General features: G+C 65.5%; 103 protein-coding genes (2 of these 103 only partly in view). 65 read left to right on the top strand and 38 right to left on the bottom strand.

From position 1 onward, the window contains the following. The 3 genes in view from BLU88_RS02190 to BLU88_RS02180 are tightly spaced (each overlapping or abutting the next) and all read left to right on the top strand, a layout consistent with a single transcriptional unit that may run on beyond the window. Positions 1–683, top strand: partial view of a class I adenylate-forming enzyme family protein gene (locus tag BLU88_RS02190; protein WP_092009623.1) — the end only. 928 nt of this gene lie to the left of the window's left edge; 683 of the gene's 1,611 nt are visible here — the last part of the coding sequence; its start codon lies off the left edge, out of view; its stop codon occupies positions 681–683. Continuing rightward, entirely contained in the window at positions 680–2,050 is a 1,371-nt protein-coding gene (locus BLU88_RS02185) for a beta-ketoacyl-[acyl-carrier-protein] synthase family protein (protein WP_092009621.1), read from the top strand. The genes BLU88_RS02190 and BLU88_RS02185 overlap by 4 nt, the downstream gene beginning before the upstream one ends. Further along, on the top strand, positions 2,050–3,255 hold the full coding sequence (locus BLU88_RS02180; RefSeq protein WP_092009619.1) for an acyl-CoA dehydrogenase family protein: 1,206 nt from the start codon (positions 2,050–2,052) through the stop codon (positions 3,253–3,255). Before BLU88_RS02185 ends, BLU88_RS02180 begins: the two co-directional genes overlap by 1 nt. Before the next feature lie 88 nt (positions 3,256–3,343). On the opposite strand, the gene BLU88_RS02175 is transcribed toward BLU88_RS02180, so the two are convergent. Both BLU88_RS02175 and BLU88_RS02170 read right to left on the bottom strand, forming a co-directional pair. Beyond that, positions 3,344–4,858, bottom strand: a complete 1,515-nt coding sequence (locus tag BLU88_RS02175) for a sodium:solute symporter family protein (RefSeq protein WP_092009617.1) — start codon at positions 4,856–4,858, stop codon at positions 3,344–3,346. Continuing rightward, positions 4,855–5,157, bottom strand: a complete 303-nt coding sequence (locus tag BLU88_RS02170; protein WP_092009615.1) for a DUF3311 domain-containing protein — start codon at positions 5,155–5,157, stop codon at positions 4,855–4,857. Before BLU88_RS02170 ends, BLU88_RS02175 begins: the two co-directional genes overlap by 4 nt. A gap of 304 nt (positions 5,158–5,461) precedes the next feature. On the opposite strand from BLU88_RS02170, the gene BLU88_RS02165 reads away from it, so the two are divergent. Further along, complete coding sequence (locus BLU88_RS02165; RefSeq protein ID WP_092009613.1) at positions 5,462–7,126, top strand: ABC-F family ATP-binding cassette domain-containing protein; 1,665 nt, start codon at positions 5,462–5,464, stop codon at positions 7,124–7,126. 111 nt (positions 7,127–7,237) lie between these two features. Here the strand turns inward: BLU88_RS02165 and BLU88_RS02160 are convergent, their stop codons facing one another. From BLU88_RS02160 to BLU88_RS02145, 4 genes are all read right to left on the bottom strand, one after another. Further along, a complete protein-coding gene (locus BLU88_RS02160) occupies positions 7,238–8,743 on the bottom strand; it encodes a dihydrolipoamide acetyltransferase family protein (protein ID WP_092009611.1) in 1,506 nt (501 codons plus the stop codon). Continuing rightward, on the bottom strand, positions 8,743–9,825 hold the full coding sequence (locus tag BLU88_RS02155) for an alpha-ketoacid dehydrogenase subunit beta (RefSeq protein WP_167356851.1): 1,083 nt from the start codon (positions 9,823–9,825) through the stop codon (positions 8,743–8,745). The genes BLU88_RS02160 and BLU88_RS02155 overlap by 1 nt, the downstream gene beginning before the upstream one ends. Then, a complete protein-coding gene (gene pdhA / locus BLU88_RS02150) occupies positions 9,822–10,928 on the bottom strand; it encodes a pyruvate dehydrogenase (acetyl-transferring) E1 component subunit alpha (RefSeq protein ID WP_092009609.1) in 1,107 nt (368 codons plus the stop codon). Before pdhA ends, BLU88_RS02155 begins: the two co-directional genes overlap by 4 nt. Before the next feature lie 164 nt (positions 10,929–11,092). Then, a complete protein-coding gene (locus BLU88_RS02145; RefSeq protein WP_092009606.1) occupies positions 11,093–11,608 on the bottom strand; it encodes a YqeB family protein in 516 nt (171 codons plus the stop codon). 124 nt (positions 11,609–11,732) lie between these two features. Between BLU88_RS02145 and BLU88_RS02140 the strand changes: the two genes are divergently transcribed. The 4 genes from BLU88_RS02140 to BLU88_RS02125 all read left to right on the top strand — a co-directional run bounded on the left by BLU88_RS02140 (position 11,733) and on the right by BLU88_RS02125 (position 17,664). Then, positions 11,733–12,335: a TetR/AcrR family transcriptional regulator gene (locus tag BLU88_RS02140; RefSeq protein WP_231939534.1), complete on the top strand. Its 603-nt coding sequence runs from the start codon at positions 11,733–11,735 to the stop codon at positions 12,333–12,335. A 165-nt stretch (positions 12,336–12,500) separates the two neighbouring features. Next, a complete protein-coding gene (locus tag BLU88_RS02135; RefSeq protein WP_092009604.1) occupies positions 12,501–14,444 on the top strand; it encodes a hypothetical protein in 1,944 nt (647 codons plus the stop codon). 222 nt (positions 14,445–14,666) lie between these two features. Continuing rightward, positions 14,667–16,559: a siderophore-interacting protein gene (locus BLU88_RS02130; RefSeq protein ID WP_092009602.1), complete on the top strand. Its 1,893-nt coding sequence runs from the start codon at positions 14,667–14,669 to the stop codon at positions 16,557–16,559. 91 nt (positions 16,560–16,650) lie between these two features. Beyond that, positions 16,651–17,664, top strand: coding sequence for an ABC transporter substrate-binding protein (locus tag BLU88_RS02125; protein ID WP_092009600.1), 1,014 nt, complete (start codon positions 16,651–16,653; stop codon positions 17,662–17,664). Positions 17,665–17,674: 10 nt separating this feature from the next. On the opposite strand, the gene BLU88_RS02120 is transcribed toward BLU88_RS02125, so the two are convergent. After that, entirely contained in the window at positions 17,675–18,130 is a 456-nt protein-coding gene (locus BLU88_RS02120; protein WP_082019056.1) for an Lrp/AsnC family transcriptional regulator, read from the bottom strand. A gap of 348 nt (positions 18,131–18,478) precedes the next feature. Here BLU88_RS02120 and BLU88_RS02115 point away from each other — a divergent pair, with 348 nt between their 5' ends. The 6 genes from BLU88_RS02115 (at position 18,479) to BLU88_RS02090 (ending at position 26,216) form a co-directional block, all read left to right on the top strand. Beyond that, the gene (locus tag BLU88_RS02115; RefSeq protein ID WP_092009598.1) at positions 18,479–19,255 is read left to right on the top strand and encodes an electron transfer flavoprotein subunit beta/FixA family protein; all 777 of its coding nucleotides are present in this window, start codon (positions 18,479–18,481) and stop codon (positions 19,253–19,255) included. A gap of 11 nt (positions 19,256–19,266) precedes the next feature. Further along, positions 19,267–20,244 (top strand): electron transfer flavoprotein subunit alpha/FixB family protein, encoded by a 978-nt coding sequence (locus BLU88_RS02110; protein WP_092009596.1) that lies wholly within the window; start codon positions 19,267–19,269, stop codon positions 20,242–20,244. A 1-nt stretch (position 20,245) separates the two neighbouring features. Further along, the gene (locus BLU88_RS02105; RefSeq protein WP_092009594.1) at positions 20,246–22,561 is read left to right on the top strand and encodes a cytochrome b/b6 domain-containing protein; all 2,316 of its coding nucleotides are present in this window, start codon (positions 20,246–20,248) and stop codon (positions 22,559–22,561) included. 254 nt (positions 22,562–22,815) lie between these two features. Further along, positions 22,816–24,165, top strand: coding sequence for an MFS transporter (locus tag BLU88_RS02100; RefSeq protein ID WP_197678177.1), 1,350 nt, complete (start codon positions 22,816–22,818; stop codon positions 24,163–24,165). Between the two features lie 70 nt (positions 24,166–24,235). Beyond that, positions 24,236–25,489: an aminopeptidase P family protein gene (locus tag BLU88_RS02095; protein ID WP_092009590.1), complete on the top strand. Its 1,254-nt coding sequence runs from the start codon at positions 24,236–24,238 to the stop codon at positions 25,487–25,489. A gap of 28 nt (positions 25,490–25,517) precedes the next feature. Next, positions 25,518–26,216: an IclR family transcriptional regulator gene (locus BLU88_RS02090; protein ID WP_092009589.1), complete on the top strand. Its 699-nt coding sequence runs from the start codon at positions 25,518–25,520 to the stop codon at positions 26,214–26,216. A gap of 18 nt (positions 26,217–26,234) precedes the next feature. On the opposite strand, the gene BLU88_RS02085 is transcribed toward BLU88_RS02090, so the two are convergent. After that, on the bottom strand, positions 26,235–27,356 hold the full coding sequence (locus tag BLU88_RS02085; RefSeq protein ID WP_092009587.1) for a YkvI family membrane protein: 1,122 nt from the start codon (positions 27,354–27,356) through the stop codon (positions 26,235–26,237). Positions 27,357–27,473: 117 nt separating this feature from the next. Then, positions 27,474–28,136, bottom strand: a complete 663-nt coding sequence (locus BLU88_RS02080) for a GntR family transcriptional regulator (RefSeq protein WP_092009585.1) — start codon at positions 28,134–28,136, stop codon at positions 27,474–27,476. Positions 28,137–28,308: 172 nt separating this feature from the next. Between BLU88_RS02080 and glyA the strand changes: the two genes are divergently transcribed. From glyA to BLU88_RS02040, 8 genes are all read left to right on the top strand, one after another. Further along, positions 28,309–29,664 (top strand): serine hydroxymethyltransferase, encoded by a 1,356-nt coding sequence (gene glyA / locus BLU88_RS02075; RefSeq protein WP_092017055.1) that lies wholly within the window; start codon positions 28,309–28,311, stop codon positions 29,662–29,664. After that, complete coding sequence (locus BLU88_RS02070) at positions 29,664–30,881, top strand: sarcosine oxidase subunit beta family protein (protein ID WP_092009583.1); 1,218 nt, start codon at positions 29,664–29,666, stop codon at positions 30,879–30,881. Before glyA ends, BLU88_RS02070 begins: the two co-directional genes overlap by 1 nt. A 22-nt stretch (positions 30,882–30,903) precedes the next feature. Continuing rightward, the gene (locus BLU88_RS02065; protein WP_092009581.1) at positions 30,904–31,194 is read left to right on the top strand and encodes a sarcosine oxidase subunit delta; all 291 of its coding nucleotides are present in this window, start codon (positions 30,904–30,906) and stop codon (positions 31,192–31,194) included. Then, positions 31,191–34,118 (top strand): 2Fe-2S iron-sulfur cluster-binding protein, encoded by a 2,928-nt coding sequence (locus BLU88_RS02060; RefSeq protein ID WP_092009579.1) that lies wholly within the window; start codon positions 31,191–31,193, stop codon positions 34,116–34,118. Before BLU88_RS02065 ends, BLU88_RS02060 begins: the two co-directional genes overlap by 4 nt. Beyond that, positions 34,111–34,833, top strand: coding sequence for a sarcosine oxidase subunit gamma (locus BLU88_RS02055; protein ID WP_092009577.1), 723 nt, complete (start codon positions 34,111–34,113; stop codon positions 34,831–34,833). Before BLU88_RS02060 ends, BLU88_RS02055 begins: the two co-directional genes overlap by 8 nt. Further along, on the top strand, positions 34,833–36,296 hold the full coding sequence (locus BLU88_RS02050) for an L-serine ammonia-lyase (RefSeq protein ID WP_092009575.1): 1,464 nt from the start codon (positions 34,833–34,835) through the stop codon (positions 36,294–36,296). Before BLU88_RS02055 ends, BLU88_RS02050 begins: the two co-directional genes overlap by 1 nt. Positions 36,297–36,353: 57 nt before the next feature. After that, positions 36,354–37,208 carry a formyltetrahydrofolate deformylase gene (gene purU / locus BLU88_RS02045; protein WP_092009573.1) on the top strand — a complete coding sequence of 285 codons (855 nt, stop codon included), beginning with the start codon at positions 36,354–36,356 and terminating at the stop codon, positions 37,206–37,208. Between the two features lie 75 nt (positions 37,209–37,283). After that, entirely contained in the window at positions 37,284–37,952 is a 669-nt protein-coding gene (locus BLU88_RS02040; RefSeq protein WP_167356850.1) for a GntR family transcriptional regulator, read from the top strand. Between the two features lie 615 nt (positions 37,953–38,567). On the opposite strand, the gene BLU88_RS02030 is transcribed toward BLU88_RS02040, so the two are convergent. Both BLU88_RS02030 and BLU88_RS02025 read right to left on the bottom strand, forming a co-directional pair. Next, positions 38,568–38,975, bottom strand: a complete 408-nt coding sequence (locus BLU88_RS02030) for a GyrI-like domain-containing protein (protein ID WP_092009571.1) — start codon at positions 38,973–38,975, stop codon at positions 38,568–38,570. Positions 38,976–39,345: 370 nt separating this feature from the next. Next, the gene (locus BLU88_RS02025) at positions 39,346–40,923 is read right to left on the bottom strand and encodes an aminotransferase class I/II-fold pyridoxal phosphate-dependent enzyme (protein WP_231939533.1); all 1,578 of its coding nucleotides are present in this window, start codon (positions 40,921–40,923) and stop codon (positions 39,346–39,348) included. 74 nt (positions 40,924–40,997) lie between these two features. Between BLU88_RS02025 and BLU88_RS02020 the strand changes: the two genes are divergently transcribed. Further along, complete coding sequence (locus tag BLU88_RS02020) at positions 40,998–41,915, top strand: LysR family transcriptional regulator (protein ID WP_092009570.1); 918 nt, start codon at positions 40,998–41,000, stop codon at positions 41,913–41,915. Positions 41,916–41,939: 24 nt separating this feature from the next. Here BLU88_RS02020 and BLU88_RS02015 read toward each other — a convergent pair whose 3' ends face one another. Continuing rightward, on the bottom strand, positions 41,940–42,863 hold the full coding sequence (locus tag BLU88_RS02015; protein ID WP_092009568.1) for an IclR family transcriptional regulator: 924 nt from the start codon (positions 42,861–42,863) through the stop codon (positions 41,940–41,942). A gap of 175 nt (positions 42,864–43,038) precedes the next feature. Here BLU88_RS02015 and BLU88_RS02010 point away from each other — a divergent pair, with 175 nt between their 5' ends. Together BLU88_RS02010 and BLU88_RS02005 are read left to right on the top strand one after the other, a co-directional pair. Continuing rightward, positions 43,039–43,854 (top strand): ABC transporter ATP-binding protein, encoded by an 816-nt coding sequence (locus BLU88_RS02010; protein ID WP_092009566.1) that lies wholly within the window; start codon positions 43,039–43,041, stop codon positions 43,852–43,854. 61 nt (positions 43,855–43,915) lie between these two features. Further along, complete coding sequence (locus BLU88_RS02005; protein WP_092009564.1) at positions 43,916–44,107, top strand: hypothetical protein; 192 nt, start codon at positions 43,916–43,918, stop codon at positions 44,105–44,107. A gap of 10 nt (positions 44,108–44,117) precedes the next feature. On the opposite strand, the gene BLU88_RS02000 is transcribed toward BLU88_RS02005, so the two are convergent. Together BLU88_RS02000 and BLU88_RS01995 are read right to left on the bottom strand one after the other, a co-directional pair. Then, complete coding sequence (locus BLU88_RS02000; RefSeq protein ID WP_092009562.1) at positions 44,118–45,047, bottom strand: serine/threonine dehydratase; 930 nt, start codon at positions 45,045–45,047, stop codon at positions 44,118–44,120. A gap of 145 nt (positions 45,048–45,192) precedes the next feature. After that, positions 45,193–46,557 carry an MFS transporter gene (locus tag BLU88_RS01995; RefSeq protein ID WP_092009560.1) on the bottom strand — a complete coding sequence of 455 codons (1,365 nt, stop codon included), beginning with the start codon at positions 46,555–46,557 and terminating at the stop codon, positions 45,193–45,195. 289 nt (positions 46,558–46,846) lie between these two features. Here BLU88_RS01995 and paaZ point away from each other — a divergent pair, with 289 nt between their 5' ends. Beyond that, entirely contained in the window at positions 46,847–48,883 is a 2,037-nt protein-coding gene (gene paaZ, locus BLU88_RS01990) for a phenylacetic acid degradation bifunctional protein PaaZ (RefSeq protein ID WP_092009558.1), read from the top strand. Between the two features lie 11 nt (positions 48,884–48,894). Here the strand turns inward: paaZ and BLU88_RS01985 are convergent, their stop codons facing one another. The 3 genes from BLU88_RS01985 to BLU88_RS01975 are packed head-to-tail and all read right to left on the bottom strand — an operon-like array spanning position 48,895 to position 53,074. Beyond that, positions 48,895–49,860, bottom strand: a complete 966-nt coding sequence (locus BLU88_RS01985) for a diacylglycerol/lipid kinase family protein (RefSeq protein ID WP_157688933.1) — start codon at positions 49,858–49,860, stop codon at positions 48,895–48,897. Next, complete coding sequence (locus BLU88_RS01980) at positions 49,857–51,509, bottom strand: FAD-binding oxidoreductase (protein ID WP_092009556.1); 1,653 nt, start codon at positions 51,507–51,509, stop codon at positions 49,857–49,859. Before BLU88_RS01980 ends, BLU88_RS01985 begins: the two co-directional genes overlap by 4 nt. Positions 51,510–51,514: 5 nt before the next feature. Continuing rightward, complete coding sequence (locus tag BLU88_RS01975; RefSeq protein WP_092009554.1) at positions 51,515–53,074, bottom strand: glycerol-3-phosphate dehydrogenase/oxidase; 1,560 nt, start codon at positions 53,072–53,074, stop codon at positions 51,515–51,517. 67 nt (positions 53,075–53,141) lie between these two features. Between BLU88_RS01975 and BLU88_RS01970 the strand changes: the two genes are divergently transcribed. Beyond that, positions 53,142–53,783: a TetR/AcrR family transcriptional regulator gene (locus BLU88_RS01970; RefSeq protein WP_157688931.1), complete on the top strand. Its 642-nt coding sequence runs from the start codon at positions 53,142–53,144 to the stop codon at positions 53,781–53,783. Positions 53,784–53,798: 15 nt separating this feature from the next. On the opposite strand, the gene BLU88_RS01965 is transcribed toward BLU88_RS01970, so the two are convergent. The 3 genes from BLU88_RS01965 to paaI all read right to left on the bottom strand — a co-directional run bounded on the left by BLU88_RS01965 (position 53,799) and on the right by paaI (position 56,458). Next, the gene (locus BLU88_RS01965) at positions 53,799–54,455 is read right to left on the bottom strand and encodes a TetR/AcrR family transcriptional regulator (RefSeq protein WP_092017045.1); all 657 of its coding nucleotides are present in this window, start codon (positions 54,453–54,455) and stop codon (positions 53,799–53,801) included. A 107-nt stretch (positions 54,456–54,562) separates the two neighbouring features. Beyond that, positions 54,563–55,858, bottom strand: coding sequence for an AMP-binding protein (locus BLU88_RS01960; protein ID WP_092017043.1), 1,296 nt, complete (start codon positions 55,856–55,858; stop codon positions 54,563–54,565). 126 nt (positions 55,859–55,984) lie between these two features. After that, positions 55,985–56,458: a hydroxyphenylacetyl-CoA thioesterase PaaI gene (paaI, locus tag BLU88_RS01955; RefSeq protein WP_092009552.1), complete on the bottom strand. Its 474-nt coding sequence runs from the start codon at positions 56,456–56,458 to the stop codon at positions 55,985–55,987. A 436-nt stretch (positions 56,459–56,894) separates the two neighbouring features. Here paaI and paaA point away from each other — a divergent pair, with 436 nt between their 5' ends. From paaA to BLU88_RS01910, 9 genes are read left to right on the top strand one after another with little or no spacing between them, the layout of a single operon-like run. Beyond that, the gene (paaA, locus tag BLU88_RS01950; RefSeq protein ID WP_092009550.1) at positions 56,895–57,929 is read left to right on the top strand and encodes a 1,2-phenylacetyl-CoA epoxidase subunit PaaA; all 1,035 of its coding nucleotides are present in this window, start codon (positions 56,895–56,897) and stop codon (positions 57,927–57,929) included. Beyond that, on the top strand, positions 57,926–58,267 hold the full coding sequence (paaB, locus tag BLU88_RS01945) for a 1,2-phenylacetyl-CoA epoxidase subunit PaaB (protein ID WP_092009548.1): 342 nt from the start codon (positions 57,926–57,928) through the stop codon (positions 58,265–58,267). The genes paaA and paaB overlap by 4 nt, the downstream gene beginning before the upstream one ends. 13 nt (positions 58,268–58,280) lie before the next feature. Further along, positions 58,281–59,261, top strand: coding sequence for a 1,2-phenylacetyl-CoA epoxidase subunit PaaC (gene paaC / locus BLU88_RS01940; protein ID WP_092009546.1), 981 nt, complete (start codon positions 58,281–58,283; stop codon positions 59,259–59,261). Between the two features lie 5 nt (positions 59,262–59,266). Then, positions 59,267–59,794, top strand: a complete 528-nt coding sequence (gene paaD, locus BLU88_RS01935) for a 1,2-phenylacetyl-CoA epoxidase subunit PaaD (protein ID WP_092017041.1) — start codon at positions 59,267–59,269, stop codon at positions 59,792–59,794. Next, a complete protein-coding gene (paaE, locus tag BLU88_RS01930) occupies positions 59,794–60,912 on the top strand; it encodes a 1,2-phenylacetyl-CoA epoxidase subunit PaaE (protein ID WP_092009544.1) in 1,119 nt (372 codons plus the stop codon). Before paaD ends, paaE begins: the two co-directional genes overlap by 1 nt. Before the next feature lie 27 nt (positions 60,913–60,939). Beyond that, entirely contained in the window at positions 60,940–62,103 is a 1,164-nt protein-coding gene (locus BLU88_RS01925) for a thiolase family protein (protein ID WP_092009542.1), read from the top strand. Continuing rightward, positions 62,100–62,987, top strand: a complete 888-nt coding sequence (locus BLU88_RS01920; RefSeq protein WP_407922841.1) for an enoyl-CoA hydratase/isomerase family protein — start codon at positions 62,100–62,102, stop codon at positions 62,985–62,987. The genes BLU88_RS01925 and BLU88_RS01920 overlap by 4 nt, the downstream gene beginning before the upstream one ends. Beyond that, a complete protein-coding gene (locus BLU88_RS01915) occupies positions 62,984–63,853 on the top strand; it encodes a 3-hydroxyacyl-CoA dehydrogenase family protein (RefSeq protein WP_092009540.1) in 870 nt (289 codons plus the stop codon). The genes BLU88_RS01920 and BLU88_RS01915 overlap by 4 nt, the downstream gene beginning before the upstream one ends. 34 nt (positions 63,854–63,887) lie before the next feature. After that, complete coding sequence (locus BLU88_RS01910; protein ID WP_092009538.1) at positions 63,888–64,664, top strand: enoyl-CoA hydratase/isomerase family protein; 777 nt, start codon at positions 63,888–63,890, stop codon at positions 64,662–64,664. A gap of 9 nt (positions 64,665–64,673) precedes the next feature. Here the strand turns inward: BLU88_RS01910 and BLU88_RS01905 are convergent, their stop codons facing one another. From BLU88_RS01905 to BLU88_RS01890, 5 genes are all read right to left on the bottom strand, one after another. Continuing rightward, positions 64,674–65,444 (bottom strand): TVP38/TMEM64 family protein, encoded by a 771-nt coding sequence (locus BLU88_RS01905; RefSeq protein WP_092009535.1) that lies wholly within the window; start codon positions 65,442–65,444, stop codon positions 64,674–64,676. Positions 65,445–65,489: 45 nt separating this feature from the next. Then, positions 65,490–66,833, bottom strand: coding sequence for a S1C family serine protease (locus tag BLU88_RS01900; protein WP_092009532.1), 1,344 nt, complete (start codon positions 66,831–66,833; stop codon positions 65,490–65,492). Positions 66,834–66,983: 150 nt separating this feature from the next. Continuing rightward, positions 66,984–67,154, bottom strand: coding sequence for a hypothetical protein (locus BLU88_RS18060; protein WP_157688930.1), 171 nt, complete (start codon positions 67,152–67,154; stop codon positions 66,984–66,986). A 15-nt stretch (positions 67,155–67,169) separates the two neighbouring features. Continuing rightward, positions 67,170–68,540, bottom strand: a complete 1,371-nt coding sequence (locus tag BLU88_RS01895; RefSeq protein ID WP_092009530.1) for an L-lactate MFS transporter — start codon at positions 68,538–68,540, stop codon at positions 67,170–67,172. Positions 68,541–68,744: 204 nt separating this feature from the next. Continuing rightward, a complete protein-coding gene (locus BLU88_RS01890; RefSeq protein WP_231939532.1) occupies positions 68,745–69,536 on the bottom strand; it encodes a SurA N-terminal domain-containing protein in 792 nt (263 codons plus the stop codon). Between the two features lie 242 nt (positions 69,537–69,778). Here BLU88_RS01890 and BLU88_RS01885 point away from each other — a divergent pair, with 242 nt between their 5' ends. Beyond that, positions 69,779–70,135 carry a VOC family protein gene (locus tag BLU88_RS01885; protein WP_092009528.1) on the top strand — a complete coding sequence of 119 codons (357 nt, stop codon included), beginning with the start codon at positions 69,779–69,781 and terminating at the stop codon, positions 70,133–70,135. On the opposite strand, the gene BLU88_RS18455 is transcribed toward BLU88_RS01885, so the two are convergent. The 3 genes from BLU88_RS18455 to BLU88_RS01875 form a co-directional block, all read right to left on the bottom strand. Then, the gene (locus tag BLU88_RS18455; protein ID WP_231939531.1) at positions 70,116–70,388 is read right to left on the bottom strand and encodes a hypothetical protein; all 273 of its coding nucleotides are present in this window, start codon (positions 70,386–70,388) and stop codon (positions 70,116–70,118) included. The genes BLU88_RS01885 and BLU88_RS18455 overlap by 20 nt on opposite strands. A gap of 108 nt (positions 70,389–70,496) precedes the next feature. Further along, positions 70,497–71,282 carry an epoxide hydrolase family protein gene (locus BLU88_RS01880; protein WP_231939530.1) on the bottom strand — a complete coding sequence of 262 codons (786 nt, stop codon included), beginning with the start codon at positions 71,280–71,282 and terminating at the stop codon, positions 70,497–70,499. Positions 71,283–71,339: 57 nt separating this feature from the next. Next, positions 71,340–72,122: an NAD(P)H-dependent oxidoreductase gene (locus BLU88_RS01875; RefSeq protein ID WP_092009525.1), complete on the bottom strand. Its 783-nt coding sequence runs from the start codon at positions 72,120–72,122 to the stop codon at positions 71,340–71,342. Between the two features lie 67 nt (positions 72,123–72,189). On the opposite strand from BLU88_RS01875, the gene BLU88_RS01870 reads away from it, so the two are divergent. Continuing rightward, the gene (locus tag BLU88_RS01870) at positions 72,190–72,525 is read left to right on the top strand and encodes a winged helix-turn-helix transcriptional regulator (protein WP_197678175.1); all 336 of its coding nucleotides are present in this window, start codon (positions 72,190–72,192) and stop codon (positions 72,523–72,525) included. Between the two features lie 55 nt (positions 72,526–72,580). Here BLU88_RS01870 and BLU88_RS01865 read toward each other — a convergent pair whose 3' ends face one another. After that, the gene (locus BLU88_RS01865; protein WP_092009521.1) at positions 72,581–73,138 is read right to left on the bottom strand and encodes a dihydrofolate reductase family protein; all 558 of its coding nucleotides are present in this window, start codon (positions 73,136–73,138) and stop codon (positions 72,581–72,583) included. Between the two features lie 36 nt (positions 73,139–73,174). After that, positions 73,175–74,590, bottom strand: a complete 1,416-nt coding sequence (locus BLU88_RS01860; RefSeq protein WP_269457684.1) for an MFS transporter — start codon at positions 74,588–74,590, stop codon at positions 73,175–73,177. A 178-nt stretch (positions 74,591–74,768) separates the two neighbouring features. Between BLU88_RS01860 and BLU88_RS01855 the strand changes: the two genes are divergently transcribed. Beyond that, the gene (locus BLU88_RS01855; protein WP_231939529.1) at positions 74,769–75,278 is read left to right on the top strand and encodes a MarR family winged helix-turn-helix transcriptional regulator; all 510 of its coding nucleotides are present in this window, start codon (positions 74,769–74,771) and stop codon (positions 75,276–75,278) included. Between the two features lie 48 nt (positions 75,279–75,326). Further along, a complete protein-coding gene (locus BLU88_RS01850) occupies positions 75,327–76,526 on the top strand; it encodes a M20 metallopeptidase family protein (RefSeq protein ID WP_092009517.1) in 1,200 nt (399 codons plus the stop codon). A gap of 126 nt (positions 76,527–76,652) precedes the next feature. On the opposite strand, the gene fdhA is transcribed toward BLU88_RS01850, so the two are convergent. Further along, on the bottom strand, positions 76,653–77,867 hold the full coding sequence (gene fdhA / locus BLU88_RS01845) for a formaldehyde dehydrogenase, glutathione-independent (RefSeq protein ID WP_092009515.1): 1,215 nt from the start codon (positions 77,865–77,867) through the stop codon (positions 76,653–76,655). Between the two features lie 221 nt (positions 77,868–78,088). Continuing rightward, positions 78,089–79,021, bottom strand: coding sequence for a LysR family transcriptional regulator (locus tag BLU88_RS01840; RefSeq protein WP_092009513.1), 933 nt, complete (start codon positions 79,019–79,021; stop codon positions 78,089–78,091). A gap of 255 nt (positions 79,022–79,276) precedes the next feature. Here BLU88_RS01840 and BLU88_RS01835 point away from each other — a divergent pair, with 255 nt between their 5' ends. From BLU88_RS01835 to BLU88_RS01790, 10 genes are all read left to right on the top strand, one after another. Continuing rightward, the gene (locus tag BLU88_RS01835; RefSeq protein ID WP_231939702.1) at positions 79,277–80,497 is read left to right on the top strand and encodes an aromatic ring-hydroxylating oxygenase subunit alpha; all 1,221 of its coding nucleotides are present in this window, start codon (positions 79,277–79,279) and stop codon (positions 80,495–80,497) included. Then, entirely contained in the window at positions 80,494–82,008 is a 1,515-nt protein-coding gene (locus BLU88_RS01830) for a flavin reductase family protein (protein WP_092009508.1), read from the top strand. Before BLU88_RS01835 ends, BLU88_RS01830 begins: the two co-directional genes overlap by 4 nt. Positions 82,009–82,086: 78 nt before the next feature. Continuing rightward, complete coding sequence (locus tag BLU88_RS01825) at positions 82,087–84,597, top strand: GcvT family protein (RefSeq protein WP_092009506.1); 2,511 nt, start codon at positions 82,087–82,089, stop codon at positions 84,595–84,597. 139 nt (positions 84,598–84,736) lie between these two features. Continuing rightward, positions 84,737–85,900, top strand: a complete 1,164-nt coding sequence (locus BLU88_RS01820; RefSeq protein ID WP_092009504.1) for a thiolase domain-containing protein — start codon at positions 84,737–84,739, stop codon at positions 85,898–85,900. Beyond that, a complete protein-coding gene (locus tag BLU88_RS01815) occupies positions 85,900–87,570 on the top strand; it encodes an AMP-binding protein (protein ID WP_092009502.1) in 1,671 nt (556 codons plus the stop codon). Before BLU88_RS01820 ends, BLU88_RS01815 begins: the two co-directional genes overlap by 1 nt. After that, positions 87,567–88,490: an SDR family NAD(P)-dependent oxidoreductase gene (locus BLU88_RS01810; protein WP_092009500.1), complete on the top strand. Its 924-nt coding sequence runs from the start codon at positions 87,567–87,569 to the stop codon at positions 88,488–88,490. The genes BLU88_RS01815 and BLU88_RS01810 overlap by 4 nt, the downstream gene beginning before the upstream one ends. 94 nt (positions 88,491–88,584) lie before the next feature. Further along, positions 88,585–89,625 carry a DctP family TRAP transporter solute-binding subunit gene (locus BLU88_RS01805; RefSeq protein ID WP_231939528.1) on the top strand — a complete coding sequence of 347 codons (1,041 nt, stop codon included), beginning with the start codon at positions 88,585–88,587 and terminating at the stop codon, positions 89,623–89,625. Position 89,626: 1 nt separating this feature from the next. Then, positions 89,627–90,181 (top strand): TRAP transporter small permease, encoded by a 555-nt coding sequence (locus BLU88_RS01800; RefSeq protein WP_092009496.1) that lies wholly within the window; start codon positions 89,627–89,629, stop codon positions 90,179–90,181. After that, a complete protein-coding gene (locus BLU88_RS01795) occupies positions 90,178–91,668 on the top strand; it encodes a TRAP transporter large permease (RefSeq protein WP_092009494.1) in 1,491 nt (496 codons plus the stop codon). Before BLU88_RS01800 ends, BLU88_RS01795 begins: the two co-directional genes overlap by 4 nt. Before the next feature lie 34 nt (positions 91,669–91,702). After that, positions 91,703–92,470 carry an SDR family NAD(P)-dependent oxidoreductase gene (locus BLU88_RS01790; RefSeq protein ID WP_092009491.1) on the top strand — a complete coding sequence of 256 codons (768 nt, stop codon included), beginning with the start codon at positions 91,703–91,705 and terminating at the stop codon, positions 92,468–92,470. Positions 92,471–92,574: 104 nt separating this feature from the next. Here BLU88_RS01790 and BLU88_RS01785 read toward each other — a convergent pair whose 3' ends face one another. Further along, on the bottom strand, positions 92,575–93,552 hold the full coding sequence (locus BLU88_RS01785) for a PCC domain-containing protein (protein WP_092009489.1): 978 nt from the start codon (positions 93,550–93,552) through the stop codon (positions 92,575–92,577). Positions 93,553–93,644: 92 nt separating this feature from the next. After that, a complete protein-coding gene (locus tag BLU88_RS01780; RefSeq protein WP_092009485.1) occupies positions 93,645–94,544 on the bottom strand; it encodes a LysR family transcriptional regulator in 900 nt (299 codons plus the stop codon). A gap of 138 nt (positions 94,545–94,682) precedes the next feature. Here BLU88_RS01780 and BLU88_RS01775 point away from each other — a divergent pair, with 138 nt between their 5' ends. Both BLU88_RS01775 and BLU88_RS01770 read left to right on the top strand, forming a co-directional pair. Then, complete coding sequence (locus BLU88_RS01775; RefSeq protein WP_092017032.1) at positions 94,683–96,146, top strand: M20/M25/M40 family metallo-hydrolase; 1,464 nt, start codon at positions 94,683–94,685, stop codon at positions 96,144–96,146. A gap of 79 nt (positions 96,147–96,225) precedes the next feature. Continuing rightward, positions 96,226–97,521: an MFS transporter gene (locus BLU88_RS01770; RefSeq protein ID WP_092009483.1), complete on the top strand. Its 1,296-nt coding sequence runs from the start codon at positions 96,226–96,228 to the stop codon at positions 97,519–97,521. Between the two features lie 80 nt (positions 97,522–97,601). Here BLU88_RS01770 and BLU88_RS01765 read toward each other — a convergent pair whose 3' ends face one another. Then, complete coding sequence (locus BLU88_RS01765; protein WP_231939527.1) at positions 97,602–98,312, bottom strand: YoaK family protein; 711 nt, start codon at positions 98,310–98,312, stop codon at positions 97,602–97,604. Positions 98,313–98,428: 116 nt separating this feature from the next. Here BLU88_RS01765 and BLU88_RS01760 point away from each other — a divergent pair, with 116 nt between their 5' ends. From BLU88_RS01760 to BLU88_RS01735, 6 genes are read left to right on the top strand one after another with little or no spacing between them, the layout of a single operon-like run. Continuing rightward, the gene (locus tag BLU88_RS01760; protein ID WP_092009481.1) at positions 98,429–100,030 is read left to right on the top strand and encodes an ABC transporter substrate-binding protein; all 1,602 of its coding nucleotides are present in this window, start codon (positions 98,429–98,431) and stop codon (positions 100,028–100,030) included. Then, on the top strand, positions 100,027–100,983 hold the full coding sequence (locus BLU88_RS01755) for an ABC transporter permease (protein ID WP_092009479.1): 957 nt from the start codon (positions 100,027–100,029) through the stop codon (positions 100,981–100,983). Before BLU88_RS01760 ends, BLU88_RS01755 begins: the two co-directional genes overlap by 4 nt. Continuing rightward, entirely contained in the window at positions 100,980–101,894 is a 915-nt protein-coding gene (locus tag BLU88_RS01750; RefSeq protein WP_092009477.1) for an ABC transporter permease, read from the top strand. Before BLU88_RS01755 ends, BLU88_RS01750 begins: the two co-directional genes overlap by 4 nt. A 1-nt stretch (position 101,895) precedes the next feature. After that, positions 101,896–103,701, top strand: a complete 1,806-nt coding sequence (locus BLU88_RS01745) for a gamma-glutamyltransferase family protein (protein WP_092009475.1) — start codon at positions 101,896–101,898, stop codon at positions 103,699–103,701. Positions 103,702–103,706: 5 nt separating this feature from the next. After that, the gene (locus BLU88_RS01740; RefSeq protein WP_092009473.1) at positions 103,707–105,329 is read left to right on the top strand and encodes a dipeptide ABC transporter ATP-binding protein; all 1,623 of its coding nucleotides are present in this window, start codon (positions 103,707–103,709) and stop codon (positions 105,327–105,329) included. Further along, the gene (locus BLU88_RS01735; protein WP_092009471.1) at positions 105,322–106,032 is read left to right on the top strand and encodes a GntR family transcriptional regulator; all 711 of its coding nucleotides are present in this window, start codon (positions 105,322–105,324) and stop codon (positions 106,030–106,032) included. Before BLU88_RS01740 ends, BLU88_RS01735 begins: the two co-directional genes overlap by 8 nt. Before the next feature lie 51 nt (positions 106,033–106,083). Here BLU88_RS01735 and BLU88_RS01730 read toward each other — a convergent pair whose 3' ends face one another. Then, positions 106,084–106,584 (bottom strand): SRPBCC family protein, encoded by a 501-nt coding sequence (locus tag BLU88_RS01730; protein ID WP_092009469.1) that lies wholly within the window; start codon positions 106,582–106,584, stop codon positions 106,084–106,086. Between the two features lies 1 nt (position 106,585). Then, positions 106,586–106,996, bottom strand: a complete 411-nt coding sequence (locus BLU88_RS01725) for an ArsR/SmtB family transcription factor (RefSeq protein ID WP_092009467.1) — start codon at positions 106,994–106,996, stop codon at positions 106,586–106,588. Between the two features lie 323 nt (positions 106,997–107,319). Between BLU88_RS01725 and BLU88_RS01720 the strand changes: the two genes are divergently transcribed. The 3 genes from BLU88_RS01720 (at position 107,320) to BLU88_RS01710 (ending at position 110,678) form a co-directional block, all read left to right on the top strand. Further along, positions 107,320–108,780: an APC family permease gene (locus tag BLU88_RS01720; RefSeq protein ID WP_092009465.1), complete on the top strand. Its 1,461-nt coding sequence runs from the start codon at positions 107,320–107,322 to the stop codon at positions 108,778–108,780. Continuing rightward, on the top strand, positions 108,777–109,694 hold the full coding sequence (locus tag BLU88_RS01715) for a universal stress protein (RefSeq protein ID WP_092009463.1): 918 nt from the start codon (positions 108,777–108,779) through the stop codon (positions 109,692–109,694). The genes BLU88_RS01720 and BLU88_RS01715 overlap by 4 nt, the downstream gene beginning before the upstream one ends. Before the next feature lie 132 nt (positions 109,695–109,826). Beyond that, positions 109,827–110,678, top strand: a complete 852-nt coding sequence (locus BLU88_RS01710) for a fumarylacetoacetate hydrolase family protein (RefSeq protein WP_092009461.1) — start codon at positions 109,827–109,829, stop codon at positions 110,676–110,678. A 91-nt stretch (positions 110,679–110,769) separates the two neighbouring features. Here BLU88_RS01710 and BLU88_RS01705 read toward each other — a convergent pair whose 3' ends face one another. After that, positions 110,770–111,204, bottom strand: a complete 435-nt coding sequence (locus BLU88_RS01705; protein ID WP_092009459.1) for a hypothetical protein — start codon at positions 111,202–111,204, stop codon at positions 110,770–110,772. Between the two features lie 393 nt (positions 111,205–111,597). On the opposite strand from BLU88_RS01705, the gene BLU88_RS01700 reads away from it, so the two are divergent. The 4 genes from BLU88_RS01700 to BLU88_RS01685 all read left to right on the top strand — a co-directional run. Beyond that, entirely contained in the window at positions 111,598–112,842 is a 1,245-nt protein-coding gene (locus tag BLU88_RS01700) for a CaiB/BaiF CoA transferase family protein (RefSeq protein ID WP_092009457.1), read from the top strand. 48 nt (positions 112,843–112,890) lie between these two features. Then, positions 112,891–113,451 carry a dihydrofolate reductase family protein gene (locus BLU88_RS01695; RefSeq protein ID WP_092009455.1) on the top strand — a complete coding sequence of 187 codons (561 nt, stop codon included), beginning with the start codon at positions 112,891–112,893 and terminating at the stop codon, positions 113,449–113,451. Between the two features lie 156 nt (positions 113,452–113,607). Beyond that, positions 113,608–114,555 (top strand): hydroxymethylglutaryl-CoA lyase, encoded by a 948-nt coding sequence (locus BLU88_RS01690; RefSeq protein ID WP_092009453.1) that lies wholly within the window; start codon positions 113,608–113,610, stop codon positions 114,553–114,555. A 1-nt stretch (position 114,556) separates the two neighbouring features. After that, a protein-coding gene (locus tag BLU88_RS01685; protein ID WP_092009451.1) for a CaiB/BaiF CoA transferase family protein crosses the window boundary here: on the top strand, positions 114,557–115,343 show its 5' portion. It continues 455 nt past the right edge of the window; 787 of the gene's 1,242 nt are visible here — the first part of the coding sequence; it begins with the start codon at positions 114,557–114,559; its stop codon lies off the right edge, out of view.

The raw sequence follows: 115,343 nt of genomic DNA, 5'->3' as shown, positions 1-115,343 counted from the left end.
TCCTCCCCGACACCCGTCTGATCAGCTACTACGGTGCAGCCGAGATCGGGTTCATCGGCGACAGCCGTGACGGCGACGGCACCTGGATCTCGATCTACGACACCATCGGCGTCGACATCCGCGACGAATCCGGTGCCCGCCTGCCCGACGGAGTCATCGGCACGGTCTGGATCAGGGCCGCCGCCTGCTCCGACGGCTATGTCACCGGCACCACCGATGCTCAGCTGCGGCGCCCCGACGGCTGGGCCACGGTCGGTGACCAGGGACGGATCGAGAACGGACTCCTCCAGCTCGCCGGACGGGCCGGCGACATCGCGATCACCGGAGGACACAAGGTGTCCCTGCCCGAGGTCGAGCGAGCCTTCGAAGAAATCGACCGCGGGGATCGGCGGTCGGGCCAGGGCCGCCTCGGCGAGGTCTGCGCGATCGCACTGCCCGACGACAGTCTCGGCAGCATCGTCGCCCTCGTCATCGAACCGGGTTCCGCTTCCGACGGCGGGCCCGGGAACTCGGGCATGTCCGATAAGGCCGCACTGCTCGACCGCGCCCGGGCGAAGCTGGCCCCGCAATTCGTGCCCCGACGGTTCTACTTACTCGACCAGCTGCCGCGGACCGTCGGCGGGAAGATTCGACGCCACGAAACCGTTGACCTGGTCATGAGCGGAAAGGCACAGCGACTGTGAACGCTTCCCAGGGCAACCAGCACAGCGGCCATCAGCACGGCGCGCGCGACGTCGTCATCACCGGACTCGGCGCCATCACCCCGGGCAGCCAGGATCCCGAAGCCCTCTGGCAGTCTGTGCGGGGCGGCATCAGCGCCATCGACGTCCTCGCGGGTGAGCAGTTCGATGACCTTGCAGTGCGGATCGGCGGGCAGATCACCGAATTCGACGCCGAGGCGATCCTGCCTCGGGCACTCGCTCGCAGGCTGAGCCCCGTCCAGCACTGGGCCATCGCCGCCGCCGACCAGGCGCTCAACCACGCGGGAATCCCCGCCCCGGCCGAGGAGCTGCCGTGGGACCGCGACCGCGTGGCCGTCATCGCCGCCACCGGTTCCGGGCCCGTCGACGCCATGCAGGAGGCCACCCGTGCCCTCGATGCGGGCGGCCCCAGGTCCGTGCCGCTGACCCTGTCCATCCACGGTGCACCGGATTCCGCGGCCGCGCTCATCAGCCAGCGCTTCGACCTGCGTGGGCCCGGGCAGGGGGTCTCAGCGACGTGTGCTTCAGGGGCGATCGGCCTCGGCGAGGCGATGCGCCGCATCCGCCACGGCTACGCCGACGCCGTACTCGTCGTCGGCATGGAAGACTGCCTCGGCCCGGTCAATCTCGCCTCGAACGCGAACATGCGCGCGCTCGCCGCCGGATTCGAAGGCGATCCGACCGCCGCCAGCCGACCCTTCGACCAGGCCCGCAACGGCTTCGTCATGAGCCAGGGCGCGGCCGCGATCCTCCTCGAATCCGCCGATTCGGCGGCCTCACGTGGGGCGAGGCCCCTGGCCGAGCTTGCCGGATTCGGCGCCGCCAGCGATGCCCACCACCCGACGAATCCGCATCCGCAGGGACGGGGAGCCGCCTCGGCGGTGGTCCAGGCCCTGAGCGACGCAGGGCTGGAGCCCGGCGATATCGACCACATCAACGCCCACGCCACGGGCACACCGGCCGGCGACCGCGCCGAACTCGCGGCCTTCGACGCCGCCCTGGGGGAGGTCGGACGAACGATCCCGATCTCGGCCACGAAATCGACGACAGGCCACCTCCTTGGAGCATCAGGGGTCGTCGAAGCGATCCTCGCGACCATGACGCTGCGCGATCAGACGCTGCCCCCGACGCTCAACCTCGATGACAACGAGTTCCCCGAATGGGATATCGTCGCAGGTCATGCCCGCGAGATAAGTGGTGGACCGGACCTCGCCGAGGCGGCCGTGGACACTGTGCTGTCGACGTCGTTCGGCTTCGGCGGGCACAACGGCGCGATCATCCTGCGCCGCACCGCGGAATCCGCCGCACCCTCAGCAGACGCGACCGAGGCCTCGACGAAGGAGAGATGATGACCGACCGTGAGACACGCGTGAGCGAACTCGCCGCGCGGTACCTGCCCGATGATGTGCTCGAACGATTCCGCGAACGAGCCGACGTCTATGACCGCGAGAACCGATTCTTCGACGAGGATCTCGCCGAACTCAAGGAGCTCGGCTATCTCACCCTCTTCGTGCCCGAATCCCACGGCGGACCCGGGCTGAGCCTGTTCGAGGTCACCCGACTGCAGCAGCGGTTGGCCTCGGCGGCGCCGGCAACGTCGCTCGCGATCAACATGCACCTCATGACCACCGGTGTGGTCAAGGCGATGGCCGACCGCGGTGACGACTCGCTAAACTGGGTGTTCGACGAGGTCATGGCCGGTGAGATCTTCGCTTTCGGCATCTCGGAGCCGTCGAACGACTGGGTTCTGCAGGGATCGAATACCGAGGCGGTGCCGACGGCCGACGGCGGATACGAACTGACCGGAGTGAAGATCTTCACCTCGCTCTCGCCCGTGTGGACCAGACTCATCGTCCACGGCGCCGTGACCTCCGACGACGGCGGGATCGCCGGCCCCGATGCGGGAGAGCCGGCCGAGGGCGAACTCGTCTACGGATTCATCGAACGCGATGCACCCGGGATCACGGTCTCCGACGACTGGGATGTGCTGGGAATGCGGGCCTCTCAGTCTCGGGCGACGATCCTCGACCACGTGCCGATGAAACCCGAACGGGTCTCACGCGTCATCCGCGCCGGCAAGCACCCTGACCTGATCACCTTCGCGATCACGAGCAACTTCCAGCTGCTCATCGCCGCCGTCTATGCCGGAGTCGCTGCCCGGGCACTCGAGTTGGGTGCCGCCGGACTGCACCGGAGGAAGTCCGCGAAGGCCGGAGTCAGCTTCGCCGAGGTGCCCGAGGCCAGGACTCGCCTGGCCGATGCGCACCTCGACCTCATGCCCGTGACAGCGATGATCGACGCCTACGCCCGGGACTTCGATGACCTCATCGACCATGGTTCCGGTTGGCCGCTGCGCCTGGTGGGGGCGAGGATCAAGTCCGCCGAGGCGGCCCGCCGCAATGCCGAGGCCGCGCTCATGTGCACGAGCGGCAGCGGGTTCGGCAACAAGCACGAACTCTCCCGCCTCTTCCGCGACGCCACGGCGGGACTCTTCCACCCGCCGAGCGCCGACGCCGCCCGCCCGATGTACGCGGCTGCACTGCTCGACGGGTGAGGTCGCCTTGCTCAGTCAATGCGAAACTCGGAAAAGACGTCACTGGCGACGACCTTTTTGAGTTTCGCGTTGATCGAGGAACTCGCACCTACAAAGCCGCCGCCTCGGTGCGTGTCTGCCGCTGAGCTGACGGCACCCACCGCGGGTCCGGTTTCACCAGCGTGACCGCCACGACCACGATGAGGTTCGCCGCGACTGCCCACAGGCCGCCGTTGATTCCGAGCAGCGGGTCGAGTCCCGTGTAGTGGAGGGCGACCATGACGACGGAGCCGACGACGAGCCCTGCAGCTGCTGCCTGCTTGCTCATGCGCGGCCAGTACAGGGATAGCAGCGCGGCCGGTACGACCTGGGCGAGTCCCTCATAGCTGAGCACGGATAGTTCGACGAGCGCATCCGGCATGAGCAGGCTCATGATCAGGGCGATGATGCCGACGGCCAGGCACACCCACTGGGACAAGGTCTTCTGCCGCAGGCCCCGTGCGTTCAGCTGCTCAGGCGTCATCGAAGCGGCGTTCTTCGGTCCAGCCAAGCCGCCGCCCAAAACAGTCCGTCCCCACATCGAGCCGATCGAGAGCATGTATACGCTCATCGGCACGATCGCCGAGAGCGCGCCTGCGACGCCGATGATCGCGACGATCGGCGCGGGCAGGGAATCGATGACCACGGAGAACAGGGCCAGGTCGGCGTCTTTGAGGGCAGGGACGACGAAGAGTGCAGCCACCCCAACCATCATCGGCACGAGGAGCAGCAGCTGATACCACGGCAGAATGATCGAGTTGCGTCGCAGAGCATTTGCCGAGGTGCCCGACAGATAGCCGGCGATCGAAGTGGGGAACACGGTGATCGTGATCCCGTTGAGGATGATTGTCGAGATGAACCATGCGCCTCCGTAGATGCCCTCACCGGCACCGGGGAACTTCAGCCACTGGGATTTCTCGGCCACGAGGCGATCGAGCAACGGCGCCAGTCCGTCGAAATAGTGCAGCGGTACGTAGATCGCGAGGAAGGCCACGGCGAGGATGACCAGTCCGTCCTTGAGTACGCTGACCCAGGCAGAACCGCGCAGACCGGAGAAGAGGATGAACGCTTCGGCGACGATGAAGGAGAGGATCGCGGCGACCTTGAGGTCGATCGCGCCGTAGCTCATCGCGTTGACGACCGCGCCCATGCCCTGGATCTGCAGCTGGATGTAGGGGACGATGAAGATCGTCGCGAGGACGGCCACGAGGATCGCCAACCCACGCGAGCGGAACCGGTGTTCGACGATGTCGGAGAGACTGACGAGCTTGTGCCGGGCGGCATAGGTCCAGAACAGTGGGCCGACAAGGTAGGCGACGACGAGACCGACGCTCAGGTACCCGATGAGGTAGAGGATCGGCACACCGTAGGAGTAGGACCAACCGGCCGTGCCGAGGAACGAAAAGCTCGTATACGTTTCGCCTGCCATGAGCAGCAGGATGAAGACGAAGCCGAGTCCGCGCCCGGACACCGACCATTCGTCGAGCGACTTCTCCCGGCCGCGGCCGGACCAGATGCCGATGCCGATGGTCGCGAGCATTGCGAGGCCGAAGATGATGCAGGCGATGATCGCGGAGGTGCTCATTTCCCGGCCTCCTCGATCTCGTGGTCCTCACCGAATGCGACATCGGAAGGGATGTGCTCGGGCAGATCGTGCCGGTAGTACCGGTCACCGCGAGCGGTCATCCACACGAAGGACCAGGTGAGGATCGTGACCGCGATCGTATAGGCGAGGACGAAGGGCAGGCCAGCGATGCGCGGCTCGACCGAATTCGCCACGATCGGGGTGAGGGAGTAGAGAACGACCGGGATAATGAGCAGGAAGAGCGAAAACCGCCGCCGAGGTGGCCGTGCGGGTGGGGCTGAACCGTCAGCTTGGGACATGTGCGACCTTCCTTCTCTCGATACGGGCAGCCGGTCGGCGGCCTCGGCAAGGTTAGTGTCGTGGGTCACTGATGTGAGAGCTGTCCGAAGTGTGGACCCGGATGGTCCTGCCGCCGGTCGCCGCCGCACTGCTCGACGGTGATTGATAGAATCGATGCCATGAATTTCGGTATGCCCTCCAGAAGGCTCCGCAGCCGCCGCTGACGGCGGCGGGACCCCTTCACATCGATCTCGTGCGCCGTCCTGGCCCTCGCCGGACGGTGGCTTCGTGCTGTCCGGCTCCACGACGAGCTGAAAGACCACGATGCCGAAATCAACATCTTCATCCCCCGAAACCGACCTGTCCGCAGGATCTGCCGCACACATCCGCGCCGACGACATTCACATCATGCGCGGCGACCGCGAGATCCTCACCGGCCTCGACCTGACGGTCTCCGCCGGTTCGCGACTGGCCGTCGTCGGTGAGAATGGCAGCGGCAAGACGACCCTGCTGCATGTCCTCGCCGGTACGCTTCCTCCTGACCGGGGAGTGCTGAGGCGGTCAGGTACCGTCACCCTGCTCGAACAGGCCCTCGGTGCCGATGGCAACCGCACAGTCGCCGACCTCATCAATGAATCCCTGCGCCAGGAGAACGCCGCACTGGCCGCTCTCGACGCCGCCGGGGAGGCCATGGCACGAGAAGAACCCGGAGCAGACGAGGCCTTCACTCACGCCCTCGAATGGGCGACCCGCCTCGACGCATGGGACGGTGAGCGTCGCATCGACACGGCACTGGCGGGACTCTCCGCGTGCTCGGACCGGACGCGGAGCCTCGCGAGCCTCTCGGTCGGCCAGCGGTATCGAGTGCGTCTGGCCGTCGTCCTCGGCTCGAGCACCGACATCCTGCTTCTCGACGAACCGACGAACCACCTCGACGCCCAGTCACTGGCGTTCCTCACCGAGCGAATGCGCACCCGACCCGGCGGATTCGCCCTGGTCAGCCACGACAGGGCGCTGCTGCACGATGTCGCCGACGAATTCCTCGATCTCGACCCGAGCCGCGACGGACGCCCCCGGAACTACTCCGGCGGCTACCGCGGATGGGTGGAGGGGAAACGTCGGGACCGTGAGAAGTGGGAGCAGGACTACCTCGCCGAGGCGGCCGAACACGCCCGACTGTCCGATGCTGCTGATGATGCCCGGTCCCGGTTGAGCACGGGATGGCGTCCACCGAAGGGAACCGGCAAGCACACTCGTGCGACGAGGACCGCTGGCGTCGTGCAGGCCTTCAATCGTCGCGTCGAAGACCTCGAACGGCACGCCGTGGAAGTGCCCGAACCACCCCTGCGTCTGCAGTGGCCGGACGTGTCGGATTCCGATGCCGAGCGGTGGGAAGCGGAGGGCGGCTCGCTGTTGACTGCGGAATCGGTCACCGTCGAAGGGCGAATGAGGCAGACGGTGTCTCTGAGCATCGCTCCTGGTGACCGGTTGCTCGTCACCGGGGCGAACGGCACCGGCAAGTCGACGCTTCTCGACGTGCTCACCGGCCGTCTCGATCCGAGTTCCGGAGAAGTGCGCAGACATCCGCAGGCACGGGTGGAGCTGCTCAGTCAGGAGGTCCCCGAATGGAACGCCGACGACACCGCCGCACGGGTGTTCGAGGACTATGCACTACGGTCGTCGCTGTCTGGTGACCTCGCTTCGCAGGATCTCACCCTGCAGGATCTCGGGCTGCTCTCGGCGGATGACTCGACGACACCGGTTCACCGGCTTTCGCAGGGTCAGCGGCGCAGACTCCAGCTGGCGATGTGCCTGGCGGCCGAACCCGACGTGCTCATCCTCGATGAGCCGACGAACCATCTGTCTGCTTCGCTGGTCGACGAACTCACGGAATCCTTCGGAACCGCCTCGGCGGCGCTCATCGTCGTCACCCACGACCGGCAGATGTTGGCGGATCTCGCGGACTGGCCGCGTGTCGACATCGGGTGAGGGACGGGGCCGCTCGGCATATGAGTCCACCTCCGCTCAGTCAACGCGAAACTCGAAAAAGTCGTCGCGAGTGACGATCTTTTCGAGTTTCGCGTTGATCGAGGGCGCTCGTCAGAGCTCAGGGAACAGCGAAATCGGGTTCTCGATGCAGTCGGCGACGAAAGTGAGGAACTCGCTCGGCTCCTGACCGTCGCACGCCCGGTGGTCGAAGACGAACGACAAGTACATCACCTTGCGCACAGTCAGCTCGCCGTGTGAGACCCACGGCCGGTCCTTGATTCGGCCGAGGCCGAGCATGGCCACCTCGGGGAGATTGATGATCGGGGCCGAACCGTCGACGCCGAACACCCCGTAGTTGTTCAAGGTGAACGTGCCGCCGGAGAGCTCGGACGGATCGAACCTCCCCGAGGCGGCCTTCCCGACGGTCTCGGACACGGAGTCGCGCAGCTGCCTCAGGCTCATCTCACCGGCCCCGTGGACGACGGGAACCATGAGTCCGCGCGGAGTCTGCGCAGCCAGTCCGAGGTTGATGTCACCGTGGGTGACGATCTCGCCGGCAGCAGTATCGATCGAAGAGTTGATGATCGGGTACTTCTTCAACCCGGCCACGACGAAGCGAGCGACGAGCGACAGCAGCGAATACTTCTCACCGGTGCGCGCCTCGAGCGCACGCTTCGTATTGAGCAGCTCGGTGGCGTCGACGTCGAGCCAGATAGTCGCTTCGGGGATCTCCTGCCGCGACTTCGTGAGGCGTTCGGACACGACCTTCCGCAGCCCCGTGATCGGGGTGCGGGTATCGCGGTCGGCCTGGGCGACGGAAGCGGGCACCTTCGCCGAGGCGGCTGTACCGGATACAGGCACGCTCGCCGAGGCGGCTGTGCCTTCCGTTCCCACGTGCGGTTGGGCGACCGGGGACGTCCCCGAGGGGACTCGTGTGGCGGCTGCGGCTGCCCCGGATTCGATGGCGGCAAGTACGTCGGACCTGGTCACGACACCGCCGGGGCCGGTGCCGGGCAGATGCTTGGCACTGATGCCGTGGTCCTTTGCAAGCTTGCGCACGAGGGGTGAGGACACGGGGGAGACGCGGTCGGTGGCAACGGTCGAAGAGTCGCCGGCAGGGGCTGGCGTTTCGGTCGGCGGCTGCGGAGGAGCAGCTGGGATGACGGTCGGAACCGCGGGAGCCGCAGTCGGTGCGGCGGTGGATGTCGCGTCCGGTGCGGCCGCGTGTTTGCCGCCGAACGAACGCTTCTTCGTCGACCGGGCCTTCGGCTCGGAGGTGCCGTAGCCGATGAGGTTCGCACCGCTCGACTCGCCGGAGCTGTCGTCTGCGGACTCGGCTTCCGCGCTCGCCTCAACCCCCGCCTTGGCGACCGAAAGCAGCGCCTGACCTGCGCTGACGGTGTCACCGGCGTTCGCATGGAGGCTGACGATGCGTCCGGCGTAAGGGCAGGGGAGTTCGACGACGGACTTCGCGGACTCGACCTCGACGACCATCTGATCGACGTGGACCTCATCGCCGATCTCGACCTTCCAGGAGATCAGCTCCGCCTCGGTGAGGCCTTCGCCGAGGTCGGGAAGGATGAATTCGCGCGTACCCGTATTCAGATCAGCACTCATCACAACTCCCAATCCCAGGACTCGAGCGCATCGAGCACACGTTCGACGGTGGGCAAGTAGAACTCCTCGAGCTTCGGCGACGGGTAGGGCACGTCGAACCCGGCGACCCGAAGGATCGGGGCTGACAGATAGGTGAAGCTGCGTTCGGTGAGGCGGGCTGCCACCTCGGCGCCGTATCCGCCGAACTGCGCGGCCTCGTGGATGATCGCCGCGCGCGAGGTCTTGCGCACCGAGGCGGACACCGTCTCATCGTCGAAGGGCGAGAGCGTGCGCAGGTCGATGACCTCGATGGACAGTCCGTGCTCGGCCCCGGCCTCAGCAGTTTCGAGCGCCGTCCGCACCGTCGGACCATAAGCGAGCAGGGTGACGTCGGTGCCCTCGCGGATGACCTGCGCCCGATTCATCGGCGCCGTCGTCACGGGCAGGGACAGCGTCTCCTTCATCCAGTACCGCGACTTCGGCTCCATGAACACGACCGGGTCGTCGGAGGCGATCGACTCGCGCAGCAGCGAATACGCATCGGCCGGGTTCGACGGTGTGACGACGGTCAGACCCGGTGTCGACGTCCAATAGGCCTCCGAGGAATCCGAGTGATGTTCGACCCCGCCGATATCGCCGGCATAGGGAATCCGGATCGTGATCGGCAGGCTGACCCGGCCTTTCGTCCGATTCCGCATCTTCGCCACATGGGACACGATCTGCTCGAACGCAGGGTAGGCGTAGGCGTCGAACTGCATCTCGACGACCGGGCGCATCCCGTTCATCGCCATGCCGATCGCGGTGCCGATGATGCCCGACTCCGCAAGCGGAGAATCCCAGACTCGGTTCGACCCGAACTCGGCCCGCAGTCCTTCGGTAACACGGAAGACCCCGCCGAGGCGGCCGACATCCTCACCGAAGACGAGCACAGTGTCGTCGTCGGCCAGGGAATCCCGCAGCGCCTGGTTGAGGGCCTTCGTCATCGTCACCGATGACGGGGCGGCCGTTGTCGCCGGTTCGGTGCTCGCCGAGGCGGCCGTGGCGGGTTCGTCGTTCACCGCGGTCGGGTCAGTCGTCGGGTCGGTTCCCGTCTCGACGCTCATGCGCGGCCTGCCGCGGCGAGTTCGGCCTCGAGGACCTGCTGCTGTTCGGCAAGAGCCGTGCGCGGAGTCGAATAGACGTGGGAGAAGAGCTCGCGTGGGTCGATCTCGGCCTCTTGATTCATCGCATCGCGGACGGACGCGGCCAGGGTCTCGGCCGCCTCGGCGACCTCTGCGACTGTTGAATCGTCGAGGGCACCGGTCGTTCGCAGATACTTCTCAAGACGATCGATGGGATCGAACTGCTTCCAGTGTTCGACTTCCTCGGTGTCACGGTACTTCGTCGGATCGTCGGAGTTCGTGTGTGACTCCATCCGGTAGGTGAGGCACTCGATGAGGGTCGGACCGTCCCCGTCCCGACCGCGTTCGAGCGCGGCGGCGACGGCAGCGAACACGGCAGCGACATCATTGCCGTCGACGCGCAGTCCCGGCATTCCGTAGCCGGCGGCCCGGTCGGCGAGCATCGTCGCGTTCGTCTGCTCCCGCAGGGGCGTGGAGATCGCGTACTGGTTGTTCTGCAGAACGAAGACCGTCGGGGTCTGCCACACGGAGGCGAAGTTGAATGCCTCGTGCGTATCGCCTTCGCTGCTGGCGCCGTCGCCGAGGAAGGTCAGGGTCGCTGTATCCTCGCCCTTGAGCTTCGCGGCCATCGCGAATCCGGTGGCGTGCAGAGTCTGCGTCGCCAGCGGTGTCGCCGCAGGTGAGGCGTGATACTCGTGCGGGTCGAAACCGCAGTGCCAGTCCCCGCGGAAGGCGGCGAGGATCTCGGCGACGGGCACTCCGCGGGTCAGCAGCGCTGCCGAGTCGCGGTAGGTGGGGAAGAGCCAATCGTTCGGGGCCAGCGCGGTGGTGGCCCCCACCTCGGCGGCTTCCTGACCTGCCGCGGAGGGATAGGTCGCGAGCCGACCCTGTCGGGTCAGGTGGGTGACCTGTGCTTCGAACCGGCGGACGAGGACCATCTGCCGGTAGAGACCGGTGAGGGTGGCATCGCTGGGGATCCGCAGCCCTTCGGTCGGAGTGTCGGTGAGCCGGCCATCTGCGCCGATGAAGCTGATCGGCTGCAGCTGGGGCAGTGAGCGGCCTGTGGTGGGAACGTCAATGGTCATGGCCCCATGGTGGCGTGAGCCGAGTCACGATTCCATGGCTTACGCGCAGGTGAGGACGAGCGGCCGAACGTGTCGCGAACTCGGGACGAAGGGGCCGGTACCGGGAGGTCGAGTGGACGTTTGGCTGGACGGTCAGGGTGGCGCAGACTTCGCTTTCGGACTGCTCAGATCTCTCCCCACCGGTAACCGCGGGAGGTGAAGGCCTCGGCGATTGCGGTCTTCTTGCCCTCGACATCGCCTTTGTACGCTTGGTGGCCGCCGGACGTGAGGATCGTCAGCTTGCCGCCGTCGAAATAGGCGGTCGAGAACGAGGCGCGCGAGATGCGCAGCGGGTGGTCGTCGTCTCGCCCGACGGTGATTCCGTGTTCATCGATGACCAGGGGAGTCGACGAGGCGACGATGAAGAATGCGGAGATGATCCCGAGCACCCCGCCGATGATCGGTCGGGCGATGACGACCCACGCCTGGTCGAAGCGGCTGAGCTTCTCGATGACGTCGCCGAAGGGGATGGGGAACGTCGCGGCAAACGACCCGAGTGCCGGAAGGAAGAATCCCAGTGCCACGCCGATGCCGATGCAGACGAGGCCGATGACGGCGACGTCGGTCCGACTGAGCGCGAACGTCGCAGCTGCGTGGGGCTGCCGGGCGGTGGAGTCGTTCTCCTGCTGGGGCTGATCCATCACTTGCTCGATCCTTGAATGCGTTGTCGGTACTCCATGATACCAAACTGGAACAGTGGTGTTCCATAAGTAGACTGCTCTGTATCGTTAACAGAGTCAGGGGGGTATTGTGCCGGTGCAGGGCATGCGTCGATTGGGCCGAGAGGCCCTGGTCAGCGAGGCGCTGACCCACCTTGCCGCGAACCCGCAGGCGTCGATGATCGAGCTCTCGCAGTCGATCGGCGTCGGCCGCACGACCCTCTATCGGCATTTCGGTGATCGGGAGGCGCTCGTCGGCGCGGCGGCCCGGCTCGGTGCCCGGCGATTCGGTGAGGCGGTCATGAAAGCCCGTCCTGGCGAAGGGGCCGGGCTGGCTGCGCTCGAACGAATCTGTGCAGAGCTGTTCACTCTGCCCGATGTGCTCACCTTGCTCTTCGCCGACAACCCGATCATCACCGATGAGACCTTCGCCGAGGCGGCCGCCGAGTCCCGGTCAGGTGCGGAGTCCCGTGCGGATGCTGAGGACGATCCGCTCGAAGCCGTCATCGCGAGGGGGCAGGCGGACGGTTCCATCGATGAGGGCGTGCCGATCGGATGGGCGGCGGCATTCGTCTACCTCACCATCGGCTCCGGACACCTCTACAGCGTGAGCGTCGGCGTCGACGATCCGACCGCGCGTGCCCAGTCCCTCGAGTTGACCATCAGGGCGGTGCGGAAGACCCTCGCCTCGTCAAGGGCTGAGCGCTGACCAGGGCTTGAGCACTGGCCGGCGCCGAAGCGATGGGTGCGGTCCCGCCGACTCCCGAAATGTGATCTTGGTGAAGCCGTGCGGCCATGCCGGGGCGGTTGTGCAGCGGACGCGGTCGGACTTGTTACCGTTATTGCTTCAGTTCATCCTCGGCAGGAGCAGTGCGTGTCTTCTTTCTTCGACAGTCCCGAATTCCACGGTATGGCAGCGGGCGGCAATATCAGCCACAGCCCCGGCATGGGCGATCGGATGATGCGGGAGCTGGCGCCGTTCCTCAAAGCTGAAGGCGTCGACATCGACGATCCGAAAGCGGACTTCACCGAAGCCGAATTCCACGCAGCCATGGAAAAGGCACAAGGAGAATACAACCGACGTCTCTTCAACCCGACCGGTGCTCACCGAGGACTGGCTCTGGGGAAGCTGCGGTCCTTCGCCCTGGCCTTCGCCGAAGGCGATATCAATCGCGCCGAGGCTGTGGTGGCCTCCCTGCCCTCGGATCCCGAGGACTTCAACCCGAGCGTGGCACAGGTGACCGGGTCGGCGATGGGTCTCGTCGACGAATGGTTCACCGACGACGCGCTCGGACCGAAGCTCGGCGGTGTGATGGCGCCGAAGTGGTCGGCGAAGAAGTCCCGTGCCGTGGCCCGCGATATCCTGGCCCTGGCCCACAAGGGACGCGTCGTCGACAGCCTCGACCGCCTCATCACCAGCAACAGCGGACTTCCCGTCCTCGAGGGGTCCATGCTCGCCGTGGCCGCTGCGGTCGTGCGTCTGACCAAGCGAGACAGAGTTTCGGCGCAGGACGTTGTCGACGAACTCATGCCGCTCGACGGCTATCCGGAACCGGTTGCTGGCACTTATCGCCCGGCCGACCGTGTGGTCCAGGACGTCCAGGAGGGTCAGGACGACCCCGCCGCAGAACAGGACCTGCCGGAGTGGCTCGGCGGATCGAACGCGACCGGTCATGCAGCAGGTGCCGCTGACCCGTCGGGCATCGATGAACGAATGGACGAGGTCGAGAAGACTGTCTACGAGATGCCGCTCTACCGGCGCTTCCGCGACTGGCTGGCCGAGACCTACGACGATGTCGATGAGGACTCAGAGGTCTTCGACATCGCCCACCTCCTGTTCTGCATCGCCGTGTCCTCCCGGGCAGATATCGACGAGCCCGAGGGAATCGACGACCTTCTCGATGTCCTCGAAAGCTTCGCAGCCGACGGCCAGGAGGAATCCGAGAAGGCCGATGGCGAATCTCCTTCGACGGTGATCTTCCTCGACAGCCTCGAAGCTCTCGACAACTATCTCCGCTTCCGCATGGACACCGACGAGACCCCCGAACGCTGGAGCGTCGCCCGGGGCCGCGCCGAGGCCGCGAGCATGCGCACCGACCCGCTGCCCTCGGCCTTGATGGCTGCAGTCGAGGCCAATGCCCTGAGCGAGGAGCAGCTCGCACAGCCCATGCCACAGAACCGCCTCGTCGAGGGCGTGGTCGGCATTCTCGACTGGATCGGCGACTCCCGCCCGCTGACCGGTACGGGGCGGGTGAAGCGAGCCGATATCGCCGAGGCGGCCGGAAAGTTCGGCATCAAAGCCGTCGGAGTCGCGTCGAACGCCCGTTACGAAGACGGCGTGAACTATGCGCGCAGCGCCGACGAGGTGCCCGTCCTCGAAGCGATGTGGGCCGTGATGCAGAGTGCTGAGATCACCGAGATCACTGGAACCAAGGTCCGCCCGGGAAGTGCCGCCGACGAGTGGAAGAAAGGCGAGGTGGGCGCGGATACCGCGTTGCCGGTCATCGGCGCCTTCATCTACGAGCGGCTGCTCGACGTGATCAACCTCGTTCCCGGAGAGGACTACGGCGCCCCGGCGATCACAATCGCTCAGCGCCTCATCGAGATCCTCACTCCTGACTCGGCACCCGAACGCCCAGAACTCGACCTCGGCGAGGTGCGCGCCGAGCGACTCTCGAAGCTGCTGGCAGACGAGCTGAAGGAGTTCACGGAGCTCGGGCTCCTCACAGCCGACGGAGACGCGCTGTCCGTCGAGCCGGTCTACAAACGCATCGTCGCCGGTGCCGCGCTCATGCTGCTGTCGGGACCGCGCGAATAAGACGAAGCGAGACCAGTGGCGTCGGAGCGAACTGAGGTGGCGGCCTCTGGTCGGTGTTGAAAATAAGTGGTTGCACCTCCGATGATCTCAGGTTAGGCTCACCTATGAGATATAGAGAACATAGGTCTTGCCTAAGGCAGTTGACACACCTGCTTGAAGTTGTGGGTCCGGCTTCTCTGTTTCTCGCTGTTTCATACGTCATGAACCCTCGGAGCTGAATACATGCCGCGTACTTCCAGGCCTCTGCAGGTGCTGCCGATCATCCTGCGAGAAGTGGAAGTCACCGGCATCGTCGACATCACCCCGAACATGCGACGCCTGACAGTGGCAGGCGATCAATTGGCGGCCGGTGGAGTCGGCGAGGCTGCGCGGCCTGCATTCCGCTCCGAGGGTTTCGACGATCACGTGAAACTCGTCATTCCCCCGCCCGACGGCTCATCCCTCGATATCGGCGAGCAGGAGGAGTTCCGCTTCAACTGGAATCGGGAAGCGCTCAACCGTGCCCGCGACTACACCGTTCGCAGCGTCGACCACGAGACGAACTCCTTCAGCATCGACATCGTGCGCCATGACTCCGGACTGGCCTCTGACTGGGCTTTCGGCGTCGCGGTCGGTGATCGGATCAGCTTCGCCGGACCGAAGACCTGCGCCGGCTTGGCCGACGACATCGACTTCCACCTCCTCGTCGCCGACGAGACGGCGCTGCCCGCCGTCGGACGCTGGCTCGAAGAGGCACCTGCGGGCACCCGCGGTCACATCATCGTCGAAGTGCCCACCTCCGACGACATCCAAGACATCACCACCGAAGCCGACGTCGAAATCGACTGGCTCATCCGCGGATCCACCGCACCGGGCGAATCGCGCCTGATGTTCGATGCCGTGAAGAACCTCGACCTGCCCGAAGGCCGCACTTTCGCCTGGTGCGCGGGGGAGACGCTGACCATCGCCCCCATCCGTCGCTACCTGCGCCGGGAGATCGGCCTTCCCAAAGAGGACGTCGAGGTCGTCGGCTACTGGCGGAAGATGCCGACTCGTCCCGCCGCGCCAAGTGCGGCAGTCGCCTCCATGCCCGAGGCCACGCTCGAGGGATCTGGGGCCGAGACCGGCCCGGCCGATGATTCGGCCCCTTCTGCAGCAGCCGGCGGCGAAAGCAGCGCCGAATCGGGCGGAACTCTCGAGGTCCTCCACCAGGTCCACGAAATGACCGAGCTGCTCCCCGCGATCATCACCCGGACAGCCGTCACCTTCGGCATCAACGACCTCATCGCCGGCGGAGTCGCCACCGCCGAGGCGATTGCCGCCGAACTCGGCCTCGACCCCGACCGCGTGCGGCCGGTGCTGACGGCCATGTGCTCCCTCGGACTCCTAACTCACGATGACGAAATCTACCGCAACACCCCGACCGGAGCGGTTCTCACCGGCGACGGTGCCTCCGACGGGCTCGACCTGAGCGATCCGGCGCTGCTCGACCTGTTCTCCCTCGTCGACCTCATCGATGTGCTCAGAGGCGGGTTCGCCTCCCGCACTTCGCGCGCCTCGACGATTCAGGCTCCCACCTGGCATGCCCAGCGCGACGCCGATTCCGAACTCGACTCCGCCCATCGGCGACGCAGCCTCGACCACCTGCAGTATGTCCTCGATCTCATCCTCGACCTCGAACCCGTGGCCTCGGCCGGGAACCTCGCGGTCGTCGGTGATGTCGACGCCGAGGCGGCCGCCGCCCTGACGAGGAGGGCCCCGCGTTCGGGGCGGACGATCCACACTCCCGGTGCGCAGGGTCTGTCCGGTCGACAACCCTGGCCCGACGTCGACTGCACCCTCGTGATCGCCGGATTGACGGGGCGATCTCGGACAGAGGTGACCTCGTTGTTGGACCGGATGCTCGCCGCGAGCCGGACCCTGGTGATCGTCGAACCCTTCACCGACGATGCCGAGACCGACGACCATCAAGCCGAAGAGCTCATCACGGTCCTGGCCACCACCGGGAATCCGTCGCTGACCAGCGACGATCTCGTCGCGGATCTGCACGCGCGCGGCGCCCCGCATGTGCAGGTGAGAGACATCGGATGGGGGTTCGGCCGCTTCCGATCGGCCGTGATCGCCACTCGCTCCTGAGCGGGTTTCGTCCGAACCCGTCACCGCCCGGCCACCCCGCTCGAGCGCTCATCCAGAACCGAATAGACCAGATGAGAATAAGGACAAACGTATGTCATTGACGCGCCTGACCGCTGCTGCCATCGCCGGAGCCACCGGCCTCGCTCTCTTTGCCGGATGCGCAGGCGGCAGTGAGGAAACGAGCCCGGGCACTGCCTCCGAGACGCGCACCGTCACTGACGCGACGGGCGCGGAGGTCGAAGTGCCCACGGCTCCGAAAGCCGTCGCGACACTGCACTATGCCGCTACCGAGACCCTCATGGATCTTGACGCGCCTCCCGTGGCGCAGGGTGAGTACCAGGATCCGGCCGTGCCCGAGGAGTGGCTCGACGAGCTCGAGAAGATCCCTGCCGTCAGTCAGCAGGAGCCGGACCTCGAGAAGCTCGCCGAGACCGAACCCGACCTCATCCTGTCCCCGAACATCTTCGAACCGGACATGATCGAGCAGCTCGAGGAGATCGCACCGGTCTATCAGTTCACCCTGCGCGGCGGCGACCGCGCGAATTGGCAGCAGCGGGTCGAAGAGGTCGCTGACGCCGTCAACAGGACCGATGACCTCGACGAGCTCGACAGCGAGTTCCAGGCTCGACAGAAGAAGCTCGGCGAGAAGTACTCCGAGGTCACCGAGGGTACGACGATCGGAGTCGTGTCCTCCTTCGAGGAGAACTCGGCCTACCTGTGGGGCAGCGAGAACATGCTCGGCACGATCCTGTCCCCGCTCGGCTTCGACTGGTCGGCCGACGAGGACGCGATGGTGAAGAAGTACGGCAAAGCCGAACAGGGAGGCAATAAGTCCGGAACTGTCGAGCCCGAGGCTCAGATCTCGCTTGAGGTCCTCGACCGGAGCCTGTCCGACGCTGACATCATCTTCGTCAACTCGGATCTGCGCGGCGACTACGACTCACTGACGAAGGCGCTCTTGGACTCCGCCGTATTCAAAGACCTCCCAGCCGTCAAGGCCGGACATGTCTATCCGATCGGCAAGGCCACGATCGCCGGCTATGCCGACGCGGACTACGGTCTCGACCTGGCCGAGAAGGCCATCACCGAATACCAGAAGGACTGAGCCTCACGACTCAGCCCGCTCCCGGCCTATGGCCCTCCGCCTCATCGAGGATGAGGAGGGAGCGGGAGGACACGACGCCCGGGACTTCGTGGATGCGGCGCAGGATCACCTGTGACAGGGCCGTATTGTCCGGGGCGTTCACGGTGACAAGGGCGTCGATGTCCCCACTGACGGCTTGAACCTTCTCGACGAACGGCAGGGCGGCCAGATCCTCGCGAACCTGCGGCCAGGGACGCTCGCCGATCTTGACGACGACGACCGCGGTCACGGTCATGCCCAGGGCCTCACGGTCCACCTCGGCGGTGAACTTCCGTATTGCACCGGACTCGATGAGGGTGGTGAAGCGCTTGTGCGCGGCCGAACGGGAGATGTGGACGCGTTCGGCCAGTTGGCGCACGCTCAGCCGTGAATCCTCGACGAGGGCAGCGATGATGCTGCGGTCGATGTCGTCGAGGTCGAAAGCCACGGGGCGCTCCTTCACCTTTGATGTCTGCGTCTTGTCTGTGACCTCCGGGTTCTACCTGCCCGGATGCGTCCGTGCAAAGGGGGCGGCGATGCACACCGGGAGGGTCGGTCGGTCTGCTCCCATTCTAGGGCCCCGCCTCGGCGAGGATCCCTCTTTTCGATACTGGACAAATTCTGTCGATCGTTCGTACAGTAACGGAGATAGCTGTGGTGCCTACCACGTACCATGGGTGAAGGACATGACCGGTTCCGACTGGACCCGGTCAACGGACGGAAATCAGTCACCTGTAGATTATGAGACGAAAGTCTCACGCAGTTGGAGCTGCTTCACGAACCTAAGGAGACATCCTTGAAGATCGCGGTGTTGGTCAAAGAGGTCCCGGATACGTACGGCGACCGCAAGTTGAACTTGGAAACCGGGCTCGCCGATCGCGGCGCCTCGGAAGCTGTTCTCGATGAGATCGGTGAGCGTGCCCTCGAGGTTGCACTGACCCAGAAGGACAGCGACGGCGACACCGAGGTGACCGTCATCTCGATGGCGCCCGATACCGCGACCGCCACGATCCGCAAGGGTCTGGCCATGGGCGCCGACAATGCCGTGCACGTGGCCGATGAGTCGCTGGCCGGCGCTGATCTCGGTCTGACCGCAGAGGTGCTCGCTGCTGCTCTGCGCCGCGGTGAATTCGACCTCGTCGTCACCGGCAACATCTCCACCGACGGCAACGGCGGCATGATGCCGGCGATGCTCGCTGAGCACCTCGACTACCCGCACGTGACCGGCCTGTCGACCGTCGAACTTGCCGACGGTAAGGTCTCGGGCACCCGCGGCGTCGAAGGCGGCAAGCAGCAGGTCTCGGCCGAACTGCCCGCCGTCATCTCTATCACCGAGGCGCTTCCCGAGGCCCGATTCCCGAACTTCAAGGGCATCATGGCAGCGAAGAAGAAGCCCTTCGAGGTCATCAGCCTGTCCGATCTCGACATCGACGCCGAGGACCAGTCCGTGGCCCGTTCGATCATGGTCACCGTCGCCGAGAAGCCGCCGCGCGAAGCCGGCGAGAAGGTCGTCGACGAAGGCAATGGCGGAGTCGAACTCGCCGAATACCTCACCAAGAACCGTCTGGCCTAAGGAGAATCGTCATGTCAGAATTCCCACAGGATTCCATTCTCGTCGTCCTCACCGCCGATGCCGAGGGCCAGTTGGAGAAGCCGGCCGCCGAACTGCTCGGCGGCGCCGCTGAGATCGGCTCGCCCGTCGCCCTCGTGCTCGCCGCCGGCAGCGCCGACGCTGCTGCCGAAAAGGCCGCCGAACTCGGCGCCGTGGCGACCCTGACCGCCGCAGCCGCCGAGGGCAACCTCGGCACCGCGGCCGTCGACGCCGTGGCCGCAGCCGCGGAGCTCACCGCTCCCGACGCCGTGCTCGTGCCCAACACCCTCGACGGTCGCGACATCGCCGGTCGCTACGCAGTGCGCAGCGGATCGGCCGTGTCCGTCGACGCGACCGGACTCGAACGCGACTCCGAGGGCATCGTGGCGAGCCACTCCGTCTACGGCGGCGGCTACACCGCTTCCTCCGCTCCCACATTCGGCGCCCCCATCGTCACCGTGCGCCTGGGCTCGATCGAAGCCCGCGCCGAAGCACAGTCCGCGAACACGCAGGCCCTCGAGGTCGCCGATTCCGGTAAGCGCTCGGCCGCGATCGACTCGTTCGAAGCCGTCGTCGAAACCTCGTCGCGTCCCGAGCTGCGCGGTGCGCAGAAGGTCGTCTCCGGTGGTCGCGGCGTCGGTTCGGAAGAGTCCTTCGAGCTCGTCGGCGAATTCGCCGACGCCCTCGGCGCTGCCGTCGGTGCCTCCCGCGCTGCCGTCGACGCCGGCTACATCGCCCAATCGCACCAGGTCGGCCAGACCGGTGTGTCGGTGTCCCCGCAGCTCTACGTGGCGCTCGGCATCTCCGGTGCTATCCAGCACAAGGCCGGTATGCAGACCTCGAAGACCATCGTCGCGGTCAACAAGGACGCCGAAGCCCCGATCTTCGACATCGCCGATTTCGGCGTCGTCGGCGACCTGTTCAAGGTCGTTCCCCAGGCCATCGAATCACTGAACGAGAACAAGTCCTGATATGGCAACCTATTCCAGTTCGCTGCGCTCGGGTCTGCCCCGGGTCGAAGGCGGAGACCCTTGGCCCCCGGAGGGCGCCATCGGCGAACCCTTGGAAGAGGGCGCGTCATGGCTGCCGGAGACATCCGACACGGAGGAACTGGATGAAGGTTCCCCCGCCGAGGCGGCCGAGTCCGATGTGACCGAGGCCGAGGAGTCGACGGGGACCGTCGCTTCCGCCGAGGCCGAAGAGCCCGTTGAGGATTCGGTCGAGGAGCGCGCTGAGGCGGCTGCTTCGGCCGAGGTGCCGTTGCGCCGTGGCCTGCCGCGCGTCGAGGGTGGGCAGCCCTGGCCGCCGGAAGGCCTTGCTCCTGCCGGAGTGAAAGCCCCCGGTGCCTCAGCTGCTCCCGTTGCGTCCGCTGAATCGGACGAACAGTCCTCGGCCGCCCCGGTTGCCGCTGCCGCGACGGCTGGTGCCGGAGTGGCTGCCGGCGCTGGCGTCGCCGCTTCCGGTTCGGACGATGTTTCGGTTGCGGCAGAACCTGCTGCCGAGGTCCCCCTGCGCCGTGGTCTGCCGCGTGTCGCCGGTGGAGATCCCTGGCCGGCGGAAGGCTTCGCGCCCGCCGGCGTCAAGGTTGCAGGTGGCTCGATTGCCAGCTCCGCTGCTCCTGCAGCGGCTGCATCCGCTCCTGCCGAGAGCACTGCGGAGGAATCCGCTGTTCAGGCCGACTCTGCCGAAACCGATTCGGCTGATACGTCAGCCGATTCCACGTCTGAAACTTCGTCCGCTGCTCCTGCGGCGGCCGCCGCAGCTGGCGCTGCCGGTGCCGGTGTGGCTGCAGCAGCCGCGAACGGCTCGGGCTCCGGAGAACTCTCCGATGTACCGCTGCGCCGCGGACTTCCCCGCACCGCCGGGGGAGACCCCTGGCCGCCGGAGGGCTTTGCTCCAGCACACGCTCCCAAACTTGCCGCATCTGCCGAGGCAGACAAGCCGGCCGAGGACGCGCAGTCCGGCGAAGCCGCGAAGCAGGATTCGAAGCCGGTTGCCAAGGTCGGGGACGATTCCAGCGAGAAAAAGCCCCAGGGCCGACGCACCGGAATCGGTGGTGTCGGTGCCGGTGCGGCAGCCGCAGGTGCGGGAGCCGCCGCCGGTGCAGGTGCGGCCGCTGCGGGAGCCGCCTCGGCGTCAGAGAAGAAATCCGACGGAGCCGAGAAGAAACCCGCCCAACGCAAACCGATGGCGAAGCCCGCGGCGAAGACCACGGACAAGCCCGCTCAGCGAAAGCCGATGGCCAAGCCCGCCGCGAAGGCCGACGACAAGGCTGCGGCACGCACCGCGGACAAGCCGGCCGCGAAGACGGCCCCGGCTGCGAAGGCCACGTCGTCGGGTTCGGGCAGTGCTGCCTCGGCGAAGCCTGCAGCGAAGAAGGAACCGGTCATGATCGGGTCGAAGTCGCTGGGACAGTGGTCGAAGATCGTCGGGCTGGGACTCGGCGGACTCATCGTCGTGGCCGGGATCCTCATCCTCGCCGCACGCGGTGTCACGACCCTGCCGGGCGTGCCGGAGTTCCTCGAGCGCTACCCGGGCGAATACCACATCCCGGAATTCGTCGATCCCGGTTTCCCGGGCTGGGTGCGGTGGACGCACTTCCTCAACATCTTCTTCATGGTGCTCATCATCCGTTCGGGTCTGCAGGTGCGTCACCAGCAGAAGCCGCCGGCGTTCTACACCCCGAAGAAGGGTGGGAAGAAGATCAGCATCAACCTCTGGCTGCACACGGGTCTTGATCTGCTGTGGCTGGCCAATGGTGTGGTCTTCGTCGTGCTGCTCTTCGTCTCCGGGCACTGGGCACGCATCGTGCCGACCAGTTGGGAAGTGTTCCCGAACGCGCTGTCGGCGGCGCTTCAGTACGGAACGATGGAATGGCCGATGGAAGATGCGTGGGTCAACTACAACGCTCTCCAGCAGCTGATGTACTTCATCATCGTGTTCATCGCCGCACCGTTGGCTGCGATCACGGGTGTGCGGATGAGCGAATGGTGGCCGAAGAACGCCACGACGCTGAACAAGATCTATCCGGCGCCGCTGGCTCGGGCGATCCACTTCCCGACGATGCTGTTCTTCGTGTTCTTCATCCTCGTCCACGTGTTCCTCGTGTTCACGACCGGACTGCGGCACAACCTGGGTTACATGTTCGCGGGAACCGAGATGCTCGGTTGGGCCGGACTCGTCTGGTTCCTCATCGCGATGGTCGTGGTCGTGGCCGGTTGGTTCGCCGCCAGACCGCTGCTGCTCGCGCCGATCGCGAATCTCTTCGGACGCGTCTCGAGCAGGTAGGCGACGCCGCTCGCATCAGCGAAGCCCCGCACGATGGGAAATCGTGCGGGGCTTCGCTGTGTCGGTCAGTACAGTTCCAAGGCCCTGTCGGATATTCGGTCCGGCAGGGCCTTTCGCTTGCCGCCTTCTGATGACGCGCAGTTCTCAGCAGAAATCTCTTGACCGGTCGACCGGGACACAATAATCTGTAATGCAACGCAGTTGTAAAGAATGCAACATACGCGTTGTCACCGTTCACAACGATGGAGAAGACAATGAAGTCCGACCTCGCTCCAGAGGACAATGACGCTGTGAAGACAGATGCGTCGGCGACCACGCAACCCACTCTCGAGCAGAAGCGGACGCTGCGGCGCGTCGTCTCTGCGAGCTTCGTCGGCAACTTCGTCGAATGGTTCGACTACGGCGTCTACGGGTATTTTGCGACGACTATTGCGATCGTCTTCTTCCCTGAGTCCGAAGACAATCTCGCGCTTCTGTCCACCTTTGCGGTCTTCGCCGTCTCCTTCGTCGTCCGCCCCATCGGCGGTTTCGTCTGGGGGCATATCGGAGACAAGATCGGACGTCGGTCCGCGCTGTCGATATCGATCCTCATCATGTCGGTCTCGACGTTTGCCATCGGTCTGCTGCCGAGTTTCGCGGTGGCCGGATTCCTGGCGCCCGTGCTGCTGCTTGTCGTCCGCCTCGTACAGGGCTTCTCCGCCGCGGGCGAGTACGCTGGAGCCTCGGCGTTCCTCGTCGAATATGCTCCACCACGTCGACGCGGTCTCTACGCAGCCGTCGTTCCAGCCAGCACCGCCACCGGGTTGCTGTTGGGATCGGTGCTCGCCGCAGTCCTCTCCGCGACGCTGAGCGACGGACAGTTGGAGAGCTGGGGTTGGAGGCTCCCGTTCTTCCTTGCCGCGCCCATGGGGTTGATCGGCCGCTATATCCGGACCCGACTCGAGGACACGCCGGCCTTCCGTGAACTCGCTCAGCAGGATGAAGTGATCAAAGCTCCGGTCTTCGCCATGTTCCGGGACCACTGGCGCCCCCTGCTCATCTCGATGTGCGCAGTGCTGCTCAACGCCGTCGGGTTCTATGTCGTCCTGACTTATATGCCCACGTATCTCACGACCGAGCTCGGCTATGGGGCTACTGAGTCGTTCGTCGCCACCACCATCGCTCTCGTCACCTATATCGGTTTCATCCTGCTCACCGGTCTGGCTTCGGATCGGTTCGGTCGCAAGAGGATGCTCATCATCGCCTCAGTCACTTTCATCGTCCTCACGGTGCCGGCCTTCATGTTGCTGGACGCCGGCGGCTTCACCCTCGTCGTCCTCGTCGAGATCGGACTCGGAGCCATGCTCACTCTCAACGACGGCACCCTGCCGAGCTTCCTAGCCGAGATGTTTCCGACGCGTATTCGGTACACCGGGTTTGCCGTGAGCTTCAACGTGTCGAACGCTCTGTTCGGCGGCACTGCACCTTTTATGGCCACACTGCTCATCGGCCTGACCGATTCGCATCTTGCCCCCGGTTGGTACCTCATGGCTGCGGCCGCAGTCTGTCTCTGTGCAGTCATCTGTGCCAAGGAGACCTTCCATAAACCTCTGCGCGACGTCTGAAGTCGTCCAGAACCTCACCGCGCCGCTGCAGCATCGAGGCAGTGGTACCGAACGAATAGGAGAAAAACCCATGACCACCTTTGCCGACAACGCCTCCGTCGCAGACCTTGACCGGACCAAGGTCCTCCACAACGGATCCAAGACCCCGCTGACTTTCTCCGACTCGGAGATGGAGCGGAGACTGACCGGGCTGCGCGCCACTATGGCCGAAAAGGAGCTCGACGCCGTGGTCCTCACCTCGTATCACAACATCAAGTACTACTCGGACTTCCTCTTCACGTACTTCGGTCGCTCATATGCCATGGTCGTCACGGCCGACGACACGGTGACGATCACCGCGAACATCGACGCAGGCATGCCGTGGCGGACCAGCTACGGGGAGAACATCGTGTACACGGATTGGCGACGTGACAACTACTACTACGCGATCCAGGAAGGCCTGCGTCAGCGCGGAATCGGCAACCCGCGCCGTCTCGGCGTCGAAGACGATAACCTGCCCCTCGAGAATCGCAACAGGCTCCAAGATGCCTTCCCGGCAGTGGAGCTCGTCGACATCTCGAAGGAGTCGATGCGCCAGCGGATGATCAAGTCGCCCGAGGAGATCGAGGTGATCAAGCACAGCGCTCGAATCGGCGACCTCGGCGGTGAGGCGATCAAGGCCGCCATCACCGAAGGCATCAGCGAGTACGAACTCGCGCTCGTCGGCACCGAGGCGATGGTCCACGAGATTGCGAGGACCTTCCCGGACCAAGAGGTGCGAGACACCTGGGTATGGTTCCAGTCCGGAATCAACACCGACGGCGCGCACAACTGGGCGACGACGCGGAAGATCCGCAAGGGCGATATCCTCAGCCTCAACTGCTTCCCGATGCCCTCGGGCTACTACACCGCCCTGGAGAGGACGCTCTTCTACGGTGAGCCAGATGAGCGATCACTCGAGCTGTGGAACGTCAATGTCGAAGTGCACAAGCGGGGAATCGAACTCATCAAGCCGGGTGCTGTGTGCAAGGATATCGCTGCCGAACTCAATGAGATCTACTTCGAACACGGACTCTTCGAAAACCGCACCTTCGGGTACGGACACTCATTCGGAGTGCTCAGCCACTATTACGGGCGCGAGGCCGGGCTCGAGCTGAGAGAAGACATCGACACCGTCATCGAACCGGGAATGGTCATCTCCATGGAGCCGATGATCACCATTCCCGAGGGACAACCCGGAGCCGGCGGCTACCGTGAACACGATATCGTCGTCGTCGGCGAAGAATCCTCCGAGGACATCACGAAGTTCCCGTTCGGACCCGAACACAACATAATCCCGGCCTGAGGCACCGTCTGGGGAATATACTCGCACCATGCCCCGACAATCGCCTGACAACCCACGCCGCGGTGCCTCGGTCATCGAAAACACTGTCGCCATCCTGCGCTGCTTCGCGCCGGACCGACAGGAGCTCGGTGTCACCGAGATCGCACCGCGCGTCGGGTTGCACAAAAGCTCGGTGTCGCGCATCCTCGCCTCACTCGAGCAGGAGGGCATCGTCGAACAGGCTCCGTCCAAGCGGTATCGACTTGGGCTGGGCATCATTGCGATCGCCGGCCCCTTGCTGGCCGATCTCGATGTTCGCAGAGCAGCGTATCCCATCCTTCAGTCACTCACGCGTGCCACTTCCGAGACGAGTGCGCTGATGGTGTGGGACGGCGCCGAGGCGGTCACCGTCGAACAGGTGCCCAGTCCCGAGCCGGTCAAGCACACGTCCAGTCTGGGGTCGCGATATCGGACGGAGGGAAGTGCCTCGGTGAAGGTGTTCCGCGACGCCGGCGACGGCCCGGATCGCGCCAGCGGTCCCGCCTATGCTCTCAACGATGCCGAGACCTCTCCGCACGAAGTCGGCATCGCCGCACCCGTGCACGACCATCGCGGTGAAGTGGTTGCCGCCGTCCTCATCGCCGCACCGAAGTTTCGTACAGATGCCACCCGCATTGCCGAGCTCGCCGATCAGTGTGTGCAGGCAGCGGAGCGGGTCTCGCTGCGCCTCGGTGGCTCAAAGCGGTAACGAAGCTTCGGCGAGAGCTCAACCGGCCGGGCGGGTGGCCACGTGGCGGATCGTGCGGACGATCATCAGCACCAGGAGGACGATGCCGACGTAGCCGTTGATGACGTAGACGATGTTGACCATCTGCGAGAACGGCAGGATGAGGCCGATGGTCGTTCCGAGCACTGCAAGGGCGATCGTGACGTACTTGAACTTCTTCGTCTTGTCGTCGAAGAAGCGCGAAGACACCGTCCACAGCAGCGGAATGGCCGTCGTGTAGATTCCGGCGAGGATCATCACGGAGATGAGCGCACCGACCCACGGTCCGAGGCTGCTGGCGAGGACGAGCATCGGGATCTCGGCGTCGAAGACCTCGCCGATGTTGGCAAGCAGTCCGAGCCCGACGACCATGCAGGCCAGGGAGAAGGCGATTCCGCCGACGAAGCCGCCGGCCGTGGCCTCGCGCTTGTTCTTCACGGTCTTGCCGAGGGCGGCGAGGAATGCTGCGAGCCAGAGCATGCAGAATCCGACATAGGACAGTCCGGAGAGGAACCAGTTCGACGACGCCTGAGTGACGTCGAGGCTCGGCAGGATCTCGACCCCGGTGGAGACGCCATCGAGGTCGCGCATGATTCCATAGATGCCGAGGGCGATCGCGACGACGACGATGACCGGGCCGATCTTGCCGATGACGTCGACGAGGCTGGTCAACCCGAACCACACGGTGGCGCAGACGACGGTGGCCAGGGCGATCCCGCCGATGAATTTCGACAGTCCGTAATGCTCCTCGAAGACCGCGCCGGCGCCGGCGATCATCACGGTGAAGGACAGGAAGACGAAGAGGATCGAGAAGTAGTCGAAGAACGAGCCGAGATACTTCCCGCCGTAGTAATAGAAGACGCGTGAGGGTTTGTCGAACTGCTCCCGCCTGCCTGTGAGGAAGAGCTCGACGGCGACATAGGAGATGAGCACGAGCACCAGAAGGCCGGTGCCGAAAACGCCCCAGAAACCGTAGGACGCGTAGTACTGGAGGATCTCTTGACCGGTGGCGAATCCCGAGCCGATGAGGAACGCGATGATCGCGCCGGCGTAGGTGATGACCCGCAGAATGCTGGTCTTCTCAGTCGTAGCCAGATGGGTGGCAGTGGAGGTGTCAGCCATGGAAGTCCTTCGTCGTTGAGGGAATGAGAGATGGTCGACAGATTCAGGTCGACAACTGATATATCACACTCAAGCACGTTAGCGTGTGTCTGTGATCACGTCAATGGAGGGTCTGGCTCAGCGCAAGGTGGAGCGGACGGTCTTGTCGAACTCGCGGACGTGCTCGGCAGCGCGGGCAGCGACGGCCTCTTCGTCGCCGTCGAGGATCGCCGCGAGCAGATCGATGTGCTCGCGGATATGGGTGACGAGATCCGGGATTCCCGGGATGACGAGGCACCAGATGCGGGTGGCCAGGTCATCGAGGCGGATGAGCGTCTCCGACAGGTGCGGATTGTCCACGGAGCTGTAGATGAGTCGGTGGACCTCGAGGTCGCGCTCCATGAGGGTGCGCTGCTCATCGGTCGATTCCAATGCCTTGAGGTCGGCGATCGCGGACGTGAACTCCTGGCGCCGCTCCGGGGTGAGGTTGTGTGCCGCGCGCCTGGCGGCGATCGGCTCGAGGGCCTCCCGCATCTCGGAGATCGTCGACAGGTCGGTGAGGTCGACATTGGTGGCGAAGGTGCCGCGCCGCGGATAGGACACGACGAGGTGGTCGCGCTCGAGCCGTTTGAGAGCCTCGCGGATCGGCGTGCGGCCGACCTCGAGCTCGGCGCTCAGTGCCGCCTCGTTGATCGGATCACCAGGAGCGATGTCGAGCATGATGAGTCGGTGCCGCAGGATCTCATAGGCGTGATTCGCCAAGGACGTCGTCGGCGACGTCGCGTCGGCGGATGTGCTCATGAGAAGACTCCTCATAATCTCTGCGTCAGATGTATTGCGTCGGCTGGAATTCTCTGCCTACACTACAGGAACGCATCTGATATATTAGTTGCCGATCAGCCGGGGCGGCCGATCGGCAACAGGTCGAAGGAGATCCATGACAGAGCAACTCGCACACCCCGTCGAAGCCGGCATGACCGGTGCCCCGACAGGCGCTTCCACCGGGACCTTCCCCAGCCGCGAACCCGTCGAGCTGTGCACCTCGATCGCCGAACTCGATCCGCAGATCGCCGGATTCATCGACGCCGAACTGGCCCGGCAGCGCGAGGGCCTGGAGATGATCGCCTCGGAGAACCACACCGCCTCGGCAGTCATGGAAGCTCAAGGGTCGGTGCTCACGAACAAGTACGCCGAGGGCTACCCGGGACGCCGCTACTACGGCGGCTGCGAACACGTCGACGAGATCGAACGCATCGCCATCGACCGCGTCAAGGCACTCTTCGGCGCCGCATACGCAAACGTGCAGCCGCACTCCGGCGCCCAGGCCAACGCCTCGGTCATGCACGCACTCATCCGTCCCGGCGATACCGTCCTCGGCCTCAACCTCGCCCACGGCGGCCACCTCACCCACGGGATGAAGATCAACTTCTCCGGCCGCCTCTACTCGATCGTCCCCTACGGCCTCGATGCCGAGACCGGACGCGTCGACATGGCCGAGGTCGAACGCCTCGCCCGCGAGCACCAGCCGAAGCTCATCGTCGCAGGCTGGTCGGCCTACACCCGACAGCTCGACTTCGCCGAGTTCCGTCGCATCGCCGACTCGGTCGGTGCCTACCTCATGGTCGACATGGCCCACTTCGCCGGTCTCGTCGCCGCAGGACTCCACCCCTCACCGGTCCCGCACGCCCACGTCGTGTCGTCGACGACGCATAAGACCCTCGGCGGCCCCCGCGGAGGCATCATCCTCACCAATGACGCGGACATCGCGAAGAAGATCAACTCCGCCGTCTTCCCCGGACAGCAGGGCGGACCCCTCGAGCACGTCATCGCCGGCAAGGCCGTGGCCTTCGGCCTGGCCGCCACCGACACCTTCGTCGACAAGCAGAAGCGGACCCTGGCCGGGGCGTGCGAACTCGCCCGCCGCCTGACCGAGGACGACGTCGCCGAACGCGGAATCTCCGTCCTCACCGGCGGCACCGACGTCCACCTCGTCCTCGTCGATCTGCGCAACTCGATCCTCGACGGAACCCAGGCCGAAGATCTGCTCGCCCAGATCGGCATCACCGTCAACCGCAACGCCGTTCCCGACGACCCCAGGCCGCCGATGGTCACCTCCGGTCTGCGGATCGGCACCCCGGCGCTCGCCAGCCGCGGATTCGGCAGCGAAGCATTCGCCGAGGCGGCCGACATCATCGCCGAGGTGCTCAAGGCCGGCACGGACGAGAACGGCGCGAGCCCGGAGATCATCGCCGAACTGAGCGAACGCGTCACCCGACTGGCAAACGACCACCCCCTGTACCCCACCCTCACCGAGATCGGAGCACGCTGATGGCTGACCAGCTTCCCGAACACCCCGACTTCCTGTGGCGCAACCCGGAGCCGAAGAAGTCCTACGAAGCCGTCATCGTCGGCGGCGGCGGACACGGACTCGCCACCGCCTACTACCTGGCGAAGAACCACGGAATGACGAACATCGCCATTCTCGAGAGGGGTTGGCTCGCCGGGGGCAACATGGCCCGCAACACGACGATCATCCGCTCGAACTACCTGTGGGACGAGTCCGCCGCGATCTACGAGAAGTCCCTCAAGCTCTGGGAACAGCTGCCCGAAGAGCTCGACTACGACTTCCTCTTCTCCCAGCGCGGAGTGCTCAACCTCGCCCACACCCTCCAGGACGTGCGCGAATCCCAGCGCCGGGTGAACGCGAACAAGCTCAACGGCGTCGACGCCGAATGGCTCGATCCCAAGCAGGTCAAGGAAGTCTGCCCGATCATCAACATCGGCGACGACCTCCGCTACCCCGTGATGGGCGGCACCTATCAGCCGCGCGCCGGCATCGCCAAGCACGACCACGTCGCCTGGGCCTTCGCCCGCAAGGCCGATGAGATGGGCGTCGACATCATTCAGAACTGCGAAGTCACCGGCATCGAACGCATCGGCAATCAGGTCGTAGGTGTCCAGACGAACCGCGGACCGATCGCCACGGAGAAGGTCGCTCTGGCCGTGGCCGGCGACTCCTCGGTGCTTGCCGACATGGCCGGGATCCGCCTGCCGATCCAGACCCACCCGCTGCAGGCGCTGGTCTCCGAACTCTTCGAACCCGTGCACCCGACCGTGGTCATGTCCAACCACGTCCACGTCTACGTCTCCCAGGCCCACAAAGGCGAACTCGTCATGGGCGCCGGCGTCGACTCCTACAACGGCTACGGTCAACGAGGCGGCTTCCACGTCATCGAGGAGCAGCTGGCCGCTGCTGTCGAGCTGTTCCCGATCTTCGCCCGCGCCCATGTGCTGCGCACCTGGGGCGGCAACGTCGACGTCACCCTCGATGCCTCACCGATCGTGTCGAAGACGGAAGTCCAAGGACTCTACGCCAACTGCGGCTGGGGCACCGGCGGCTTCAAGGGAACCCCCGCAGCAGGCTTCACCTACGCCCACACCATCGCGAACGACGAACCCCACCCGCTCAACGCCCCATTCGCCCTCGACCGCTTCGAAACCGGTCACCTCATCGACGAACACGGCGCCGCAGCCGTGGCCCACTGAGCGGAAGGAAAGAGACACCGACATGCTGCTCATCCACTGCCCGAACTGCGGGCCACGCGACGAAACCGAATTCCACTACGGCGGACAGGCGCACGTCCCCTACCCCGAAGACCCGTACGCCCTGACAGACAAAGAATGGGCCGAGTACCTCTTCTACCGTGAGAACAACCGCGGCGCCTTTGCCGAGATGTGGAGCCACAGCGCCGGCTGCCGGAAGTGGTTCAACGCCGTCCGCGACACGGCCACCTACGACTTCACCGCGATCTACCCGATCGGCTCGCCCCGTCCCGACACCCAAGGAGAGGTTCGATGACGAACACCACCCGTCTGCACTCCGCGTCTCGGCTGCCCTCCGCCACCGGCATCGACACCACCCGGCCGGTCGACTTCACCGTCGACGGAGCGACCTACTCGGGCTTCTCCGGCGACACGATCGCCAGTGCGCTCATCGCCGCCGGCCGCATCGACTGCGGCAACTCGACCTACCTGGGACGCGCTCGCGGCATCCTCGGCGCCGGCGTCGAGGAGTCCAACGCGCTTGTGCGCGTGCACTCTCGATTCCCCGGCGACGTCTCCGAATCGATGCTGCCCGCCACCCGCGTCGCCGTCGCCGAAGGGCTCGAGGCTGACTACCTCGCCGGACTCGGCATCCTCGACCCCGGCCAGGACGAACTGACCTACGAACACAAGCACGTGCACACCGACGTCCTCATCGTCGGCGCAGGCCCCGCCGGACTCGCCGCGGCACGGGAAGCCGGCAAGTCCGGTGCGCGCACACTCCTCCTCGACGACCAGTCCCTGCCCGGCGGGTCCCTGCTCGCGGTGGGACCGGCCACGGCCGAAACGATCGACGGCGTCGACGCCCTGGCCTGGGTCGAGTCCACCGTCGCCGGGTTCGCCGAGCACGAAGAGCTCACCTACGTGAAGAACACGACCGTCTTCGGCAGCTACGACTCGAACTACTTCGTCGCCCTCGAAGACCGCACCGACGCCGTCGCCGCTGCCGGTGGCCGCGGAGTGCGCCAGAAGGTCTGGCACATCCGCGCCGGTCAGGTCGTGCTCGCCACCGGTGCACACGAGCGTCCGATCGTCTTCGCCGACAACGACCGTCCCGGCATCATGCTCGCCTCGGCCGTGCGCACATACCTCGGCCGCTACGGTGTGGCCGCCGGTGACAAAGTGGCCGTGGCGACGACGAACGACTCCGCCTACGATCTCGTCACCGACCTCCACGCGGCAGGCATCACCGTCCCCGCGGTCATCGACTCCCGTCCGACCGCCTCGGCGATCGCCGAATCCGTCACCGCAGCCACGGGCACCCGCCTCATCCTCGGCTCTGCCGTCACCGGCACCGCAGGTGACGGACCCGCCGGACGGGTCAGCGCCATCACTGTCGCCGGACTCGATGACGACGGCGTCGCAGCCGAGAACGGTGAGAGCATTGCCGTCGACCTGCTTGCGGTCTCCGGCGGACATTCGCCGGTCATCCACCTGCACGGTCAGCGCAAGGGCACAATCCACTGGAACGTCGACATCGCGGCCTTCGTGCCGACGACGCCCGTGCGCGACCAGTTCACCGTCGGAGCAGTGACCGGGGACTACTCGCTCGAAGCGGCTCTGCGGCAGGGCGCCGAGGCAGGGAACCAGGCGGCGAACCGCACCGGCTTCCCGGCCGCACTCGCCGTCCCCGCGGCCTCGGCGACGGCCTATGCCCCGGCGCGCCCGCTGTGGCTGGTCACCTCGGCGCAGGACGACCACACGAATCTGAGCACGCACTTCATCGACTTCCAACGCGACCAGACCGTCGCCGATGTGCAGCGGGCGATGGGCGCGGGCATGCGCTCGGTCGAGCACATCAAGCGCTACACCTCGATCTCGACGGCGAACGATCAGGGCAAGACCTCAGCGGTCAACGCGATCGGCGCGATCGCCTCGGTGCTGGGGGAAGCCGACGACCTCGGACAGGTCGGGCACACGACCTTCCGGGCCCCCTTCGCCCCGGTGCCTTTCGCGGCACTGGCCGGACGGCGCAAGGGCGAACTCTTCGACCCGGCCCGGGTCACCTCGATCCACCCCTGGCACGTCGCCCACGGTGCCGAGTTCGAAGACGTCGGCCAGTGGAAGCGCCCCTGGTACTACCCGAAGCCGGGTGAGGACATGGAGGCGGCGGTGCTGCGCGAGGGCAAGGCCGTGCGCGAATCCGTCGGCTTCCAGGACGCCTCGACGCTCGGCAAGATCGAGATCCGCGGGAAGGACGCCGGAGAGTTCCTCGGCCAGATCTACACGAACGGCTTCAAGAAGCTGAAGGTCGGCAAGGGCCGGTACGGGCTGATGTGCAAGCCCGACGGAATGATCTTCGACGACGGTGTGACCCTGCGGGTAGCCGAGGACCGCTACTACATGACGACGACCACTGGCGGGGCCGCGACCGTCCTCGAATGGCTCGAGGAATGGCACCAGACCGAATGGCCCGACCTCGACGTCGTCTTCACCTCGGTGACCGAACAGTGGTCGACTGTCGCCGTGGCCGGACCCCGGTCGCGCGATGTCATCGCCAAGATCGCACCGAACCTCGATGTGTCGAACGAGGCCTTCGAGTTCATGGGCTTCCGTGAGACCACCCTGGCGAACGGCATTCCCGCTCGCATCTGCCGGATTTCGTTCTCCGGTGAGCTCGCCTTCGAGATCAACGTCGACACGTTCTACGGGCTGGCCGTGTGGGAGGCCGTCGCCGAGGCGGGGGCCGAGTTCGACATCACCCCGTACGGCACTGAGGTCATGCACGTGCTGCGTGCCGAGAAGGGCTTCATCATCGTCGGACAGGACACCGACGGCACCGTGACCCCGCAGGACGCGGGCATGGAGTGGATCGTCTCGAAGGCCAAGGACTTCATCGGCAAACGCTCCTACTCCCGGGTCGACACGGCCCGCGAGGACCGCAAGCATCTTGTCGGAGTCCTGCCCGTCGACGGCACGACCCGCCTGGCCGAGGGCGCCCAGCTCATTGCGGCGGGCACTCCCGTCACACCGGAGGACGGGCCGGTGCCGATGATCGGGCATGTCACCTCGTCGTATATCTCGCCGAGCCTCGACCGGCCGTTCGGTCTCGCACTCGTCGAGAACGGCCGCAACCGCGAAGGTGAGATCGTCAAGTCTCCCTTCGGCGACATCCTCGTCGACGTCGAGATCACCTCGCCCGTCTTCTACGATCCGGAAGGAAACCGCCGCGATGGCTGACACCACCTATTCCACCCCTGCGACGGCACAGTCCCCCTCGACCGCTGAGACTCAGGCCGCCCACACGGGCACCGGGTCGAGCGGACTCGATGATCTGCGTGTCTCGCCGGCCGCGCACCTGGCCGGGCTGATGTCCGAGGCGAGTGCCGCCGGCGGCCGCAGCGTCGGCCTGCGCGAACTGCCCTTCACGGTGCAGATCGGACTGCGCGCACAGCCTGACTCCGCGTCGTGGACGTCACTCGAGGACACGTTCGGTCTCAGCCTGCCGCGCACCGTTGGCGAAGTCACCGGTGATCCGGCAGCTCAGCACGTGCTGTGGCTGAGCCCCGACGAATTCCTCGCCGTCGACGTCTCCCGCTGCCAGCAGCCCGGTGAGACGATCGTCGCGGAGGCGGGACTCGAGGGACTGCCCGGACAGGCCGTCGATCTCTCGGCCAACCGGACGATCCTCGAACTGACGGGGAAGAAAGCCCGCGAAGTGCTCGAGAAGAGCTGCCGCGCCGATCTCCACCCTCGCGCCTTCGGCATCGGATCCGCGATCGTCACGGCGCTGGGTCCCGTGCCGGTGATCCTCCACCACAGCGGTGAGGACACCTACCGTGTCTACCCGCGGGCGAGCTTCGCGGACTTCACGGTCCGTTGGCTGCTCGACGGAATGGCGGAATTCCTCGCTGACGGGCAGATGCCCGAAGGTGAAGCCGAGGGAGCCGGCTGATGAGCCTCGGGGTCCTGGATCTGTTCTCGATCGGCATCGGACCCTCGTCCTCGCACACGGTGGGCCCGATGCGGGCGGCGGTGCGCTTCGTCGATGAGCTCGCCGAGGCGGGTCTGCTCGAGCGTGTCGATGCGGTCCGCGTCGGACTCTTCGGCTCCCTCGGTGCCACGGGCATCGGGCACGGTTCGGACTTCGCCGTGCTCGCGGGGCTCAGCGGGAAGGAACCCGAAACGCTCGATACGGATTCCGTGGGCCCGCTGGTCGCGGAGATCCGTGAGGCAGGGTCGCTCCACCTCGGCGGGCGAAACGATGTGCCCTTCGACGTTGCGTCGGATCTCACCCTGCACCTGCGGGAATCCCTTCCCGGCCATCCCAATGGGATGCGCATCAGCGCCGAGGCGGCCGGTGAGCTCATCGAGCGCGAGTACTATTCCGTGGGCGGGGGATTCGTCGTCACCGCCGACGAACTGAACGCGGAGAAGGACGCTGCCGAAGCGATCGACGCAGCCGGGGACGGGCCTGGATCCGGCGGGGGCGGTCCTGGTGCGGCCGGTCGAGACGGGGACGTCATCCCGTTCTCCACGGCCGATGAACTGCTCGAGCAGTGTCGCATCCGCGGGCTGAGCATCGCCGAGCTCATGGCCGTCAACGAACGCGCCCGCCAGACTGATGAGACTCTGCGGGCCAAGCTGCTCGAGATCTGGGCGGTGATGGCCGAATGCGTGCACAACGGCTGCACCCGCACCGAGACGACCCTGCCCGGGGGACTCAAGGTGCGCCGCCGGGCCCCGGAACTGAAGGCGAAGCTCGAAGCCGCGGACTACCGGGCAGCGGGTTCCCTCGACGCCCTCGAATGGGTCAACCTCTATGCACTGGCCGTCAACGAGGAAAATGCCTCGGGCGGGCGGATCGTCACTGCACCGACGAACGGGGCCGCGGGCATCATCCCCGCGGTGCTCCATTACATGGACCGCTTTGTCGTCGGAGCCGGTGATGACGAGGACTCGGTCGGGTCGGCCTGCGACGATGCCGTCGTGACGTTCCTGCTCACCGCCGGGGCGATCGGGATCCTGTTCAAACGCAATGCGTCGATCTCCGGCGCCGAGGTGGGCTGCCAGGGCGAGGTCGGATCGGCCTGTGCGATGGCTGCCGCAGGACTGTGCGCCGTGCTCGGCGGAACTCCCGAACAGGTGGAGAACGCCGCGGAGATCGGACTTGAGCACAACCTCGGGCTGACCTGCGATCCGGTGGGCGGCCTCGTGCAGGTGCCGTGCATCGAACGCAATGCCATCGCCTCGGTGAAGGCGATCAATGCGGCTCGGCTGGCCATGCACGGCGACGGCTCTCACCGGGTGAGTCTCGACCAGGCGATCGAGACCATGCGGCAGACTGGAGCCGATATGAAATCGAAGTACAAGGAGACATCGCGCGGCGGACTCGCCGTCAACGTCGTCGAATGCTGAGCACCAACCAGACCTTGCACCACCCAGACCCCGCCCCACGGACAGGAAGACAAGCACATGCAGGATTACATCTTCACCCTCGAATGCGCCGAGCGCCCCGGAATCACCCACGCCGTGACCGGTGCCCTGCTCACCCACGGCGGGGACATCAAAGAACTCAAACAGTTCGACGACCAGTCGACCCAGCAGCTGTTCCTGCGCATCGACTTCAGCGTCTCCGACGAGCCCGGCAACGGAGTCGAGGCTCTGCGGACCGACTTCGAAGCGATCGGTGAGGAGTTCGGCGCGACCTGGCAGCTGTGGCCGCAGGGGGAGAAGCGGCGGGTGCTCATCATGGTCTCGAAGTTCGAGCACTGCCTCAACGACCTGCTCTTCCGCGCCCGGGTCGGCGAGCTGCCGATCGAGATCGCCGCGGTCGTGTCGAACCATCCCGACCACCGTGAGCTCGTCGAATGGCACCACATTCCCTTCTTCCGGATCCCTGTGACGAAGGAGACGAAGCCCGAGGCCGAGGCGAAGCTGCTCGAACTCGTCGACCGCTTCGAGGTCGACCTCGTGGTGCTCGCCCGCTATATGCAGATCCTCTCCGACGACCTCGCCCGCGAACTCACCGGACGGGCCATCAACATCCACCACTCGTTCCTGCCGTCGTTCAAAGGGGCGAAGCCCTACCACCAGGCGTGGGAGCGCGGAGTGAAGACCGTCGGGGCGACAGCGCACTTCGTCAACAGCGAACTCGACGAGGGGCCGATCATCGCTCAGCAGCTGGTCGAGGTCGACCATGCCTTCACTCCCGAGGACCTCGTGGCCGCCGGCCGCGATGCCGAGTGCAAGGCGCTGTCCAATGCCGTGAAGTGGCACTGCGACGGACGTGTGTTCCTCTCGGGCAAGAGGACCATCGTCCTGCGGTAGGCGTATCCACGGTGCCGAGGGGACGGAGCCCATGAAACCGCCGGAAGCCGCCTCGGCGTGGATAGACTGCTGACTATGAGCGAGACCCAGACCGACATCGGCCCGCGCATCGGCGACCAGGTGTTCGAAGCGCTGCAGGCGAGCATCCTCTCCGGCGATTATCGCAGCGGCGATCGACTGCGGATCCGCCAGCTCGCGGCGTCGCTCGGGACGAGCGTCATGCCCGTACGCGAGTCGCTGGCCCGGCTCGAGGCGGTCGGACTCGTCGAGACCAGTCCGCATCGCGGGGCCGTGGTCAAAGAATTCACCGCCGAGGAGCTGCTGCAGATCTATTCGGTGCGCCGCATCCTCGAGGTCGAAGCAACGGTCCAGGGCGCACAGAAGCTCGATGGGGCGGGACGGGCGCGCCTCGATGAGGAGTTCGCGGCGATGGAGGCGGCTCTCGACTCCGGTGATGTCTCGGAGTATCTCGACCACGACGAAGTGCTGCTCGCGACGATCTATTCCGCCTCGGGCAATCCCGTCCTCGTTGAGACGATCCGGACCCTGTGGCTGCGCTGCCGGGCGTACAAACTCGTCGGTGCCAGGCGGGAGATCGCGGCCGACGCCAAGGCGCCGCTGCTCAAGCACCAGCGCCGACTCATGGATGCCGTCGACGCCGGCGATCCGGGGGCGGCCGCCGAGGCGACCGAAGAGTCCTTCGACGACGCCGTCCGCCGTATTCGTGCCGGGTTGGGCGCCTGAGAGGCGACTGGTCGAGCCGGTCCGCCATATTGCGTTCGTCACTGGGCGCTCCGTCCGCGCTCATTCACCGTGGAGCGGCAGCGCCACTTCGCAGCGTGGCACCGGACCGTCATCGACGTCCGTGTAGACCTCACGTGGTGGACCTGCAGGTCTGAGTCCGAGTCCAGAGGCGCGGAGCCTGATGGCATCGAAGACTCCAAGGATCCTCGGGAACTGCACGTCAGCCCGTGGTAGATGACGATGAGAGAGCCTGCGGCGCCTCCTCGGTCTTCGGCGAGCCCGAAGAGTCGATCCGCGAGGGAGCGGATGACACTGGGCAATTCCTTGGCAGAGGTGTGCCTCGTCGAGGACAGCACAGGAGCTGCGGCCACCGAATGTGTGCCGATGTCGAAACCGGACGTATCGGACTGTTGACCACCGTCGACGGATTCGCAGGCAATGGCATGTCGATGCGGCGCAGCATAGAAATCAGACGTGCTGTCTCGATCTGATGCGGGCTGTATCTGCGAGAGCCAGTCGCCGTTGCGAACTCTCCGATCGTCAGGAGCTCGGACATATCGCCTCCTGACCTCGATTCTGCGAGACAAGGTCCGAGAGAATCGACGGTCGGCGGTTTCATTCAGTCAGGTAGAGCAGTTCGGTCACCCACTTCGACTTATCGGGTTCGTCCGCAGGTTTCGTCAGAAAGTGTTCGGCATGCCCGGTCCATGATTCCCCATCTGACTCAGCAGAAGAGCTGATGGTCACTCCGTTCTGTTCCGCCCAAGCGCGGACCTCCGCCTGAGCAACGGGAATTTCATCGGGAAGTCCGGTGTGGCGTCCAACCAGATAGGTCCCGGGCGGAAGGGCGTCGAAGACGAGTCCCGCAGAGGGATGGACAGACTCGGCGGTGGGAACGCCTACTGTCAGGTCGACGGGATCGGCAGGATCTCCGATATGCCGGTAGATGAAGAGTGGGCCGCCGAGGGGAACTCCGATGTAGGTCATTCTGCTGCGGTCATCGACAGCGATGTTGAGTGCCATGGTGGATCGTCATATCTGGTCATGATGGGCGGTGGATTCCACCCGTTTCCACTCAAGAGCTTCCCCTGGAGCAAGGTCAAGACCGCAAGCAAAGCAGGTTCGGAAACTGCATTAAAGATGATGGATCAAACACTTGCGAAGAATGTGATCACATTCTGGTCTGAGTGCAGATGGCCAGCGTGAAAGCGCGCGGACGCTCAGAGAAGAGGGGGTGCTCCCCGTGAAAGAAGCCGTCATCGTCAGCGGCGGAATCGCCGGACTGAAGGGATGAGATACCAAGATCGGCACGGACCGCTCGAATTGCCGACTCTGTGCGGAGGGTGTTCGACGCTGACGTGAGCGGTCGGTGAGGCTGTGGGGGCGCGGAAACTCACTCTGAGACGACGCGGTAGGTCTCCATCCGTGAATCCTGGGCTCCGCGGACGTATCCGGACGGCGCCTCGGCGGTCATCCGCAGGAACGTCACGGTCTCCTCGCTGAGCTCCTCACCGGGAAGGACGTTCGGGATGCCGGGCGGATACGCGGCGAGGGCATCTGCGGACACTCGGCCTACCGCCTCAGCGGCGGGAACGACTTCGGAGGCGGCGAAGAACGCTTCTCCGATCTCGCGCCGCTTCACACACCTGCCGGGCAGGACGATCGGCCGCTCGGGTTCCGACTCTGACCGCGGCAGCGCCTGCAGTGCGGACCAGAAGCGTTCGACGTCGACCGGGGAGGTCGCCCCGACGAGCAGCAGCAGCGCCGAGGGCGTCGCGAGCTCGCAGTAGATCCGATGATCGCGGATGAGCATGTATTGGGCGTCTGATCCGGTGATCCCGGCGCCTCGCGTGTCGATGACGATCTTCAGCGGATCGGCAGCGACAGCATCGCGACCTGCGAGGATGTCCGGAGTCGCATCGCGGAAGCGCACGTCGGCGCGGACTCGGCCCCGGATGTCCTCGGCAGTGGCGATGGCCTCGCTGATAGCGTCGGGATGAGTGACGAGATGCCGCCTGGCTTCATCGAGGGAGGCGAGCAGGAGTGAGCTGCACGAGGTCGACTGATATGACCTGACCACACGGTCGACGAGCGGTTCGAGCCGCTCGGCCAGCCGACCGTGGCCGAGCTGAACCATCGCCGACTGCGTGAGCGAGCCAGCGCCCTTGTGTGTGCTCGAGATGACGAGATCGGCTCCGCAGCGCACGGCGTTGACGGGCAGGTCAGGGTGAAGGCCGAGGTGCGATCCCCACGCCTCATCGACGATGAGAGGGACATCGTGGCGGTGAGCCACCTCCGCGATGGCGGAGATGTCGGCCACCGCCCCGAAATAGCTGGGGGACACAAGGTAGACCGCTGAACTGGAAGGATGCTCGCTCAATGCGTGTTCGACCTGGGCGGGTGTCACCCCGTGGGAGGAGCCGAGGCCGGCATCGACGCGGGGGTGGAGGAAGTGCGGGCGGAGGTCGGCGTGGGTGATGCCGTCGATGACGGAGGAGTGGACGCTGCGCTGGCAGACGAACTCCCGCCCGAGCCCGCGCACAACGGTCGTGGCGATGTGGTTGCCGCCCGAGGCCCCATTCGTCGTGAACCACGTCCGGGACGCACCCCAGGCCTCGGCGGCCAGCGCCTGCGCCTGGTCGATGGGGCGGATGCGCGTGTGGTCGATCATCCGCCAGTTCTCCTGGTCGACTCCGCTGAAGAGCATGGGGAAGTCGATGCCCAGCGCCTCCTCTCCAACGACGTTCCCCAGCCCCGGCGCGTGCTCGCAGCTGCCCTGATGGGCAGGCACGTGGAGACGCAGCCAGTCCTCGTCGGCCAGCCTGCGCAGGGCATCAGCGTACGGGGCCGCGTGATGGCGGGGATCATCCGCGAGTGTGGCCGCTGTGAGCGGGACCGTCTCGGTCGGGGTGCTCGCCGAGGCGGCCGCTGAGTTGTTTGGTCCGGTGACCATGTCATCGTGTGCACGCATGAGTCCCAGAGTAGGGATCGGTGGGGGATGAGAATATAGCAAGATCTCGCACACAGTGACATAGTGGGTATGCCATGATGAATCTTCAGCAGCTCCGCGTCCTGCTTGCGATCCGGGACGAAGGCAGTCTCAATCGAGCCGCCGAGCGGCTCGGGTACGGGGTGCCGACCGTCACCCACCATCTGCGCACCCTCGAATCGCATCTGCGGGTCCGCCTTGTCGACCGGTCGCGGCACGGAACGCGGTTGACAGCCCTGGGGGAGTCCTTCGCCGCCGAGGTCGACTCCGTGCTCGCCGGACTCGACCGGGCCGAACGGATCGTCACCGCCCAGCGCGATGCGGGCGCGGTCACCGTCCGCATCGGGTCGTTCCCGTCGATCGGTTCGCGGCTGCTGCCCGCGGCGATCGCGGAGCTGAGAGCGCGGACTTCGGTGCGGGTCGAGGTCGTCGAGGCCGAGCCGAGTGAGGTCGTGCGGATGCTTCAGGCCGGCGAAGTCCATGCCGGGATCATCTACGACATCCCGGATCTGCCCGAATTCACCGGACCTGACCTGCGGCTGAGCACGCTGCTCGACGAGCCCTACCGGATCATGGTCGCCGCCGACGGCGAGTTGGCGAAACGAGAGATCCTCGACGTCGCGGACATGGCCGACGTCGACTGGATCGTCAGCCGCAATGAGGCCGAAGCCTCGGTGCGGGTGCTTAAGAGGGTCTGTCGTTCACTCGGCCACGAACTCCGGGAGCTCATGCGCAGCGACGATCTGTCGATGATCCACGGTCTCGTGGCCGAAGGGCTCGGCTGCGCATTGAGCACCGAGGCAGCCGTCGACACGGACTTCGCCGTCGTCCTTCGCCCCGCCGTTCAGGACCTCGGGCAGCGTCGGGTCTCTTTCGTTACCCGCACGGGTTCCGTACCCGCGGCGGTCACCTGGTTGCGCGAGAGCCTCGCGGCGGTGGCAGCGGAGCGGGGAACCGCCTCGGCGGGGGAGTGATCCGGGAGGTGCCGGGCGTTTGGCTCAGAGGTCGCCGGAGTCCGGGGTGAGGTCGGATTGGGAGCTCAGCGCCTCGGCGATGGCCTTCGCCTCCCGGCGCAGCAGAGCTACGAGACGTTCGACTCGGGAGCCGGTGACACGGTCGGCGATCGAGGCGATCGACAGGGCCGCACGCGGTCGGGATCCGCGGATGCGCAGCGGAACCGCGACCGCCCACGACCCCTTGGCGAAGAGCCCCGGATTGTGGACGAAGCCGTCGATGCGGGCCTGATCGATGATGTCGCGCAGGTGCGGGACGGAGACCTTCGGATACCTCTCGGCGAGGATCTCGGCGTTGGCCTCGAACTGGGCGTCCACCTCGGCGGGGGAGAGCTCGGAGAGGATCGCCAGCGATCCGGCGCCGATGCCCAAGGGGTGGCGGTCGCCCACGGACAGGGCGTTGTTGAAGATCTCACCGAAACCCTCCTCACGGCGGGCGCAGATCGAATAGCTGCCTGTGCGCAGAGTAAGGAACACGGTGTCCTGACTGAGCTCGGCCAAGCGCATCAGACTCGACTCGGACTCCGTAACCAGGGGGTCCACCGATTTCTGGGCCAGCTGGCCGAGGATCTGCGATTGCACGCCGAGGCGGTACCCGCCCTCTTCGAGGCGTTCGACGTATCCCATGGCGATGAGCGCCTGGAGCATGCGGTGGACGCTGGCCTTCGGGCGGCCGCTGATCGAAGCGAGCTCGGACAGGCTCGCGCCCTCACGGCGTTCGCCGGCGATGAGTCCGACGAGATTGAGCAAGGTCAGTGCGCGTTGGATGCTCTGTGCGCCCGTGCCCGGTTCGAGGCTGTCGACGGCGTGGGCGACATTGAACGAAGCGGACCGACGCAGCAGCCGACCGCGCATCTTGATGCGATATTCCTCGCGGAGATCCTCGTTCGGGTCGGTGCCATTGTGCATGAGACCATTATGGCCCGACGCTGCACTGCCGAGACCGCGGCAGTGGGTCGAACTCCTGATCCACGATGCGAAACGTCGGAATCTCAGGGTGGGAGCCGCCTCGGCGAGGTGGGTCCTAGAATCGGAACGGCCCCACCGGGCGGTGGGGCCGTCGATTTTGAGAGGTGAGTGAGACGTGGCAGAGACCGTCCTCGATATCGTCGATGTGACGTTCCGGCGGGGGCAGACGCAGATCCTCCACGGCATCGACCTGCGCATCGACGCCGGGGAGCACTGGGTGCTCATCGGCCCGAACGGGGCGGGGAAGTCGACCCTGCTGAGCTTCGCCTCGGCGCAGGTGTTCCCGACCTCGGGCACCGTGGATATCCTCGGATCACGCATGGGCCGTGTCGAGCTCGCGGCCCTGCGCCGCCTCATCGGACACGTCAACCCGCGCCACCCGCTGCGCTCGAATCTCACGGTCCGGGAGGTCGTCCTCACGGGGCTGACCGGCACCGTCGAACGTCCCATGCGGTGGGAGCCCTCACCGGAGGATGTTGCGAAGGCCGACGCCCAGATCGCCGAGGTGGGGCTGACGGCCCGTGCCGACGCCGGATGGAAGGTGCTGTCGCAGGGCGAGCGGGGGCGTGCCCTCGTCGCCCGGTCGCTCATCGCCGACCCGCAGCTGCTGCTCTTCGACGAACCGACCACCGGACTGGACGTGGCCGCCCGCGAACAGCTGCTCGAGACCATCGATGCCCTGTCGCTGCGTTCGCCGGACCTGTCGACGCTGCTGGTCACCCACCATCTCGAGGAGATTCCCGAGACCACCACGCACGCCGCACTCATCTCTGACGGGCGGCTGACCGCCGCGGGCCCCATCGCGGAGGTGCTCACCTCCGAGCAGGTCTCCGCCGCCTTCGACCATCCGATCGACGTGGCCTTCGCCGACCGCCGCTGGTCCGCCCGCGCCGTCCGTACGGCCAGTGCGTCAGTCGCGTCGATCGGCTGAGGATCGGCTGGGACGATCACCGCGCATTGCACCGCCGTGCACTCGGGCCTAGGCTTGAGGCATGAAGATGAGTACCGTGTGGAGCATCATCGGCGCGATCATCGCCATCATCATCGCGTGGTGGGCGGTCAACGTCGCGTTCTCCATTGCGTGGTTCCTCGTCAAGGCCATCATCACCGTCGTCGTGGCGCTCGCGATCTTCGGCCTCATCAAGGCCTCGCTGACATCGAAGGACCGCGACCGAACTCGCTGACCCCCACCGATCAGAGATCGCCGAGGCTGGTGTTCGCCCCGCAGAGGACGACGCAGACCTTTTCGCCCTCGGCTGGCGCATAGCCGCCGGAGCCGTGGGCCCCCGCCAGTGCCGTGGCTGCCGCATGTTCGACCGCCAGCCGGTGCTGATCCCACAGGTGCTGCCTGGCTCCGATGATCGCGTCGTCGCTGACCAGCACCGAGGTGACCAGATCCGAGCGTGCCGCGTTCAGTGCCAGCGGTGTGGCGCGCCTGGCACCGAGCGAATCCGCCGCCACCGAATCGACTGTGACGTCGACCGGTTCTCCCGCCTCGATCGCTGCACTCAGCGCTCGACAGTTCTCCGGCTCGACCGCCACTGTTCGCACCCCGTGATGAGTCGCGGCCGTCGCAACTCCGGCGAATAGTCCGCCCCCGCCGACCGATACGACGACCGTGTCGAGGGCGGGCACCTGCGTGAGGATATCGGTCATCAGGGTGCCCGCGCCGGCCGCGATGAGTGGGTGGTCGTAGGCGTGCGAGGCCAGCGCCCCCGATGAGTCGACGAATTCCTGGCAGGCGGCGGCCGCCTCGGCGAATTCTGAACCGACCAACTCCACTCGCGCACCATACGAACGCAGCCGTTCGACCTTCACACTCGGCGCGGTGGTCGGCAGGAAGACGGTCGCCGGTACATCGGCCGCACGGGCAGCCCACGCGCAGGCGAGCCCTGCGTTCCCGCCCGAGGCGATGGTCACTCCCGCCTCGGGGAAGGTGCCCTCGACAAGGTGAGCCTGGATGAAGTTCTGTGCACCGCGGGCCTTGAACGTGCCGGTGTGCTGCATGAACTCGAGGGCGAAGACGTGTCCGTCCTTGTCGGCCGGGGCCACGGTCACCGGACGCACCCGGCCGGAGATCCGTGCGGCGGCGGCTTCGATGTCGGAGTACGTCAGCTCAGTCATGCCATCAGCCTATGCGAGAGCTCCTGAGTGGGTGCGCTGCTTCGGTGGATTGTTGGGTCGATCCACAGCGTTTCAGGCGGAGGAATCACCGTGGATCGACCAGGAAATCGAGGTGCAGGTGACGAACCAGGGGTTCGCGGCAGTCTCAGTGGTGCTTGGTCAGGCCGAGGTCGACGCCCTTCGTCTCCTTGACGAGGCTGACGCCGATGAGCGAGATGATGCACACGATGATCATGTAGATCGCAATCGAGATGGACTTCCCGGTCTCGGCGAGCAGGGTCTCGGCGATGGTCGGGGCGAAGGCGCCGCCGAGGATCGCGCCGAGCGCGTAGCCGATCGACACACCGGAGTAGCGGACCTGGGCGGGGAACATCTCCGCGTACATCGCCGACATCGGGCCATACGACAGGCCCATGCCGACGGTGAGGACGAAGATGCCGATGCCGTACATCCAGATATTGGCCATATCGATCATGAGGAAGGTTGGGATCAGCCACACGATGAGCAGGACGTAGCCGATCTGGAAGGTCCGCACGCGACCGAGCTTGTCCGAGAGCGCACCGCCCCACATCGTGAAGACCAGCCAGCCGAAGCTCGCGAGCGTCGTCGCCAGCAGCACGGGTGCTCGGTCGAGGCCGACGGATCCGCCCTCGTCGAGAGGGCGGGAGGCGTAGGCAGCGAAGAACGCGATGATCATGTAGCCCACGGCGTTGTTGCCGATGAAGATGAGCGCTGAGAGGATGACTTCCTTCGTGTTCTTCTTGAACAGGGTGCCCAGCGGAGCCGAGGACTCGGCCTTGCGTTCGGCGAGTTCGGCGAAGACCGGGGACTCCTCGACCTGGCGGCGGATGTAGTAGCCGACGATCACGAGGATGACGGAGAAGAGGAACGGGATCCTCCAGCCGAAGCTCGCGAACTGTTCGGGGGTGAGCAGAGTGGTGAGCACCCAGATGACGCCGGTGGCCAGGATCATGCCGACCGGCACGCCGATCTGCGGGTAGGCACCGAAGATGCCGCGCTTGGAGATCGGAGCGTGCTCGACTGACAGCAGCGCCGCCCCGCCCCATTCGCCGCCGGCGGAGAATCCCTGGAGGATCCGCAGCAGGGTGAGCAGGATCGGAGCGCCGACACCGATCATCGCGTAGTTCGGCAGCAAGCCGATGAGCGAGGTCGCGGCCCCCATGAGGATGAGCGTGAGCACGAGCATCTTCTTCCGCCCGATGCGATCGCCGAGGTGACCGGCGATGATCGCGCCCAGGGGGCGGAAGAGGAACGAAATTCCCAGTGATGCCCACGCCATGATCTGGCCGAGGGCCGGATTGTCCGAGGCCAGGGGCCCGAAGTACTGGGCGGAGAGGACGAGGCCGGCTGCCTGAGCGTAGATGAAGAAGTCGTACCACTCGATGGTGGTGCCGACGAGGGTGCCGGCAAGGACCTTGCGCTCTTCACGGGTGATCGAGTGGGGCTCGGTCGGCTGTGGCGCGGCCGGGCCAGGGGCTGTGGTGGACATGAGAGGATCTTTCGGTTGCTGGGCGACTTTGCCTGATGCCGTCTCCGGAAGCGGTGGTCCTCGACTCTGAGTGATCGCCGGTGCCTCGGGTCTGGCGGCGGACGGATGGACGTCCGCCTCGACTGACTGCCTGGTCAGTAATTGAGAACGATCATAGGTCAGAAGGTGCCTTCGTGTCACTCGGTGACAATTACCGACCGATTGGTTAGTATATGTCTAGGAATCGGCAGCGGTGCCGAATGCGGCCGCCGTGGACCGGGAGACGTCGTTTCACCAGGGAGAGCAAAGCATGACCGAAATCCTCAGTTCCTATGTGGCCGGATCCTGGCACACACCGGCAACGACCGAGTCCGCCCGACCCGTCCGCGACGCCGGCACCGGGGAACTCCTCCACTCGGTGAGTTCGGCCGGAGTCGACTTCGCCGCCGTCGCCGATCATGCTCGGACCACCGGCATCGAGGAGCTGCAGAAGCTCACCTTCCACCAGCGCGGTGTGATCCTGAAGAAGCTCGCGACCTACCTCATGGAGCGCACGAAGGACTACCACGAGATCTCCTTCACCACCGGCACCACGAAGCGCGACGCCTTCGTCGACATCGAAGGCGGAATCGGCACACTCTTCACCTACTCCGGCGTCGCCCGCCGCCAGATGCCGAACTCGACCGTGCACCTCGACGGCGGGGTCGAGCGTCTGTCGAAGAACGGCACCTTCGTCGGTCGCCACATCCTCACCTCCCGGCAGGGACTCGCATGTCAGATCAATGCCTTCAACTTCCCCGTCTGGGGCATGCTCGAGAAGTTCGGGCCGATGTTCGTCGCCGGCGTCCCCGTCGTCGTCAAGCCCGCCACCGACACTGCCCACCTGACCCGCGCCGTCGTTGCCGACATGATCGAGTCCGGGCTGCTCCCGGCTGGCGCGATCCAGTTGGTCTGCGGTGACGTCACCCCGCTGTTCGATCACCTCGCCGAACAGGACGCGATCGCCTTCACCGGATCGGCGAACACCGCTCGCCATCTCTCCGGACTCGACTGCGTGACCCAGCGCGGCACCCGCTTCTTCGCCGAGGCGGACTCGCTGAACTTCTCTCTGCTCGGTCCCGATGCCGCGCCCGGCACGCAAGAATTCGACCTCTTCGTCTCCGGCGTCGTCGCCGAGATGACCGTCAAGGCCGGACAGAAGTGCACTGCGATCCGCCGCACCTTCGTCCCCGAAGCCCACGCCGAGGCGGTCGGTGAAGCCATCACCGCGAAGCTCGCCACCCAAGGTGTGGGCGATCCGCGCGAGAAGTCCACCCGCCTGGGCCCCGTCGTCTCCGACAAGCAGCGCACCGACGTCCTCGACGCCGTCGATCGGATCATCGCCGGGGGAGCGCACCTGCTCACCGGCGGCCGTGAGGAATCCGATCGTCTGGCCGCCGAACATGGCGGAGCCTATGTCGCGGCCACCGTCCTCCAGGCCGATGACGCGTGGTCCGATGCCGTCCACGACATCGAGGCTTTTGGGCCCGTGACCTCGATCATCACCTATTCCGACACCGAGGATGCCGTCCGCCTGGCTGCCCGTGGCCGCGGCTCCCTCGTCGGCTCCGTCGTCACGCATGATCGTGAGTTCGCCACCGAATTCGTCCGCAGGATCGCCCCGTGGCATGGTCGCGTGCTCGTCCTCGACCGCGACGATGCCGAAGAGTCGACCGGCCACGGTTCGCCCCTGCCCAACCTCATCCACGGCGGCCCCGGTCGGGCCGGCGGCGGAGAGGAGATGGGCGGACTGCGCGGCGTCGAGCACTTCATGCAGCGCACCGCGATCCAGGCCTCCCCAGACATGCTCACCGTGATCGGCGGTGAATGGGTGGGCGGATCGGAGCGCCGCCTCGGTGATCATCCGTTCACGAAGTCGCTTGCGGACCTGCGCATCGGCGACACCCTCGACTCGGAGTGGCGGGAAGTCACGCTCGACGACATCGAGCACTTCGCGAACTTCACCGGGGACACCTTCTACGCCCACATGAACGAAGAAGCGGCCGCCGCGAACCCGTTCTTCCCGGGCCGCGTGGCCCACGGCTACCTCATCGTGTCCTTCGCCGCCGGACTGTTCGTGCAGCCGGACCCGGGCCCGGTGCTCGCGAACTACGGTCTTGAGGGACTCAACTTCATCACCCCGGTCTCCCCGGGCGACAAGCTCAAGGTCACGCTCACCGCGAAGCGGATCACCCCGCGTGAGACCGACGAATACGGTGAGGTCCGCTGGGACGCGCAGGTCGTCAACCAGAACGACGAGCCTGTGGCGAACTACGACGTGCTCACGCTCGTGGCCAAGGAGTACTGAGGTCCCGTCGCTCAGGAGGCCTGAGGAACCCTCACCTTCAGTGCGGACGGACGAATCGTCACGGTCGCCGGGGTCTGCCAGACCGCGTCGCCGTCGGCGACGATCTCGATCGGATCGGCACCGGCAGGAGTGTCGATGCCGATCTCGCGAGTTCGGCTGAAATGAATGTGCGGGTGGCGGTCGTGCCTGCCGGACATGAACGCGACGAGCTCGACGGCGAGCTTCGGCAGCCACGCCTCCCCCAGGAGGACGACGTCGATGAGTCCGTCATCGATCGCCGCCTCGGGGGAGAGCGTGAGCCCGCCCCCGTAGCGGCCGGAATTCGCGAACCCCGCGGTCAGGCCCCGGAAGTCGAGGCGCTGTCCGTCGACTGTCAGCTCGAGGTCGATGCTCCTCGGCGGCAGGATCGCACGCAGGATCCCGTACAGGTACACCCAATGGCCCCGGACGACCCTGGTCGAGTTCGCATGCCGCTGGACGGTCGAGTCGAGACCGAGGCAGACGTTGCCGAGGCTGATCGTGCCATCGAGGTCGAGCACGTCGATCACTCGATCGCGGCCGTCGGCGATCGTGGCCACAGCCTCTTCGACGCCTTTCGGGATGCGGAGTTTGCCGATGAGGTCATTGCCGCGGCCACCGGCGATGACGCCCAGTGCCGTGTCCGTATCGACGAGGCCGGCGGCGACTGTACGCGCCATCCCGTCACCGCCGAGCGCACCGACGACCTTGGCGCCCTCGGCGGCGAACGTCGCGGCGAGCTCCTTCGCATGTTCCTCGCTCGTGCTTCTGACAAGCCGCGCCTCGAGACCGTGTGCGGCGAAGGCATGGACGAGCGGATCGATTCGTCTGAGCACCGCTCCGCGCCGTGCCGTGGGATTGAGGATCACGGGCACGACCGCCGGATCGGCGACCGGCCGTGCAGAGCCCCGGTCTGTGGAATCCGTGCCGAAGGCGCCCTTGTCTTCGATGCCGCTCACAGTCGATCCGGTCCGTTCATCAGCTTGCCGGGATTCATGATGCCCTTCGGGTCGACCTCGGCCTTGGCTGCACGCAGCATCCGCAGCCACAGCCCGCCGGTCTCCGCCGGCAGCCACGGGGCATGATCGGTGCCGACGGCGTGGTGGTGGGTGATCGTGCCGCCGCCGGCGACGATGGCGTCACTGGCCGCCGACTTCAGCGCCTTCCACTGCGTGATCTCCGCCCCGACCTCCTGCTTGGCGAAGACCGTGTAATACAGCGAACAGCCGGTGGCGTAGAGATGCGAGACGTGGCAGAGCACGAATGCAGGAGTGCCGCGCTCGGCCATCGCTTTCTCGATTCCGGCGCTGATCGTGCCGTGGAGGTCATTCACCTTCGACCACGGGGCCGAAGTCTCCATCGTCTCGACGATCATTCCCTCTCGCAGCAGCTGATCGCGCAGGTACGGAGTCGAGAAGCGGTGCTTCTCCCACGAGGTCTCCGGAACCGCGCCGAGGTTGACGCCCTTGTGCCTGCGCACGATCGAACGGCCTTGGGACCGACGCGAGCGCACATCGGAGGCCGCGCCGTCGTAGCGGACGACGAGGAGGCAGGGAGTCGTGAAGCCGCGGGCGCGCAGATAGGCGAGAACGCCCTTGCGCTGCAGCTCGCTGCCGAGCTGCGCGAGTCCGAACGCAGTCTCATTGACATCCGAGAGACGCGCGATGTCTAGGTGGAGACCCGACTGCTCCATCTCCCGCAGCGCAGCGGTGCCCGAGGCGAAGTCCGGGAAGAACCACGAATCGGCCTGAACGGCCTTCGGCACGCGGCGGATCCGCAGGGTCGCCTCGGTGATGATGCCCAGCGTTCCTTCGGACCCGACGAACAGCTGGCGCGGGTTCGGTCCGGCTGCGGTCGCCGGGGTTGTGCGCAGTTCGACCGGTCCGCTCGGGGTCGAGCAGCGCAGGCCGTCGACGTTCTCATCGATGCGCCCGTACCCGGTCGACTGCTGACCGGCAGAGCGGGTGGCGACCCAACCGCCGACGGTGCTGAACTCGAAGGACTGCGGGTAGTGGGCGAGGGTGAAGCCGCGAGGCTGCAGGGCATCCTCCAGGTCGGGACCGAAGACTCCGGCTTGGACGGTGGCCGTCAGCGACTCCTCGTCGATGTCGATGATACTGTCGAGGCGGGCCAGGCTGATGCTCACGACCGCCGCGAACTCGCCGCGCACGGCATCGATGCCGCCGACGACGCTGGTGCCGCCGCCGAAGGGGACGACCGCCACGGATTCCTCGGCGCACACCGCCAGGAGAGCGTCCATCTCGGCGGCAGAGGCGGGGTAGAGCACCGCATCGGGAGCGTGGGACAGCTGTCCGCTGCGGAGGCGGATGAGGTCCGGCATGCTGCGTCCGGCGGCATGGGAGACGCGGGTCGCGCGATCATCGCGGACGAACTCCTCGCCCACGGTGTCGGCGAGGCGGGCGCGCACCCCAACGGTGAGTCCCGATTCGGGCAGTGCGACATCCTCGAGCGCCACATGCGGCCTGTCGACGCCGGCGGGCCAGCCGCAGTGCTTGCTCAGGATCACCTTCGCGCCGGGTTTGACGGGGCCGTCGTTGCCGTCCTCGCCCCAGCCCCACCAGCGCATCCGCGGTTGAGTATTGCCCATGTTCGTCATCCTTCGTGTCGTGAATCGGTGTTGAGCTCCGGCGCAAGCCGAACCACTGCGTCGTAGAGTTCGGCGCGATCGGCGTCGACGAGGCCCCAGCGGGTCCGTCGGTCGATGACGTCCTCGACCGTGAGCGCCAGTTCGTGCTCGACGGCGAAGCGGACCTCTGCCCCGGTCAGCGGGATCCCCTCGCGTACGGGTTCGTTGAGCGATGGATCGGCCTCACCGTAGGCGGCCACTTTCGCGGCCTCGGTTCCGAAGGCGGTGACCAGGCGGTCGGGCAGGCCGGGCGCGGGGGTGCCCTTGCCGACGAGTCCGAGTTCCGTGGTCCGGCACGGTCCGGCCTGCAGTCCGCCGGCTTCGACCACGGCATCGACGGCGTCCTCGGCCATGCGCCGGTAGGTAGTGAGTTTACCGCCGACGATCGTCAGCGCCCCGGTCTGCGAGTCCCGCAGCAGGGCGTGCTTGCGGGAGAGGTCGGCGCTGCTGGACGCGCCGCTGCTCTTGATCAGCGGGCGGAAGCCGGAGTAGCCGCCGACGATGTCGTCAGTGGTCAGCTTGTCTTCGAGAACGGCGTTGATCGTGTCGAGGAGGAACGCCGCCTCGTCGCCGTCGGGATGGTCGCGTTCCGGAATCGGACCGTGGTGCGGATCGTCGGTGAGGCCGATCATGACCAGGCCGTTGTGCCATGGGACGGCGAAGACATAGCGGCCGAAGTGACCGGGCACCGGCGCGGTGATCGCGGCCCGCGGATGGCCCAGACGGGCGGCAGGCACGAGGATGTGCGACCCCTTGCTGGGGGCCAGCTCGACGTCGCCTGCGAGTGTGTCGGACCAGACCCCGGCGGCGTTGACGATCTGCTTGGCGCCGATGGTGTGTTCGTCTCCGGTGAGGCGGTCCCGCACGTGCACGTGGCCGGGTTCGATGGCGGTCGCCTCGGTGTAGGTGAGGATGTCGGCACCGTGCTGGGCGGCCGTCCGGGCCAGCGCGACGACGAGCCGGGCGTCGTCGATGAGCTGACCGTCCCAGCTGAGCAGTCCACCGCGCAGACCTGCGGGATCGGTGGTCGGGGCGAACCGGTGGACCGAGGCGGCCGAGATCCGGCGGGGATGCGGAAGGAGGGCCTTCGGGGTGCGTGCGAGCATCCGCAGGACATCGCCGGCGTGGAAGCCGGTGCTCGTCACCGTGGCCTCGATGCGGCCGATCGCCGGATGCAGCGGGAAGACCATAGGCAGCGGCCGGATGAGGTGCGGGGCGATGTTCTTCATCAGCCGGCCGCGTTCGACGGCCGATTCCCACGCGATCCCGATATCGCCCTTCGCGAGGTAGCGCAATCCGCCGTGGGCGAGCTTCGAGCTCCAGCTGCTGGTTCCCGAGGCGAGGTCGCCGCGTTCGACGAGGGCGACGCTGAGTCCGCGCGTCGTCGCGTCGAGGGCGACTCCTGCGCCGGTGAACCCGCCGCCGATGACGGCGAGGTCGACCTTGCCGCCGGCGATGAGGTCTGCCAGTTCCCGCTCACGGCGAGCGGCATTGAGCGCGGAGTCTCCTGAAGCCGTGGAATCCATTGGAAACCTTTCTGGTACGAGTGCGTACCAGTTTGCAATCGCGCTCCGATGTTGTCAAGATCACAGTGTGAGTGATGAGGGGCGACCGTATGCTGGCAGCAGTGCCGCCGAGCGCGTCAACGCTCGCCGCGAACAGATCATCGCGGCCGGACTCTCCCTCTTCGGCACCCAGGGGTACCGGGCAACGACCGTCGGAGCGGTCTGCGCGGAAGCTGGACTCAATAAGCGCTACTTCTACGAATCGTTCGCCACGCTCGAAGAACTGCTCTGCGTCGTCTACGAGCGCGTTGTCGCTGATCTGCGCGCGACGGTCCTCGCCGGCAGTGGGGACAGCGCGCCCGAGATGCTGCGCGGCTTCATCGCCGCATTCCTCGGCTGGGCCCAGGCCGATCCGGTGAGGGCGCGTGTGCACCTCTTCGAGGTGCTCGGAGTCAGCACACGGGTCGACGAGCTCTACCGTCGGCACGGGCGGTTGATCGGCGGCGAGTTGGTCGACCGCCTGGCCGCGTCGGTGCCCGGGCTCATGGCCACCGACGAGAAGCGGCGCATCCTCGGCAATGTGCTCGTCGGTGCGGGGATCCAGCTCGTCGTCGACTGGGTGATCAGCGGCTACGAACCGCCGCGCGAGGAGCTGCTGGCCCAGATGGACGGGACGTTGGAGTGGGTCGTCGCCGCCGGGATGTCGGCGCTCGGCTTCGATCTCGGCTGAGGTGCCGAGGGGCGATCAGGCCTCCAGGCCCTGGAAGGCCATCGTCGTGACCGCCTCGGCGATGGTGTCGGGGTCGACGGGATAGCTGGGCCGGTACCACTCGGTGATCGAGTTGACCATGCCGAAGAGCAGGCGCGTGATGAGCCCCGGGGTGAAGTCCGAGCGCAGGCCGCCCTCGGCGATGGCGTTCTCGACGAGCGCACGGACCTTCGCGTCGATGTTTCGGCGGGCCTCGAGGGCGTCGCGCTCCAAGGGCGAGTTTCCGCGCACGCGCAGCAGCAGCGTCACCGAATGGTGGTATTCGATGAGGATGACCACGCTGGCGCGTACGGCCAGCTGCAGGCGCTCGAGTGCGGTGACGTTCTCCCGCAGACTCTCGGTCTCCACCGCGGAATCGAGCGCGCGGATCCCGCGGCTGATCGCCAGGTGCAGCAGTTCTTCCTTCGATGTCACATGGTGGTAGATCGCTGACTTCGTGATGCCGAGTTCACGGGCGACCGTGTCCATCGAGGTGCCGTCATAGCCGCGGGAGACGAAGACCTCCGTGGCCTTGTTGATCAAGGTCTCCCGGTCGTAGCCGGGACGGCCGCGGCGGGAGCGTTTGGGGGCAGTCGCCTCGGCTGGGGTCGTCGAGTCAGGGGCTGTCGACGCGGGTGAGGACGATTCGGGCATGCGCATCAGTCTAATCGGCTGCCTCGGTGAGTGCCGCGACCCAGGTCACAGCACTCACCTCGGCACACGTCCGCGGAGTCGCTGCAGCGCATGCCCGGCGCCTCATCTCAGCGCACGCCTTCGCGACGGTCGATGATGCGCTTCATCTTGCCCACCGAGCGCGGCAGGTCGCCGGGCATCTTGATGTCGATGGTGCAGGAGACGCCGAGGCGCTCCTTGATCCGGGCGGCCACGAGCTTGTCGAGGCCCTCGAGCTCGACGGCGCCGACGCCTTCGCGGGCCTCGACCTCAACGCTCATCTCATCCATCCGACCCGGGCGGGTGAGGACGAGCTGGAAGTGCGGGCTCAGGGGTGCGAACTCGAAGAGCACGGTCTCGACGTTCGCGGGGTAGACGTTGACGCCGCGGATGATCATGAGGTCATCGGAGCGGCCGGTGATGCGCGAGATCCGGCGGAAGTTCGGGCGCGCGGTGCCCGGCAGCAGGGTGGCAAGATCGTGCGTGCGGTAGCGGATGATCGGCAGCGCTTCCTTCGTCAGCGAGGTGAAGACGAGTTCGCCTTCCTCGCCGTCGGGCAGCACCTCGCCGGTGAAGGGGTCGACGATCTCCGGGTAGAAGTGGTCCTCCCAGATCGTCGGGCCGTCCTTCGTCACTGCGGACTCGCAGGCCACGCCGGGTCCCATGACCTCGGAGAGGCCGTAGATGTCGACGGCGTTGATGTTGAAGGAGCTCTCGATCTCCTTGCGCATCTCGTCCGTCCACGGCTCGGCGCCGCAGATCGCGGTCTTCAGGCTCGTCGAAGTCGGGTCGATGCCCTGCTTGTGGAATTCGTCGAGGATGGTGAGCAGATAGGTCGGGGTGGCCGTGATGATGTCCGGCTTGAAGTCCTGGATGAGCTGCACCTGACGCGGGGTCTGACCGCCGGAGATCGGGACGACGGTGAACCCGTGGCGTTCGGCGCCATGGACGCCGAGGCCACCGGTGAACAGGCCGTAGCCGTAGGCATTGTGCATCATCTGCCCTCGCTTGCCGCCGGCACCGAGGATGGACCGCGCGATGAGGCCGCCCCATCGATCGAGATCGCCCATCGTGTATCCGACGACCGTCGGCAATCCCGTCGTGCCCGAGGATGCGTGGATGCGAGCGACCTGCTCCTGCGGGACGGCGAAGAGTCCGAACGGGTAGTTGTCGCGCAGATCCTGCTTCGTCGTGAATGGCAGCTTCGCAATGTCCTCGAGGCTGGTGATGTCTGCGGGGGTGACGCCGAGGTCGTCGAAGGCCTTCCGGTAGAACGGCACTCGTTCGTACACCGAGGTCACCGTCGTCTTGAGGTTCTTCAGCTGGTCGGAGCGCAGCTCGTCCAGGCTCATCCGTTCGCCGGCGTCGAGGTCGGTCTCAGTCATCATCGTCTCCTTGCGAATCTCTTCTGTGTGTCAGATCCAAAAACCGCCGAGGTGGTCCACCGTTCTTCGGTGTCCGGTCGTCGACGGGTGGTTCGGTGGGGTTCGGTTCGGTCGGGTGCGGCGGTTCTACTTGCGGGCGGGCAGCGTGCGGGAGCGGCCGCGGTAGGTGGCGATGATGTCGTCGCCGCGGGTGACGGTGACGTCGTAGATGCCCGAGCGGCCCTGCTTGACGACCTCGTGGGCGCGGGCGACGAGCTCGTCTCCAAGGTGCGTGGGCTTGAGGAAGTCGATGTCTCCGCCGGAGGCGACGGTGATCGAACCGGGATAGTTGCAGGCCATTGCGAAGGTGGTGTCGGCGAAGAGGAAGACGTAGCCGCCGTGGGTGATGTCGTGGCCGTTGGTCATGATCTCGCTGACCGTCATCGAGCACTGCGCCCACCCGGGCCCGTGGTCATCCACGGTGATGCCCAGATGCTGGGAGGCGCGGTCATTGGCGAACATCGCGGCCGCACCGGTGAGCTCGGGGGCCGCCTCGGTGGGGGAGGGGTCGTTCGAGGTCTCCGACTCCGCGGTCGTCGTATCGTGGGCGGGTTGTCCCATATTCGGCTCCTCCTCGAGTCGCGGTTTCGGGCGCTGAAGCACGGGAAGTGCCGGCGCCATTGCGCTTGGACGACGGTGAAAGGTCCCCTGCGATCCAGCCCGCCGGAGAATAAACGACCATCTGGTCAATAAATATCGTTCCGATCGTCGCCGCTGTCAAGTCCTGGCGCGATTCGGCCTGCGAGTCGCGCGCATCGTCCGGCAGATGCGTCGGGTGGCATCTGTATGCGAATTATGGGCGCATAGAAGCCGTTCGCGTGGGTGGCATTGCACCGGGACGCGGGGTGTGCAACACTGGTGGCAACAATACAGAACAAATGGTCAGTAAATGGATGCCCTCAGGCCAGAGGTCTTACGATGGTCGGACCGATGATGCGGTCGGCAGCCGCTGACCGAGGCAGGTCCTGACAAGGGCACATCCAAGGGTGGAGTGGTCATGACAACTCAAGTGAACGACAACCGCTTCGATGAGGCGGCGCTGCAGGAGCAGTTCGACGCCACAATCGAGGCCAAGGATCGGATCGAACCCCGGGACTGGATGCCCGAGGCCTACCGCAAGACGCTCATCCGCCAGGTCGCACAGCACGCGCACTCGGAGATCATCGGCATGCAGCCCGAAGGCAACTGGATCTCCCGCGCACCCTCCCTGCGCCGCAAGGCGATCCTGCTGGCGAAGGTCCAGGACGAAGCCGGGCACGGCCTCTACCTCTACTCTGCCGCCGAGACCCTGGGCGCCACGCGCAATGAACTCACCGAGAAGCTCGTCGCCGGCAAGCAGAAGTACTCCTCGATCTTCAACTACCCGACCCTGTCCTACACCGATGTCGGCACGATCGGCTGGCTCGTCGACGGCGCGGCCATCTGCAACCAGGTGCCGCTGTGCCGGACCTCCTTCGGCCCCTACGGCCGTGCGATGATCCGCATCTGCAAGGAAGAGTCCTTCCACCAGCGCCAGGGCTACGAGCTGCTGATGACGATGATGCGCGGTACCGAGGCTCAGCGCGAGATGGTCCAGGAATCGGTCAACCGTTTCTGGTGGCCGGCGCTGATGATGTTCGGTCCTCCCGACGACAACTCGCCGAACACCGAGCAGTCGATGGCCTGGGGTATCAAGACCCACACCAACGATGAGCTGCGCCAGAAGTTCGTCGACATGTCAGTTCCCCAGGCAGAAGGCCTCGGCGTGACGTTCCCCGATGAGCACCTCAAGTGGAACGAAGAACGCGGACACTACGACTTCTCCACCCCGAACTGGGACGAGTTCTGGGCTGTCGTCAAGGGCGACGGACCCTGCAACGAACAGCGACTGGGCCACCGCAAGCGCGCCTGGGACGAAGGCGCGTGGGTGCGCGAAGCAGCGCTCGCCTTCGCAGAGAATCAGACCGCCGAGGCGGCCGCCACCCCGGATGCGGCCGCGGATACCCCCGCCGCCGGAGTCGACACCACCACACCCGAGGAGACAGCGAAATGACCGAGACCAAACCCGGCCCCACCTCGGCGAAGGACAATTCCGCAGAAGGCTCGACCCGCGGCGAATGGCCGCTCTACGAGGTCTTCGTGCGCGGCAAGCGCGGACTGAACCACGTCCATGTCGGTTCTCTGCACGCCGCCGATGATCAGATGGCCGTCCACCACGCCCGCGACGTCTACACCCGGCGCAACGAAGGTGTGAGCATCTGGGTCGTCCGTGCCGCCGACATCACGGCCTCGAGCCCGGACGAGAAGGACCCGATGTTCGCCCCCAGCGGCGACAAGGTCTACCGCCACCCCACCTTCTACGACATCCCCGCCGATGTCCCCCATATGTGAGAAGGGGCGAGAAATGACTGCGAACAACGAACCCACCATCCATGTCGAGCACGACGAGGCCGGCACGAACGTCGATCACGATACGCACGACAACGCCTACTCGGGTCTGCTCGTCAACGACGCGAACTGGGCCTTCGGCACCGACTTCGAAGACCCCCTGGCCGGCGTCGACACGACCGTGCCTGACGGAGTCGACGCTGCCGACCTCGGCGCGTACTGCCTGATGCTCGGCGACGACGCGCTCGTCTTCAGCCAGCGGATCTCCGAATGGTGCTCGAACGCCCCTGACCTCGAAGAGGACATCGCGCTGGCGAACATCGCCCTCGACCTCCTCGGTCAGGCGCGTCTCCTGCTCGCCCGCGCCGCCGCAGCCGATCCGGAGCTCGTGCCCGAGCTGCCGGCGGGCTCCCCGGTGCCCGATGAGGACAGGCTCGCGTACTTCCGCAACGACCTGGGCTTCCGCAATGTCCGCCTCGCCGAGGTGCCCAACGGCGACTTCGCCGAGGCGGTGGCGAAGATCCTCATCTACTCCACCTGGCGTCTGTCGATCTTCGAACGCCTGGTAGACAGCCGCGACACCGTGCTCGCGGCCATCGCAGCCAAGGGCGTCAAGGAGATGTCCTACCATCGCGACTTCGCCGGACGCTGGGTTGTGACCCTCGCCCGCGGCACCGAGGAGTCGAAGTCCCGCCTGGTCACTGCGCTGAACGGCCTGTGGCCGCTGTGGACCGAGCTCTTCGAGACCCACTCGGTCGAAGCCTCCGTGGCCGAGGCCGGAATCGGCGTCGACCCCGCGACGATCGCCGACGAAGCATCCGTGATCCTCGACCAGGTGTTCGCCGCAGCCGGAATCGACCGCCCCGAACGCGGCGGTCTGGCCGGAGTCGGCGTCCACGGCGGCAAGGGCCGCGACGGACTCCACACCGAGGCCCTGTCGAAGCTGCTCGCCGAGATGCAGGTCGTCGCCCGGGAGCATCCGGAGGGGCAGTGGTGACCGCCATGCTCGAGACCTATCCGACCAACAGCGCCGCCGAGGCGATCGACCGTGCCTGGGCCGCCGCGGAACGAGTGACCGACCCCGAGATGCCGATGCTCACCCTCCTCGACCTCGGCGTGCTGCGTGACGTCACGATCGAAGACGGCCACGTCGTCACCACCATCACCCCCACCTATTCGGGTTGTCCGGCGATGGCGACGATGCGTGATGACCTGCAGCGTGAACTCCTCGAAGACGGATTCCCCGACGCCGAGGTGCGCGTGTCCCTGACGCCCGCGTGGACGAGCGACTGGATCACCGAACGCGGGAAGAAAGCACTCAAAGACGCCGGAATCTCCCCGCCCGGAGCCGCACCCCGCAACGCCGGCCCGGTGGCGCTGACCCTCATGCCCACCCGCCGCGCCGTGACCTGCGTGCTGTGCGGATCCGACGATGTCAGGCTGTCCTCCGAGTTCGGCGCGACCGCATGCAAGGCCATGTACCAGTGCAACGTCTGCCTCGAACCGTTCGACCATGTGAAGGAGATCTGATGACCGATCTGATCGATCAGACCGCCGAGGCGGCCCCCTCCACTGAGCCCGCCGACGGACGCTCCCGGTCGGCTTTCTATCCGCTGACCGTGAACACCGTCGATCACCTCACCGAGGACTCGGCAGCTGTGACCTTCGACGTGCCTGCTGAATACTCCGAACTCTTCGACTTCGCGGCCGGGCAGTCCCTGACCCTGCGTCGCATCATCGACGGCCAGGAGCACCGCCGAACCTATTCGATCTGCGCCCCGGCCGGAACCGCTCCGCGCATCGGCGTGCGCGAAGTCCCCGAAGGGCTCTTCTCCCTGTGGTTGGTGGGCGAGGTCCGAGTCGGCGACGTCATCGAGGTGCAGCCGCCCTCGGGAAGCTTCCGCGCCGATGCCTCCGCCGGTGGCAAGCACCTCTGCATCGCCGCAGGTTCGGGCATCACCCCGATGCTCTCCATCGCGTCGACCGTGCTGTCGAACTCCGAGGCATCGGTGACACTGCTCTACGGCAACCGGCACACGAACACCGTGATGTTCGCCGAGGAGCTCGCCGACCTCAAGGACGCCCGCAACCAACAGCTCGACCTCGTTCACGTGCTCTCCCGCGAACCCCGCGATGTCGAGCTCTTCTCCGGCCGCCTCGACGAGGAGAAGCTGCGGGACCTGTTCTCGGCGATCGTCCCGATCGGCAGCATGGACCATGTGTGGCTGTGCGGACCCTTCGGCATGCTCGAAGACGCCCGCAAGGTGCTCGCCGAATTCGACGTGCCGAAGGAGCGGATCCACTTCGAGCTCTTCTACGTCGACGAACCGCCGCCGGAAGTCGTCCACGCGGACAAGGTCGTCGAAGGCGCCACCAGCGACGTCACCGTCATCCTCGACGGCAAACGCTCCACCTCGGCGATGTCGCAGGGCAAGACCATCCTCGATTCCGCACAGGAATCCCGGTCCGACCTGCCGTTCGCCTGCAAGGGCGGCGTCTGCGGCACCTGCCGTGCGAAGATCTGCGGCGGCGAGGTCAACATGGTCCGCAACTACGCTCTCGAGGACGCCGAGGTCGAGGCGAACTTCGTCCTCACCTGCCAGACGTTCCCAGTCAGCGACGAAGTCGTCGTCGACTTCGACTCCTGAACCCACTTCACTTCACCGAGGAGACCCATGACCGAAGCATTCATTCTCGACGGACTGCGTACGCCCATCGGCCGCTACGGAGGTGCTCTGGCCGATCAGCGGCCCGACGACCTCGTGGCCACCACGCTCAAGACCGTCGTCGAACGCTCCGGCATCGATGCCGCGGACATCGACGAAGTCATCCTCGGATCGGCGAACCAGGCAGGTGAGGACAACCGCAACATCGCTCGTATGGCCGTGCTCCTGGCGGGTCTGCCCGAATCTGTGCCCGGGTTCACCGTCAACCGTCTGTGCGCCTCGGGGATGACCGCGATCACGACGGCACGCGCGATGATTGCCGCTGGAGACGCCGATGTGGTCGTGGCCGGCGGGGTCGAATCGATGACCCGTGCCCCCTGGGTGAGTGAGAAGCCCTCGCGCGCCTGGTCGAAGCCGGGTCGGACCTGGGACACCTCGATCGGCTGGCGGTTCACGAACCCCGCCTTCGGTGAGGACACGACCCTGTCCATGCCGCAGACTGCCGAACGAGTCGCCGAGAAGTGGAAGCTGACGCGCGAAGCGCTCGACGAGTTCGCTTATCAGTCGCATCAGAAGGCCCTGGCCGCGCAGAAGGCCGGCAGCTTCGACCCGGAGATCCTGCCCATCGGCGATGTCACCGCCGATGAGGGCCCACGCGATTCGACGCTGGAGAAGCTCGGCAAGCTGCGCCCCATCCATGGACCCGGAGGACTCATCACCGCCGGAAACTCCTCATCGCTCAACGACGGTGCCGCCGTCGTCGTGCTCGTGTCCGAGGACTATGCGAACAAGCACGGGCTCAGCCCGCGCGCCCGGGTCGTCGCCGGTGCCAATGCCGGTGTGTCCCCGGAGATCATGGGCATCGGACCTGTCCCCGCGACCCGCAAGGTGCTCGAACGCACCGGCTGGGGCGTCGGCGAACTCGAGGCCGTCGAACTCAATGAGGCCTTCGCCTCCCAGTCGCTGGCGTGCATGGGCGACCTCGGACTCGACCCGGAGACCGTCAACGGCTTCGGCGGAGCCATCGCGCTCGGCCACCCGCTGGGCTGCTCGGGCACCCGCATCACTCTGACCCTGCTCAACCGCCTGGAGCAGGCCGGGGCGAAGAAGGGACTGGCGACCATGTGCGTGGGCGTCGGCCAGGGTTCGGCGCTGCTGCTGGAGCGCGTGTGAGCGCCGGCAGCACCGGCGTGAACGATTCCGCCTCCCCGCTGCACATCGAACGCCATTCCGACCGCACGATCATCCGGCTCAACCGGCCCGAGGTCCGCAACGCCATCGACCAGTCGATGGTCGATGCCCTCCACGCCGTGTGCGCCGAACTCGAGACCGAACCGAAGGTCGCGATCCTCACCGGCAGCTCCGGAGTCTTCGCTGCGGGTGCCGATATCTCGCAGCTGCGCAATCGTCGCCGCGATGATGCCCTGGCCGGGATCAACTCGAAGATCTTCTCCCGCATCCAGGAGCTGCCGATGCCCGTCATCGCGCTCGTCGAGGGATATGCCCTGGGCGGCGGTGCCGAGCTCGCCTTCGCCGCGGATTTCCGTATCGGCACACCGTCGACGAAGATCGGCAACCCGGAGACCGGTCTGGGCATCCTCGCCGCCGCCGGAGCCGCGTGGCGCCTGCGCGAACTCGTCGGCGAACCCCGTGCCAAGGAGATCCTCCTGGCCGGGCGCACCCTGCAGGCCGATGAAGCCAAGGCCATCGGTCTACTCAACGACGTCGTCGATCCCGAGGACCTCGAACTAGCCGGTCAGGCGCTGGCCGACCGGATTGCGAGCTTCGCACCCCTGGCCGTGCGGCTGAGCAAATCGGCGTTCCACGCGCCGCGTGAAGCGCATCCGCTCATCGACAATGTGGCCCAGGCCGTGCTGTTCGAAACCGAGGAGAAGTTCTCCCGTATGGACGCGTTCCTGTCCAAACGCGAGGCCAAGAAGGCGAAGAAGGCAGCCGAGCAGGAAGCGGCCGAGCGCGCACGCGCCGAAGCTGTGACCACCGAAGCGATCAACCAGCAGCGCGATTCGCACACCCGAGAAGAAGGCAACAACGCATGAGCGACACCACTGACACCCCGGCCGAGGCGGCCCCCACCACCGCCCGCGTCCCCGACGTCGTCGGCGTCTATGGCGGCGGACGGATGGGCGCCGGAATCGCGCATGCCTTCGCCACCGCCGGTGCCCGCGTCATCGTCATCGAGAACACCGACGACACAGTGGCCGCAGCCCGGGAACGCATCGACGCCTCGACGAGTAAGTCGCAGTCCAAAGGCATCGAGGTGCCCGGAACGGTCGTCGTCGACCGCGACCCGACCCTGCTCGACGAGGCTCTCCTCGTCGTCGAAGCCGTGCCCGAGATCGTCGAACTCAAGCAGGAAGTGCTTGCGAACATCGCGAAGCACGCTCCGGCTGCGAGCATCGGCACGAACACCTCGGCGCTGTCGATCGACGAACTCGCCGCAGCCCTGCCGCGGCCGCAGGCGCTCATCGGCCTGCACTTCTTCAACCCGGTGCCCGTGTCCGAACTCGTCGAGGTCGTCGTCGGCACCCACACCGATCCGAAGCTCGTCGACGTCGCCAGGGGATGGGTGACGGGACTGGGGAAGACGGCGATCACGGTGAAGGATTCGCCCGGATTCGCGTCCTCCCGCCTCGGCGTGGCTCTCGCCTTGGAGGCGATGCGGATGGTCGAGGACGGCGTCGCCTCAGCCTCGGACATCGACCGTGCCATGACCCTGGGCTACCGGCATCCGGCGGGGCCGTTGAAGACGACGGACATCGTCGGTCTCGACGTGCGTCTCGGCATCGCCGAACATCTCGCGGCCGAGATCGGTGAGCGTTTCACACCTCCGCAGATACTCAAGGACAAGGTCGCTGCCGGTGAACTCGGCCGCAAGACCGGGCAGGGTTTCTACACCTGGTGACCCCGCCGCTGCACGGACACGCAAAGGAGCATCCATGACCGAAATCCAGCTGAAGAACCGCGGCCCGATCGCCGAGATCATCCTCGACGGACCCGAGTCCCGCAACGCCCTCGACGCGGACAATCTCCGCGATATCGCCGCCGCCGTGGCCAAGGTCGCCGAGGCGGTGCCCAACGTGCGCGTGCTCCTCATCCGCGGGGAGGGCAAGGTCTTCTGCTCCGGTCGCGATATCGCGAACGTCGACGTCGAGACCGATGACGCGCATGCGTTCCTCGCCGAGATCTTCGCCCCCGTGTTCCAGGCGATCCGGGCGCTGCCGATCCCGGTGATCGCGCAGGTCCAAGGTGCGGCCCTCGGGCTCGGGTACGGAGTGGCAGCGGCCGCGGACATGATCTTCGCCGCCGATGATGCGAAGTTCGGGTCCCCGTTCGCCGCGATCGGTGCGATGCTCGATTCCGGCGCCCACCACGTGTTCCTCGACCGGGTCGGCTACCACCGGACGATGGACCTCATCGTCACCGGAGATTTCCTCACCGGCGCCGAGGCAGCCGCCACCGGGATCGCCTCCCGTGCGGTCCCAGCCGCGGAACTGTCCGAATTCGTCGAATCGAAGCTGGAGAAGATCGTCGGCGGACCGGCCGAGGCCTTCGCGATGGAGAAGGGCTTCGTGCAGAAGCTCGCCGACGAACGGCCGAACCTCGCCGAGGTGCTCGCCCAAGAGGCAGCCTTGCAAGAATCGGCCCGTCAGACCCCGGACTATGCCGAAGGGTTCCAGGCGTTCCAGGAGCGCCGCAAACCGAATTTCGGCTGAGTCGCCGGTTCACTGCGTGCGATGGTGGTCTTCGTCGCCGGGGATACCCGTCGTCGCGTTCTTCGAGTTCTCCGCATCGCGCGTACGCTTCCAGCGGCGCATCGTGATGATCGTCAGAGCGATGACCAGGGTCCAGGAGATGCTTACGGCGATGCCGTTGATGACATTCGGTTCTCCGATGAAGGCACCGACGGCCACGAGTGAGAGCTGGCCCGGCAGGGACGAGATGACTGTGGCGCTGAGAAATGTGCGGTTGTCGATTCCCAGTGCCCCGCTGCCGTAGTTGACCGGCCAGTAAGGGAACCCGGGCATGAGGCGCAGGGCGCACACCGCGTAGAAGCCGCCGCCGGTGAGCTTGGATTCGATCGTCTCGGCGTGGGATCCGAGCAGCCTCAGGACTGTGTCCCGGCCGAGCGCCCGAGCGATCCAGTATCCGATCCAGCAGCCCCCGACGACTCCGACCATCGACAGGAGGGTGCCGAACGGCAGTCCGAAGATGAGGCCTCCGGCCGTGGCCATGATCGTCACGGGGATCGGGGTGGCGGCGACGCCCATATAGATGAGGACGAAGACGGCGAAGCCCCAGAAGCCGGCGGCCGCGATATCGTCCTGCAACACGTCGACCGAGGGCAGGCGGACGTTGAAGACCGCCCACAATCCGGCCAGCACGGCGAGGGCGAGGGCGATATTGCGCAGGATCGTCGACCAGTCGAGGCGCTCCCGGCCCTGCCGGGGGCGGGGCGACCACTCCGCGGGCGAGGAGTCTTCGTATCCGGGCATGGCCCGATCTTACGTCTCGGCCGGGGTGGTTGGGCAATCTCCGGCTCAGGCTGCGGGGCCTTCGGCCAGAGTCACCTCGGCGGTGTGGGTCTGACCGGCGGAGTCCGTCCAACTCAGCGACACGGTGTCACCGGGCTTGTGTTCGGCGATGGCGGAGGAGAGAGCCGTGCCGTCGGTGATCTGAGTGGAACCGATCTGCGTGATCGCGTCGCCGGCACTCAGTCCCGCCTCGGCGGCGGGGGTGTCCTCATAGACCCCGGCGACGACCGCACCTGCGGTCTGCGACGCTGAGCCCGACTGGCTGGCTTGGCCCGGCTGGCCTGACTGGCCATTCGAGCCGCCGTCTCCCGGCTGGATCGACTGGCTGCCCTGACCTGACTGGTCCGATTGCGAATCCTGCTGGACGCCGATGCCGAGGAACGCCGGATAGCCGAGTGTGTTCGTGCTCGTCTGCTGTCCGTCGATGATCGATTCGGCGGTCGTCAGCGCGGACTCGATGGGGATGGCGTAGCCGGTGACGACGGGGGCACCGGAGGAGGCGGCCGTGTTCATGCCCACGACTTCGCCTTCGTCATCGAGCAGGGCCCCACCCGAATCGCCGGAGACGATATCGGCTTGGACCTTGATCATATTGTTCAGCGTCTCCGAGTCCTCAGAGCCCTGAGCGGCGGTGGTGACCGAAGCGCCGAGGTCGGTGACCGTGCCGTCGGCGGCCTGCAGCTGTCCCTGTCCCTCGGAATTGCCGACGGCGGTGACGTCGTCACCGACCGTGACCGAGTCGTCATCGACCGTGGCCGGCTGCAGGTCCGAGGCGTCCTTGAGCTGGAGCACGGCGACGTCCTCCGTCGAATCGGAGCCGACGACAGATGCCTCGTACGTCTTGCCGGTGGTGGCTACGGTGACGGAGATCTTCGTCGAATCGGCGATGACGTGGTTGTTCGTCAGCACCAGACCGTCATTGCTCAGAACGATGCCGGTGCCGGCCGCCTCGGCGTTCTCATAGCCGAGCTCGGTGTCGATGAGGACGACTCCTGTGGATTCCTCAGCGCTGGCCGGGGACGCCTCCTGCTGGCTGGAGCCGTTGGAGCCCTGACCGGTGTTCGGCGACTGCGAGTTCCCGCCGGGCGAGGTGCCGTTGCCCGGAGCGATGCCGGTGGATCCGCCGCTGCCCTGACCGTCATTGCCCTGTCCGAGACCCGATGACTGACCGCCGCTCTGTCCGGGATCAGTGGCCTGCCCGGTGAAGGGGATGGCGGACTGGGCTGCTGCGACCGTGGAGGCGTGGGACGCCGAGGCGGCCGGGAGTCCCGCGGCCGTGCCGACGGTCAACGCCAATGCTGCGGCGGCAGTGACCGCCGTTGCCAGACGACGCCGGGGGTTGGTGCTCATGGTCTGTGCCCTTCTCTGCTGTTTGGGAGTGCGTGATGACTCCTATTCAGCACCTGGACGCTGTGGCCAGGCTGTGGCGCAGCTGGAGCGAGGCTTCGACTTCGTCGGTCGAAAGCTGAGACGGTCGGTAGGGTCGCCTCGGCGAGAGGGTCAGCCGGTGAAGATCGCGACGGCCTTGACCACGGTCAGGGACAGGCCCCAGAGGAGGCCGCCGACCACGACGACGGTGAGGACGGATCCGATGGCCTTGTAGGCGCCGCCGACGGGAGACTGCGGTGAACCGGAGTCGGGGACGTGGGCGATATGGGTGGAATCATTCATGATCTGACCCTTCCTTCAGTTCTCTTCGAGGACGGCGGCCTGCTTGGCGGCGACGTCCTCTTCGCGTTCGAAGTACTTCTCGCTGACCGGGCGGACGAGCGCATTGGCGATGAAGCCGATGACCAGCGCGCCGACCATGATGAACATTCCGGGGGTGTAGAGCTCGGGGCCTTCCTTCCCGGCGGCCTCACCGGCTTCGACGACGGAGTTGACGATGAGCGGACCCGCCACACCGGCCGCCGACCAGGCGGTGAGCAGCGCACCGTGGATGGCGCCGACCTGATAGACGCCGAAGAGGTCCTTGAGGTAGGCGGGAACGGTGGAGAATCCGCCGCCGTAGAAAGAGATGATGATGAGGGTGGCCAGCACGAAGAGGATGATCGACCCGCCGCCGAAGAGCGCGACGAGAAGGTAGAGGATCGCGCCGACGCCGAGGTACATCATGTAGTTGTTCTTCCGCCCCAGGTAGTCCGACGTCGTCGACCAGATGAAGCGTCCGCCCATGTTGCCGATGGACAGCAGGCCGACGAAGCCGGCTGCCGCGGCGGCGGTGATGCCGAAGTAGGACTGGATCATCGGGGCGGCGTTCTCGAGGATGCCGATGCCCGCGGTGACGTTGAGGAACAGGACGACCCACAGCAGCCAGAACTGCGGTGTGCGGATGGCTCTGCGCACCGAGACGTTGCCCTTCGTCTGCATCGGCTTGGCCTCGACTTTCGAGGGGTCGAAGCCCTTCGGGGTCCACTCCGGGTGGGGGACGCGGATGACGAAAGCGCCGGCGGCGATGACCACGGCGTAGACGATGCCGAGGGTGACGAAGGTCGGGGTCAGACCGGCGACGAGGTTTTCGGGTTCGGCTCCTCCGCCGTAGAGGGCCATGAGCTGGTTCGACATCGGGCTGGCGATGAGTGCGCCGCCGCCGAAGCCCATGATGGCCAGGCCCGTGGCCAGTCCCGGACGGTCCGGGAACCATTTCATCAGGGTCGAGACCGGGGAGATGTAGCCGATGCCCAGACCGATGCCGCCGACGACTCCGTATCCGAGGTAGACCAGCCACAGCTGACCGGTCATGATGCCCAGCGACGCGATGAAGAAGCCGACGACCCAGCAGGTTCCGGCGGCGACCATCGAGGCGCGGGGGCCGTTCTTCTCCACCCAGGGGCCGAAGACTGCCGAGGAGATGCCGAGCATGAGGATCGCGATCGAGAAGATCCAGCCGATCGAGACCTCGCCGGTGTCGAAGTGGGTCATGAATGGGATCTTGAAGACGCTGAATGCGTAGACCTGGCCGATGCACAGGTGGATGGCCAGAGCGGCCGGTGGGATCAGCCACCGGTTGAAGTTCTTCGGCGCGACGATTGCCGGGCGCGTGAGAATGGAAGCCACGGGAAGTCCTTTTCTGCAGTGGAACTCGTGTCACCGTCGACACCGGTCAGCGGACGGAGCGTGAGACCGGCGGTCAATCGACCGGCCGGATAGTCCACCTCAGGGTAAGTTCCACACAAGAAAAATGCGAGGAATGTTCAGCATTTTCTTGTGAAAAGGCGGCAGTTTCTTGCCAAATGGGACGAAGTCCGTGGCTGCGGGGCCTCAGAGGTGGATCGTGACGTCGGCCTGCTTACGCAGCTTCTTCGCGAACTTCTGAGTCGCCTCCTGAGACTTCTGGCTCTTCACCTGCTCCTTGAGCTGGGGGCGCATGTCCTCGATCGGGGGCATCTCCTGCTGACCCTGACCGCCCTGCTGAGCCATCTGCTCCTGCTGGCTCTTCGCCTGTTCGTAGGCCTGTCCGATCTCTTCGCCGCTGACCTTGAACTCACCGTATTCGTCCTCGACGAGACCTTCGATCTTCAGCTGGTTCTTCAGCTCTGAGCGGACCTTCTTCTCATCCATGCCCTGGTCCTTCATGGCTTTGAGGAAGTCTTTCTCGCTCATCTGCCCCGATTTCGCAGATTCCTTGAGCCCCTTGTCGATGTCCTTGTCCGAGACATCGATCTTGCGCTTATCGGCTTCCTGGACGAGCACTTCGGTGCTCACGAGGTTCTCGGCGGTCTGCTTCTTCAGGCCCTTCTCATCGACCGGCTGGCCGGACTGCTGAGCCTGCATCTGCATCTGCTGGTACTGGGTTTCGAAGAGGGGAACGAAGTCGTCCTTCGTGATCTTCTTGCCGTTGACCTCGGCGACGACATTCGGAATGTCCTTCGTATTCGGTTTGCCCTGCTGGCTCTGTTTGTCCTGGGCGGAGTCGGTGCCGGGGGACTGTTCGGCCGCGGCCGAGGACTCCTTCGGCTTCGCTTCGTCATCCTGACTTCCGCAGGCGGCCAGTGCCACCACGGAGACGGACATGGCCAGGCCCAGCAGCCACCGGTTCGTTCGCACATTCACTCCTGCTCATCGGTTTCAGCCTGCCAGGCTAACAGGGCCGACTCCCCGAAGAATGTGTGGAGTATGTGCGTCACTTGGCAAGGGGGATTGCGGTAGGCGGCCCCGGAGAGGATCGGTGTGCCAACTGTTCGTCTCGGATTCGTCGAACGGGCACTGACGGTCGGCCGCCTCGGCGGGTACACTGCAGCTACCGGAATCGCACGGAGCACCGTCCGTGCCATCCGCAGCGAAGGGAGTTGGCCATGGAATCGACGTTTCGCGGGGTGTTCCTCACCTGCACCGACGCCGAGGCGACCGCCGCCTTCTATCGCGAGATCGCGGACCTGCCGCTGACGACCGAGGGCGATGAGGAGTACACGTATTTCGTCGTCGAGGCCGGGGGAGTGCAGTTGGCGCTGCACTCGGCGGAGGCGTTCGCCGACTATGCGTTCCCACCTGTGGCCGAGTCGAATCTCACCCACCTGTACTTCCGGATCCCGGATCAGGCGAGGTTCCTCGAACGGATCAAGAACACGGGCGCTCCGCTCGTGGCCGTCGATGACGTCGTTGTCACGGTCGAGGACCCCGACGGTCGGAAGGTCATGTTCGGCACTGCGTGAGGATTGCCGTCAGACCGGCCCTGAGGTCAGCGAGGAACTCGTGCGGTGCTTCGAGGGACGGGAAGTGTCCGCCTTTCGGGGCCGCCTGCCAGCGGACGATGCGCCGGTAGCGCTGCTGTGACAATGCGCGCGGATACCTTTCGATATCGAAGGGGTACATCGTGATAGCCGTGGGAACGTCGACGCGCAGATCGGGGTCGAGGGAGTCGTGGCTTTCGAAGTAGATGCGCGCCGAGGATGCACCGGTGCGCATCAGCCAGTACAGAGAGACGTTGTCGAGCAGTCGGGCCCGTGAGATCGTCTCGAAGGGGCTGTCGCGGGTGTCAGTCCATTCGGCGAACTTGTCGAGGATCCACGCCAGTTATCCGACCGGCGAGTCGACGAGGCCGTATCCGATGGTCTGTGGACGGGTGGCCTGCTGATGGGCATACGCGGCCCGATTGGCCCAGAAGTCTGCAGCGTCTTCGGCCCATGCACGCTCGCCTGCTGTCAGATCGTCGAGCGATGCGCCGGGGACGCCGGGGGCGTAGGTGGTGTGGATTCCGATGAGATGGTCGGGGAAGCGTCCGCCGAGGATCGTGGTGATCACCCCTCCCCAGTCACCGCCGAAGGCTGCGAAGCGGTCGTAACCGAACCTGCTCATGAGCGTCACCCAGGTTTCGGCGATCTTCTCCGTCGACCAGCCGGTGCCGCTCGGCTTGTCGCTGAAGCCGAAACCCGGCAGTGAGGGAACGACGCAGTGGAACGCCGGTGCCTCGGGATCGGTCGGTTCGGCCAGTTCGTCGATGACATCGACATATTCGGCGATGCTGCCGGGCCACCCATGGGTGAGGACCAACGGGGTTGCCTTGGGTCGCGAGGACCGGCGGTGGAGGAAGTGGATTCCGAGTCCGTCGATGACGGTGCGGAACTGGCCGATCTCGTTGAGCCGAGTCTCGAAGTTTCGCCACGAATAGTCGGTTCGCCAGAAGTCCACGAGGTCGGTAAGCGGGACACCTTGGGACCACCGGCCAGGTCCCGGTGCCGGTATCCGGCTCGCGACGGTCTCTGCTTCGGGCAGGCGGGCAGTGGCGAGTCTGCGGTTGAGGTCATCGATTTCGGACTGCGGGAGGTGGAGGTCGAAGGGTACGACGGCACTTGTGCTCATGGGTTCGGTGGGCCTTTCGATAGTGCGACGGACGACGGATCGGTATTGAGCGCTCGGTCAGCAGGCGGTGTGGATCCGTAGGCCGTACTCTCCGGGGCGCAGGTGGGGTGCGAGTTCCCAGTCGGTGGTGTACTCGCCGGTGAACTGTGGCCGGTAGGGGATCGTCGGGGCAGTGAAGAGCGCGCTGAGTCGGTCGGTGAGGCGGGAGCGGATCGGTGTGAAGTCGTCAATATGGTCGGCGCTGGGAATGGCGAACGGTTCGAGGACGCTCATGCCGGTGTAGGCGAAGGTCCCGTGCAGGAGGCCGAAGAGGAGTTCGGTGAGCTCGCCGGACTTCCCGCGGGGGCCGATGGCGTGCGGACGATCTCCTAGTGTGGTGATGACGAATGCGCGTTTGCCGGTGAAAGGACCTTGCTCGAAGCGGAGCCGTCGTCCGGTGGTCTCGTCAGTGCCGAATGCGAATCCACTGACGAAGACTCGGTCGAACCAGCCTTTGAGGATCGCCGGCATCCCGTACCACCACAGTGGGAACTGGACGACGAGCGCATCTGCCCGTCTGAGCTTCTCCTGCTCACGGACGATCGCGCTAGGTTGAGTGCCGGCGAGGTGTGCAGTGCGGGTGTCGGCACTGATGCGGAACCGATCAGATGAGTGGGTGCCGACATCGCGTGGGCGCAGCACCGGGTCCCATTCCATGCCATAGAGATCGGATTCGAAGACGGTATGGCCGAGTGTGCGCAGATGGTCGATTCCGATCGTGCGCAAGCTTCCGTTGAGGGAACGTGGTTCGGGGTGGGCGCTCAGCCAGAGGACAGTCGAAAGGGTGTCATCGTATTGCATGTCTCCATCGTGAACGCTTAGAGTACGAACGTCTAGTACGGACATTTCTGTCCCTATGGAGGTGCATATGCGGTTGCCGGTCCGGCGCGCGATGGAGGTGTGCCCGGTCGAGGTGGCGGTCTCGGCGGTTGGTGGCACCTGGAAGCTCACTGTCATCAAGCATCTGCTCGAGGGAACTCGCCGGTTCAACGAACTCGGGCGACTGGTGCCTTTGGCGAACACGAAGACTCTCACCAGGCAGTTGCGCGAGCTCGAGGAGGACGGTCTGGTTCTGCGTACCGTCCATCCGGAAGTGCCGCCGCGCGTCGAGTACTCACTGACCGATCTGGGACGCAGCCTTCAGCCGATCGTCGAGGCGATGAACGAGTGGGGCAAGGACTTCGAGGCCAGGCACGCGGACTGACGACAGGGGCCAGCGCCGACCGCGGGCCCTGGCGCTCGTCCTGCCGGATGGAGCTTCAGGCGCTCGGCTCGTAGGCCGAGTAGGTGATGCCGCTCGGGAATGACTTCGCATCGATGAGCTTGAGGCGCGGTGGTCTGGCCGAGTGCGCTCCGTCGTGGAAGTAACCGCGTCCGCGGCCCTGCCACACCGGATAGGTGAACATCCGATACTCATCGACGAGTCCCTCCGCGATGAGTTCGTGGGCCAGGGTGATGCTGCCGGTGACGATGACATCGCGACCCGGTTCCTCGCGCAGGTCAGCGACCGCACGCATCGGATCGGAGCTGATGATCTGCGTGTTCTGCCACCCCGGTTCGGTCAGTGTCGAAGACACGACGCGTTTGTCGACTCGATTCAGGTGGTCCGCGACTCCGGTGGTGTCATCGGTGGCGTTCGGCCAATAGCTGCGGAAGTCCTCGAAGGTCTGCCGACCGAGCAGCAGCACGTCCTCGTTCGCCGACTGCCGCATGAGTTCGGCCGAGAGCTCCTCGTCCTGGGCCTGCGGATCGAACCAGTCGTCGAGCATCTCGACACGACCGTCGAGGGTGATGTTCTGAGTGATGATGATGCGCACTTTAGGTCTCCTCGTTGAGTCCCTGTCCCGCCCATTCTACTCCGCAGCGCCGAGCCGTTCCGACTTTGCCGAACCGAACTCCTCGGAGGATCCGATGACCTGCGTGCGGTGATGGGCGCTGCGGATGAAGAGAACGATGAGGCCCCCGGCCACAGCTGCGGCTGCGGCGATGCTGAAACAGATGGTGAATGTCGTTTCATCCGGCACGGGCACCGTGCCGGATTGCACGGTCCGGCTGGTGAGGACGATCGCCATCACTGCTCCCGCCGTGGTGGTGCCCATCGAGCGCATGAGCGAGTTCACCCCGACTCCGGCTCCGGCCTCGGAGGCGGGCGAGTTCTCGAGGATCAGCGTGGGCATGGCCGCATAGCCGATCCCGACGCCCGCCGAGGCGATGCAGCTGGCAACCATGAGGTGCCAGGGGGCTGCGGCGAAGAAGACCGCGAAGACATAGCCGGCAGCGATGACGAAGGCGCCTAGCGTCAGAGTCGCGCGCCCGCCGAGCGCGGTGAGCAGGCGGCTCGAGATCGGAGTGAACACGAGCATCATGAGACCGCCCGGGGCCATCCAGAGCCCGGCCTGGAGAATGGTCTGGCCGAGTCCGTACCCGGTCTCAGCGGGCAGTTGAAGCAGTTGGGGGATCACGATTGCCTGTGCCATCATGCCGAAGCCGATGAGCAGGGCCGCGGCATTGGTCAGCAGGATGGGGCGTCTGACAGCGGTGCGCAAGTCGACGAGCGGCTGTGGGTGCCGCGCCTCGTAGAAGCCCCAGCCGAGGAGGATGAGGCAGCCGCCGATGAGTGTGAGCAGAGTCGAGGGAGCGCTCCAGCCCCAGTCGTTGCCTTTCGAGACTCCGGTGAGGATGCCGACGATGCCGAACGTCAGTCCGGCGGCTCCCAGGGCGTCGAAGCGGCCTCGAGCGATCGGGGCGCGGTGGGGCAGTGCGAAGAGCGAGAGGGCCGCCATGATGAGCGCGAGCACTGTTGTGAGCCAGAACAGCATGTGCCAGTCGTAGTCCTGTGCGATCCACGCGGCCAGCGGCAGACCTAGCCCGCCCCCGACGCCGAGTGTGGCACTGATGCCGGCCACAGCGGAATTGCGCATCCGCGGCGGAACGATCTCACGGACGAAGCTGATGGCGACGGGAATGTAGCCCATCGAGATGCCTTGGAGCACACGGCCGATGAGAATCGGGCCGACCGAGGAGAACAGGGCGCAGATGAGGGAACCGACCGCGAGGATGAGAGAGGACGCCACGAGGATCGGCTTGCGGCCGTGGATGTCTGCGAGTCGGCCGGCGACCGGCATGGCGACACCGCCGGCCAGCAGTGTGGCTGTGACGACCCAGGAGGCATTGGACGGCGAAGTGTCGAGCATTCGCGGCAAATCGGGCTGTATCGGAATAACCAGCGACTGCATGAGCGAAGCGCACAAACTCGAGAACCCAAGCACCAAGACTGCCAGGATCGGAGCCGCGGCAGCCCTCGGCTCGGTCTCCGGTGTGGTTTCGGCATGGGCGTGCTTGGGAGTCTGAGGATGTGCCTGAGTCTGGTCGTCCAACCGGTGCTCACTTTCCGAGGAGAAGTAATGTGTAATCTACATATTAGACTTGTATGTAGAATACATAGCTATGAGCGATAGTACAAACCCGCAGATTCGAACGAGGCGGAGGAGCGGCAGCGACGAGGCCCTCGGCGAATTCTCCGACCTGCCCCCGGCGCGGAGGATGGGAGCGCTTGTCACGAGGCTCGAGCGAATTCGTCGAATGCAGACGAACCAGATGGATCTCGGTACAGCCGACCTGCGGATCCTCTGGTTGTTCGCCGATGGGCGGTCCCGCACGCTCAAGGAGATCTCCGCGGACCTCAATCTCGAGCAGTCCACCGTGAATCGTCAGATCAACGCCGCCATCAACGAGGGACTCCTGCAGCGTTCGCGGGAGGCCGGGAGCGCGGCGCGGCGAATCTCGCCGACCGTGCACGGCGTCACCGCCTTCGAGCGTGATATCGAGAAGTCACGTGCCGCGCTGCAGGTTGGACTCGATGCCCTCGGTGACGACGCCGAGAACTTCCTGGGCAGCTTCAATCGCTTTCTGGACGTATACGAAGGCGCCGTGCGTTCTAGCGGCGATACAGTGTGAGGGGTGAGATCGATCCGCCTGGCCCGGACCCGTTACTGAGGAGAGTTCATGTCCGTCCCCGACTTCCGCGCAGAAGCGCACAGCCACCTCGGCGATCTCATTTCCCTGCGACGGAAGCTGCATGCGAACCCGGAACTGGGATTCGACCTTCCCTTCACGCAGCGCACGGTGCTCGATGAGCTCACCGGCCTGGGACTCGAGATCACCACGGGGGAGTCGCTCACCTCGGTGGTGGCAGTCCTCAAGGGAGGCAGACCCGGGCCCGCGGTGCTGCTGCGCGGGGACATGGACGCGCTGCCCGTCGCCGAGGACACCGGCCTGGACTTCGCTTCGACGAACGGGAACATGCACGCGTGCGGACACGACCTGCATACGGCCGGACTCGTCGGCGCCGCCCGCCTGCTCGCCGCTCACCGGGAAGATCTGCCCGGCTCGATCATCTTCATGTTCCAGCCCGCCGAGGAGGTCGAGGGCGGAGCCGAGCCGATGATCGCCGAAGGCGTGCTCGAGGCGGCCGGTGTCCCGGTCATCGCGGCCTACGGCATCCACGTCGAAGCCGATGTGAGGGGCCGGTTCACGGCGAAGGGCGGGCCGCTCATGGCCGGATTCGCCGACCTGAACCTGATCATCCATGGCGCCGGCGGACACAGCAGCCAACCGCAGGCGACCCGCGACCCCGTGCCCGCTCTCGCCGAGGTGGTGCTGGCCCTGAACACGATGACTAGCCGGTCCTTCGACATCTTCGACCCCGTCGTCGTTTCGGTCACCCAGCTCGAAGCCGCGCAGGCCAGCAACGTCATCCCGGACTCGGCGAAGCTCACCGCCTCCATCCGCTTCCTGTCCGCCGAGTCTTTGGCGCTGCTGCAGGAGCGGGTGACCGAGATCGCCGAGAACATCGCCCGGGCTCACCGGTGCACCGCCGAGGTGGACTTCCAGGTGGGATTCCCCGTGACCGTGAACAACCCCGCCGAGTCGGCGGTCGCACTCGAGCGCTTGGGGTCGGTATTCGGAGCCGAACGGGTCGTCGAGATGGAGCATCCGCGGATGGGGTCCGAGGACTTCTCCTACGTTCTGCAGAAGGTCCCTGGCACGTTCGTCTTCCTCGGGGCGACGCCGGAGGGCATCGATCCGGGCGCGGAGACGAACCACTCGCCGCGCGTGCAGTTCGACGACGGACTGCTCGGCGATCAGGCCGCGGCGCTCGCCCACCTGGCGTTCGCGCGGCTGGAGGACGAAGAGAAGAGCTGACACGAAAACAGTGGTCGCAATCGGATGCTCAGGAGGTCCTGAGTGTATCCGATTGCGACCACTTCTCACCGTTTCACCCGGCTTTCGGCCATGAGAAGCTCGGACTCAGTGTGAGGTCTGAGAGCCTCAGGCGGAGATGAGGCCGTGCGGGTCGAGGACGAACTTCTTCGCCACGCCCGAGTCGAAGTCCGCATAGCCCTGCGGGGCATCCTCGAGGCGGATGGGAGTTGCATTGACGTTCTTCGCGATCGAGACCTTGTCGTGCAGGATCGCCTGCATCAGCCCCCGGTTGTACTTCATCACGGGGCACTGGCCGGTCACGAACACATGCGACTTCGCGAAGCCGAGGCCGAAGCGCATCGACAGCGAACCTTCCTTCGCCGCCTCGTCGGCGGCACCCGGATCGCCGGTGACATAGAGGCCGGGGATGCCGAGGCTGCCGCCTGCCCGGGTGATGTCCATGAGCGAGTTGAGCACCGTCGCCGGCGCCTCGTGGCTGGCGTCCTTGCCGTGTCCGCGGGCCTCGAAGCCGACGGCGTCGATTCCGCAGTCGACCTCCGGCTCGCCGAGGATCTGCTCGATCTGGTCCTTCGGGTCGCCCTTGGACACGTCGACCGTCTCGCACCCGAATCCGCGGGCCTGAGCCAGTCGATCCTCATTGAGATCGCCGACGATGACGCAGGCCGCACCGAGCAGAAGCGCCGAGGTGGCTGCGGCGATTCCGACCGGACCCGCGCCGGCGACGTAGACCGTCGAGCCCACACCGACGCCGGCGCTGACGGCACCGTGGAAGCCGGTGGGGAAGATGTCGGAGAGCATTGTGAGGTCGAGGATCTTCTCCATCGCCTGATCCTTGTCCGGGAATTTCAGGACATTCCAGTCGGCATAGGGCACGAGCACGTACTCGGCCTGACCGCCGACCCAGCCGCCCATGTCGACATAGCCGTACGCCGACCCCGGACGGTCGGGATTGACGTTGAGGCAGATGCCGGTCTTGCCTTCCTTGCAGTTGCGGCAGCGGCCGCACGAGATGTTGAACGGCACCGAGACGAGGTCGCCTACACGCACGAACTCGACGTCCCGGCCGACCTCGACGACCTCACCGGTGATCTCGTGGCCGAGCACGAGACCCTCCGGGGCAGTCGTGCGGCCCCGGACCATGTGTTGGTCGGAGCCGCAGATGTTCGTCGCCACCGTCTTGAGGATGACGCCGTGATCGACCTTGCGGCCGACGTTCGCCGGGTTGACCCCAGGCCCGTCCTTGAGGACGAATTCCGGGTACTCGGTGTCGATGACCTCGACCTTCCCGGGGCCTGCATAGCTGATTGCCTTATTGCTCATCGTTGAGCCTCCATGGGTGCGAAAGCGTGGGAGTTCGACATGTCAGCGCGATGGACGGCAGCCCATCGTCATCGTTGACATATCAGTCTGACATCAGACTTAGATGCAGTCTCGCCGCCGTTGGAGAACTCTGTCAACCCCCGTTCGAGGAAAGCTTCCGGGGTGGGAGAGCGGAGGCGCTTCTTCGCGAGGCACGAGGGCTGTCGACGTGCGGCGGTGCGTCAGGAGTCTTCGCGCAGGCGAGTCGAGAGGATGTACTGGGAGGTTGTGCGCAGATGCTGCAGCGAATCGCGGATGAGAGGCGACCGGCGGCTGCCTGTCCGCATGGCGGCGATGATCTTCCGGCTCAGTCGGCCGGATCCGGTCAGCCGAACACGGCTGACGTTGTCTTCGCCGGCGAGGCTCGCGAGTCTCGGCAGCAGGCTGACCCCGATGCCTGCCCCGACGAGGGCTGCCGAGGTCTCCCACTCGGCCGACTCGTGTGCCACCGATGGGGTCACCCCCGCCGCCGTGAAAGCAGCGATGAAAAGCGAGTGATAGGGCGATCCCGGGCCTGCCGTGATCCACTCCTCTCCCGCGAGTTCGCTCAGCGTCACCGACTCCCGACCTGCAACGGGGTGATCGGAGGGCACCATGACGTCGAGCGGGTCGTCGAGGAGGTCGACGCTTTCGAAGCGCGTATCCTCTTCGACCTGCACATGGCCCTGCATGGACACGATGACGGCCAGATCGATGCGCTCGGCGACGAGCAGTTCGAAGCAGCGGGTCGGGCTGGCCTCGACCACGTGGACGCGGACCTCCGGTCGACCGGTGCGCAGCTTCGCGGCCAGGGGTGCCAGGAGGTTCGACGAGGCGGTCGAGAATCCTCCGATGCCGAAGCGAGTCGGAGCTTGGTCTCCGGCACTCAGGGCGCCGGCCCGGATGTCCTCCCACACCGCTGCCAATGCATCCGACCGGCGCACCAGGTAGCGGCCGGTCGACGTCAGTCGCAGGCCCCGTCCGTCCTTGGCCAGCAGCGTCATGCCCAGGGAACGCTGCAGGTCCCGAAGCTGCCCGGACACCGCCGATGGGGAGTACCCGGTGAGCTCTGCGGTGGCGGCGATGGTGCCGCATTCGGCGAAGGTGCGCAGGGTGGTCAAGCGCGGATCGATCATGACCACGATTATGCATTGATTCCGCATGATACGAAACAGAATCTCGCGCTTTTCCTGCAGTGTGAAGCTCGCTAGTGTGTCATCCGTGATCGAGCTCACCGAGCTCGAGGACAGTGGTCGAAACGGCGTACGCGGCGCTGCGAAACCACGATCGGCAGACATCAAGGGAGATGAGAATTGACCGCTACCAACCTGGCGCCGACGAAGAAGGGCTTCCCCGCGGGATTCACCGAGGAGAAGCTCGACGAGACCCGCATCCGGCTCGACACCCGTCGGGCAGGCTTCTCGCTCGAAGCGCCGTTCTACACGGACCCCAACCTCTTCAACCTCGACATGCAGGCCATCTTCGGTCGGCATTGGGTCTTCGCCTGCAGCGTCGCCGAGATCCCGGAGCCGGGCGACTATGTCACTGTCGACTACGGTCCGTACTCCCTCATCGTCCTGCACAATGACGACGGCGGCGTCAACGTCCTCCACAACGTCTGCCGCCACCGCGGGGCACGAGTCCTCACCGATCCGCAGGGAACGACGGGCAACCTCGTCTGCGGCTACCACTCGTGGACCTATTCGCCCGAAGGCGACCTCATCCACGCCTCGGCGCCGGGAGAGATGACTTTCGACAAGTCCTGCTATGCGCTCAAGCGCGCACACGGGAAGATCGCCGCCGGGCTCGTGTTCATCTGCCTGGCCGAAGAGCCGCCGACGGACTTCCACGAGACCGCGAAGATCTTCGAACCCTATATCGCCCCGCACGAGCTGGAGAAGACGAAGGTCGCTTTTCAGCAGAACATCGTCGAAGAGGGCAACTGGAAGCTCGTGATGGAGAACAACCGCGAGTGCTATCACTGCGACGGCCACCCCGAGCTCGCGTGCTCGCTGTTCCCGACGTGGGGACTGACCGACGAGACGATCCCGCCGCACCTCGAAGACGTCTGGGGTCGCAATCAGCAGGCCCAGGCCTCCCTCGAGTACCGCTGCCGCCGCTACGGCCTGCCCTATGAGGTCGTCGAAGAGCTCGACACTCGCGTCGGCGGCATCCGCATCTCCCGCGAATCGCTCGACGGTGCCGGGGAGTCCTTCTCTGCCGATGGACGCCGACTGTCGAAGAAGCTGCTCGGGGATCTGCCGGACTTCCGCCTCGGGCGCTGTTCGATGCACCTGCAGCCGAACTCGTGGTTCCACCTCCTCGGCGATCACGTCATCACCTTCGCGGCGTTCCCGATCAGTGCCTCGAAGACACTCGTGCGCACCACCTGGCTCGTCGCCGACGACGCCGTCGAAGGCGTCGACTACGACCTCGAGGCGCTCACCCACACCTGGAAGCAGACGAACCTCCAGGACAAGGCCTTCGTCGAACTCTGCCAGCAGGGAGCGGCGAGCCCGTTCTACGAGCAGGGCCCGTATATGAAGAGCGAGTACCAGGTCGAGGCCTTCATCAACTGGTACGTGCAGCGGATGCGGGAGCACGTCGGATGAGATCCTCCGCTGTGCCCGCGCTGCCGCTGGCTCAGCGGGTGCGCGGACTGGAGATGCCCTGGAACCGTGTGCTGTCTTCCGCTTCGGGGCCGGCCGGAGCCGCCACCGCCCTGGGGCCATGGCACCCGCAGGAGTTCGCCGCCGAATGCGTGGAGACCATCCCCGAGGCGGGAGGGATGATGGTCTTCGTCTTCCGTCGCATGGACGGCGCGCCCCTGGCGTTCCGGTCGGGACAGTACATCAACATCGACTTCCCCATCGACGGACCGAACGCCGAGCCTGTGTCCCGCAGCTATTCGATCTCGTCGGCTCCCACCGAGCCGTGGACGTTCTCGATCACGATCAAGCGCGACCCGAAAGGCAGGGTCTCGCCCTGGGCGCACGACAACATCCGCCCCGGCGCCATCCTGGATATGCTCGGTCCGGTCGGTGCGTTCCACCTCGCCGACTATGATCGGCGGGCACGGTTCCTGCTGCTCGCGGCCGGGTCCGGGATCACCCCGCTGATGTCGATGGTCCGCACCGTCCACTCGCTGCCCGGCCAGGCCGATGTCGTCCTCCTCTACCACGGGGCGGCGCCCGATTCCTTCGCCTTCTCCGAGGAGCTCGATTTCCTCGCGAACGTGGATTTCCGGATCAAGGTCATCTACTGCCTCGGGGATCGGGACTGCGGCGAGGAATGGGAAGGGCGGACGGGTCGGCTGTCGACGTCGCTGCTCGAGGAGCTCGTCCCCGACGCCAACGGTCGGCAGGTCTTCGCCTGCGGCCCGGAGGGGTATCTCAACTCGGCGACCGAGATGCTGCGCGAGGTCGGCGTCGACGACACGTCGGTGTTCATGGAGTTCTTCTCCGGCGACCGAGAGATCCGTGCCGAATACGCCGAGGAAGTCGCCATCGCCGGCGAGATCGCCGAGGAGATCGCGGCGACGACCGAGGAGTACTTCGAGTCCCAGCCGGCCGCGTTGGACATGTACGAACCCGAGTACGACGCCGACGGTCCGGTCGAGGCCGTCGGGGCGCCGACCGAAGCCGTCGACGCCCAGGCGACCGTGCCCGTCGAGGACGAGATCGAGATCGAGGTCGTCGGCGTCACCGACGAGAACGTCGCCGAGGAGGGACCCGAGTCCGCGACCGACGCCGGGACCGCAGTCCCGGCCGGAAACGGGGCGGCCGCCTCGGCGGTGGAGTCGGTCGAAGATGACGAAATCGCCGTCGTCGACCCGGCCGCACTGCCTACTGTGGGGCAAGGAGAGCACACGATGTCGTTCGTGCGCACCGGCCTCAACGTCTGCGTCGGGGAGGACGAAACGGTCCTCCAGGCCGCGCGGAAGGCGGGGGTGAAGATCCCCGCGAACTGTCAGGAGGGCATGTGCGGATCCTGCAAGGTCGTCAAACTCGACGGCGATGTCGAGATGAACCATCAGGGCGGCATCCGCGCCAGGGAGATCGACGCTGGCAAATTCCTGCCGTGCTGCTCGACGGCGAGGACCGACCTCGTCATCGATGCCTGAGCTGAGCGCCGGACCGGCCCTGGTCCGCACCTCGCCGCGAAATCAGTCCCCACAATCGTCACCATCAAGGAGTACTCAGTGCCGAAGACATCACCACGAGTCGTCATCATCGGAGCCGGCATCGTCGGCGCCAACCTCGCCGACGAACTCACGCAGCTGGGCTGGACCAATACCATCGTCGTCGAACAGGGCCCGCTGAACATCCCCGGCGGCTCGACCTCACACGCCCCGGGACTCGTCTTCTCATCGAATGCCTCGAAGTCGATGACCGAGTTCGCGCAGTACACGATCGACAAGCTCACCTCGCTCAAGGACGCCGACGGGCGCAGATCGTTCCTGCCCGTCGGCGGACTCGAGATCGCCACCACCGAGGATCGGCTGCAGGATCTGCACCGCCGAGCCGGATGGAATCGGTCCTACGGGGTCGAAGCCGACGTCATCGACGCCGATGAATGCGCGAAGCTCTTCCCCATGCTCAACCGGGACATGGTCTTCGGCGGATTGCTCACCCCAGGCGACGGACTCGCACTGGCCGCTAAGGGCACGCAGCTCGTCATCGAACGTGCCCGTGCCGCGGGAGTCGAATTCCGGGATCGGACCACCGTCACCGACATCGAGACCACCGGCGGGCGGGTCAGTGCCGTCATCGCTGGTGAGGACCGTATCCCTGCCGATATCGTCGTCTCCTGCGCTGGGTTCTGGGGGCCGAAGATCGGCGAGATGGTCGGCACCCCGATCCCGCTGCTGCCGCTGGGCCACCAGTTCGCCTGGACCTCCGAGGTGCCCTCGCTCATCGGCAAGAACGAGCTGCCCGCCGGTGCACAGGCGCCGATCCTGCGCTACCAGGACAAGGACCTGTACTACCGCGAATGGGGCGAGCGGATCGGCATCGGCTCCTATGCCCACCGCCCGATGCCCGTCGACCTCGACACCCTGCCGACCTATTCGCCCGACGAGATCACGAACGAACGGATGCCCTCGAGCCTCGACTTCACTCCGGACGATTTCGCACCCGAGTGGGAGGCGACGAAGACGCTGCTGCCCGAACTCGCACAGACGCAGATCCAGCGCGGATTCAACGGCATCTTCTCGTTCACCCCTGACGGCGGTTCGCTGGTCGGACAGTCACGTCAGGTCGACGGATTCTTCGTCGCCGAGGCGGTGTGGGTGACCCACGGCGCCGGCATCGCGAAGGCCGTGGCCGAGCTCATCGCCGAAGGACGGTCGAAGACCGACCTGTCCGGCATCGATCTCAACCGCTTCGAGGATGTGCAGACGACCGTCGACTACGTCAGCGAGACCTCGCAGCAGAACTTCGTCGAGATCTACGACATCATCCACCCGCTGCAGCCCCGGGTCTCACCGCGGGACCTGCGGTCGAGCCCGTTCCGGAGGCAGCAGGAGGAGCTCGGCGCGTTCTTCCTCGAGACCGCCGGCTGGGAGCGTCCGCACTGGTTTGACGCGAACGCTGCTCTGCTCGAGGAAATGCCCGCGGAATGGGCGGCACCGGAAAGGGACGCCTGGGCGGATCAGTTCCATTCGCCCATCGCCGCGGCCGAGGCGTGGAAGACGCGCACCTCGGTGGCGATGTTCGACATGACCCAGCTCAAACGCTTCGAGGTCGCCGGCCCCGGGGCCGGTCAACTCCTGCACGGAATGACCACGTCGTCGATGCTGCGCAAACCCGGAGCGGTCAGCTACACGCTGCTGCTCGATGAGGCCGGCGGCATCACGAGCGACATCACGGTCGCGATCCTCGACGAAGAGACCTACCAGGTGGGGGCGAACTCGAACATCGATCTCGCCGCCATCTCACGGGCGGCGAAGCATCAGTCGGCCGCCGACCCGTCGAAGTGGGTGACCGTGCGGGAGACGACGCCGGGAACCTGCTGCATCGGTCTGTGGGGTCCACGGGCCAGGGACGTCATCGCCAAGGTCACCGATGAGGACTTCAGCGATGCCGGACTCAAGTACTTCCGCACAAAGCCGGCGGTGCTCGGCGGTGTGCCGGTGACGGCGATGCGCCTGTCCTATGTCGGCGAACTCGGCTGGGAGATCTACACCTCAGCGGATCTCGGTTCGCGCCTGTGGGACGTGCTGTGGGAGGCCGGTGAGGAATTCGGCGTCATCGCCGGAGGCCGTGAAGCATTCAACTCGATGCGCCTGGAAAAGGGGTTCCGGTCATTCGGCACCGATATGACCAGCGAGCATGAACCGGTACAGGCCGGACTCGGATTCGCCGTGAAGGCCTCGAAGACCGACGACTTCATCGGCAAGGCCGCCCTGGCCGAGCGGGCGGCTGCGGCGACGACCAAGCTGACTTGCCTGACCCTCGACGTGCCCTCGGACGTCGTGCTCGGCAAGGAGCCGGTGTACGTGGTCGGTGCGGGACGGTCGAGTGTCGCGGACGGCTACGTCACCTCGGCGGCGTACGGCTACACGATCGGGAAGTCGATCGCCTATGCCTGGCTGCCGAACACCTTGGGGGTCGGCGACGCCGTGGAGATCGAATACCTCGGGCGCCGGCTGCCGGCCACGGTCACCGCCGAGCCGCTCTTCGACCCGGAGATGACTCGCCTCAAGGGGTGATGCCGGGTGCGGACGCAGCGGCACTCGGCCCTGACACCGATGTTCCATATGGTGGATTTTCTTTGACCAGTTGATGGGACCGGGAAAGTATGAGGGGACAGTGCTCGTTCCGCAGAGCCCGGTACCCGAAGGAGTGTCCATGTCCTCACCTGCGATCATCGGCTGGTCCCACGGAAAGTTCGGTCGGTCCGAATCACCCCTGCCTCAGATGATGGCCGACATCGCCCGCGATGCCATCGCCGAGGCGGGACTGGAACCGGCCGACATCGACGTCATCCACGTCGGCGTGTTCAACAACGGACTCTCCCATCAGGGCTTCGAAGCCGCACTGCCTGGCACCGTGTTCCCCGAACTCGCCCGCACTCCCGCCCATCGGCACGAGAACGCCTGCGCCACAGGGTCCGCTGCGATCTTCGCCGCCCACGACTCCATCTCCGCCGGCCGCCACCGCACCGCACTCGTCATCGGCGCCGAACGCATGACCCAGGCGTCCGGACACGACGTCAACGAAGTGCTGCTCAGCGCCAGCTTCCGGGAAGAGGAAGAGCACTTCAAATCCTTCGCCGGCGTCTTCGGCGAAATCGCCCGCCAGTACTTCGACCGCTACGGCGACCACTCCGAAGCACTGGCGAAGATCGCCGCGAAGAACCACGCGAACGGATCGCAGAACCCGCTTGCCCATATGCAGAAGGACCTCGGCTTCGACTTCTGCAACACCGTGAGCGAGAAGAACCCCTATGTCGCCGAACCCCTGCGACGCACCGACTGCTCGATGGTCTCCGACGGAGCCGCGGCGCTCGTCCTGGCCGCCGAGGATGTCGCCGCCTCCGCACCCCAGGCCGTGACCTGGAGAGGCATGGGCAACGCCAACGACGTGCTGCCGCTGTCCCAGCGAGACCCGCTCGAGATGGCCGGAGCACGTGCCGCAATGGAACAGGCGCTCAAGGCCGCCGGCATCGGCATCGACGAACTCGACTTCCTCGAAACCCACGACTGCTTCACGATCGCCGAACTCCTCGAATACGAAGCGTTCGGACTCGCCGCCCCCGGCCAGGGCCACACTCTGCTGAACGACGGCGCCACCGAGGTCGGCGGTCGGCTGCCGGTCAATCCCTCCGGCGGGCTCAAGGCCAAGGGCCACCCCATCGGCGCGACAGGAGTGTCCATGCATGCGCTGGCCGCCGCACAGCTGACGGGCCGCTCGCCCGGCATCCAGATCGAGAACCCGGAACTCGCCGGAGTCTTCAACATGGGCGGTGCCGCCGTCTCGAACTTCGCCTCCGTCCTCGAGCGCGCCCGCTGATGCGCCCCATCTCCCAGACCTCCCCGGCGAAGGACTTCACTCCCACACCTCGGCGCGGGGTCAACGTCTCCCACTTCCTCACCCAGACCGCCCGGCGCATCCCTGACCGCCTCGCCGTCGTCGACGACGACCACGGGCAGCGCTGGACCTGGGCCGAACTCGACTCCCGCGCCGAAGCGCTCGCCGCCGCACTCCAAGCCGGTGGCGTCAACCGTCGCGACACCGTCCTCCTCGTCTCGGCCAACCACGCCGAGGTGATCCAGTCCTTCTGGGGAATTCTGCGCTCCGGCGGTGTCATCGCCCCGCCGAACTCCGCCCTGTCGACCGAGGAGCTTCTCGGCATCAGCACCGAGGTGGCCCCCGCTGCCGTCATCGCCGACCGCGCCCATGCGGACTTCGTCACAGCCCTTCAGGCCCAGGGCTTCACCGGCCCCGTCTTCTGGATCGGTGAGCTCCCTGCCGGCCACACCTCGCCGAGCGGACCCCGCAGCGCCCAAACCATCCCCGGCACAGGGTCGTCCGGCCGCGCAGGGGTGGTCTCGGCGGAGGTGTGCGTCGACTCGGCGGTCGACGAGGACGACCCCTGCTGGTACTTCTTCACCTCCGGGTCGACCGGCCGCCCCAAGGCCGCGACGTTCACGCACCGCCACCTCGGCGCGGTGCTCATGAACCACCGCTGCGACCTCTTCCCCGACGAGGATGAGACCGGGGCGTCCCTCGTGCTCGCGCCGCTGTCGCACGGGGCGGGCATCCACATGCTCGGGCAGGTCTTCGGCGGCACCCCATCGGTCATCCACCCCGGCGGCAAGCCCAGCGTGGAGTCCCTGTGGCCGGCGATCGACGCTTATGGGATCACGAACGCCTTCACCGTCCCGACCATCCTCAATCGCATCGCCGCCGGCTACCCGGCGGGCCGCGGGCCTGAGGACCACACCCTGGAGCGCGTCATCTACGCAGGTGCTCCGATGCTCGCGACCGACCAGGCCAGGGCACTCGAGCGGCTCGGACCCTGCCTCGTCCAGTACTTCGGACTCGCCGAGGTGACCGGAGCGATCACGATCCTCCGCCCCGAGGATCACGGAGTCATCCCCGTCGACGATGCGGGCATCGGCACCTGCGGCCGTGCCCGCACCGGCGTCGAGATCGTCATCGTCGACGAGACCGGCAAGCAGCTGCCAGCCGGTGTCCAAGGCGAAGTCTGCGTGGCCGGACCGACCGTGTGCGCCGGCTACCTCGGCCGGCCCGATGCCAACTCCGAGTCCTTCGCCGGTGGTGTCTTCCACACCGGGGATGTCGGCTACCTCGACGACCGCGGGTACCTGTTCCTCACCGGCCGGAAATCCGATATGTACATCTCCGGAGGTTCGAACGTCTACCCCCGCGAGATCGAGGAACTCCTGCTCACCGACACCGAGGTGGCCCAGGCCGTCGTCGTGGGCGTGCCTGACCCGCAGTGGGGCGAGATCGGCGTGGCCGTCATCGAACCCGCAGAGGGCTCTGCCGCTGACCTGGCCGAGCGGCTGACCGAGCTGTGCAGATCAGGATTGGCGAAATACAAGGTGCCCAAGGAGATCCACGTCGTCGACACCATGCCGGTCACCGCCTACGGCAAACTCGCTCGCAGGGAACTCAAGGCCGAATACTCCCAAGGACGGGGCAGCGCACGATGAACACGACAGGGACGGCAGCCGTGTCAGAGCCGATGGGTAGGTTGGTCGGCACGACGATCATGGCCATCGGCTGCGGCACTCCGGACGGGGAGGTGAACAACGGCTTCGCTGCGGCGACCGCGTTCCTTCGCGAGGGTGCGAAGGTCTGCATCGTCGACCGTGACCCGAACGCCCTCGACCAGGCGAAGAAGACCCTCGCCGAGGCGGCGGCCCAAACCGGCCAGACCACTCTGACCGGCGCGAACGACGCGGTCACGACTGGGGCGGGCCACATCGGCGGGGTTGCTCTCGACGCTCAGCTGACCACGGTCGTCGCCGACGTCGGGGACGACGACTCGCTGGCTGCGGCCTTCGCTCACTGCGCCGACCGCCTCGGTGGGCCGACCGTGCTCCACTACAATGTCGGCATCGTCGTCAACGGGGGAGTCGACGAGCTCGAGACCGACGGCTTCCGGCGTGCCCTCGACGTCAACCTCACCGGGGCGTTCTCCGCGATCAAACAAGCCCTGCCGCACATGCGCGCAGCCGGTCATGGGTCGATCATCACGGTGTCCTCGGTCGGCGGGATGCGCTACATGGGCTATGACTACCCGGCGTACGCGGCCTCGAAGGCCGGACTCATCGAACTGACGAAAGTCGTCGGCGCGCAGTACGCCTCCGAGGGCATCCGTGCGAACTCGATTGCTCCGGGACTCATCGAGACCCCGCTGATCCACCGCTCGATCAGCGGCCACTATGACTCGGTCGAGGACATGCTCGCGGCCCGTCACGCCCAGTCGCCGACGGGGAAGATGGGCCGCCCCGAGGATGTTGCGGACCTCGCGGTGTTCCTCGCCTCGGGCGAATCGGCCTACATCAACTCCACGCTCATCCCCGTCGACGGGGGACTGACCCATTACGCGGGGATGCCGAAACAGTGAACGATCCGGTGGGACCAAAAGGGGCGGGACGCCTCGGCGGACGACCGGCCCCAGCGAACTCAACGACAGTGAGATAACGGAAACAAAGGAGGCAATGGTGCCGAGAACACGGACGACGAGAACCATGCTCGTCTGGTCCGCCGTACTGATGGTGTGCGCCCTGCTGCTGGCAGGGTGCGGAACGAACTTCGGCACCACCGACGACGGAAAGCAGCGCTACCGGTGGAAGATGACGGTGACGACGGGCTCGACGAGCACGTGGTACCTCGCGGCGGAGAAGTTCGCCAAGGACCTCGAGACCGAGACCGACGGCCGGATCACGATGAAGGTCTTCGCCAACGAACGCCTGTCGGCCGGTGAAGCCACGGCCGGGGTCGAGCAGCTCATGGACGGGGCGAAGGACTTCTCCTACAACTCGCCGATCATCTACGCCGGCGTCGACCCGCGCTTCGGCGCCGTCACCGCACCCTTCGTCTTCGACTCCGTCGAGGACGGGCAGAAGGCGCTCGCCGGCAAAGGCGGGGACGTCTACGGTGACTACCTCGCCGAACGCGGAGTGCATCTGCTCGGCTTCGGCGAATCCGGGATGCGGCAGCTGACGAATACGCACCGGCCCATCCACACGCCCGACGACATGAAGGGGATGAAGTTCCGCATCCCCGGCTTCGGCATGTACACCGACCTCTACCGGCAGATCGGTGCGAATCCGACGACGATGCCCTTCGGCGAGGTCTTCACCGCCCTGCAGCAGGGAGCCATCGACGGTCAGGAGAACCCGATCGACGTCATCTACTCGGCGAACCTGCAGGAGGTCCAGCCGTATCTGACGCTGTGGAACTACTCCTACGATCCGCTCATCCTCGGCGTCAACAAGGACCTCTTCGATTCCCTGACGCCCGAGGACCAGAAGCTCGTGAGCCGTCTGGCGGGCGAAGCCAACGAGTTCCAGATCAAGAAGAACCGCGACGGCGAGCAGAAGCTCATCGCCGAACTCGAGGACTCGGGCATGGAGGTCAACGAACTCAGCGATGAGGAGAAGGACGCCTTCCGCGCCAAGCTGGGTCCGATCTACAGCGAATACCGCAAGGTCTGGGGACCGGACATGTCCCAAGCGTTCATCCCGAAAGGACTGTGAGATGAGAGTCATCAGATTCTTCGAGGACTGGGTGGTCATCGCCTCATTCATGGTGATCGTCCTCGTCACCTTCGTCAACGTCCTCTCCCGCTACATCTTCAAGGCCTCGCTGGCCTTCTCCGAGGAGATCACCATCAACCTCCTCGTCGTGCTCACGATGATGGGAGCGGTCGTCGGGATCCGACTCGGCGCGCATCTCGGGTTCAGCTACATCGTCGACAATGCGAAGGGCAGTGTCCGCCGGGCTCTGCTCATCACGGGCACCACCCTCATCGTCGTCTTCCTCGCCGTCCTCCTCATCTGGGGTGGGGAGATGACGATCGCACAGGGCCTGCGCGGCCGGGCGACGCCGTCGCTGGGCATCCCGCAGTGGCTGTTCACCCTGTCCATCCCCTTGGCCGGTCTGCTCGGAATCATCCGCAGCCTCCAGGCCCTGCGGACGGCACTGCATGAGGACACCTCCGCCGAGGCGGTCGTCGAGAGGCTCGCCAGCGAGGCCGCCCCGACCATCGACTCGTCCGAATTCTCGACCGATGTCGAAGGAGGCCGGAAATGATCGCGCTCCTGCTATTCGGCAGCTTCTTCCTGTTCCTCGGCCTCGGAATCCCCGTCGCCTTCGCCCTCGGGCTCTCCGCCGTCGTCACCCTTGTCACCACCGACGGTGTGCAGGTCCTCGACGTCGTGCCCTCGGTGATGTTCCCATCGATGAGTTCGGGCACGCTGTTGGCGATCCCGTTCTTCATCCTCGCCGGCATCGTCATGCAGTACACGGGCATCTCGCAGCGGCTCGTCGACCTCGCGTTCCTCATCTTCGGGCGCTTGCGCCACGGTCTGGCCGCAGTGACGATCATCTCCGCGTTCTTCTTCTCCGCGATCTCCGGATCCGGACCGGCCACCGTGGCCGCGATCGGTGCGATCCTCATCCCCGCGCTCGTGCGCAACGGGTACCAGAAGAAGCACGCGGTCTCCCTCGTCGCGGCGTCCGGTTCGATGGGCATCGTCGTTCCACCGTCGATCGCGTTCATCATCTTCGCCGTCGTCGCCGCCGAGTTCGGCAAGATCTCGATCTCCCGGCTGTTCATCGCCGGCATCGTGCCCGGCATCATCATGGCGCTCGCATTCTTCATCGCCGCCCTGTTCGTACCCAGGGTGCGTGAGCTCGCCGGTCTGCCGGTGAAGGCCAAGACCGGCGCCGAGGCGGGGCCCGGGTCCGCGTCGACCGGGGCGTCTGCGACCGGTTCGGGTGACGATGCGCCAGCGGGCAGGACTCAGCTGCTGACGACGAACGGGAAAGCTGCCTCGGCGAAGTCCGGATCCTCCGGAACAGGCGTCGGAACCGCGGATCCGACGGTCACGGTCAATCCCGCAGGCGGGTTCGGCGAGATCCTGACCGCGCTGGTCAAGGCCATCCCCGGCCTGCTCATACCGGTGATCATCCTCGGCGGGATCTACGGCGGAATCTTCACCCCCACCGAGGCAGGAGCCGTCGCATCCGTGTACGCGCTTATCGTCGGAGTATTCGTCTACCGGGAGCTGACCTGGAAGGACATGCCGAAGGTGTTCCTCGAGTCCGGAGTCTCGACCGCGGTCATCATGTTCATCGTCGGCGTCGCCAGCCTCTTCTCGTATGTCATCACCGTCGAGGGTGTGGCAGACCGGATCTCGACGGCAGTACTGGGCGTGACGGACAACAAATACATCATCCTCGCGGCGATCACGATCATCCTGCTCATCGTCGGCGCTTTCGTCGACGCGATCAGCGCGTTCTACCTGTTCATCCCGATCCTCGTGCCGATCCTCATCGGCGTGGGCGTGGACATGACGACGATCGGCGTGTTCATGACCGTCAACCTCGCGATCGGACTGTTCACCCCGCCGGTCGGCCTCAACCTCTACGTGGGTGCGGGCATCGGGAAGATCAGACTCGAGGAGGTCGTGCGCGGAGTCGTGCCGTTCCTCATCTGCGCGATCATCGCCCTGCTGCTCATCACCTACATCCCGGCGATCTCGAACTGGCTGCCCGATCTGCTCGGGGTCGGTTAACTCACGCCTCTCTCAACTCTGTCGAAGGAGAATCATGGAACCGTATCTGCTCACGAACAAGACGGCGCTGGTCACCGGTGCTGCCCAGGGCATCGGCCTGGCCATCGCCACTGCGCTGGCCAGGCGGGGTGCCTCAGTCGGCATCGTCGACCTCAAGGGTGCCGAGGAGGCGGCCGCCGGGCTGGCCTCGGAGTACCCGGATCAGCGGTTCGCCGCGTTCTCACTCGATGTCCGCGACGCCGACGAGGTGACTGCCGCGGTCGGATCGTTCGTCTCGACGTTCGGGGGACTCGACATCCTCGTCAACAATGCGGGCACGGCCGCGCGCATCGGCATCGATGAGATCACCGCAGAGCAGTGGCAGCGGGACATCGAGACCAACCTCGGTGGGACGTTCAACTTCATCAAGGCCGCCGTCCACCCGCACATGATCGATGCCGGACGTGGGTCGATCATCAACATCTCGTCGATCTCGGGCATCAACGGCGGAGCGGTCTCCGACGGGGAGGCCGGGGCACGGTCAGGGCCGGCCTATGCGGCGAGCAAGGGCGGGATCATCGCGCTGACGAAGTGGGTGGCCAAGGAATACGGACGGCAGGGCATCCGCTGCAATTCGGTGGCACCCGGCCCGGTCGAATCTGCGCTCACCGCCGGTCAGGACTACGACACCTCGGGGCAGGCGCTCGACCGCATGGGGCAGCCCGACGAGATCGCCGAGGCGGTCGCCTATCTCGCCACCGACGGTGCCGCGTTCACGACGGGACAGATCCTGCGCGTCGACGGCGGGGCCGTGATGTCGTGAGCGTTTGAGTGTTGTGAGCTCGATCAGACGATCCCCGCATGATCTTCAGGATAGTGCGGGGATCGTTGTCTCTGCTGGCTTATATGGTCAGGGCTGTCGTCTGGTCAGGCGGCGCGGCGGACGAAGAGCTCGAAGGTCACTGCGACCGGGTTGGCACTATTTATGAGGACACCAGAATGGACCTCTCCGGCGACGTCGACGACTTCGCCGGAAAGGGTGCACTGCGGTGCTGTGGTCTGTGCTCCGGTCACGGTGCCGCTCAGATGCGTGAACTCGACGGCCGGCCACGGGGCGGTGCGGCCCGTGAACACGGCACCGGTCGTGCTGCCGAGACTCGCGACCACCTCGGCGGAATCGAAGCCGGCATTGCGGCAGACGGCGAGGACCGCCTCGTCGAGGATCTCACCGGGACGGATCCGGGAGACGACGGAGTCAGGGAAGGCTGGGTTCGAAGGCGCGACGGTCTGCGCCGGCCACGTCGTCGCAGACGTCCGGGCCTCGACACCGGCCGACTTGGACCCGACCGGGTGCGGAGCGAAGGCGGAGAACCCGGTCTCTGGATCGACCTCGCTGACAAGCCGGGCATCGGCGAGGATATACAGGCGAATCCTCAGACCCTCGGGACCGGCGAGCGTGCCCGGCAGCAGATGTCCGCCCCTGATCGTGCCGTCAGCACAGGTCCATGAGGCATGGATGTGGCAGAACGGTGTTCCTTCGCGGAAGCCGATCGTCGCCGAGGCGTGGCGAAGTCTCGTGGGGGTGTCGAGGCTGAACGCCTCGGTGAACGACATCGGGTGTTCGGCATCGGGGCCGTAGGCGGGATGGACATAGTCGATGCGGCCGAACTGCCCGGAGACGAACTCGGCCATGATGCCGTTGGTGCCGTCGGTGCCAAGCGCAGCTTCGAACGCGGCGAACACGTCGGCGCCTTCGGCAAGGTCGATGAGGTGCTCGGTGCAGCGAGTCGGCACGGAGACGATGCGCGGAACCAGGCGTGGTCCGGCGTGAACGACCGCTTCTCCCGGGTCTTTGAGGGGAAAAGTCGGTCCGGGCAGATCTGTCGTCTCGGCTCCATTGCTCATGCCTCGATTATCGGCGGCGAGGAGCGTCGGCGCTCGCCAGGACCCATGATGTGGAACATGAGGCTGGAGGAAGTGCGCAGACGCTGGAACTCTCAGAGACTGTTCCTCAGAGCCTCCACCATGAGGTCGAGGCCGTGGGATTCGCGACGCGGGTCGGCTTCGAGGACCTGAATGTAGCGCGATTCGATATCCGGATCGATGATCGGAATCGCTTTGCATCCGACTGCATTGAGGTTCGTCGGAATGGTTCGACCGGCCATCATCGCGATCATGGAAGTGCCCACAAGGGAGCGCAGCATGAGAACCGGACAGGTGGCCTCGAGTGAGGGGGAGAAGACCTGCCCCTGTGCCCTCACCGCCTGCTCGATGCGCATTCGAGCGGTGTTTCCTGCAGGGAGTGTGCCGACAGGGAAGTCGGTCATGTCGCTGATGAAGAGACTGGTGCGCTCAGCCAGCGGATGGTGTCCATCGAGAATCGCGAAATTCGTCGCTTCTGCCTCAGCTACCTTGCGGACCCCAGGCAGTGTGCCGAATTCGTGGTTGGAGACGGAGAAATTCACGCACAGATCGGCCCGCCGGTTCCGCAGCACCTGCAGAGCTTCGACCGAGCCTCGGTCGATGATGCTGACCTGAACTCTGTCAGTCATCCGCATCAGGCGGTTGATGGCATCGGCCACCACGGTCTGGCCCAATCCGGTGCTCGTCACGATCGAGACGGTTTCGACAGCGCCCGAATACTCCCCGAACGAATCGGCGAGCAATTCCGACTCTGCAACAGTTCTGCGCGCGAAGTCCGCCACTGCCAAGCATTGAGCCGTCGGGAGGACGCCAGAACTCGATCTCTCGAAGAGCGTCGTGCCGTAGTGCTCCTCCAGGCTTCTGATCTGGCGACTTGCCGTGGAATGTGAGATGAAGATGGAGCGTGCGGCAAGATGGATCGACCCGTATTCGACAACGGCAAGCAGGGTCTTGAGACTGCGGAGATCGGTCATCGTGGTCGTCCTTCGGCCGGGTGCGACTCCAGAGTACGTCGGTGGTGCAGGAAATGCACCACCTCGGTGCGGGAATCGCACCCGAAAGTGGACTGATCCGGGTGTTGCTGAGTCGTCTGCTGGGCGATGCTGACAGACATGAACGCAGAGAACACTGTCCGCGAGGGTGCGGAAGATTCCCCCGAAACCCGAACCGACCTTGCCCGGCGTGCGGGCGAATTCGTCCGCAGCGCAGACTTCATCGATCGGCTCTCCCGCAGAGTCGCCCGGCGCACCGAAAGCCAAGCTCCCGGAGGCGGGCCGGCGGCGCTGGCCTACCTCAGCGAAGAGCTGGTTCCGGAACTTGACGAGCTCGGCTTCGCTTCGACCATCCACGACAATCCGGAATCGGACGAGCATCCGCTGCTCATCGCCAAGCGCGTCGAGGGCGAGAAGCTGCCGACGGTGCTGCTCTACGGCCACGCTGATGTGCAGTTCGCTCACGACTCGCAGTGGGCCGATGGGCTCGACCCCTGGATACTCACCCGTGACGGGGATCGACTGTACGGTCGCGGCACCGCCGACAACAAGGGCCAACACAGCGTGAACACGGCGGCACTGCGAACCGTCCTCGATGGACTCCACGCGGAAAGCGGAGTCGCCGAGGCGACGCTGGGCTACAACGTCACGATTCTCGTCGAGACCGCTGAGGAGGCAGGGTCTAAGGGCCTGCGCTCCTTCGCAGCAGCACATGCCGAAGAGCTCTCGGCCGATCTCTTCCTCGCCTCCGACGGTCCACGGATCGCCGCCGAGGTGCCGACGCTGTTCCTCGGCTCCCGCGGAGCATTGAATTTCCGCCTCGTCGCCCACGAACGCGACGGCGACCATCACTCGGGCAACTGGGGCGGTCGTCTGCGGAACCCGGCCACGGTCATCGCCGCTGCGATCAGTTCTCTGGTCGACGGCAACGGCGTCATCCAGATCCCTGCTCTGCGTCCCGACGCTCCTCCCGCCTCGGTGCTCGATGCGGTGGCGAAGCTGCCCGAGATCGTAGAGGAGGGAGCACCGGAGACCGATCCGGACTGGGGCGAGCCCGGCCTGAGCCCGGCAGAGAGGGTCTTCGCATTCAACGTCCTCGAGGTTCTCGCCCTCGACGCGGGCGATCCGGCTCAGGTCGTCAACGCGATCCCGGGCGCCGCCTCGGCGAGCATGCAGCTGCGATACGTCGTCGGCACCGATGTGAGTGACTTCGAGAACCGGGTCCGGACCTTCCTTGAAGAAAACGGGATCCATGGGGTCGCGGTCGAGTTCGAACACTGCATGCCGGCCACACGCTTGGACCCGGGAGCACGAGTCGTCACGGCGGCGGTGGAATCGATCCGTGAGACGACCGGACTCGAGGTCGCCGTTGAGCCGAACCTCGGAGGCACGATCCCGAACGATGTCTTCGCCGAAGTGCTCGGGTTGCCGACGGTATGGGTGCCGCATTCCTACCCGGGCTGCAACCAGCACGCGCCCGATGAACATGCCCTGGTATCGATCCTCGAGCAGGGTGCGGAGATCATGACGGGAATGTTCTGGGATATGCATATGCGTCCGGACGACTGGTTCAGCTCCAAGTGACTCCGTCAGATTCCAGAACCCCCTTTTTGTCGACTATCAAGCCATTCCAGCACCACACTGCAGGCAAAGGAGCCCAGTCATGACAGAACAGCTGTCAGCGCAGAATACCGCTGAGAACAAACCGGTGAAATCGTGGAAGGTCATCACCGCGGCCTCGATCGGCAACGCCCTCGAGTGGTATGACATCTCGGTCTATGCGTACTTCTCCGTCTACATCTCCGTGGCGTTCTTCCCCTCCGAGAGCCATGCGGTCTCAGTGATGCTGGCCCTGGGCACTTTCGCGCTTTCGTTCTTCATCCGCCCGGTCGGAGCAATCGTGCTCGGCAGCTTTGCTGACCGGAAGGGACGCAAACCGGCGCTGACGCTGACGATCTGGCTGATGTTCGCTGGCACACTGATGATCGTGCTCATGCCACCGGCACATGTCATCGGACTGGCTGCGCCGCTGCTCATTCTGCTCGCCCGGCTCATCCAGGGGTTTGCCGCCGGAGGAGAATTCGGCTCGGCGACGTCTCTCATGGTCGAACACCTGCCCGATCGCCGAGGGTTCGCTGCAAGCTGGCAGTTCACCTCGCAAGCGATGTCGACGATTTTGGCTTCTGTCATCGGTGTGGCCGTGACGACGATGCTGACTCAGGACCAGCTTGAGATCTGGGGCTTCCGCCTGCCATTCATCGTCGGACTCCTCGTCGGCCCGGTGGGACTCTACATTCGACGGCATGTTCCCGAATCTCCTGAGTTCGCCGCTGCCCAGGCAGAGAAGCCCAAGGAAGCAGCGGCCATCGGAGGTGTGCTGCGGCATCACAAACTGGCGGTGCTGCTGGCGATCGGCGCGATCGCCGTCTCGACCTGCCTGAACTACTTCATCACGTATGTCCCGACCTACGCTGTCGACAACCTCGGTATGAACAGCTCCGCGGGATTCTGGGCGACCTTGGTGTCCGGACTCGTGCTGCTCGTCTGCACACCAGTCGCCGGCTACTTCTGCGACAAGGTCGGACGGCTGACCTTCATGATTCCAGCAGCGCTCGCGGTCATGGTGCTCACCTGGGTCCTCTTCACCTGGGTCGTCGCGGCTAGTGCGCTGACGGTGCTCATCGTCGTGGTCATCATCTTCTCGATCCTGAAGGCCACCTATTACGGACCGTTAGCCAGCGTCATGGGCGACATCTTCCCGACCGAGGTGCGCGGGACTGGATTGTCCCTGGGCTACAACGTCGGCGTTGCCATCTTCGGAGGACTGACCCCGCTGGTGGCGGCCTGGCTCATCGGCATCACCGGTGACGCGAAGGCCCCGGCCTACTGGGTGCTGCTCGCCGGAGCGCTGAGCGTGGCGGCAATCCTCACTGTGTGGAAGAAGCTCGGCGTGCGCTGACGCTGAACGAGAAGAGCGCAGCCGTAAAAGCGGGGCCGTGGCCGATTGCGGCTGCGGCCCTGACTGGGCGGATTCGGAACTCAGACGTTCGACGAAACGGCGGCGGCCGCCTCGGCGCGGGTTCGTCTCTTCTTCTCACCGAGGTGGCCGATCACGGCTGCGGCGGAGATCATGACGGCGACGAGGGCGATGCCGATCCACTGATTGAGCATGAGCGTGGCGGCACCCGCCAGCGCGCCGATGAGGATGAGGACGACGGCGAGGGCACGGCGGATCCAGCGGACGTTGTCTCCGCCGGCCAGGCTCGAATCGGCGGCGAGGCCGACGATCGTCGAGGTCACCACCACGGTTGTGACGTCGGCGATCTTCATCTTCCGTGCAGCCGCAGCCTGCGCGCCCATGAGCGCGGACAGGGCTGAGGTGAAGATCGTTCCGGCGAGGCCGATCTCGGGATCGGGCACGAGTGCCACGTAGAGGGACAGTGCAGCACAGCCGACGGCGACGCCGGAGAAGATCACGGTCGTGCGGTGGTGCCAGTTCTCGCCGATGTCGCCGAGGATGCGACCGGACAGTGCAGCGCCGAGCATGAAGAACACGAGGGCGAGGGCGGGGCGAAGGACGGGGACGCCGTCGGCGCCGGCGAGGCCCATGCCGAGGATGACGACGTTGCCGGTCATATTGCCGGTGAAGACCTTGTCGAAGCCGAGGTAGCCGATGGCGTCGACCATGCCGGTCGAGAAGGTCAGCAGCAGGAGCATGGCCAGGTCGAGGCGACGGTTCATGGTGTCCATCCCATCATTCGGAAAGTTCTCAGAATTTGTATACAAAACTTTAGGCAACGGTTAGATTGTATGCAAATATTCCTCATCGACCTGTTGCCCTCATGGGAGTGCGTGTGAAATTACGGATGGTTGCAGCGCTTGCCGGTGCTGTTCTGCTGGCCGGATGCGTTCCGGTTCAACCCTTGGAAGATCCGCCCGACCGCAGCGACGTGAAGTCGGTCGGCGCAGAGTCGGGAGACTTCAGGGAAGGCGGTGACCTCGTCATGGCCCTCTCGTCCGAACCCGATCGCCTCGACCCGACGACCTCCTCGTCGCTCTACACTCGCTACGTCATGCAGACGATGTGCCAGAAGCTCTACGACATCGACGAGAACGGTGAGATCACCCCGATGCTCGCGACCGAACTCCCGGCGGTCTCCAAGGACGGCAAGACGGTGAGGATTCCGTTGAAGGGTGGGGTGAAGTTCGCCGATGGAACCGACTTCGACGCCGAGGCGGTGAAGACGACCATCGAACGTGGACTCAATCTCGAAGAGTCATCTCGAGCGGCCGAGCTCGGGCCCATCGACGACGTCACCGCGCTCGACGACCACACTCTCGAAGTCACCTTCGAGAAACCCTTCGCTCCTTTCACCGCAGCGCTCGCCGATCGCGCCGGAATGATCATGTCGCCGAAAGCCCTGGAGGACGAGGGCGATGACTTCGGCGACAACCCCGTCTGCGTCGGGCCGTTCAAATTCGAGAAGCGCATCGCCCAGACTTCGATCAAGGTGGTCAAAGACCCCAACTACTACGACGCAGACAAGATCCACCTCGACTCGATCACCTACCAGATCATGACGGACGCCAATATTCGCGCCGCGAATATCCGTTCCGGCGACGTCCACGTCGCCGACACGATCTCCCCGCAGGACGTCGACGCCCTCGACGAGGAGACCGGAATCGGCCTCCTGCAGTCAACTTCACTCGGCTACCAAGGACTGACGGTCAACATGGGCTTCGGCGACAACCCCGAGAACTTCAAGACGCCGTTGGGGCAGGACCCTAAGGTACGTCGAGCATTGTCGATGGCCATTGATCGCAAGGCCCTGGTCAACACCGTCTTCAACGGATGGTTCTCGCCGGCCTGTTCCGGTATTGCCCCCGACAGCCCCTTCGCAACGGATGCGAGCAACGACTGCGTCGACTACGACCCCGAAGGTGCGAAGAAACTCCTCGAGGAGGCCGGGGTCGAGTTGCCGCTGAAGGTGAACATGAAGGTCTCGAACACCCAGGACACCCTTCGTTTCGCCCAGGCGGTGCAGGCGGCCACCAAGGAAGCCGGCTTCGACATCAAGGTGCAGCCGATGGAGTACACCGCCCTCCTCGATGCTCAGGATCGCGGTGACTACGAACTGCTTCAACTCGGGTGGTCGGGCCGCGTCGACCCGCACGGCAACCTCTACACCTTCCACTACCCGGGGGCTGCCAACAACGTCACAGGGGTCGACGATGACGAGCTCAGTGACCTGCTCACACGAGCCAGCGAAGTCACCGACGAAGGCGAACGCGCCGAACTCTACGGCCGGGCCTCCAAGCGGATCGCGGAGATCAACTCGATCATCTACCTCTACCGGCAGAAGAACCTCACTGCCTACACCGAGAACGTCGCAGGCATCGACGTCTACTCCGATGGGGTCGTGCATCTCTCGGAAGCCGGCTTCCTCAAGAACGGAGGTCAGCGATGACCCGGTTCGTGCTCACCAAGATCCTTCACGCGATCATCACCTTCGTTCTCTCGGGAATCGTCATCTTCTTCGGCGTACGTCTCCTTCCCGGCGATCCCGCTCTGGCTATGGCCGGCGAAGAGGCAACCCCCGAACGACTCGATGCGATCCGTGCGGACTTGGGCCTCGACCAGCCGCTCTTGGTCCAGTTCCTCAAGTTTCTCGGATCGATCGTCACCGGCGACCTCGGCGATTCCACTCGCACAGGGCTCCCGGTCACCTCGATGATCGCGACCACGCTGCCGGTGACTCTGTGGCTGGCCCTCTACGCCATCGTCGTCGCCGTGGTCGTCGGCATCGCATTGGGCATGCTCGCCGAACGCTACCGCGGGAAGTGGCCGGAGATCGGCAGCAACTTCATCGCCCTTCTCGGGCTCTCGGTGCCGAACTTCTGGCTCGGGCTTCTAGCGATCCTCACCCTGGCGGTGAGCCTCGGCTGGTTCCCTGCGTCGGGCTATGTCGATGTTCTCTCCGATCCGATTCGTGGCATCTACTACCTCACCCTGCCGGCGGTGATCCTCGGTACCAGCCTGGCCGCGGTGATCACCCGGCAGACGAGAGCCTCGATGATCGAGACCATGGGGACTGACTACGTGCGGATGGCCCGAGCCAAAGGGCTCTCGCGCCCGCGGGTGCTCTTCCGCTACGGACTGCGCAATTCGCTCATCGTCCTCGTCACCATCGTCGGCCTGCAGCTGGGCGGGCTGATCTCCGGCGCAGTCGTCACCGAGCGGATCTTCGCTCTGCCGGGCATCGGCAAACTCACCCTCGACGCGGTCTTCTCCCGTGACTATCCGGTCATCCAGGCCGTCGTCCTCGTCATCACTGCCTCCTACATTCTCATCAATCTGGCCGTCGACATCCTCTACTCGGTCATCAACCCCCAGATCCGCGTCAACGAGGATGCCAAATGAGCACGTCCACCGTCACCAACACGGACAAGAAAATCCAAGGCCTCGACCCGGAATTCCACGCCTCGAGCAATCGAGCATTGTGGCTGGTGAGGTCGATCCTGTCGACCCCGATGGGGGTCATCGGCTCGGTCATGGTCTTCATCGTCCTCGTCATCGGAATCTTTGCGCCACTGATCGCCCCCTACGGATTCGCGCAGACGAACTTCGAGGTCCCGTTTCAGATTCCAGGCACGATCGGCTACGTCTTCGGCACCGATGACCTCGGTCGTGACATCCTCTCGCGGCTCGCCTTCGGTGTCCGCGCCTCTCTTCAGGTGGGACTGCTGGCCGTAGCTCTCGCCGTCGTAGTCGGGGCCCCCTTGGGTCTGCTGGCGGGGTACTTCCGAGGACTCGATGCTGTCATCTCGCGACTGACCGATGTCACTCTGGCGTTCCCATTCCTCATCATCGCCGTCGGGCTGGCCGCTGTCTCAGGACCAAGCCTCTCCAATGCTGCGATCGCTTTGGGCATCTCACAGGTTCCCACGATGATCCGAGTCGTCAGAGGCGAGACGATGCGGCTGAAATCCGCGGACTTCGTCAAAGCCGCGATCGCGACCGATGCCTCGAAGGCTCGTATCCTGGGCATGCACATCCTGCCCAACGCCGCTTCGGCGGTCATCGTCCAGGCCACGGTGATTCTGCCGACCGCCGTGATCGGAGAATCGATGCTCTCCTTCCTGGGGCTCGGCATCCAGCCGCCCTCTCCGAGTCTCGGAATCATGCTCTCCGACGCTCAGCAGTACATCTTCCGCGCGCCTTCGACTGCGCTGTTCCCCGGTCTGGCCATCCTGTTCATCTGTCTGGCCTTCAACCTCTTCGGCGACGCTCTGCGTGACGCCCTCGATCCGAACTCCAAGAAAGGACACTGACGTGTCATACACCCCACCCGACGACTTCACCACCCGACCCACGCTCGAAGGGCACTTCGGGATGGCGGCCTCAACGCACTGGCTGGCGACCGCAGTTTCGCAGGCGGTTCTCGAGCGCGGCGGCAACGCCTTCGACGCGGCGGTCGCCGGTGCGTTCCTCCTCCACGTCGTCGAACCCCACCTCAATGGACCGGGTGGAGACATGACAGGCATCTTCGCGACTGCTGAGGACCCGGCACACCCGCAGGTGATGATGGGGCAGGGCCCGGCGCCCGCGGCAGCGACGATCGAGCACTACCGCGGAGAAGGACTCGACATGGTGCCCGGTTCGGGTGCGCTTGCCGCCGCCGTTCCCGGCGCGGTCGACTCTTGGCTCAACCTGCTCGAACATCACGGCACCTGGGAACTCGCCGACGTGCTCGACTTCACGATCGACTATGCCGAAAATGGCCACCCGGTGCTCGGCCGCGTGGTCGGGGCGATCGAGCGCGTCCGCGAGCTGTTCACCGATCACTGGCCGACTTCGGCGGAACAGTGGATGCCCGGGGGAGAGATTCCTCAGGCCGGAGACCTCGTGTTCAATCGTCCCTACGCTAAGGTGCTGCGCCGACTCATCGCCGCCGGAGACGGTGCCGAGACCCGTGCGGCCCGCATCCAGGCCGCGAGGCAGGTGTGGAAGTCCGGATTCGTCGCCGAGGCAATCGCCTGCTTCGTCACCACCCCGCATAGGCACGCCACCGGGAGTGACCACGCCGGAGTCATCACTGCTGACGATATCGCGGGCTTCAATGCTCACTTCGACGACCCGGTGACCATCGACTTCCGCGGATACCAGATCGCGAAGATCGGTGCTTGGGGTCAGGGTCCGGCGCTGCTGCAGACCCTGAAGATCCTCGAGGGATTCGACGACGAGCGGCTTGATCCCTCGAGCGAACTCGGCGCACATACGATCCTCGAGGCACTCAAACTCGCTATGGCGGATCGCGACACCTATTACGGTGACGGAGACGTCGACCTCGACTGGCTGCTCAGCGACGACTATGCCGCGAGTCGCCGTGCGCTCATCACCGACAACGCCTCGCACGACTTCCGACCAGGCGCCGGGCGTGACGGTACCGAGCCCGCGTTCCGACCGCCGCTGGTGCCCGAAGGAGCGGACAAGGAAGAGCTCATCAAGGCCGGGATCGGCGAGCCGACAGTTCAGAAGAACGGCACAAACAACGGCGACACCTGCCACATCGACGTCGTCGATCGATGGGGCAACATCATCTCGGCAACACCGTCGGGAGGGTGGCTGCAGTCCTCGCCTACGGTGCCGGAACTCGGGTTCTGCCTCGGCACCCGGCTGCAGATGATGTGGCTCGATGAGACCTCACCGTCTGCGCTGACCCCCGGCAAACGACCGCGGACTACTCTCACGCCGACGCTGATCTCGAAGGACGGCGAACCCGTCATCGCGCTCGGGTCGCCCGGCGGTGACCAGCAGGAGCAGTGGCAGCTGTTGCTCATCCTCCGCCTCCTCGTCGGCGGCTACACCGCTCAGCAGGCCATCGATGCTCCGGCGCTGCATACGACAGCACTGGCTGGATCGTTCTGGCCACGCACTTGGGTGCCCGGTGGAGCAGTGGTCGAGGACCGCCTCGGCGAGGATGTCATCGACGGACTCATCGCCCGGGGACATACGGTGACCCGAGCCGGATCCTGGGACCTCGGCCGACTCTCCTGCGTCACCCGGGATCCCGGCACTGGTCGACTGACGGCAGGAGCGAATCCTCGCGGTGCCCAAGGGTACGCGGCAGGAAGGTGAGAACGATGAGCGAGGAATTCGTGCTCGAGGTCTCCGGCCTCGAAGTCTCCTACGGGGCTCCTGTCCTCCACGATGTGAACTTCACGCTTGCCCCGGGGGAGAGGCTGGCCCTCGTCGGACAGTCCGGCTCGGGGAAGTCGACGACCATCGGCGCGATCCTCGGTCTGCTGCCGGGTTCCGGCAGAGTCAGCGCGGGATCGGTGCGCTATCGCGGAGAAGAACTCGTCGATGCCGATCGTGCTCGCCTGCAGACCCTGCGCGGCAGGTCGATCGCGCTGGTGCCGCAAGATCCGATGGCCAGCCTCAATCCGAGCATGCGTGTGGGCGATCAGATCGCCGACGCACTGCGCACCTATGGAATGTCGGATAGCCGTGAAGTGAACCGAACCGTGGTGCAGCTGATGACCGAGGCCGGCATCCCCGAGGCAGAGACGCGGCGGCGGTCCTATCCGCACGAGTTCTCCGGCGGGATGCGGCAACGCGTGCTCATCGCCATCGCTCTCTCCGGCGATCCCGACCTCATCATCGCCGACGAGCCGACGTCTGCCCTGGACGTCACGGTCCAGAAGCAGATCCTCGACCATCTCCAAGACCTCGTGACCGAACGCGGCACGTCTCTGCTGTTCGTCACCCACGACCTCGGGGTGGCGGGGGAGCGAACCGACACCGTCCTCGTGATGAATGATGGACGCGTCGTCGAACGCGGTGAGCCCGAGCTCGTGCTCGGAGATCCCCAGGACGAATACACACAGGCACTGGTCAAGGCTGCGCCGAGCATCGTCGTCGACCGCAATCGAGGTCAAGAGTCCGACCACGCGGGCGAGTTCGACGCTGCGACCGTCTCGGCGAATGTGCTCGAGATCGAAGATCTTCACAAGGTGTACCGACTGCGGGGGCGGGTCCATGAGGTGCACGCCCTCAAGGGAGTCAGCCTCACCGCCGAGCGGGGGAGGACGACCGCAATCATCGGTGAATCGGGTTCGGGCAAGTCGACGATCGCGAAGATCGTCCTCGGGTTGGAGAAGGCGACCAGCGGCACAGTCCTCGCAGGTGGACGCGACGTCGACGCGACCTCGAGGTCGGAACGCAGCATCCTGAGGCGCTTCAGCCAGCCCGTCTTCCAGGACCCTTTCTCGTCGCTCAATCCGATGTGGAGCATCGAAAGGATCGTCCGTGAACCGCTCGACGTCTTCAGAATCGGCACCCGCGCGGAACGGACGAAGAAGGTCGCCGAGGTGCTCGACCACGTGGCGATTCCCAGGTCGATGAGCGATCGCCGCCCTGCTGATTTATCCGGTGGACAGCGACAGAGGATCGCGATCGCTCGTGCGCTCATCAGTGAACCCGAGCTCCTCATCTGCGACGAAGCCGTCTCAGCTCTCGATGTTCTCGTCCAGGAACAGATCCTCGACCTGCTGCGGAACCTGCAGTCAGATCTGGGCGTGAGCTGCCTGTTCATCACCCACGATCTTGCAGTCGTGGCGAACTTGGCCGACGATGTTGTAGTGATGAAGAGTGGAGAGATCGTCGAGACCGGCGCAACCAGGGACGTCATCGGCCACCCGACAGCCGACTACACCCAGAAGCTCTTGGCGGCTGTGCCAGGTTCCGGTCTCCTCAATGTCTGACTTTTCCCAGCCTTCAGACACTTCGAGCAGCGGGGACGTCGGCGCGCGGATCCGTGCCGACATCATCGCCGGTGTCCACGCTCCCGGGGCGAAGCTGCGGGAAGTCGCTCTGGCTCAGCAGTACGACGTCTCCAGGATTCCGATCCGTGAGGCTTTGCGATCCCTCGAGGCCGAAGGGCTCGTCGAGTCGCGGAAGTACAGCGGCTCGATCGTCGCACCCTCACCCGTCGAGGATGCCGAGGACCTCTTTGAGATCCGCATCGTGCTCGAGTCGGCGACCGCGAAGCGTGCGGCCAAACGTGCGGCTGAGCTCAACGCCAGCGACACACCTGACCTCAAGTGGCGGGAGCTGCGCAAGGACATCAGCGACATTCTCGATGCCGGGGACGTCGTCATCGACCAGGAACGCTTCGAAGACCTCGCGGTGCTCAACATGCGGTTCCACTTCGCCGTTGCCGAACTCAGCCGCAGCCTGTCATTCATCAGCTTGCTGAGGCAGATCTCTGGGAAGATCGAGTGGCTGTATTCGCTCAACGTCACTCGTCGCGGACCCCAGGCCTGGCCCGAGCACCGCGAGATCATCGCGGCCATCGATGCCGGCCAGGAGGCGAAGGCAGCCGAAGTGATGGCCCGGCATGTCCGCCGCAGCCGAGACTCCTACTTCGCCATGATGTCCGACACCGACCGTCCCAGAACTACCTGACGGCGGCCCAGCAACCTGGCGCAAGGTTGCTGGGCCGCCGTCAGGTAGCAATTAGGGGTGGTTCAACAGGCGGTCGAGCTTGTTGTAGCCCTCGACGATTCCGTGCTCCATGCCCGAGGCGACCATGCCGTCGCGGGACTCGAGCGAATCGAAGACCGAGGTCGAGGCCAGTCTGGTCCGCCCGTCACCGAGATCGGTGAGCGTGAGGATATCGAGGTTGACCGCGTCCGGGAATCCCTCGAAGGTGAACGTCTGGACGATGCGCTCGTTCTCCCTCACCTCGTGGAACGAACCGAAGAAGGCGTACTCGCCGCGATCGTCGGTCGCGACATAGCTCCAGTTCCCGCCTGTCGTCGCATTCCATTCGCGGATCGTGTTCGTGATCGATTCCGGACCGCACCACTTGACGAACAGTTCGGGGTCGATATGGGCACGGAACACCTTGTCCGGTGCGGCGGTGAAATCGCGGGTGATCGACACGGTCTGCACGCCCTCGGGGACGTCGAGCCTGAGGGTCGAATAATCGGCGGTGGTGTCTGTTGTGTTGGTCATGTCATGCTCCTTTGCGTGATCTTCTGTCGGTTGATGTGTTTTCGGATCCCGTCGCCGAGGCGGCGCCCAAGTCCGAATCGTTCGCGTCCTCGTCGGCGTTCATCGCTTCGAGGACTACGTCGAGGCGTTGGTAGCGTTCCTCTGCCTGCTGTCTGTATCTCTCGATCCATTTCGTCATCAGATCGAACACATTGTCTTCGAGGTGGACTGGTCTGCGCTGGGCATCACGGGTGCGGGAGACCAGTCCGGAGTCCTCGAGCACCTTGAGATGTTTCGATACGGCCTGCAGGCTGACGTCGTAGGGCTCGGCGAGTTCGTTCACCGTTGAGTCCGCGACGCTGAGGCGGGCAACCATATCCCGACGGGTCGGGTCCGCCAGGGCGGCGAAGACCTTGGACAGCTGATCGGTCACTGCAGCCTCCTGCGTTTCGAATCACATATTCAACCAATTGGTTGACAACACGATACCGCGATCGGGATCCTTATTCAACCTATTTGTTGAATAAGGATCCGGTTGTCTCACTTCACCGCTTTCACCTGCGGGGATGAGTGCAAGTGCCGGGCCGCCTCGGCGAGATTCGACGGATTTCGCACCGAAGAATTCCAGTGCCTAACGATGATTGCGGAGCTGTCTGTCGTATGGTCTCAGTAGCGGCGGACCAGGAAGCGCGTCGAACGGATGCGAGTTCGGGCTTCGTCGACAGTTCAGTAAGACGAGGATGTCTGGAGAAGAACATGCCCACACTGCGACAGCAGCTGTTCAGGATCAAACCAGTTCCGCGGCAGAAGGAAGATGTCGAGACCGAGCTCAAGCGCACGATCGGTCTCTTCTCGCTGACGATGGTCGGCGTCGGTTCGACGATCGGCACCGGCATCTTCTTCATCCTCTCCGAATCCGTTCCGGTGGCAGGTCCCGCCGTGATCTGGTCATTCGTCATCGCCGGTGCCGTCGCGGGACTGGCGGTCATCTGCTACGCCGAACTCGCCGGCTCCGTCCCCGTGTCCGGTTCCTCCTACTCCTACGCGTACGCGACTCTCGGTGAACTGCCGGCGATGGGAGTGGCCGCCTGTCTCCTCCTCGAATACGGTGTCGCCGGTGCGGCCGTCGCGGTCGGCTGGTCGCAGTACGTCAACCAGCTGCTGTTCAACCTCTTCGGATTCGAGATCCCGCACGCCCTGGCCTATGCACCGGAAGAAGGCGGAATCGTCAACCTGCCGGCCATCCTGCTGCTGGCGATGTGCTGCTTCCTGCTGGTGCGCGGCACCGGCGAATCCATCGTCGTCAACGCGATCATGGTCTGCCTCAAGGTCGGCGTGCTCATCTTCTTCATCTGCGTCGGCGTCACCGGCTGGAACACCGACAACTTCTCCGACTTCGCACCCTTCGGCATCTCCGGAGTCGTCGCCGGATCGGGTCTGATCTTCTTCAGCTACGTCGGCATGGACGCCGTCGCCACGGCCGGCGATGAGACGAAGAACCCGAAGAAGACGATGCCCCGAGCCCTCATCGCCGCCCTCATCATCGTCACCTCCGTCTACGTCCTCGTCGCCGTCGCCGCACTGTCGGCCCAGCCGTGGGAGAAGTTCGAAGGGCAGACCGCCGGCCTGTCTGCCATCCTCGAGAACATCGTCGGCTCACAGTGGCCCGGCACGGTCGTGGCCGCCGGCGCGGTGATCTCGATCTTCTCGGTCACCCTGGTCTCCATCTACGGCCAGTCCCGGATCCTGTTCACGATGGCCGGCGACGGAATGATGCCCAAGCTCTTCCGCGAGGTCAATCCCCGCACGCTCACCCCGGTCAAGGGCACTATCGTCGTCTCCGCGGTCATCGCGGTCCTCGCCGGGTTCATCCCGCTGAACTTCCTTGCGGAGATGACCTCGATCGGCACCCTTGTGGCCTTCGTCGTCGTCTCCCTGGCCGTGATCATCCTGCGCGTGCGCGAACCGAACCTCGAACGCGGCTTCAAGGTTCCGTTCTATCCCGTCCTCCCGGTGCTCTCGATCATCGGCTGCTTCTGGATCATCTCGAGCCTGCAGATCATCACGATCGTAGTCTTCGTCATCTGGGCCGCTTTCATCCTGGGCTTGTACTTCATCTTCGGCCGCAAGTCCTCCGTCCTCGGCCGGCAACTCGCCGAGGCGGGGCACACCAATCCCGAATCTGCCGGAACGGACTCCACAGGAGGAGCCAAATGAGCATCGTCGTCGGTCTTGCCCCAGGTCAGGACAATCGAGCCGCCGTCGAGCTGGGTATCGTCCTCGCCCGCACCTATCGGCGCCGAATCGTCGCAACGGCCGTCGACTCCGCTGCGTTCCCACTGGCCCCGGTGCACTTCGAGAGTCAATACGAGAAGAAGCTCCGCACCGTCGCCGAGGCGGCCCTCGACGAAGCGCGTGCGCTCATTCCCAGCGATATCGAGTCCGAATGCGTCCTCCACTCCGCGCGGTCGTCACGGCGCGGTCTGCTCGAGGTGTGTGAGAAGACCGATGCCTATCGCCTTGTCGTCGGACCGTCGTCGGAAGGGAAGCCCGGCAGGATCGCACTCGGGTCGGTGTCGAACGGCCTGCTGCACAGCGCACGGCTGCCGGTGGCTCTGGCCCCGGCCGGGTTCGAAGCGCCCGAAGGGGCGCGCCTGAAACGGATCACGGCTGCGTATTCGGGTTCGTCCACCTCGGCGGATCTCATCCTTGGTGCTGCTATGGTTTCGGCGGAGTCGGATGTGCCGTTCCGCATCGCGTCATTCGCCCCGCGTTCGCGAGTGGTCGCGTCTGCGAACGTCCCCTTCGACATGGAGTCGAGCGTCGTCGACGAGTGGACGAAGGTTGTCCGGCGCGACACGGACAGAATCCTGTGCTCGATCAAGCAGCTGCACATCAAGCCTGGTGAGACGGACGTCGTCGTGGGAACGGGAGCCGATTGGGCCGCTGCCCTCGGTGCGGTCGAGTGGGAGCACCCGGAAGTGATGATGCTCGGGTCCTCCGGGTTGGGTGCGCTCAAACGTGTGTCCTTGGGCAGCCATGCGATGAGGATCCTACAGAACTCTCCGGTGCCGGTTGTCGTCGTGCCCCGCCGTGCGAAGGCCGATTACATCCGCCAGCAGGAGGTGTGACGGCAGGGCTCGCCTGAGGAGGTGACGCTTCGGCTGTCCAATACTTGAACAGTTCCAAATTGGCGCCGTCGGTCTCGCTAGCCTGGCGACAGGTCACAACGACGTGGCCTGGAGCTAGTAGAGAGGAACCGCATGGAACTGCTGCGATTGGGACCGATCGGACACGAGATTCCGGCAGTCCGTCACGATGGAGTCTGCTTCGACCTCCGCCCGCTGACCGATGACATCGCCCCGAGCTTCTTTGCCGCCGATGGCGTCGAACGCGTCCGAAATGCGCTTGCCGCCGGGGAGCTCAAGCCGCTCGACGGTGCCGATGAGATGCGCATCGGTGCGCCGCTGACCAGGCCTTCGTCCATTGTGTGCGTAGGTATGAACTATGCCGCGCACGCCCGCGAGGCCGGGGCCGAGCCTCCCGAGCGGCCAGTCGTCTTCTTCAAGATGCCCTCGACCATCGCCGGTCCCAATGACCCGATCGAACTGCCGCCGTATGCGACGAAGGCCGATTGGGAGGTCGAGCTCGGAGTCGTCATCGGATCACGGACGTTCCGGGTAGCCTCGGCGGAGGAGGGACTCAACAACGTGGCCGGGTACGTGCTCGGCAACGATCTGTCCGAGCGTCGCCTGCAGATCGACGAGTCCGGTGGCCAGTGGTCGAAAGGGAAGAATCTGCCCGGGTTCACCCCGCTCGGCCCATGGATCCGCCCCGCCGCCGAGGTGGATCCCCGTGACCTGCGACTGCGCAGTTGGGTCAACAGAGAAGCTCGACAGGATTCGTCGACGAGTGACCTCATCTTCTCCGTCGGTGAGATCATCTTCCAGCTCAGCCAGGCGATGGCCTTCGAGCCGGGAGACGTCATCCTCACCGGTACGCCTCAGGGCGTAGCGTTGTCGGGCAAGTTCCCCTATCTGACCGACGGTGATGTCGTCGAGATCGAGCTCGAGGGCCTCGGCCGGCATCGGCAGGTCGTGACAGTCACGGAGTGAACGCACGAAGCGGCGCACCGATGAATGGTGCGCCGCTCGTGCGTGTGGATCGGCGTCTCAGATCCGACGCCGGATCAGTTGGCCGCTGAGATCAGCGGTTCTCGTCGAAACCGCCCTGGCTCTGCTCTCCGCCGCCGAAGCCGCCTTCATTCTGGCCGCCCTGGGCCTGCTGGTCCTGGCCTCCGAAGCCGCCCTGGCCGCCGGGCTGACCGCCCTGTTCGCTGTCGCCGCCGAAGCTGCCGGACTGCTGGCCCTGCTCCTGCTGGCCGCGGTCGCCGCCACCGAAGCCACCCTGTTCCTGCTGGCCACCGAAGCCACCCTGTTCCTGCTGGCCGCCGAAGCCGCCCTGGTCGCGGTCGTCGCCACCGCCGAAGCCGCCGTCGGACTGCTGTCCGCCGCCCTGCTGACCCTGCTGGCCGCCCTGGTCGCCGAAGCCACCTTGCTGGCCCTCGGGACCGCCCTGCTGCTGATTGCCGAAGTCGTTCTGACCGTTGTCGTTGTTGCCTGCGAAATCATTCGATCCCATGTTCAACTCCTTGTTCGGTGACGATCCGCCGCTGTCTGCGACTTGCTTGTCAGTCTTGGCCACTCGACGACCGCCTGACAACAGGTGGCAAGGAATATTGCTCAGAATTCGCTCAAGTCTCAGGTGCTGTTCAAATTGCGAACTATCTTCACACGATTCTCCACAGCTGGGGCAGTACACAGGGCCTCTCACGAACGGTAAGCTCATCGCTTCGTCTCTGCCCGGCAGTCGAAGCTCCACGCTGAGTCGACCCCACTGCGTCGAGCCAGACGGCAGCCGTCGCGTCACCGGCTCACCGATGGTGGGCAGGGCCCTGGCGCGGAAATCCCTGCCGCAGACGGCGACACCTGGCACCATGGGAGAACCGAACCACGCACAACTAGGAGCATCGTCATGAGCACGCACCGACTTCCCCTTTCCGGTGTGCGAGTCCTCGAACTCGGAAACTACATCGCCGCACCCACCGCCGGGCGGATGCTCGCGGACTTCGGCGCCGAGGTGATCAAGGTCGAGCGCCCCGGCACCGGCGATGAGCTGCGCAATTGGCGGCTCAAGGCCGGCGACACCTCAATGCTCTACCGCACGATCAACCGCAATAAGAAGTCCGTCGTCCTCGACCTGCGCAGCGACGAGGGGCGCGAAGCTGTGCTCGAGCTCGTCCGCCGCAGCGACATCCTGCTCGAGAACTTCCGCCCCGGCACTCTCGAGAAATGGGGGCTCGGACCCGATGCGCTCGAAGAGGCCAATCCGGACCTCGTGTTCGTGCGCATCTCAGCGTTCGGCCAGACCGGTCCGATGTCGTCCCGGCCCGGCTTCGCCGCCGTGGCCGAGGGATACTCGGGCTTTCGCGAACTCGTCGGCGATCCCGACCGCCCGCCCGTGCGCGTGGGCATCTCGATCGGCGATTCGATCGCCGGCATGCAGGCGGCGTTCGGCGCCGTGATGATGCTCTTCGACCGACAGCGGCAGAAGATCGCCGGAGCCGCCGAGGCGGTCGTCGGATCCGCCCACAGCTTCGAGGGCAAGGGCCCGCTGTCGGAGCGGACCGTCGACGTCGCGCTCAACGAGGCGATGTTCTCCGTGATGGAATCCCTCGTCCCCGACTACTCCGCGTTCGGGGAGATCCGTACCCGCACCGGCGGACGGATGGAAGGCATCGCGCCCTCGAACGGCTACCTCTGTGACGGCGGGAAATCCGTGGTCATCGCCGGCAACGGGGACGGAATCTTCCCGCGGCTGATGACGGCGATCGACCGTCCCGACCTCGCCGAGGACGCCGAACTGCAGTCGAACGCCGGTCGTTGGCAGCGGCGGGACGAACTCGACGAGGCGATCGGCGCATGGTGCGCGCAGCGTTCGGTGGAGGACGTCGTCGAGGCCCTGGAAGACGTCGGAGTTCCGGCCGGTCCCATCTACACGGCCGAGGACCTCGTCGCCGATGAGCAGCTCGCCGCCCGCGGGATGATCCAGAACCTCGACGTCTCCACCGGCGAAGAAGTCCTCGAGGACGTCGCCTTCCCGGGAATCACGCCGGTCATCGGCGGCGAATCGATTCCCATCGACCACCTCGGACCCGATCTGGGAGAGCACACCGACGAAGTGCTGTCGTGGCTGGGGCTGAGCGGCCAGGAGGACTGAGCGCCGCAGCCTCTTCCGGTGGGGACCGCCCAGGTCTATTCTTAAGCCATGGGCGAGCTGAGGTACTCGATCAACGTCACCGTCGACGGCTGCTGCGACCATCGCGTCGGAATCATCAGCGACGACTTCCACCGTCACCATGCGGACAATCTCGCACGAGCCGACGGGCTGATCTTCGGCCGCATCACCTACCAGATGATGGAAGACGCCTGGCGCAGACCCGAGGGTGACACGACGCCGGAGTCGGAACTCGACCCGTTCGTCGCGGCCATCGACCCGGCCCGCAAATTTGTCGTCTCGAACACCTTGGACAGCGTCGACTGGAACTCCGAACTCATCCGCGGCGACCTCGCCACCGCTGTCCGCGAACTCAAGGAGCAGTCCGTGACCGGGCTCGCGACAGGGGGAGTGACGCTGCCGCTGGCGCTCGCCGAACTCGGTCTCATCGACGAGTTCGAGTTCGTCGTCCACCCCTGCATCGCCGGCCACGGCCCCTACCTCTTCGCCGGACTGAGCGACGTCGTCGACCTCGAACTGGTCGACCGCAGTGAACTCGAGGCAGGTCACGCCATCCAGACCTACCGGCCGAAGAATCGCTCTTCCCGATAGACGGGACTGAGCACAGGCAATTCCCCCGGACCTCTCATATGCCGAACAAAGCCTGTTCCCTGGACTGAGCGCGTTATATAACGAGAGTGGAGTCGCGCATGGTCGCGCGGCGACGAATCGTTTCCCGCTCAGCGGGAGCATACATGAAGGAGTCCCATGGTCCGGCCCACAACCGTTGACATCCTCGACACCACATTGCGCGACGGTCTGCAGATCGAAAAGGCCATCGTGCCCACCGATGTCAAGGTCACCCTGGCCGAGAAGCTCATAGGCTCGGGGCTCAAACACATCGAGGTCGGCTCCTTCGTCAACCCGAAGAAGGTCCCGCAGATGGCCGACACCGACGAGCTGGTGCGCCTCCTCGCCCCACACGAAGCCGACGGGGTCGAGTTCTACACCCTCGTCTTCAACCTCAAGGGCGCCCAGCGCGCCGTCGACTCCGGCGCCAAGAACATCAAACTCGTGCTCTCGGCCTCCGAAGGGCACTCGCAGGCAAACTCCGACACCTCCATCGCCGAGGCGTCCGACCGCCTCATGGATGCCGCCGTCTTCGCACGCGACCACGGGCTGCGCTTCGACATCACGACCGCCGTGAGCTTCATCTGCCCCTTCGACGGGATCACCGAGGCGGGCCGCCTCGTCGAGGTCCTCCGTCCCTTCGTCGACGCCGGAGCTCATGGAATCGGGGTGGCCGACACCATCGGCAACGCAAACCCGTCCCTGGTCCGCCGCAACACCTCGGCGGTTCTCGAGGCCTTCCCGGACAAACCGGTCAACCTCCACCTCCACGACACCTACAACTTCGGCATGGCCAACGTCATCGCCGCCCTCGACCTGGGGATCGCGAACTTCGACGCAGCCATGGGCGGGCTCGGCGGCTGCCCATTCGCCCCGGGAGCTGCCGGCAATATCGGCACCGACGACCTCGTTCACCTCCTCCACCGCGAAGGCGTGGCCACCGGCGTCGATGTCGAGGCCCTCACCGAGGTGCGCGACCCCCTCATCGCCGCGGTCGGACACGACCTGACATCGAGCCTGTCCGACATCCCCGCCACCCCCGCGGTCTTCGACGATCGGTTCGCGACCGCCTCGGCGAGGGACTGATATGACCACCGAAACCGCCCGCACCGCGCCCGCGGACCCGACTCCGCCCCGACCGTCCGCGGAACCTCTCCCGCTCGAAGGCATCCGGGTCATCGAGTTCTCGCACATGGTCATGGGCCCGAGCTGCGGGATGATCCTCGCCGACCTGGGTGCCGAGGTGATCAAGGTCGAACCGCGCGGTGCCGGCGACAAGACCCGCTATCTGCCCGGGTCGGGATCCGGGCTGTTCCCTGCGTTCAATCGCAATAAGCACAGCGTCCAACTCGATATCGCCGAGACGGCCGACCGTGACCGCGTCCTCCACCTCATCGACTCCGCCGATGTCCTGCTGGAGAACTTCCGCGTCGGGAAGATGGAATCGATCGGATTCGGATACGAGGAGCTGTCCGCCCGCAATCCCGGCCTCATCTACTGCTCCCTCAAGGGATTCCTCTCCGGCCCCTACGGGAACCGGGCCGCCCTCGATGAGGTCGTGCAGATGCTCGGCGGACTGGCGTATATGACCGGTCCGCCCGGTCAGCCGCTGCGCGCCGGCGCCAGCGTCAACGACATCATGGGCGGAATGTTCGGCGTCATCGGCATCCAGTCCGCACTGCGGGTGCGCGAGACCACCGGCCGCGGAAAACTCATCAACTCCGCACTGTTCGAGAACAACGCGTTCCTCGTCGGCACGCATATGGCGCAGTCCCAGATCAGCGGCGAACCACCCCGCCCGATGCCGACCAGGCAAGCCACCTGGGCCGTCTACGACATCTTCCGCGATGCCGATGACAACCAGGTCTTCGTCG

This window comes from Brevibacterium siliguriense (assembly GCF_900105315.1).
Taxonomy (GTDB): domain Bacteria; phylum Actinomycetota; class Actinomycetes; order Actinomycetales; family Brevibacteriaceae; genus Brevibacterium; species Brevibacterium siliguriense.
This window is presented reverse-complemented; position numbering and strand designations above follow the sequence as displayed.

Excerpts from the sequence above, each read along its gene's own strand:
- BLU88_RS02180 (WP_092009619.1), top strand. The coding sequence starts at position 2,050 with ATGACCGACCGTGAGACACGCGTGAGCGAACTCGCCGCGCGGTACCTG.
- BLU88_RS02175 (WP_092009617.1), bottom strand. The coding sequence starts at position 4,858 with ATGAGCACCTCCGCGATCATCGCCTGCATCATCTTCGGCCTCGCAATG.
- BLU88_RS02170 (WP_092009615.1), bottom strand. The coding sequence starts at position 5,157 with ATGTCCCAAGCTGACGGTTCAGCCCCACCCGCACGGCCACCTCGGCGG.
- BLU88_RS02165 (WP_092009613.1), top strand. The coding sequence starts at position 5,462 with ATGCCGAAATCAACATCTTCATCCCCCGAAACCGACCTGTCCGCAGGA.
- BLU88_RS02160 (WP_092009611.1), bottom strand. The coding sequence starts at position 8,743 with ATGAGTGCTGATCTGAATACGGGTACGCGCGAATTCATCCTTCCCGAC.
- BLU88_RS02155 (WP_167356851.1), bottom strand. The coding sequence starts at position 9,825 with ATGAGCGTCGAGACGGGAACCGACCCGACGACTGACCCGACCGCGGTG.
- pdhA (WP_092009609.1), bottom strand. The coding sequence starts at position 10,928 with ATGACCATTGACGTTCCCACCACAGGCCGCTCACTGCCCCAGCTGCAG.
- BLU88_RS02145 (WP_092009606.1), bottom strand. The coding sequence starts at position 11,608 with ATGGATCAGCCCCAGCAGGAGAACGACTCCACCGCCCGGCAGCCCCAC.
- BLU88_RS02140 (WP_231939534.1), top strand. The coding sequence starts at position 11,733 with ATGCGTCGATTGGGCCGAGAGGCCCTGGTCAGCGAGGCGCTGACCCAC.
- BLU88_RS02130 (WP_092009602.1), top strand. The coding sequence starts at position 14,667 with ATGCCGCGTACTTCCAGGCCTCTGCAGGTGCTGCCGATCATCCTGCGA.
- BLU88_RS02125 (WP_092009600.1), top strand. The coding sequence starts at position 16,651 with ATGTCATTGACGCGCCTGACCGCTGCTGCCATCGCCGGAGCCACCGGC.
- BLU88_RS02110 (WP_092009596.1), top strand. The coding sequence starts at position 19,267 with ATGTCAGAATTCCCACAGGATTCCATTCTCGTCGTCCTCACCGCCGAT.
- BLU88_RS02105 (WP_092009594.1), top strand. The coding sequence starts at position 20,246 with ATGGCAACCTATTCCAGTTCGCTGCGCTCGGGTCTGCCCCGGGTCGAA.
- BLU88_RS02100 (WP_197678177.1), top strand. The coding sequence starts at position 22,816 with ATGAAGTCCGACCTCGCTCCAGAGGACAATGACGCTGTGAAGACAGAT.
- BLU88_RS02095 (WP_092009590.1), top strand. The coding sequence starts at position 24,236 with ATGACCACCTTTGCCGACAACGCCTCCGTCGCAGACCTTGACCGGACC.
- BLU88_RS02090 (WP_092009589.1), top strand. The coding sequence starts at position 25,518 with ATGCCCCGACAATCGCCTGACAACCCACGCCGCGGTGCCTCGGTCATC.
- BLU88_RS02085 (WP_092009587.1), bottom strand. The coding sequence starts at position 27,356 with ATGGCTGACACCTCCACTGCCACCCATCTGGCTACGACTGAGAAGACC.
- BLU88_RS02080 (WP_092009585.1), bottom strand. The coding sequence starts at position 28,136 with ATGAGCACATCCGCCGACGCGACGTCGCCGACGACGTCCTTGGCGAAT.
- glyA (WP_092017055.1), top strand. The coding sequence starts at position 28,309 with ATGACCGGTGCCCCGACAGGCGCTTCCACCGGGACCTTCCCCAGCCGC.
- BLU88_RS02070 (WP_092009583.1), top strand. The coding sequence starts at position 29,664 with ATGGCTGACCAGCTTCCCGAACACCCCGACTTCCTGTGGCGCAACCCG.
- BLU88_RS02065 (WP_092009581.1), top strand. The coding sequence starts at position 30,904 with ATGCTGCTCATCCACTGCCCGAACTGCGGGCCACGCGACGAAACCGAA.
- BLU88_RS02060 (WP_092009579.1), top strand. The coding sequence starts at position 31,191 with ATGACGAACACCACCCGTCTGCACTCCGCGTCTCGGCTGCCCTCCGCC.
- BLU88_RS02055 (WP_092009577.1), top strand. The coding sequence starts at position 34,111 with ATGGCTGACACCACCTATTCCACCCCTGCGACGGCACAGTCCCCCTCG.
- BLU88_RS02050 (WP_092009575.1), top strand. The coding sequence starts at position 34,833 with ATGAGCCTCGGGGTCCTGGATCTGTTCTCGATCGGCATCGGACCCTCG.
- purU (WP_092009573.1), top strand. The coding sequence starts at position 36,354 with ATGCAGGATTACATCTTCACCCTCGAATGCGCCGAGCGCCCCGGAATC.
- BLU88_RS02040 (WP_167356850.1), top strand. The coding sequence starts at position 37,284 with ATGAGCGAGACCCAGACCGACATCGGCCCGCGCATCGGCGACCAGGTG.
- BLU88_RS02030 (WP_092009571.1), bottom strand. The coding sequence starts at position 38,975 with ATGGCACTCAACATCGCTGTCGATGACCGCAGCAGAATGACCTACATC.
- BLU88_RS02025 (WP_231939533.1), bottom strand. The coding sequence starts at position 40,923 with ATGCGTGCACACGATGACATGGTCACCGGACCAAACAACTCAGCGGCC.
- BLU88_RS02020 (WP_092009570.1), top strand. The coding sequence starts at position 40,998 with ATGATGAATCTTCAGCAGCTCCGCGTCCTGCTTGCGATCCGGGACGAA.
- BLU88_RS02015 (WP_092009568.1), bottom strand. The coding sequence starts at position 42,863 with ATGCACAATGGCACCGACCCGAACGAGGATCTCCGCGAGGAATATCGC.
- BLU88_RS02005 (WP_092009564.1), top strand. The coding sequence starts at position 43,916 with ATGAAGATGAGTACCGTGTGGAGCATCATCGGCGCGATCATCGCCATC.
- BLU88_RS02000 (WP_092009562.1), bottom strand. The coding sequence starts at position 45,047 with ATGACTGAGCTGACGTACTCCGACATCGAAGCCGCCGCCGCACGGATC.
- BLU88_RS01995 (WP_092009560.1), bottom strand. The coding sequence starts at position 46,557 with ATGTCCACCACAGCCCCTGGCCCGGCCGCGCCACAGCCGACCGAGCCC.
- paaZ (WP_092009558.1), top strand. The coding sequence starts at position 46,847 with ATGACCGAAATCCTCAGTTCCTATGTGGCCGGATCCTGGCACACACCG.
- BLU88_RS01980 (WP_092009556.1), bottom strand. The coding sequence starts at position 51,509 with ATGGGCAATACTCAACCGCGGATGCGCTGGTGGGGCTGGGGCGAGGAC.
- BLU88_RS01975 (WP_092009554.1), bottom strand. The coding sequence starts at position 53,074 with ATGGATTCCACGGCTTCAGGAGACTCCGCGCTCAATGCCGCTCGCCGT.
- BLU88_RS01965 (WP_092017045.1), bottom strand. The coding sequence starts at position 54,455 with ATGCCCGAATCGTCCTCACCCGCGTCGACAGCCCCTGACTCGACGACC.
- BLU88_RS01960 (WP_092017043.1), bottom strand. The coding sequence starts at position 55,858 with ATGACTGAGACCGACCTCGACGCCGGCGAACGGATGAGCCTGGACGAG.
- paaI (WP_092009552.1), bottom strand. The coding sequence starts at position 56,458 with ATGGGACAACCCGCCCACGATACGACGACCGCGGAGTCGGAGACCTCG.
- paaA (WP_092009550.1), top strand. The coding sequence starts at position 56,895 with ATGACAACTCAAGTGAACGACAACCGCTTCGATGAGGCGGCGCTGCAG.
- paaB (WP_092009548.1), top strand. The coding sequence starts at position 57,926 with ATGACCGAGACCAAACCCGGCCCCACCTCGGCGAAGGACAATTCCGCA.
- paaC (WP_092009546.1), top strand. The coding sequence starts at position 58,281 with ATGACTGCGAACAACGAACCCACCATCCATGTCGAGCACGACGAGGCC.
- paaD (WP_092017041.1), top strand. The coding sequence starts at position 59,267 with ATGCTCGAGACCTATCCGACCAACAGCGCCGCCGAGGCGATCGACCGT.
- paaE (WP_092009544.1), top strand. The coding sequence starts at position 59,794 with ATGACCGATCTGATCGATCAGACCGCCGAGGCGGCCCCCTCCACTGAG.
- BLU88_RS01925 (WP_092009542.1), top strand. The coding sequence starts at position 60,940 with ATGACCGAAGCATTCATTCTCGACGGACTGCGTACGCCCATCGGCCGC.
- BLU88_RS01915 (WP_092009540.1), top strand. The coding sequence starts at position 62,984 with ATGAGCGACACCACTGACACCCCGGCCGAGGCGGCCCCCACCACCGCC.
- BLU88_RS01910 (WP_092009538.1), top strand. The coding sequence starts at position 63,888 with ATGACCGAAATCCAGCTGAAGAACCGCGGCCCGATCGCCGAGATCATC.
- BLU88_RS01905 (WP_092009535.1), bottom strand. The coding sequence starts at position 65,444 with ATGCCCGGATACGAAGACTCCTCGCCCGCGGAGTGGTCGCCCCGCCCC.
- BLU88_RS01900 (WP_092009532.1), bottom strand. The coding sequence starts at position 66,833 with ATGAGCACCAACCCCCGGCGTCGTCTGGCAACGGCGGTCACTGCCGCC.
- BLU88_RS18060 (WP_157688930.1), bottom strand. The coding sequence starts at position 67,154 with ATGAATGATTCCACCCATATCGCCCACGTCCCCGACTCCGGTTCACCG.
- BLU88_RS01885 (WP_092009528.1), top strand. The coding sequence starts at position 69,779 with ATGGAATCGACGTTTCGCGGGGTGTTCCTCACCTGCACCGACGCCGAG.
- BLU88_RS18455 (WP_231939531.1), bottom strand. The coding sequence starts at position 70,388 with ATGCGCACCGGTGCATCCTCGGCGCGCATCTACTTCGAAAGCCACGAC.
- BLU88_RS01880 (WP_231939530.1), bottom strand. The coding sequence starts at position 71,282 with ATGAGCACAAGTGCCGTCGTACCCTTCGACCTCCACCTCCCGCAGTCC.
- BLU88_RS01875 (WP_092009525.1), bottom strand. The coding sequence starts at position 72,122 with ATGCAATACGATGACACCCTTTCGACTGTCCTCTGGCTGAGCGCCCAC.
- BLU88_RS01870 (WP_197678175.1), top strand. The coding sequence starts at position 72,190 with ATGCGGTTGCCGGTCCGGCGCGCGATGGAGGTGTGCCCGGTCGAGGTG.
- BLU88_RS01855 (WP_231939529.1), top strand. The coding sequence starts at position 74,769 with ATGAGCGATAGTACAAACCCGCAGATTCGAACGAGGCGGAGGAGCGGC.
- BLU88_RS01850 (WP_092009517.1), top strand. The coding sequence starts at position 75,327 with ATGTCCGTCCCCGACTTCCGCGCAGAAGCGCACAGCCACCTCGGCGAT.
- fdhA (WP_092009515.1), bottom strand. The coding sequence starts at position 77,867 with ATGAGCAATAAGGCAATCAGCTATGCAGGCCCCGGGAAGGTCGAGGTC.
- BLU88_RS01840 (WP_092009513.1), bottom strand. The coding sequence starts at position 79,021 with ATGATCGATCCGCGCTTGACCACCCTGCGCACCTTCGCCGAATGCGGC.
- BLU88_RS01830 (WP_092009508.1), top strand. The coding sequence starts at position 80,494 with ATGAGATCCTCCGCTGTGCCCGCGCTGCCGCTGGCTCAGCGGGTGCGC.
- BLU88_RS01820 (WP_092009504.1), top strand. The coding sequence starts at position 84,737 with ATGTCCTCACCTGCGATCATCGGCTGGTCCCACGGAAAGTTCGGTCGG.
- BLU88_RS01815 (WP_092009502.1), top strand. The coding sequence starts at position 85,900 with ATGCGCCCCATCTCCCAGACCTCCCCGGCGAAGGACTTCACTCCCACA.
- BLU88_RS01810 (WP_092009500.1), top strand. The coding sequence starts at position 87,567 with ATGAACACGACAGGGACGGCAGCCGTGTCAGAGCCGATGGGTAGGTTG.
- BLU88_RS01805 (WP_231939528.1), top strand. The coding sequence starts at position 88,585 with ATGGTGCCGAGAACACGGACGACGAGAACCATGCTCGTCTGGTCCGCC.
- BLU88_RS01800 (WP_092009496.1), top strand. The coding sequence starts at position 89,627 with ATGAGAGTCATCAGATTCTTCGAGGACTGGGTGGTCATCGCCTCATTC.
- BLU88_RS01795 (WP_092009494.1), top strand. The coding sequence starts at position 90,178 with ATGATCGCGCTCCTGCTATTCGGCAGCTTCTTCCTGTTCCTCGGCCTC.
- BLU88_RS01790 (WP_092009491.1), top strand. The coding sequence starts at position 91,703 with ATGGAACCGTATCTGCTCACGAACAAGACGGCGCTGGTCACCGGTGCT.
- BLU88_RS01785 (WP_092009489.1), bottom strand. The coding sequence starts at position 93,552 with ATGAGCAATGGAGCCGAGACGACAGATCTGCCCGGACCGACTTTTCCC.
- BLU88_RS01780 (WP_092009485.1), bottom strand. The coding sequence starts at position 94,544 with ATGACCGATCTCCGCAGTCTCAAGACCCTGCTTGCCGTTGTCGAATAC.
- BLU88_RS01775 (WP_092017032.1), top strand. The coding sequence starts at position 94,683 with ATGAACGCAGAGAACACTGTCCGCGAGGGTGCGGAAGATTCCCCCGAA.
- BLU88_RS01770 (WP_092009483.1), top strand. The coding sequence starts at position 96,226 with ATGACAGAACAGCTGTCAGCGCAGAATACCGCTGAGAACAAACCGGTG.
- BLU88_RS01765 (WP_231939527.1), bottom strand. The coding sequence starts at position 98,312 with ATGGACACCATGAACCGTCGCCTCGACCTGGCCATGCTCCTGCTGCTG.
- BLU88_RS01760 (WP_092009481.1), top strand. The coding sequence starts at position 98,429 with ATGGTTGCAGCGCTTGCCGGTGCTGTTCTGCTGGCCGGATGCGTTCCG.
- BLU88_RS01755 (WP_092009479.1), top strand. The coding sequence starts at position 100,027 with ATGACCCGGTTCGTGCTCACCAAGATCCTTCACGCGATCATCACCTTC.
- BLU88_RS01750 (WP_092009477.1), top strand. The coding sequence starts at position 100,980 with ATGAGCACGTCCACCGTCACCAACACGGACAAGAAAATCCAAGGCCTC.
- BLU88_RS01740 (WP_092009473.1), top strand. The coding sequence starts at position 103,707 with ATGAGCGAGGAATTCGTGCTCGAGGTCTCCGGCCTCGAAGTCTCCTAC.
- BLU88_RS01735 (WP_092009471.1), top strand. The coding sequence starts at position 105,322 with ATGTCTGACTTTTCCCAGCCTTCAGACACTTCGAGCAGCGGGGACGTC.
- BLU88_RS01730 (WP_092009469.1), bottom strand. The coding sequence starts at position 106,584 with ATGACCAACACAACAGACACCACCGCCGATTATTCGACCCTCAGGCTC.
- BLU88_RS01720 (WP_092009465.1), top strand. The coding sequence starts at position 107,320 with ATGCCCACACTGCGACAGCAGCTGTTCAGGATCAAACCAGTTCCGCGG.
- BLU88_RS01715 (WP_092009463.1), top strand. The coding sequence starts at position 108,777 with ATGAGCATCGTCGTCGGTCTTGCCCCAGGTCAGGACAATCGAGCCGCC.
- BLU88_RS01710 (WP_092009461.1), top strand. The coding sequence starts at position 109,827 with ATGGAACTGCTGCGATTGGGACCGATCGGACACGAGATTCCGGCAGTC.
- BLU88_RS01705 (WP_092009459.1), bottom strand. The coding sequence starts at position 111,204 with ATGGGATCGAATGATTTCGCAGGCAACAACGACAACGGTCAGAACGAC.
- BLU88_RS01700 (WP_092009457.1), top strand. The coding sequence starts at position 111,598 with ATGAGCACGCACCGACTTCCCCTTTCCGGTGTGCGAGTCCTCGAACTC.
- BLU88_RS01695 (WP_092009455.1), top strand. The coding sequence starts at position 112,891 with ATGGGCGAGCTGAGGTACTCGATCAACGTCACCGTCGACGGCTGCTGC.
- BLU88_RS01690 (WP_092009453.1), top strand. The coding sequence starts at position 113,608 with ATGGTCCGGCCCACAACCGTTGACATCCTCGACACCACATTGCGCGAC.